The following is a 115343-nucleotide window of genomic DNA, read 5'->3' on the forward strand; positions in this document are numbered from 1 at the left end:
GCAGAAAAGCGTGGCTCGCGGAGCGAGTCGAGGACTTTGCGAGAGCCGTCGGTGCGGAATACGCGAAGGTGCGCGCCCGCCCCCTTTCAATCCCTCCCAGTCCGGCGCCGCAACTCGCCCGGCTGAAAACCCCGCAGGAAATGCGCGCTGTTGTAGAGGGCGCGATCAACGACGCCCTCCCCTGACTGACCAGCGACTACAGCAGCACAGCCCCCCGCGGCTCAGCGCACATTGCAGCCCGACATCATCCGACCTGCTGCGCCGCAGCCTCATCGAAGCGCCGCTCGCCATCGCCGATAGGTCCGAGCCCTTTTGTTTGCGGCAGAAACACCGACGACACGGCTCCCGTTGACGTGTTCAACAAGCCACCCGGCGTCGGGCGTTATCGCCCGACGGCTTCGTTTGACGCGCCGCCTCGGTGCGGGTACAATTCGCGCCGCGGGGTGGAGCAGTCTGGCAGCTCGTCGGGCTCATAACCCGAAGGTCGTAGGTTCAAATCCTACCCCCGCAACCAATATCGAGCCCGCTCAGCGAAAACAAGCGGGCTTTTTCTTTTAGAGCAGCCGCGTGACGCCTCGCTGAACTGGCCTATCAAGGCCTATCCGCCGCTCGCTGCAAATCTCCGCACCAACGCGGAAGCACTGTGAACACTAAGCCCCAGCGCTTGGCCGCCGGGGCTTTCTCTTTCCGCAGACGGAAAGAAACCGCAGAGCGAGTCTGCGGAAATTCATTGCCGTGCACCGCAGCCTCAATCTTGTCTGCGTGCTGCGCCATAGCCATCCGTCGTGCAAATTGGATAGCCCCCCCGTTTTTCCTCTGATTTCCGATTCAAAGGCGGGTATGGAGAATCGGCATTGGCCGGCCTCAGCCCTCGTCGTGGCTAGTCGTAACGCGCTCAGGGGCGGCAACAATGCCGATGGTTGGCCGTCGGCGGACATGCTAGGATTTCCTTCAAACAACTCCGGAGAATGCTATGCCGTTCATCTGCGAAAACGTTGAATGTCGTGCCGTGCTGGCTCGCGGGCAGGTCAGATCCAGTTACGAAGACGACGGGTGGTGCTTCTACTGCCCAGACTGCAAAGTCAGAAACGAGTTGAAAGATATCAGTGCACCTGGTAGTCCTGTCGAATTGGCTCAGCCAGAAAAATCCGTCCTTCCTCACAAAGTAATAGCGACTGCTCGACCATTGGATGATGGTAGATACGCAGCGCAATTGCGCGTTCAGAGGGCACTCGGTGTGAGAGGAACGTACGCGGTCGAAGAGCACTGGGAGCAACTCGGTGTATTCCTCGACGCTCAAGAGGCCATTGCGCATGCGAAGTCTTTCGCAACAGATCTGCTGGAGCGAAAGGCCTGATCGCGAGTGACACGCCGGATTGCGCCATCCCCATCACGGCACGGATTTTTACGGAAGGACCAAAACCGTAGATCCGTGCGACAACTTTGTGCTGCACGGCATGCATGCCGTGCCGAAAGCGAATCCGCTTTCGGCACGCTCGATTGGCGGCAGAGACGGTCCTGCCGAGAGGACAAGCGCGGGTTAGCATGACTGCCGGAGTCGCACGGTGTGGACGGCGCCACACCTGGCGATTTCCCGCACGGAAGCCAGCAATGGAGACCGATAGCACACCGTACGCAGGACTCGATGTGCACGAGGTCACGGTCACCTATGCGCTTGGCGAGGACGAACTGCCTGGCAAGATCGTGACGACAAAGGCGGATATTGATCGCCTGCGCAAGCGTCTCCAATCGAAAGCGATCACGTGCTTTCTCGAGCGTGGCGCTAACGATCGGCCAAACGCTCGATCACTTCTCTATGCTCCTCAATGACTTGCCGCAGGATGTCGCGCGCCTCCTGCTTCCCTTCCGGGGTGGCCAAGTCAACTTTCTTCCGCGGCGCAATCCTGACACGCGGCTTCAGGAATATTCCATACACCTTTCGTGGCGCGGTCATATTTGGCCTCCGACTGCATTGCCAGGGGTTGGGATGGCTGGATTCGTCAACCGACTTCGCACATCAGGGCTTCGGATCTTTGCGGTGCAGGACGATATGCCCTCCGTGCATCGTGCGCCTCCAGGCTTCGTCGGCATGCCGCTGGGCCGATTTCAAGGTGTGCGCTGCCCGTTGGCTGGATTTGGGCACCGGGGTGAACGCGGAAGTCAGGCCGGAAAATGCACGGCGGACAGTCTTGGTGACCATGATTCGCTCCGCGTTGATATCGGAACGCTCAGTCTAGCCTTCCTTTCACGGGTTGCGATACTGTACGTTTACCCAGCCACGGTGGTGCCGCCCGCGCGATGCGGAATGCATAAGAGCCGCGCGACTAGTCAAGTTTCATGATCCCCATTTGCATTGCAGTGCTGGCGCACATTACAACCAACCGATCATGCGATACGCCTTCAGTCATACGATGGTTTAGAACCTCGTCGAATGTACCGGCACACTCCGAAACCGCGTTCATCGCGTCACCTTCTGTCCGGTTATATGCGCCGGCGATGAGCCACTGAGCACGGCATTTTGCAGCGTCTATTGTTGCCTGGGCGGACGCATCGGGACCCGCCGCCCGGCATTCAGGAACAGGTATAGGCTGGAATGCTTGCGACAACGTGGGGATAAGGAAGGCGGCGGCAGCAATGTATCGACGGCACATAGCAGCTCCTTTCGAGAGGATCTTCTTATCGCCATTACTCGGTGGCCCGCGTAGCCACGAATTCAGTCCGCGAGCGGCGCAGAGCCGTTAGTTCCGGGCGAAGAGTCAGTCGACAATCTAGCACCTCCGTTGCATAACGTCAGTGACCTGGCGTACTCACTGATTGCCTTTTCTGCTTCTTCTCCCGCTCATCCACCCCATCTGACACCGCCCGGCTTGCTAACACAAATTTCCCCCACCAACTACCCCCCAATATCGACAGGAAGTGGCTCGGCTGCAGGCAGGTGTATTCTGCCGCAGCATGCATAAGGTCCATGTCTAAAGCAGATTACAAATGAGGCATTGCTCGCTGAGTGCACAAGGTCCGCGAAAGGGCGGCGGATGAGATGAAGCGATCGGCAGATGAAAGTCGCCGGCCTTGGCCACAGTCGCGTGTAGAAACTGATAGCCCATTCGGGAGCTCGCCCGCACGGCCAGTCGCGCCTTCAATTCTGGTTTCCATAGCAAAACGAAAAGAACACTAAGCGCGGACTCGCGGCGGCATCCGACCGCGAAGGTTTGTGCAATTGAACCGAATCGACAGATAGCGGCAGCACACGATGCACCGCCTGCTATCCGCACTTTCGCTACAACGGGGGGCTAATGGATCAATTGCCAAACGTTATGCCGACCAGAGCCACCTGGTCGCTTGCGCCAACCCACGGCGCGAAGCCGCATCAATCGGCTTTTCAAAGCATCTGCGCGCGAACGGCCCCTCCCTGAGCGCCCCCGCAGGTTCGCAACCCTTGTGACGCCCTGCGACGAACGCCGTGAGCCAGCTTGCGAGACGCATCGGCTATCGCGTGAATTAGCTCTAGAAAGAAGGAGCCCCCAATGTATCGGCATGCCGCAAATCATCCTCCAAGCCTTGATGAGCCGCTAGTCGGCGATGAGGTATTCGCGTCGATCTTGACTATAAGCGCCGCCAGCAAGTGGGCACTGCCGACACGCGCTCCCTCGATTTAGCCAGCCCCAGCCGCTCACGGTCTACTTGTCTGTACGCCCTTTGGGAGAATTAAATTGTCCTCATCTGCCGTAGACGCTCTACTCACCCGTGAGATGCGTGACGATCTCGCCGAACTTGCGAATGGTATCGCGCCTCTTCAGCAATGGATCGAGCAAAAGAAATACAACCCCGAGAAGGATCCGACGTTCAGTGGCAAAGCGATGCCATGGCGGGCACCCGGCGCCAGCCTGACGCCGGCCAGGACCGGTCTGATCGACTTCTTCGAAGGATTGCTGCGTGAAACGTCGGATGACGTGCAGAGCAAGAACACGTGGGAGAAGATCGCTGCCGATCCCCTAGCTCGTTTTCCCATCGATGATGTCCATACCTGGCGTGCCGAGCGAGGCCTCGATGAATCCGCCAGTTTCGGAATCGTCAAATCACAAAACGTGCTGCTGGATATTCAAAATCGTCAGATCGCACGCCTCACTTTCTACCAGGAGACGCTGCCAGACCTTGCGTATTGCCTGTCGCTTTCCAGACCCGACACCCCCGCAGCGTGGGTCACGTTCGCGCAGCAATTGTTCACCGACCAGGTGAGCGCGTGGCCAGGCACGGCTTACTCCGCCAGCGTATTCCTGAACCAGTTTGCAGCCGATCTGCTGTACGCGATGCTCGGCATGCGCAACTTCTCCGCAGTTCCGGAGCATCCTGAATACGCCACCGCCTTGTTGACCGAGCTGGGTCAGCCGCGTCGACGCGGCAACAAAAACACGCCTGCTCAAGCGGCGGAGGCAGTCAGGCGCTTCCTCGCACAGATTGACAGAGACATGCACACGGGAGATGCACAATGAGCACCGCTGACGTTGACTTTATCGTAGTGGGCACCGGCGGCGGCGGCGGCACGTTGAGCTGGATGCTGGCCAGGGCGGGCTACAAGGTGGTGGTGCTGGAGCAAGGCGCCGATTGGTCGCTGCCCAAGGAGGAGTCCGGCAATGACTTCGACCTGGCCATGCAGGACGAATATCGCTTCCAGCAGCAAAAACCGGACGGCAAACGGCAGCCGCGTGGCGACTACAACACCTTTCGTCCGGTCGATGGCATGCAAGCGAAGCCGATGAGTTCCAACATGATCGGCGGCTGGACCGGCACGACCTTGGGCGGCGGCTCCAATCTGTGGGGCGGATGGGCGGTACGCGCATTGCCGGTCGATTTCCGCTTGCGTGACCACTACAGCAAAACCGGCCAGCTCAAGCAGTTCGAGGCATGGGGATATTCAGTTGCCGACTGGCCGGTGTCGTACAACGAGATGGAGCCGTTCTTCAATGTCACCGAAGCGATGCTCGCGGTAAACGGCGATCGAGGCCTGATGAACGAGGCGTTGACCGGCAGCGCCTGGTACAAGTCGCTCAGCCAGACGAATCCGGAACTCGAGTCGTACGGCCACTGGACTTCCGCATTTCCCTATCCATCGCCTCCCTATCCGCAAAAGCCGGTCGGACAATTCTTCAGCGAAGGCGCAAAGGCGAACGGCATGCATCCGCTTCCCATTCCTACCGCGCTGGTCAATCCGGCGCTGAATGGTTATCGGACCCGCGAAGAGCTGGCCAAAGCGCTCGAAACGATGAACGGCAGACATGGCACGTTCTGGGCACAACCTGCGGAGAAGCTTTGGTCCGACCGTATCCGCGACGCATGCAACATGTGCGGCTTCTGCGAGGACTTCATCTGCTGGGGCAGTAATGCTCCCAAGAGCGGCGTGTTCTCCACCACGCTGGTGGAAATGCGCGACCTCCCCGAGCATGCGGACATACGGACCAATGCCAAGGTCTATGAGGTGCTCTACGATTCGCGGCTGCGGCGCGCCAGCGGCGTGCGCTACCTGGACATCTCCGATCCCGACAACCCGAAGAAGGTCGAAGTCCGCTCGAAATACGTGGTCTTGTCATGCGGCGCGGTGCAGTCCGCGCGATTGTTGCTGATGTCGGGGCCGCCGGAAGGCCTGGGGAACCGTTTCGGCAACGTCGGCCGCAACGTCATGTTCCATTTGTTCAATCTGAGCGCCAGCGTGACCTTGCCGGAGCAGTATCAGGGCCTGCTGCATCCGGAACTCGGCAACATCGGCTCCACGACCTGCTACGACGACTACTTCATTCCCGGGGACAAGTCCGGGCAGTGGTGGAAGATGGGCATTCTAACGGCCGCGGAGAAAAAAAATCCGCTGCACGGCGCTGTGAATACCCTCAATAGCGGGGCGATCGGGATGGATATGCTCCGGCAGATGGACGCCTATACACGGCAACTGGATTTGCGCACCACCGGCGACGATCATCCGATGCCGAATAACCGGGTCACGCTGGATCCTGAATACGTCGACGAATACGGCTTTCCAGTGGCGCGAATCACGCGCAGCTTTGGCGAACATGAGCAACTGATCTTCCGCCTGATGCAAAGCCGCTTCCAGAAGATCTTTGAACACTACAAGAAGATCGGCATTCAGGTGACCAACTCCGATCCGCAGTTGCTTACGCTGTTTGGCGACCACCAGTTGGGAACATGTCGCATGGGCGACGATCCCCGCACCTCTGTGCTGGATCGCAATTGCCGCATGCATGAGGTGCCAAACGTATTCGTGGTCGATACCAGTTGCTTTCCAAGCGCACTTGGGGTCAATCCGATGGCAACCGCCATGGCCAACGCGCTGCGGGTCGGAACCTGGATGATCGAGTCGCTTAAAAAAGGCAGCGAGCTCAATTAGGCGGCCCGGCAAGCTCAATAGCCATACGTGCCCCCGGGGCGATCGATCGTCGGCCCCGGTCACCATTTCGCCTCTCCATTTCAGGGACCACAGCATGAACCGTATGACTGCGCAGATTTGGCAAAACTGGGCCGGCAATGTGACCGGTACGCCGGCGGCGATTTCTACTCCCCGTACCCAAGATGACATCAAGGAAATCATCCAGCAGGCGCGTCGGGAGAACAAGAAGGTGCGTGTGGCCGGGAGCGGCCACAGCTGGGGCCCGCTGGTTCCGACCGACGGCTATCTGATTCGCCTGCAGCATTTTGCCGATGTTTCCATCAATGCCGGGAAGACGATAGTGACGCTCGGGCCTGCTGTCACAGTCGATCAACTGGCGCAATTCTTCCTCGACCATGACGTTTGCGTGCCATCTAGCGTCGGCATCGGTCTTGGCGAAGCCACGATGGGCGGGGTTTTTTCGACCGGATGTCATGGCTCCGGAATCGAAATGCCTTCGGTATCCGACTGGATCGTCGGCGTCGAGCTCATCGACGCGAACGGCGAGGTCAGGACCTATTCACAGGACAAGGACGGCGTGCGCGTCATGAACATGCTGAGGCTTTCGCTAGGCATGTGCGGCGTGATCACCGCATTTCAGATCCGCGTTCAACCCATGTTCAACGTGCACGTAGTCGAGTCCAAGGAATCCGTGGCATCGACTCTGGCGGGATTGAAAGAGCTGGTGATGGGCAACGCGTACGCCGAGGTCTCCTGGATGCCGTTCAACGATCAGATCTGGGTGCAAAAGGCCAATGTGACCGATCTGCCGATCACGCGCGACGGCTTCACACCGCCGGCCAATCCGTTTCGCGACAAGCTTTATGCAGCCGGAAGCGCGCTGGCCCTGGATGCGCTGGAAACCACGCCCGAGATGACGCCTGACATTCTGAGGACCAGTTTCCAGATGCTCGATCCCGGAAACTACGTTTCCAAAATCACCCACTATCTGCACTGCGCGGACTACGGGTTCCTGCTCGACCGCTATCGTCTGCTGGACATCGAGGTCGTTTTTGAAATCGACAAGTCGTTCGACACGGTGCGCCGCGCATTTGCCATCGCAGCGGAAAAAGTCGAGGAATGGCAGAAGAATGGCAAGTACCCATTGAACTCGACGCTCGGCTTCCGCTTCATCAAGAACAGCGACGCGACGCTTTCGTCATGCAGGGGAAATACGTATACCTGTATGGCTGAAATCTTCAGCTATCACAAGACCGACGAGTGGGCGATCTTCGCGGGAGAGCTGGTGCACGCCTGGATGAAGGAGTTGCCGCGCGCGCGCCTCCATTGGGCCAAAGCGTTTCAGTACGTTCCTGACAATGTGGCCGCCATTCGTGAGGCGTTCGGTTCTCAGTTGACCGAATTTCTCGAAATCAGGAGGGAAGTCGGGGTCGATCCTGATAACCTGTTTGTTAACGATGTACTCGCTGAGTTGTTTGGTTTGGCAGGTCGAGCGGATGGCGGTCGCTGATTTACCGCCTGAGGTCGATGATTTTTGGTGAATTGGCCTTAACTTGTTTTCGCGGCGGGCCGCGGGCGTTGCCCCTGTGCGGGGCGGCACCTACTTTTCTTTGCAGCCGCAAAGAAAAGTAGGCAAAAGAAAGCGGCTCACACCGCTAGTGTGACGCGGTCCCCCACTGCCCTGTCAATCGAAGTGGCTCCGGGGCATCCGTCATCTCGCACATTCCGCCTCAGTGACAAGGGGCTCATGCTTCCCGCCACGCGCTACGCGCGGGCGGAAGGGTATGCATGGAAAACCGGGCGGGCTGCGTGGCGAATGCGCGAAGTTCTGCCGGGCAAATTGGCGAATGTGCAAGAATGGTTGCGAGCAAATATGCTGGAGTCCTACTGATACGCGAGAGTGCTTCCATTTGAACACGTGGAATTCTGCGAATACGTGTATATCCCAATGGTTTTTGTTATGCCCCACGGCGCGCGCAGCGCCGCCGGATGGATGAGCCCTTAGTCACTCCGGGTGACGTCGCGTGGTGACAGACGCCCCGGAGCCGCTCCGATATACAGGGCAGTGGTGAACTGCGTCACACTGGCGGTTTGGGCGGCTTTCTTTTGCCTACTTTTCTTTGCCGCGGCAAAGAAAAGTAGGTGCCGCCCCGCACAGGGGCAACGCCTGCGGCCCGCCGCGAATACAAGTTAAGGCCAACTCGAACCCGGCTTCCGGCAATGCGAATTTTGCCACTAGACTGACAACCCTCCAGACACCTCAATAGCAGTGCCATTCACAAAACTAGCGTCATCCGACGCAAGAAACGCATAGACATTCGCAATTTCGCCAGGCGCTCCAAGCCGCCGCTGCCAGCAGGCACTGCGAAACCCTTCAAGCACTTTGTCGGGCATGGTGCTGAGAATATCGGTCGCGATAAATCCCGGACACACCGCATTGACCCGAATGCCCTTGGGCCCAAGCTCCCTGGCCCACGTCTTCGTGAATCCAATCACGCCAAACTTGCTAGCCGCATAATTCGTCTGTCCGAAGTTCCCATAAATGCCCACGACACTCGACGCATTGAGCACCACGCCACGCTGCTGCCCGATCATCGTATCGACAACGGCCTGCGTGCAATTAAAAACGCCCTTCAGATTGACATCGATAACCTTATCGAACTGCTCTTCGCTCATGCTCTGCAGCCGCGCATCCTGCGTAATACCCGCGTTGTTCACGAGAATATCGATTCGGCCGAACTGGCGCTTCAAGTCCGCAACCACTGCATCGATACCAGCGCGATCAGTCACGTCGACCGCACGTGCAACAGCCGAATACCCACTCGCGCTCAGGCTGAGCGCCTCCCGCTCCACACCTTCCGCAAAACGATCACACAGCACGACAATCGCGCCTTCGCTCGCGAATTTCCTTGCCGTCGCCAGCCCAATGCCCGCAGCGGCGCCGGTAATAATCGCAACCTTGTCTTTCAGTTTCATTGCTTTCGGTCTCAAGAAAAAATGGCACCGCACAGTCGTGGCGATCCGGCAATCTGCTCGACCGATCCCCGCAATCCGCCCAGGCGCGCGGCGCCCCGCTTCAGTTACGCCGAAACGGCGTCCGAAGCGTCCAACTTCTGCATCCCGCTGATTACATCGACGTGATCCTTCGGCACGAGTCCGGAGTGCACCGTCGTCCAGCAGCCAGGACAGAAATGCTCGCGGAACACGACCTCCGTATCAACGTAATACGAAGGATCGACGCGGACGTTCGAGCTGCCGGACACCGGATCGGAGTCCCGGCACGCCAGCGACAGCCGTTTGTCGTGATCGCTCAGTTGATGGCCACAGTGCCTGCAAACGACCACCGCTCCACCCGCCACCGCCGCGAGCCCGAGGTTGTCGTCGATTGCGCGCGCCTTCTCCGGATCGAACTTGCCAGTCAGTTGCTTCGGGGCCGGCGCAGCATATTTCTGGCGCTCCCCGAGGACCGCCGCGCGTCGGTGTTCGGTTCGGCCAATGTCAACCTCGCCCGCGGCGTCGACGATCACGCCATAGACAAGCTCGGCCGCGCCCTGGCTCACCTTCCCGTTGCGCAGATCGGCCGCGACCGCGCGCGCATCGCGGCGCACCGGATCGCCGTAGCCGCCACCGCCCTGACAATGCAGATAGAGCACGTCGCCCTGCTTGAGCTCGCCCGCCGTCATGCACTGAGCCGTGGTCAGTTCGCCGCCGAGCGAGAACAGATCGGTCGGCACATTGCCCTGAGAGAACATCGAGTCGAGCGGCACGTCGCGCACCACCACGTTGTGCCCCGTGTTACCCGGATGACCGCCCGCGAGCCCCTGGTTCTGCGCGGTTGCCATCCCCGAGCTCGAAAGCACCATCGCCATCGGCAGCGACGAGCCGTACGGCGTGATCGCAACCGATGCGCTGAGCCCGCCGCGATGCCGCCCCGGCCCGCCGGAATCCGGTTCCTCGCGGCGCCAGAGCACAACCAGCGGATACAGCAGTTCGGTCATCTCGACGTCCGGCAGCTTGCCCATCGGAATGCAGAAGAGACCGCCTGTATCGATGCCGTCCGCAGCCGGACGCGCACCGTAGCCGCCCGCCATCGACTCCATCACGACGTCGACGAACGGCGCGTGATGCTTGCCGCGCTGATCGACGCCGGCAAGCACGGCGGTATTCCAGGTGCCGCAGCAAGTCGCCTGGACGTTCGCCTTCATGTCGACGGTGCAGTCGAGCATCTGCGAGAGACATTGCGCGGCCAGGTTGCCGATCGCCCATGCGGTCGCGATCGGCGCCTTGTTGATCGCCGAAGGGAACGTCGCGTTGTTCAACGTGCCCTCGGGCGTGACGATGTCGAAGCAGCGCATCAGGCCGCCGGCCGCCCACGGGATATTGCCGGCGAGCGTCGGCAGCAGCGCGAGCATCACGCCACCGCGCGAACCCGCATACGTGCAGTTGATGACGCCGGCCTGCGGTGCCGTGCCCGTGAAGTCGAACGTCAGATGATCGTCGCGCTTCGTCATCGAGAGCATCAGCTTGTGCGGACGGCGGTCGCCCGCCTCGGCCTGATCCATGTAGCTCGATGCCTGCCACGTGCCGTCGGGCGCATCGCGCAGCTTGTCGCGCAGGCGCCGCTCCGCGTCGTTCATCATGCGCTTCATCACCGCCTTGACCGTATCGGGGCCGTACTGCTCGATCAGCGCGAGAATGCGCTTGCGGCCAACGAGATTCGCACCGATCTTCGCGCGCAGATCGAGGCCGATCAGTTGCGGCACGCGCGAGCGGCGCACCCACATGTCGGCCACGTCGCGCTGCAGCTCGAAATTGCGCACGATCTTGATCGGCGGCGTCGGCAGCGATTCGGAAAAGACGTCTGGAGCTACGATCGGCATCGAGCCCGGGGCCACGCCGCCGAGATCCGGCTCATGGCAAATCGCGCTGGTCCAGCCGAACAGCTTGCCGTCGTGGAAGATCGGCGAGAACACGAGCACATCGCTCTGGTGCAAGCCGCCGCCAATCCACGGGTCGTTGCACAGGAACATGTCGCCGTCCTGGATGCCCGGATTGTCCGCGCGGTTCTGCAGCGTCCAGTAGATCGCCAGATCGATCGCGCCGGCGAGCATCGTGTTGTAGAGGCCGATCTGCACTTCCTGGCCGGCCTCGTCGTTGATCGTGAAGTCGTAGTCGTTCGCTTCGGACACGACCGGACTGCCCGACATGCGTTTGAGCGTCTCGCCCATCTCGTCGGTGATCGACCAGAGGCGGTGACGAATCACCTCGTAGGTCAGCGGATGCAGCGCGTCGACGACCTCGTCCGAAACCGTGTGTGCCTTGAGCGATGGCGGCAGCGAGCGCAGCAGCACCTCGGGCGCAACCGGCCGGCTAACAAAAATTTCCGAACCCGGAATGGTGGATTGCATGACGTGTCTCCTTTTCGCGGGTCAGGCCGCGTTCATCTTGATCGACAGATTGCCCAGGTGGTCGATGACGCCGCGCATCCCGTTCGGGACCACGACCGTCGTCGTCGGCACCTGGATCACGGCCGGGCCTTCCACTACGTGGCCGGCGCGCAGGCGCGTGTAGTCGTAGGCGGGGGTATCGACATAGCCGTCGTGCGCATCGAGACAGATCGGACGGCGTTCGATCAGCGCATGCTCGACCGGCGTGCCGTTCGCGGCTTCGATTTCCGGCAGCTCGGGCGAGATCGGCAGCACGCCTTCGCCGCGAACGCGGTAGGTCAGCGCCTGGATGCCTGCGTCACGGAAGCCCGAGCCCGCACCAAACAGCTGGGCATAGAGCTGCTCGAACTTGTCGACCGCGCCCTGCAACGACTCGACCGTGACCGGGCCAGCAGCGAGCGGCGTCGCGACCTCCCCCATCTGCATCCCGTAGCGCATGTCGATTTCCCGATAAAGCTGCGTTTCGACGAACTTGATGCCCTGGCGCGCGAGCACGGTGCTGACTTCTTCCTCGAGGCGTGCGAAGTTTTCGGCGACGCGCACCGGATCGAGCGGCGCGACACCCGGGTCCGACAGCTCGCGAATCACGTTGACCTTCGACGCCGCGAGACCGAATGCCGAGAACGCGGAGGCCACCGGCCCGAGCGGCACCAGCACTTCGCTCGCGCCCACGGCGAACGTATAGGCCGCACAGTGTGCGGGGCCTGCGCCACCGAACGCGTACACGACGAAGTCGCGCGGATCGTGTCCGGCTTCCACTGCGATCTTGCGCAGCAGGTCGCCCGTCTGCGCGTTCTGCACCGCGTAGATCGCCGCGGCGGCTTCTTCTACGCTCAAGCCGAGCGGCTCCGCGATCCGGCGCCGGATCGCGTCGCGCGCGAGCTCCATCGAGAGCGGGCGCTTGCCGCCGAGCAGGCCGCGCGAAGGCAGGATGCCGAGCACGAGATTCGCGTCCGTGATGGTCGGCTCCATGCCGCCGGCGCCATAACATGCGGGCCCCGGCGCGGCCTGGGCGCTCAATGGGCCGACCCGCAGGTTGCCGCCCGCGTCGATCCACGCGATCGCCCCGCCGCCCGAGCCAATCGCCTCGACGCGCAGCGTGGGCACATTGACGGGCGACTGATTGATGATCGTCTGCGCCGCACGCACCGGCTCGCCATCGACGATGAGACCCGCCAGGAACGTCGTGCCGCCAACGTCCGTTGCCATCACGTTGCGATGGCCGAGCTGACCTGCCAGTTGCATCGCGCCGACGACACCGCCCGTGAGGACCGAGCCAACCGTCGTGATCGCCGTGGCCGGGGCTTCGGCCGCCGTGATCGCACCGCCCGAGCTTTGCATCACGAGCAGCGGGCCGACGAGCCCTTCTTCGCGCAACCCCGATTCGAGAGTCTTCAGATAGTCGCGCAGGCCGGGGCCGATCTGCGTGCTCATGATCGTCGTGGCGTGACGCGCATATTCACGGATGCGCGGGCTCACGTCGGACGACAGTGCGACATAGATCTCTGGTGCCTCTTCCTTGATGATCTCGCGCACGCGCTGCTCGTGCGCCGGATTGCGGAACGACCAGAGCAGCGACACGGCGATCGCGTTCACGCCTTGCGCAACACAGTCGCGCACCCCATCGCGCACTTCGGCTTCGTTCAGTTCGACGAGCACCGTGCCGTCGCGGTCCATGCGTTGCGTGACCTCCTTGATCAGGCGCTTCGCAACGAGCGGCGCCGGCTTCGCATGGCCCAGCACATTCTGCAATTCCATCGACGAGCGGCCGAGATATCGGCCTTCGACATTCATGATCGCAATGGAATCTCCGTGCCCACGCGTGGTAATGAACCCAACAGGCGGCACCTTGCCCATCACGAGCGCGTTCAGCGACGAAGTCGTGCCGTGCGCGATGTGGTCCGTGCGTTGCAGGAACTGCGCACGCGACATCTGGAACTGCTCGGCAAGCAGGCCGAGGACATTGAACACGCCAGCCGAATAGTCGGGCGGCGTGGAAGGCGTTTTCGCCGACACGATGTTGCCCAGATCGTCAACCGCCACGCCGTCCGTGAAGGTTCCGCCTACATCCACTCCCACTACGAATCCCATTTCCTGTCTCCTTCAAATGTTGCGTCGTTATTGGCTATTCCACCTGGATAACCACGAATCAGCACACGTCGAACAGCGCCGCGGCACCCATTCCGCCGCCGACACACATCGCGACCACGACATGCTTCACGCCGCGCCGGCGTCCTTCAAGCAGTGCATGTCCGGCGAGACGCGATCCGGTCATGCCGTACGGATGGCCGATCGAAATCGCGCCACCGTTGACGTTGTAGCGGTCTGGATCGATACCGAGCTTGTCGCGGCAATAGAGCACCTGGCACGCGAACGCCTCGTTCAGTTCCCAGAGCCCGATGTCATCGACGCTCAGCCCATGCTGCTTGAGCAATTTCGGAATTGCGTAGACCGGTCCGATGCCCATTTCCTCGGGCGCCACGCCCGCCACCGCCATCCCGCGATAAACGCCCAGCGGCGCAAGTCCTGCACGCTCAGCCGAGCGCGCTTCCATGAGCACGCATGCGCTCGCGCCATCGGAGAGCTGGCTCGCGTTGCCGGCGGTGACGGTGCCCTCCGCGAGTACGGCACGTAGTGTCGAAAGGCTTTCCAGCGTCGTCTCCGGGCGGTTGCCTTCGTCACGCGACAGCGTCACCTCCCGCTCCTCGCTGGCGCCGGTCAGCTTGTCCGTCAGCAGGGTCGTGACCGTGACCGGCACGATCTCCGCGTCGAACAGGCCATCGCGCTGCGCGCGCGCTGTCCGCTGCTGCGACGCCAGGGCGTAGGCGTCCTGCTGCTCGCGCGTCACGCCGTACTTCTTCGAAACGAACTCGGCCGTCTCGAGCATCGGCATATAGGCGTGCGGTGCGAAGCGCAGGACCTGCACATCCTTTTCCGCATAGACCCAGTCGTAGTAGCGCGTCTGCACCGCCGAGATGTTTTCCTGCCCCCCGGCCACGACGACGTCCATCCCGTCGACGACCACCTGCTTGGCTGCCGTCGCAATCGCCATGAGGCCGGACGCGCATTGGCGATCGATAGATTGCGCCGCGACCGTGTGCGGCAGACCGGATGCGAAAACGGCGTTGCGCGCGATGTTGGAGCCCGCCGTGCCCGCCGCTAGCACGGTCCCGACGATGACGTCATCGACCCGGTCAGGCTCAATGCCGGAGCGCGTCACGGCATGCCGAATCGCGTGTCCCATCAGGCCCGGCGATTTCGTGTGATTGAAAGCGCCGCGATAGGCCTTGCCGATCGGGGTTCTGGCCGTCGATACAATGACTGCCTCTCTCATTTCTCGACCTCTTTATGATCAGGATTGCTATTCATCTGAACGTCATCCGCTCTTCAGATCGCGCTCGACCGCCTACCGATACGTGCCGCCAAGCAGCGCGCCGGCGTTCGGTACGATCGGCTCCAGACCGAGATGATCGAGCATGCGTCGCGTAGTGCAGACGCCCGTGGACGTCACCGGAATCCCCAGTCGATTCTCGACGATCTGGATGGACGGCAAGGACTGCATCTGGACGCAAGCCGACAGGACGACGACGTCGGCATTCGCCGTGTTCAGTTTTTTCACGTCTTCGACCAGCCGGGCCGGATCGCGCTGACCGACTTCGAGGTTGTCCGGAATTTCAAAGGCGATTGAGTCGATCACCTCGATGCCTTCGTTTTCGATGTATTCCACGACGAGATCGCAAAGCGAACGCATATACGGGGCGAGCAGCGACACCTTTTTCGCGCCCATGATCTTCAACCCTTCCACCAGTGCGCCGGCGGACGTCATGACCGGCGCGCTGCAATGATTCTCGCGGGCAACGGCGGTCAGGTCGCGCTCGACATCGCGGTGATAGCCTTTGCCCATCGCCATGATCGCAACGAGGCAGGCAGTGCTCATGACATCGACGCGCGCATCCGCCAGTTCGGCCGCGCATCGCAATCCTTCCCGGTTCATCGCCTCGAGTTCCGCGCGCGTCACCTTGTGCATGCGCATCCGGCTGCTATGAAACGTGAAGCGTTCAGGGCGAATGCTTTCCCGGGCGCGCAGCATCGCGGGAATTTCGGTCTCCATCGTCGTGTTCGAGCTTGGGACGATCTGGCCGATTCTGTAGGTCTTTGCAGTCATGCTGCTTCCTTGGCAAGCCGATAAGGTTGGAGCGCTTCGCACAGCGCGGCCGGAATGCTGGTGCTCTCCCGCACGTCGCCGCGAATGGCGATCGGCGTGAATTGCCCTTCGAACGCAAGCCGGCCGTCCAGCAGGCACGCACGCGCAATCAGGTCGAACGTATGCGTACGAATCTCGCCCACTTCGATGCGGATATCGACAACGTCCTCGGGGTATAGCGAAGCGTGGAACGTCAGCCTCATGTGCTTGCACGGCAGCCCGACTCCGCTCTCGCGCCCGGCCTGGCCGTTGGTCCCATAGCCGATCCGCCGCATGAAGTGCATGACGGCCCCGAGCAGGTAGTCGGTGTAACGGCCGGCAAACACGACACCGGCCGGATCGCAATCCGCCCAGCGTGCGGTGCGTCGCACCGTGAACGGCAGGTCGGACACGACGATCTCCGAGCTTTCGTTCATAGCGCCCCCACGTTGCCGGCCAACTGCTGCACCAATTCTGGAAACTCGCTGCGCAGGCGCGCATCGTCGATACGGCCCGTGCGCGTCATGAACTGATAGACGAATTCTTCAGGCGTAGAGTTGTCCATCCACTGCGCGATGTCCTCGTACCACATGTACGATTTTTCAGAGGCGTCGATCAATTTGTTCTTCTGCGGCTTGTGGTCTTCCTCGAATGCCGCGAGGCCCGCCGCTGCATCGCCGTCGCACGCCAGCAGCGCACGGGCGAGCGCAATCGCATCGGCCATCGCGATCCGGGTTCCCGAGCCAATCGAGAAATGCGCGCTGGCCAGCGCATCGCCAATCAGCACATGGCGGCCGGACGTCCAGCGCGCATTGCGAATGACCGGAAACTGCCGCCAGTTCGACTTGTTCGAGATGAGCGGCAGGCCGCCCAGCTCGGGCTCGAAGATCTGCTCGAATAGCTGCTGACGGTCGTCATCGGTCATCGAGCCCAGATCGAGCCGTTCCCACGTTGCGTCGTCGCATTCCGCGACGAACGTGCTCATCTCGTCGCTGTATGCGTAGTAGTGCGCCACGAAATGGCCGCCGTTGAATTTCCTGAAGACGAGCGCCGGCGCGTCGAAGACCCGCTTCGTGCCGTACCAGGCAAAGTGATTGCTCAGCGACCGGTGCGTCGTGCCGAAGGCGTCCGGATACTGGCGGCGCACCACGGAATTGATGCCGTCGGCGCCGACCACGACGTCGGCATCGTCGAGACCGAACGTAGCGAGATCCAGCGTCGTGTCGATGCGGCGGCCGAAATGAATCCGCACGCCCACCGCTTCCGCTTCGCCCTGCAGGACCTTCAGCAATGCGAGACGCGGAATCGCGCCGCCCTTCACGTTCAGCTTCACCTCGATGGGCTTTTCCCGCTGGACGATGATCTGGCGGTCGTTATAGTGCATCGCGTCGCAAAGCGCGTTATACGAATGCTCATCCGCATCGCGCAGTTGCAGCATGCCGGTATCGGCCAGCACGACACCGAATCCGAACGTCGCATCGGCCGGGTTCTGCTCGATCACGTCAACCTGCCAGTCAGGCTGCCTGCGCTTGAGCAGGAGCCCGAGATACAGCCCGGACGGTCCACCGCCCACGATTGCGACCTTCATTGCTGCCCCCGAGGCGTGATTTCCAGCGTGTAGCGATCGAATGTCCTGACGTTGCCATCGAATCCGCCGGTGAGCGACGCGTTCCAGAGTGCTGGCACGAAGCCGAGCGCCTTACGCTCGAAGACGATGGCTTCCGGCGAGCAGATCTTCCAGTACCCGTTGGTCGGGCCATCGACGTGGTAGCGCGGATTGCCCTTACCCGACGCGACGAGCGGTTCGAATTCGGGCACATCGAGCACGTACAGCACGGCTTCTGAGCCGTCGTTTTCGCCAATCGATGCCCCGATGCCGTTGGCTTTGCCGCGCCACACCTGGTCGATCGACTTGAACTCGGTCGTACCCGCGAGCATGGCGTCTTCGGCCTTCATGGCGGCGTCGAGGGTTCGCGTCGCGTCATCCGCGTCGAGGAGATTCATCGGACGTTGCTGAAGCGTGATCTCGAGGTAGTAACCGTTAGGATCACTGAAATAGATCGACTCGATCAGTTCGTGACGGATTTGATAGATCAGCGCAATGCCCTGGGCCTCGAGCCGGTCGCGCCATTCAATGAGTTCGTCATAGGTGTCGACGGCCCACGCAGTATGCGTCGCTTCGAAGCGATAGTCGGCAACGGGGCGCGTGTAATCGGGCTGCTCCGTGTCGATGTAGTAAAAGAATGCGATGGTGCTGCCCTTGCCGCTTTCGAAGAAGAAGTGCAGGAAGTCGGGATGGTTCGACGGCCCCCAGCCTCGCGCCGAAATCGCATGGACGAGCGGCAGGCCGAGCTTGTCGCGATAGAACTCGACGGTTTCCCGCAGTTTCCAGGTGGGTCGGGCCGTATGGTGCACGCCCTTCAGAACCGGTTGAGTCGATGTCACAGTGTTCTCCAGTATTGGATCAATCGGGTTCACGATGCGCTTTGAGCGCCGAGGACGTGCTGCGCAACCATGTCACGCAGCGACTGTCTGCTGAGCTTTCCCGATGCGGTCAACGGGAACGTGTCGACCACCTCGATGCGCTCGGGCCACTTGAATTTCGCGAGACCGTAGTCCTTCAGGTACGTGCCCAGCTCGGCGAGGGACGGCTCGGCGTGCCCTTCGCGCAGGATCAGCACGGCGCACAGACGTTCATCGAACACCGGATCGGGATACGGCACGGCGACCACCTGCGCGACCGATGGATGTCCGGCGACCGCCATTTCGACCTCTTCGCAGTTGATCTTTTCGCCGCCGCGGCTGACGAGGTCCTTGAAGCGGCCGCGGAAGACGAAATAGCGCTTGCCATCGATCAGGCGCTCCTCCATCAGATCGCCCGACCGGTAATAGCCGTCGCTCGTGAAGGTTTCCTTGTTGCGGTCCTCGGCGCGGAAATAGCCGTGGATCGTGTACGGCCCCTTGAACGCCGGTTCGCCGATTTCGCCGAACTTGACCGGCTGTTCCGTGCCTGGGCCGAGGAGTCGGATGCTGTCCCACGGACTCACTGGCCGGCCGTTGGTCGTATCGAGCGCTTCCTGGGGATCGTCCGGATGCGTGAACATGATCACGCCCTCCGTGATGCCGAAGATGTGGTAAGCCGGCACGCCCACCAATGCGCGCAGCTTCGGCGCACTGTTCGCCGCGATGACGCCTCGCGCCTTCGAAAAGTCGAGACGCCCCGACTGGATCGCCGTCTCGATACGCGCGATGATCGGACCGCCGAGCATCAGCCACGTCGGGCGCGTCGTCTCGATCAGCGAAATTAGCGTCTCGGGCGCAAGATCCGGCGCCACCGTGACCGTTCCGCCCGTCATCAGGAACGGGCCGAAGCAACAGCCCATGTTCAGGTTGTGCACCATCGGCTGTGGCATGAACAAGACATCACTGGGTCGATAATCGAGCCATTGCGCACAAGCTCGCATGTTGTATAGATACTCGTTGTTGAATCGCGGGATGATCTTGGGCACGCCCGTCGTGCCGCCGGAGAGCTGGAACACGGCCACCTGGAACGGATCCAGCGTGAGCTCCGCCAGCCGGGCCGCAGCCGCTTCCTCGCTGATCGATTCGATCATCTGGTCGAGATGAAGCACGCCATCACGCGGCTCGCCGCGCGCCTGCAAGATCAGCTTCAGGCTCGGCGCGCGCTGCTGCATCTCGCGCGCGAACGCAATGTCATCGAACTTCGGATCGTCGCCCTGAACGAAGTGAAGCTTCGCGTCGGCCAGATTCGCCAGGTAGCCGATCTCGTGCTCGCGGTGCGCGGCCAGCGTGCAGATCGGAATCAACCCGGCCTTCACGCAGGCGAGAAACATGATGACGAGCTGGGCACTGTTGCCCAGTTGAAACACGACCCGGTCGAGCGGCTCGAGCCCTTGCGCCAGCAGTGCGGCGCCGAGCCGTGTCGATTTCGAATCGAGTTCGGCATAGGTCATGCGCAGCCCCGGACCGAGCAACGCGACATTCTCGGGATAGAGCGCGGCCATCTTGCGAAAGCCATCCGCCAGCGTTTCGAATCCGAGCGCACCCTCGGCGACGTAGCGGTCCAGATCCGCCTGCGCCGGATAAACGACACCCGCAATCGGATCGAGCACGTGTGCCGGACGAGCGGCCGATTTCGACGCAGCAACCGCCTTGTCGAACGATGCGAGCGCGTCGGCGCCGCCCTTACCCTGAAGATTCCCTACCGAGTTCATCCTTACCGTCTCCAATGTATTCTTTGATGACTTAGCGAAATATTGCGTGCAGCCAGGACCGCAGATGCTGACCCGCGAGCACTTGACCGGGCACATCGCCATCGTCGACCGGCAATCCGTGATGGTTGCCCCGAACGCGATGGCGCTCCTTGTCGGCCGTTGCGAACGACGCGAACATGGCGTCGACGTCGCCGGGGAACACGCAGTTGTCGCCCGTGTATTCGATCAGCAGCGTCGGTTGCACGATCGACTTCGCGCACTTGTCCAGCGACGCGTTCGACGACAGTCCGGACCAGGTCGAAAGCCACGACTCCGGCGTCACGATCCGGCCGAAGCCGACGCTGCCGAGGTTCGAAACCGACGGGTCCGCGCCCCACAGCGAGCCGACGAGACGATCGGACGGGTCGAGCGAGGTGTCCCAGCAGCGCAGATCGGCATCGGTGCGCCATACCGTCAAGATTGCACCGTGACTCGCGAATTGCTTGTCGGTGCGCGTAGGCGCCTCCTTCAGCCGGGCGCGCGCCGACTGCCTTCGATCGATCAATTCGCGTGCACGCTGGTCGAGTCGCGCGACGCGCTCGCGTTGCGCGAGCCGGTAGCGCTCGATGAACGCAGGCGCGTAGCTCGACGATTCTGGCGGCCGACGAAAGCCGTTCGCAGCACTAAATGGATCGAGTTCGACATCGCACGAGAGCGGGTCCTGCTCGTCGGTCACGGATGGATCCAGCGCATTCATCAGCAGCACGCCTTGCCCTGGATGCGGAGAGACAAACGCGATGCCGTCCGCCGTCGGCATGATCGCGGTGTCGAGCCCGGTGGGACGCCCGCCCGGCGTGCGGCGAATGCGCTGGTCCGCAGGCAGCAGCGACTGCTGGTTGTAGAACGCAAACAACCCTGCCCCGCCCGAGTTCCCGAGCAGCACGATCGTCTCGAACCCGAGCTCGCGAAGCTGCCGCATGCCGGCCGCCACATCGTGAAGCGCTATCTCGTGTTCGAGCCGCAGATCGCTGCCGATCGAGCGCGGCGCCTGAACCCAGCACGCCCACCCCGCATCCAGCACTTCGGGCACCAGGTAGTGCGTCATCACGAATTCGCGCGGATGCATGACAAAGACGACTTTGCGCACGGGCGCCCTGGCAAAGAGCACCCCAAGCGTCGCCTGACCATCCTGCGTGGTCAAAGGGAACGGCGTCGTCGTATAAGGCGCCTGCATGCGGGCGGGCGTCCACGACGCGCCCCGCAACCCGGCCGTTACCGCGACTTTTCCGTTCGATCCCTGTTGTTTCATGGCGGCTCCGTGCTCCTGTAACGTTGTCGGCCAACTCACCACAATTTGATACAGTCTCAATTATCGAGAAGTTGAGACCGTCTCAAATTTCCATGACGGAAGAATAGTGCTAGAGTTGAGACCATGTCAAATTAAAACGCGCGGCATCAGCGCTATCGTTTACCCTGCTCCATGAAGCCAGTCAAAATCGCACCGGAAGAAACGACCACGCCAACACCCCGTCGCGCCGGCAGGCGGCCGAAGAGCGATGCCCCAGGCGCCGACCTGTCGCGCGACGCCGTCATCCGCCGTGCGATCGAGCTCGCGCAAAAGGAGTCGATCTCCGAAGTGTCCATGGTCCGCGTCGCCCGGGAAATGGGTGTGGCGCCAGGGCTGGTTCACTACTACGTCGGCAGCAAGGACGACCTGCTTAGTGCGGTTCTGAACGCCGCGTTCAAGGAGCGCGTGAACGCACTGCCGCCCGTGACCGGCGACTGGCGTGTCGACCTGGAAGGCGTTTGCCGCTCGGTACTGAAAACACTCGCGCGCTGGCCTGGCGTCGCAAACTATATCGCGACGCAAAACCGGTTCCGGCTGTTCCAGCGTGTCCAGCCGGGAGAGACCGACTACGGGCTCGCCTACTTCGACCATCTGGGCCGGATTCTCGAGCACGCCGGCTTTAACCCCGCGCAAGCGGCACTCGCGTACGACCTGACCATGATGTTCGTGACGAGCATCAGTGTCGAAATTGCGAACCGGCAGGCGCCCGGCGAGCACAAGGACTTCATCGTCGGCTACGTGTCCCAGTTCGATCGCGAGGACATACCCGGTGCCACGTTCCTGGCGGAGCCGTTCACGAAGATCGACAGCGAAAAGCGACTCGACGCCGGCCTGAAGCTGATGCTGGACGGCTTCGAGACGTGGCTGGCGAACCCTCCGGCCGACACGCCCGCCCGCCGCAAAACGCGTCGCTCATGACAAACTAGAACTTGTGCGTATAGCCGATCGAGTAGCCCTGGTAGCTGGCGTGAATGTTCACGCCGGTACTCGGTCCCGTTCCGATGATCGTCGTCGGAATGTCGTACTCGAAGGCCGCGGTCACGAGATTGTTTTTGTCGATGGCATAGGTTGCGCCGACCGTTATCGCGCGGGAACTGATGCCCGGGCCATACATGTTCGCCAGGGTGTGGTTGGAATCGACGTTGTTATTGGCAAAGCTGTAGCCGGCGCGCACGGTCCACTTCGGGTTGATATCGTATGAGACGCCGACACGACCGACGTTCTGGTTGCGATAGCCCCATGTACTGGCCGTGTTGTAGCCCGCGGCACTGGCCCATTCGATACGGAGGTAGTCGAGCGCCACCGTCAAGCCCGGCAGCGGACGAATGGCAACGCCCGCGCCGTACCGGGACGGGCTGTCGATATGGCCATCGCTCGGCGCAAGCACGTCGTCCTTGTAGCCCGAGAGCGATGAGAACCACGTCTTGCTGAACCAGGAGGCCCCGAGCGACACCATCGGAATCGGCGTCCAGAGTACGCCCATCCCGGCGCCGATCCCCACGGCGTCCGAGTTGCCGTGACTGGGCACGGGCTCCAGCGCGCCATCCGCTCCGGGGGCGAGCACCCCATTCAGGCGCAATTGCTCGACGCCAATCACCAGCGATGCACCGATGGACAGGTTGGGCAGCGGTTTATAGGTGACCGTCGGATTCGTATTGACGACGATGAGGCTGGCTTTGGCGTCGCCGGCACCGGGCACCGGCAGCACGGGGCGCCCGTAATTCGATGCCGCTCCCGCACCGGTCATCGCCACGCCGAAGGTCCACTGCGGCGCGATCTGATAGTTGATGCCGAATCCCGGCGAAACAACGATCTTGCGGGAAAACAGATGGTTGTCCGGCGAGCCGAAGGTGGCATTGGACGAAACCGGCAAGGCGATGCCATAGAGATCGACTCGCGAACCCAATTCCGCCAACCCGGCCGGATTGTCCACAGCCGAGGCCACATCCTGCGGAAAAGCAATCGCCGCGCCGCCCATACCCGACGAATAGGCGCCATTTCCGGTGAAATACGCGCCGTCTGTTGCGAACGCATTCGACGCCCCCGCTGCCAACGCAGCGGCAGATAGCGCCAGACGCATCTTTCGTTGTGCACGACTGCTCATCCTGATCTCCATGACCTGACCCGTTTCGATTTCGTTTCGACTTGATTGCGAGGCGCTGCTGAATCGGCGAGACATGTTTGTTCCGCCAATTGATATGGACTCCGAATTGAATAAGGCAGCGATATGAAGAATCCCGCTCCCCTCCATTCCAGATTGCCTCCCAAAAAATTTGATTGACTCTCAAATTTGATGGCAGTGTAGCTTAATTGAGAGGGCTGTCAATTGTCGCGATGATCCGCATATACCCTGGGAGTCGCGGGAGCGTGACGACAGCCGGATGCCCGGCGCGCTTCCCTTAGACGACTCGCCACGCTAACCGTCTGCGCCTTCCCGCACGCCTATGAGCAGCGCTGCACAGCGCACCGTCCCGGAACCCGATTGAGCTTGCGCTCGACGGGGAAGCCCTTGTAGTATTTCGGCGCCTTTTCATCGAGCACCTTCAGGCAGTTTCGCTGATGAAATCCCCCGCGCGACAGCGGCCTTTTTTTATCAGTAGAATGCTCCCATCGAAGAGGTCCGTTTTGTTCCGAAACCGGCCATCGGGCCCACCAGGCTAGCGAGCCTCGTCAGACCGTGATGCCATTGGCATACGCGCTGACCAGATTTCAAACCTTCGCGTGAGTACTTACCTGGCCGCAATACCGTGTATTCCAAAACGCAAATCGATCCGGTTGTGAGCTTTCGCAACTCGCAGGGCGAGCAGGTGCGGGGCACCATCATCAATCTCCAGCGCAAGTCGCTGGTGATGGAGGTCTATAACCCGTATTCGATTGTCCAGGTCAGCGAGGTGCTGAACGACCTGTCGGTCAAAATGGGCGTGGAGCACGCCTATTCCGGCAAGGCCGTCGTCATCAGCATGGTCAATACCGGCCTGACCGCCATTGTCTCGGTCACGCTGATCGACGAGTGGCGCGAACTGAGCGGCGACGCGCTGGAAGCGCGTACGGTGGGCGAAGAGGCCCGCCGGTTCGCGCAGGACTGGACCGAGCGTTTCCAGATCCGCCGCGACTACCAGATCGCGGTCAACCAGCTCCGGGCGTTTCTGACCGACATGTCGCGCTGGGTCGAGCAGGCGGATCTCGCCGACACCCTGCCCAAGGATGGCAAAAGCCTGCGCGAGGACTTCTTCCTCGAGCTGGCATCGCCGCTGATGGAAAGGACCAAGGTCTACTTCGACGAATTCGAAGGCGAAGCGCGCCTCGTCGACGAAGAACTGGCGCCCGCGCACCGTGCCTTCGCCCAGGCCGCGCTGCATCCGCTGCTGCTGCGCTCGCCCTTCGTGTTCCGCACCTTCACGAAGCCGCTGGGCTACGCCGGCGACTACCAGATGGTCAACCAGATGCTCGACGATCCCCGCCAGGGCCCGAGCACGTATTTCCAGATCGTCAACGCGGCTTTCCTGCAGACGGCCGTGGCGCGCGCGCACCGCAACCGCATCGATCTGCTGGTGGACTACCTCACGCGCCTCGCCAATGAAGCGCGCGCCGCGCAGCGGCCGTTCCGGGTCCTGAACGTGGGCTGCGGCCCCGCTCAGGAGATCCAGCGCTTCATGCATGAATACGACGAGCCGCAGTGGCTGTCGTTCGAGCTGCTCGACTTCAGCCAGGAGACGCTGGACTGGACGCGCGAGCGCCTCGGGTCGATCGCACAGGAAACGGCCAAGCGCATGACCATCAGCTACACGCACGATTCGGTGCACCACCTGCTCAAGCGCCGGCTGGATCCGGACGCACCGGGTGTGCGCGAGTTCGACGCGGTCTATTGCGCCGGCCTGTTCGACTATCTGTCCGACAAGGTCTGTGCCCGGCTGAACCAGCATTTCGCCAGCCGCACCCGGCGTGGCGGCCGCCTGCTGGTCACCAATGTCCACGCCGACAACCCGGAGCGCTTCAGCATGGAGCACGTGCTGGAGTGGTACCTGATCTATCGCAATGAAGCGCAGATGGCCGAAATCATGCCGGAGAACTGCGGCGAGCCGCGCCTGTACACGGACGTGACCGGCGTGAACGTGTTTGCCGAGGTGGTGATCGGCCCGCAACAAGTAGCCTGAGATGACGACATCCCTCGTTGGGCTGCAAACGAACTATCGTGAAGAGCTGCGCGACTACCGGTTGCTGTGCAGCAAGGCTGGCGGCCTGACCGTGATCGTGCTGGTGCTGATGGGCATGGCGATGGACTATGTCGTGTATCCGGCTGAGCAGAAGTACTTTGCCATCATTCGGGGGCTGACCAGCGCGGCCATCGGCCTGGCATTGCTCTCGCTTTACACGGAAATCGGCAAGCGCCACGTTCAGGTCATCACCTTCTTCTGGCTGCTGCTGCCGCAGGCCATGATCTCGTGGATGATCTATGCCACCCAGGCGGAAGAGTCGCTGTTCTATGCCGGGCTGATGCTGACGATCTTTGCGGTGGGGATCCTGTTCCCCTCCGGCTACCTGCAGACGCTGACCTTCGGCCTGGCCACGGTCTCGCTCTACTACATCGCCTGCGCGGCCCATCCGGGCGGCATCCAGAACCCCAGCAAGTTTCAGTTCCAGCTCATCCTGATCTTCTTCTGCGCGCTGGCCAGCTCCATTTACACCTACTTCAACGAGAAGGGCCGTTTCCAGCTGTTCCGGCTCAAGGATGAAGTGGCGCACAAAAACGACCAACTCGCCCGCACCAATGAAAACCTGGCGCAAATCAAGGGCCAGCTGCTGCAGCAGGAGAAGATGGCGGCCATCGGTACGTTGTCCGCGGGGCTGCTCCACGAGGTCAACAACCCGGTGAACTTCTGCCTGATGGCGATCGAGATCGCCATGGAGGAACCGCAGACCAAGGACAGCCCGACCCTGCAGGAGTGCCTCACGGATGCCAAGCAGGGCATGCAGCGGATCCAGCACATCGTCTCGGATCTGAAGACCTTTGCCTACCGCAAGCCCGATGCCGTGGTGGACGACGTGCCGTTCCTGTTCGAGAAGGCGCTCGACTCGTCGATCCGGCTGAGCGCACATGAACTGCGCGGTGTGAGCGTCACGCGCGATCTGGCCGGCGACACCCTGGTGCTGGGCGACGAAGCCGCCATCATCGGCGTGCTCATCAACCTGTTCTCGAATGCCGCACTGGCCATGCAGAAGGCGGCCACCGCGTCGCCGCAGATCCATGTCACGGCGCAATGGCACGATGGCCGGCTGCATGTGAACGTACGCGACAACGGCCCGGGGATCGCCGAGGAGAATCTCGCGCGGGTGTTCGAACCCTTCTTCACCACCCGCGAAGTCGGCCAGGGCCTCGGCCTTGGCCTGTCCATCAGCTATGCGGTGGTGGAGCGGCACGGCGGCACCCTGTTTGCCGAAAGCCAGTTGGGCGAGTGGACCGCGTTCAACTTCGACCTGCCGCGCGCCGAGTGATATTGAAATGAGCGAGACCCAGCAAGCGCGGCGCACCGTCGTCTATGTCGACGACGAGGAATTGGCCCGCAAGTACTTTGCGCGCTCGGCCGGCAGCGACTATGAGGTGCTGCTCGCCTGCGACGCGGACGAGGCCCTGTCGATCCTGCGCAGCGAAGGGGCACGGGTGACGATCCTCGTGACCGACTTCCGCATGCCGGGCCGCCACGGCGGCGAGCTGCTGCGGCAGGTGGCGCAGGAGTATCCGCATATCGTGCGGATCCTGGTGACCGCCTACGCGGACAAGGACGCGCTGCGCGATGCGGTCAATTCCGGCGACGCGTTCCGCATCCTGGAGAAGCCGCTCAGCGTCGGCACGGTCCGCGCGGTGCTGGCATCGGCGACAACGGCGTCGATACCGCGCGAGAAGTGATGCTGCGCCTGCAGGCTGCCCCAATGACCACGAACGCCGCCGTTAGCGGCGTCGGCATGAATTCTGCAATCGCGTCATGCAGTCCCTGGACGGAAGGATCAGGACCGCATCCGCGCCCCGCGCCGGCACGACCGTGACGCTGGAATTCCAAAATTTGAAGCATCGAATGCACAGGAGTTACCAATGAGCAATACGGTTGCCAATCAGACACCGCCCCCGGCGATTCTGTTCGTCGATGACGAAGCCACCGCGGTCAAATACTTCGAGCGTGCCATCGGCGCGATCGCACCGGTGGTGACGGGCGCCTCCGTGGAGGACGGCAAGGCATTGCTGGATGCCCACGCCGGCAGCCTGGCCGTGCTGGTGTCCGACCAGCGCATGCCGGGCGACTACGGCAACGAACTGCTGCGCTATGCGCGCGAGCGCTATCCCCACATCGTGCGGATCCTGACGACGGCCTATTCGGAGCTGGACCAGACCGTCGAGGCCGTCAATCAAGGCCAGATCCATCGCTACATCAAGAAGCCGTGGGACATCACTGCGCTGCGCATGGAGATGAAGCAGGCGCTCGAGCTGTCGGGACTGCGCAAGGAACGCGACCAGCTCCTGCGCGAAAAGCTGGGCGTGCTGCAGACACAGACCGTGGCCACCCGCATCGGCATGGTGCATACGCTGTGCGCGAGCCTGATCGGCCCGGGCCGCTTCCAGCCGGTGGAAACCTACCTGGCCGGCACCGAACTGGCCGGCACCCGCAATGTGGAGCCGGACTGGCAGCGGATGGACTACGCCGACCTGGTTCGCGCCGAGAGCGAGTGCAGCGGCAGCTTCGGCCACGCGGTCGGCACGCGCCTCGCGGACCTGCGCGCGCAGCATGCGGGGCGCAGCGCTGCCGATGCGGTGCAGATCTTCACGGATGTCCTCGGCGGCACGGTGCGCGGCGGGGGCGACGCGCTGATCTGGACTTCGCCGACACTGCTGAGCGAGTTCCTCACCCGGCCGGTGGGTCAGGCCGTCTCGGCGGAGCACGCTGCCTGGCTGGCCTGCCTGCTGTGGCTCGAGGAAGCCGGCGGCGCGCTGCAGTTCGCGCGTGAAGGCGACACCATCGTCTGCCGCGCCGGCACGCGCGCTGCCAGTTTTGCGGCCGACCGTCTGGCCGTCTGGATCGAGCGGTTCTCGGAGCCGGCGTTCGGCCAGGCGAAGTAAGCGATGCGCTGTCGCGCCAATCGCCTCCGCTAGCGGATCATTGGCGCGCGAGCCCCTTGCCGGCCATGCTGTCGCTCACATTGGCGGGCCATTGCGCGCGGATTTTCGTCAGGACCAGCTCCGGTAGCGGGATGTAGTCGAGCGCATTGACCGTTTCCCCATCGTGATCGAACGCCCAGTTGAAGAACTGCATCGCGGCTTCTTCACGGCCGGCCTTGTCCGGCGCCTGGTGAAGCAACACGTAGGTGGCCCCCATCACCGGCCACGCATCCTTGCCGGGCTGATTGGTCAGCAACTGGTCGAGCGAGCCGGACCAGTCGGCGCTGGCCGCCGCTGCCTTGAAAGTGGCCACGCCGGGCTGCACGACGTCGCCGGCGGCGTTGATCATGGCCGTATAGGTCAGGTGATTCTGTTTCGTGAAGTCCCATGCGACATAGCCGATGGCGCCAGGCAGATACCCGACGTAGGTGGCCACGCCCTCGTTGCCATTGCCGCCAATGCCGAGCGGCCAGTGCACGCTGGTCCCCTCCCCAACCTTGCGCTTCCATTCCGGGCTGACTTGCGCGAGATAGTGCGTCCAGATGAGCGTCGTGCCCGAACCGTCCTGGCGACGCACGACGGCGATCGGCGTGTTGGGCATCTTGAGCTTCGGGTTGAGTCGCGCGATCGCGGGGTCGTCCCAGTAGATGATCTTGCCGAGGAAGATTTGCGCGAGCACTTGCCCGTTCAGCACGAGCTGACCCGCCTTGATGCCGGGCAGGTCCACGACCGGCACGACGCCACCGATCACCGTAGGGAATTGCCGCAAGCCGTTTTTGGCCAGTTGATCGTCGCTGAGCGGCGCGTCCGATCCGGCAAAGTCGACCTTGCGGGCGACGACCTCATTGAGTCCATCGGAGGAGCCCGTGCTGCGATAGATCACCTTGCTTCCGCCCGACCGTTGATAATCGGTTGCCCACTTGCTGTAGAGCGGCGCGGCGAACGTGCTGCCGGCCCCGGTAATGTCGCCGGGGTAAGCGGCGGCCGCAAATAGCGCGCAAATCAGACTTGCCAACAACGTGCACCCTGTTCTCATGACCGTCTCCGGTTGGATCACGTCGCGGGACTTGCCACGCGCAGCCGGCGCCGCGGCACGCCGGCTGTCACGACTGTATTCGCTGACCGAAAACCCATGAATAAGGCCGCCATCCTAAAAGCGCCTCGGGGAATGCCCTATTCGACAGGCGGGCGGCGCCTTATTGGCTCTCCATCCACTGGATGGCGAAGCGCATCAGCTCCTTGCCGCTGCGGATATTGAGCTTTTCCTTGATATTGGCCTGGTGCGCCTCGATGGTCTTCACGCTCCGGTTCAGCTTCTCTGCAATTTCGCGGGTGCTGAAGCCGAGTCCGATCAGGTGCAGGACCTCGAATTCCCGTTCCGAAAGGCCCGCGATTCGGCCCTCGGGCTTTTTACGGGGCACCGTCAGGAGCGCACGCGCCAGCTTCTCGTGCATGGTGGCGCTCAGGTAGATATTGCCCGCCAGAATTTCCCGGATCGCGCTCAATACGTGCTCGGTGGCCTCGAGTTTCATCAGATAGCCGTTTGCCCCGGAGCGCAGCGCGCGTTCGGCAAACAGGCTTTCGTCGTGCATGCTCAGGACGAGGATCGCCAAATCCGGGTAGCGGTGACGCAGGGTCCTGACCAGCTCGAGGCCGGAGTCCGATTGCAGGCTGATGTCCACGATGGCCATGTCGGGATGGCGCTCCATCGCCACCAGGGCTTCTTCGGCGCTACCGGCTGCACCGCAAACGTGCAGATCTTCCTGCAGATTCAGCAAGAGCGTCATCCCCTCGCGGATGATGGGGTGGTCATCCACGATCAGGATTTGCGTCGCACGGCCTGAGCTATTGGACTTCCCGTGCATGGCCGGGGCCCTCCGGTAGCGGATAGCTGATGGCGACCGTGGTGCCGCCCAGATCGTTGCGCGTCACGCTGCAGGAGCCGCCAAGCAGACTCGCGCGGTGACGCAGGTTGTGCAGCCCCAGCCCCGAGGCACGCTCCATTTCCTCCTGGCCGATCCCTACCCCGTCGTCGCTGATCGACAGCGTCAGCACGCCGCCCGCTCGCGCCAGGTCGATCCAGATCCTGTGGCCCTGGCAATATTTCAGCGCGTTGCTGACCGCTTCCTGGGCCGCGCGGTAGAGGTTAATCTGCATCAGCGAGTCCAGTGCGTCCACGTCGGGCGCGATCCTCAGCATGCAATCCACGCCATTGAGCGTGCGCGCCGTTTCCGCCAGCCCATTCAACGCGGCGGCAAGACCGCCGTACTCCATCGCGACCGGATCCAGGCCGTGGGCAATCCTGCGGGTCATCGAGGACGCCTGCTTCACCAACCGAACGACGGTCGCGGCGTCTTCGGCGGCTGGGTGACCTTGCGTCTGCAGTTTCTGGTTCAAGGCGGAGCAGTACAGCCCCAGGCTGGTCAGGTGTTGCCCGAGTCCGTCATGCAGTTCGCGGCCGATGAGCCTCTGGTGCTGATCGCCGATCTGGACCAGTTCGCCTTCCAGCAGACGGCGCCGCGCCATTTCCTCCTTGAGCTCGTTATTGGCCGTCTCCAGATCGGTGGTGCGCGCCTGAACGCGCTGTTCCAGTTCGATGTGGGCCGCCTGCAAAAGACGATAGGCGCGCCGCTCCTGCGCGCGCGCCGCCACCAGCAGCAGTCCGGTTACCGAGACGACGTTCGCGAAGGTGCACCACCTCACGAGGCTATCCACTGGAGACTCGGCAGCGAAGGGGCCGGTGCCATGGGTCGTCCCCCAGATGGCCAGTACCGAAACCACCAGGGTTCCGATGCTGGTGCCCAGATGACCGAAGCGCAGAGCCGCCCAGATGATGAACGGGAAAATCGCGAGCGCGGCGGGATAGTAGCCGTGCCCGGCAAGTTGTGTCGCGCCGAAAATAAGGTAGCCGACCCAGACGGTCGCGATGGTCAGTCCACAGGCTTCCACGATCTGCGCCGCGGAGCGCACGGGATTCGAATACGAGAGCAGGCTCAAGAGCGGCGGCGCCACGACCAGCACACCCATCATGTCGCCGAGCCACCACTTCAGAAACGCCGCGACGTACTCCGCGCCCGCCACCAGGCCGCCGCCCAGCAGCGCGGTCGTGCCAACCACTGCACTGATCGCCGTGCTCAGCACCGCAGCGATGCCGATAAACGCCAGCACGTCACCGATGCGCTCGAGGGCGATCTGGAATCGGGTCGCGTGCTCCAGCACGATTGCTGCGGTCAAGGGGGCAACCATGGAGCCCGTGCCAATCACCGCGGCCACGGGTACGGGCACGCCCCCCGACACGTTGGCGAGGAACGAGCCAATGGCAATACCCGGAGCCACTGCGGGACCCAGCGTGAGCACCGCGACAAGCGCGATGCCGCTGGAAGGCCACACCAGAGAGATTGCGCCGCCCACTACCGCATAGGCGAGACCGAGCCGTGCTCCCGCGAAATAGGCCAACGCGACCATCCCGATGGACAGGACAAGGCTGAACCTGGAATGAATTCGAACGGTAGCCATGGCTCGCTTCTTCCTGAAGCCGGAGTATGGATGCGCGACCGCATGCTTTCTGAGTGTGCTGATAGCTTCCGCGTTAATCAAACGCTACACAGCGTTTCGAGCGCCTTGCCAATAAACGCCCCATCCTGCGGGCTATTTCTTCGACGATTGATTTGCTACCCGACGGCGAACGCGGTGCTATAGTTGGTCACTCTTCCAGCGCCACTGAGACACCCCATGTCCTGCGAAGCCTGCGAAAGAATGCAACTGGGCGACACGGCCCAACCCCACGGCGGGCTGCGGATGACTGGCCACCCGCATCGGCTGCGCCCACTCGGCCGCCGCCCCGTGCTCCTGCAACGTTACTGCTGCAGGCTATGCAACACGAACTGGCTACTCGAACTCGATCCGCTGCAGCCGGAGTACGCGGATTGGGTTTGTCTGTATCAGGCCTCGAGCATTCTCGATCCCGTCTCGGCAGCGCATCAGGGCACCCGTGCGTCGTCGATACTCCCTGGTGCACGGACTGACGCCGCACGCGGCGCGACGTCCGAGCAACTGCGTCACAGCCTGACCTGAGCCGGCGCCGCCTTGATCGACTGACGAAGTACGTGGCAGGACTGCCTGCGCGTAGACGTGCATCCGCGAGGGCGTCGTATCTATTTTCGCGCGCGATGGCACGTAGCGTTTGTGAAAGCGATCAGCGCGCTGGCACCCGGCATGCCACATCGGGTGCGAAGTCCTTCGCGAGACGAAATCTCGGCGCGCGGGCCGCGCCGGAAGTTTTGCTCTGATGCCGGCGAACCGGGCTACTTCCTGCGCCGCTGACTCATGAGCTTCACGATATCCGTCGTGGGCCGGCTGGTCAGGAGGTCAGGGATATCGTCCAGGTGGACCCAGCGACAGCGGGCTATTTCGTTGCTCGGCCGAGCTTTTGCGCGATTCGGAATTTCGCAGGTGAACACGTGATGGTGCTTCTGCTTGCCACGGAAGTCGAAGAGGTGCTTGGCGGCCTTCCCGGATAATTGTGTTTCTTCTTTCAGTTCCCGAAGCGCGGCGTCCGCGCGATGTTCCCCACGCTTGAGAATCCCACCTGGCAAAGCCCACTTCGATTGACTGCGTGCGACCAGAAGGATTCTCTTGCCCCTGCGGCAGATCACGGTGGCGCGTTTCTTCAAACCGAACTCCCACTTTTGCCCCGGACATCTTCGAGGCGCGCTCGATGCGCCAGCTTATCAGGCGGTGCTGGACCTGGGTCAGTATCCTAATACAGAACCGCAGAAACCGCGATATGGTAATGCGAGGGCGGTATTCTCGCGACACCATAAGGGATTTCATCAAGACGTCACAATGACGGTATTCGAAATTGGCTATGGTAAGGTCTGGGCGAAATCTATTTTCGTCCGACTCGAGGCTGCTATGAATATGGATGGTGACTGGCCTTTGCCACAGCCAAACACGCTCTTCAAAGTCAACCGGCGGCCGGCTGAATCGTCGCTTTCCAAAACGAGCTCGATCGCCAGCACCTTCTCGTCCCTGGCGAAGCCGGTGGTGGCCGAAGCCGTGCAAAGGGCGAGAGGTCTCTCCACACAGAGCGATGTCGAGGGATTTCATCAGCTTCGCGTCGCTTTCCGAAAGCTTCGCGCGTTGTACTGGGCGTACTCCCCCTACCTCGGCGAGGAAGCGACCGCGCAAGCCACCGAAGAATTCAAGCGTCTTGCGGCAGTGGCAGGCGGAACGCGCGACTGGGACATCGCAGGCGATCTCCTGAGAGCCGCCCAGGCGGCCGGCGCATCGATCGAACTGCTCGTAGCCGCGGCGTGCGAGAAGCGCGCCCAGGCGGTGCTGCATAGCCAGTCGATGATCAAAGGCGACGATGTCGAGGCATTCCTGAACGATGCCCTGCTTCAGGCCCAAACCACACTGCAGTCGCGTTGCGACGACCTGCCCATTCGGGCGTTCGCCGAAAAGCGCATCCGTCTGGCGCAGCGCGCACTTCAAAAGCGAAGCAGACGCGCCGCGCTTAGCGAGACGACCCAGGAGGAAGACCTCCACGACGTGCGAAAAGCGGGCAAAAAGCTGCGATACCTGCTCGAGTTTTTTCAACCCGTCATCAAAAGCGGGCACGAGCGCACGATCGAGGAGTTGACGTCCGTGCAGAACAAGTTGGGACAGTTCAACGACATCGCCGCAAGCGCAACGCTGATTCGCAGCGCGTCGTTCAACGAGGTTCCGCCCGAGGTCGTGCAGGAATCGCTGCAATGGCTGGAAGAACAGAAGTGCCGGCGAATGCGCGCGGCATCACGGCGGGTCCGGGCGATCTCTGGCGTGGCCGAGGCACCGGACGTGAACCGGATGTGAGCCGATAATCAATATCGGGCGATTCGTGCTGGCATGTGCCTTGCGATTGTCTATCTTGCAATGAGTCGGCCCGCCGTCATGGCGTGCCCACCCGACCCATGACAGGAGGCATCCTTGAGTCCGACCGCTTCGCCAACGTCCGGCTGCCAGCGCGCGCTCGACACCGAACCCCAATCGATCGACGCGCCGTTGTCACAGGTCGCTGCGTTCCTGGTCCTGGTCGTCAAGGACGACGACGCGTCGATCGGCACTGCCCGCTCCGCGCTGGCCAGCACCGACGACCTCATCAAGGACGTCCGGATCCGTGCCAACGGCACCGCCTTCACCTGCAATGTCGGCATCGGGCATCGCGCCTGGCAGCCACTGACCGGAAAACCCGCGCCGCGCGAGCTTGCACCGTTTCAAGAAGTGCGAGGCGCCGCGCATGTCGCGGTGGCCACAGCGGGCGACCTGCTGTACCACATTCGCGCCGCCTCGACTGACTTGATCGTCGAGTTCGAGAAGATTCTGCTGGAGGCCTTCGGCAACGCCGTCACGGTCGTCGACGATGTGGCCGGATTTCGCTACTTCGGCGGGCGCGACCTGCTCGAGTTCGTCGATGGCACCGCGAATCCCGACGGCCTCGACCTGCCCAACGCAACGATCGTCGGCGACGAGGACCCCGACTACGCCGGCGGCAGCTACGTCGTGGTCCAGGAATACCTGCTCGATCTCGCGGCCTGGCGTGCGCAGAGCGTGGAGACCCAGGAGGCGATCATTGGCCGGACCAAGTTCGACAACGTCGAGTTGCCGGACGCTACGCAGGGGCAGAAGTCACACAAGACACTCTGCACGATCGAGGACGCCGAAGGCGAGCACGACATCCTGCGCGACAACATGCCATTCGCCGTTCCCGGGCGCGGCGAGTATGGCACCTACTTCATCGGCTACTCACGCCGCCTCTGGGTGATCCAGAAGATGCTGGAGCGGATGTTCATTGGCGACCCGCCGCCATTGCACGACCGGATACTGGACTTTTCGAGAGCGCTGACCGGCGTCACGTTCTTCGCGCCTGCACGCAAGTTCCTCAGCAACCTTGCCGATTGACGGACGGCGTTCTCGCTTTGCCGCTCCGAGGCTACTGGCATGCGGCAATCTCATCGCGCGTGATTTCCTGCTGCTCCATGAGCCGCGCGATGATACGGTCCGCAAAGTCGCGACAGCCGCGCACGATCTCCATGGTCTCTCCATAGAGACGCTCCAGCACAGTGCGTGCTTCAGCGAGCGTATCCTTTAAGTTGCATTTAACGATACGCGCCTATATTGCAATCGCTGTCATCTGGAGCCTGGCGCCGCGCAAGCGCTGCTTATCGGTGGCTTACGCACGAGGGCTCCGAGGTCGGAGCCGTGCAGTGAAACAGGGCGAGCGTGGCGGCGCTCCCGGAGGGCGAAATGAAACGCACGTCAATGTCGCAATCGGGCCTCACGGAACCGGCAGATCGCGATCGGCCACCCGCGCAAGACGCGCGTGCCAGGTCACGCCGGCTCCCATGGGTGCTCATTCTTGCGCTTCCCGTACTGATCATCGCGCTGGTAATCGGACTCGAGATTTTCGGTCTGATCGTGCGTCTGTCCGGCGGCTGACGCCTCTTTGCCGCTCGCGCCGATCACGGCGAATGCTCCCCCCTTTGCGACGCCAGATCTGGACGGACGGTCGCCGCCGCCCGCTTACAATGCAGTTTTTGCACGACTGCGCAATGGCGCCTGTACTTTATGTCACATAGTGACCTGTTTCCGGTTCAGCCCCCTAAAACATGGAGCGGCCTATGCCAGCGAAACCTCGCAAGGTAGCGCAGACAGTGACGCGTGCCGACCTCGAGGAACTCTCGGAATTCCGCTATAGGCTGCGCCGGTTTCTGCGTATTTCGGAGGAGATCGCGCGCGCAGAGGGCGTGACGCCCCTGCAGTACATGCTGATGCTGCACACCCGCGCGTTTGCTGACCGTGACTGGGCAACCGTGGGCGAGATCGCCGAGCGCCTGCAGGCTTCGTCGCATGGAACCGTCGCACTGATCACGCGCTGCGAGGCGGCCGGCCTCGTTGAACGGATACAGAGCATCGACGACAAGCGGCAGGTTCAGGTCCATTTGACGCCCGAGGGAGAGCGCTGCCTGATGAGGCTCGCCGCCGCACACAAGTCGGAAGTCCAGTCCTTCGGCTGGGCCTTCAGGGAGGACAGCGCGTAGCGCGAATGCACTTGGGCGCCATCGCATGCCAGGATCGGCAAATTTAAGTTTCACTTAAGTAAACCGGCATAAATTCCCACAAATGTCATGTCGTGACCATTTATTGCAACACGCTTTCAGCCTGCGATGGGAGCGCATGACATCGTTGTATCCTCAGCTTGCCGGACTGAAAACGTCCGGTTGCCACCGGCCGCACCGGCGGCAACTTCCCTGACCCAGCCTGAGCGCTGGGTTTTTTTTCGGTTGACCCGCATGCATGCCGTTTCAACGAAGTCGACTCCCTGCTCTTGCCTCTGCATGCCCGGGTCTCGTCTTGTGCCGGCTCCGGATCGCGCTCAATATGAAGGCACGTGCGCGGCGCAATGCTTGACCTTTCCGTGATCCGGCATGGACTGCGGGAAACGACTGCGCCTCGCGCACCACGAGAATCGACAGAGAGGGGACACAGATCGTGCGCATTTTCCGGCTAATAGACAGACGAGCGTTGCAGCGCGCCAACCGCTTATGGCTCCACTACGGTGTGTTCTGGCTGGGTGCGATCGCAGTCGGTCTCGTCGCCGTGCTGTACGCGAAGCTGATCGATTTCGGCTACGGGCTGTTCCTGCATTACGCGGCTGAGCGGTTCTGGCTGCCGCTTCTCGTTGCGCCCGCCACAGGCGCGGTGACGGTCTGGCTCACGCGGCGCTTTTTCGATGGCGCGGAAGGCAGCGGGATCCCGCAGGTCATCGCCATGCTCCACGGGCCCAATGAACTCGGGCCGCGGCTGCTCACGCTGCGCATTCTCGTCGGGAAGATTTTCATTTCGTTTCTGGCCATTCTCGGCGGCTTCACGATAGGCCGCGAGGGACCGACGATCCACGTCGGCGCGGCCCTCATGTTCAGCCTGAGACGCTTCTACCCGCGGCGTTTCCTCACGATCCGGCCCGGCGTGCTGGAGCGCAGACTTGCGCTCGCGGGCGCAGCCGCAGGCTTGTCCGCGGCATTCAATGCGCCGCTTGCGGGCGTGGTGTTCGCCATCGAAGAACTCATGCGCAGCTTCGAGCAGCGTACGAGCGGCGTCCTGATCACGGCCATCATCTTCGCCGGTGTCGTCTCGCTGGGTCTTCAGGGTAACTATGTTTATTTCGGCACGATCGATATCGGTTCCGGGCTACCCAGGTGGCTCGGCCTGGCCGTCGTGCTGATCGGCGTCATCGCCGGCGTGCTGGGCGGCGCCTTCTGCTGGCTGCTGCTCAATACCCGGCGCTGGATGCCCAAGCCGTTGCTCGACTTGCGCGCGCAGCGGCCGGTCCTGTTCGGCGCGCTCTGCGGACTGATCATCGCGGTCGTCGGCGTGCTCGCGCACGGCCACACCTTCGGCAGCGGATATGCCGAGGCGCGCGGCATGCTCGAAGGCACATCACATGTCAGCGCGGCATATCCAGTCTTCAAGCTCGTCTCGATGGTGGGATCGTACCTGCCGGGGGCACCGGGCGGCCTCTTTGCTCCATCGCTGGCAATCGGTGCGGGCATCGGCAATACCCTGCACATGGTGTTCCCGGATATGCAGCTGCCGATGCTGATCGCGCTCGGCATGGTCGGCTATCTCGCCGCGGTCACGCAGAGCCCGATTACCGCGTTCGTGATCGTCATCGAGATGATCAACGGGCATGCGCTCGTCATCTCGCTGATGGCTACCGCGCTCATCGCGAGCCGCGTCTCGCGTATTTTTGCACCCCCGCTGTATGAGGCGCTATCGGAGCGCTATCTGCGCGAACCGTAAGCGGACACGCAACGGCAAACCAGTACGGAAATCGACGGGGTTGAAATGAAGATTGCGGACGGACTCGAACGCCACCTGCTCGGCATGGCACGCGTGTTGTGCCTGCTTGCCCTTGTGGCCGCCATGATGGCGATGAGCGCACTCATGTTCGCGCTCGCAGCACCCGGAAAAGCGGTCGCGGTCACGGATCCGCCCGTGGCCGCGGCCGACGTACTCGAAGCCATCCCGGGTTCGGAAACGGCAAACGACGCCCTCGCAAATAGCAACGCCGGCGACAGCACCGCGGAATTGAACATCCAGGCCGCACAAGGCCTTGTGATCCCCGCCCCCCTGCGTCAGGTCCTGATCGGAGATAACGCGAGTCAGGCGCTGCTCGATGCGTGGCTGGGCAGCGTGCCGCGCTCCGACCGGCAGTCATTCGTGAATGAGCTTTCCGGGGTCGTGACGCGTGCCGGCCAGCATGCAGCGGCATGGGAATGGGACGATCGCGAACGGTATATCGCGGCGGCGATGAATCAATACGCCCGGATCAAGATAGAACGGATCGGCTCTGCCGAAAGCGCCATCGAAGCGGTGGACAACCGGATCGGGCAATTCAGGACGTCCCTCGGGACACTGCTCGCCGTGGCGGGATTCCTCACCCTGCTGCTGGTCCTGATCTCGATCGAACGCAATACGCGCCATCTGCGCCTTGAACGGAAAGGGTGATGCGAGTATTGCGCGCTCGATAGTTTCGAAATCCGGCAATAAGGATCGCGAACAAATCAGGCGTTCATTGCCGGGATACGCGACAGGACTTGCACCACGTGGCTGCCGTTCGGCACCGCCACGCTCCCGTCCGTCTCGACGGTGCGTGGAGGAGCGGTCTTCAGCACGACCATGAGCGTCACAAGCAGTACAGCGGCAATCATTAGCAGAATGGTTATCGTGATCCGCTTCATCGTTCCATCCCTTTCGCATCGAAGTCGTCAATAACGGGCCTCGCCGATTCGAGATGGTATCAAGTGCGAGTCGGGACGATGGTCAACTATGGTCAAATATGCGGAATGGGCGCAGCAGGCCGCGCAAGGCGTCACGGCGAACCCGCGATGCCCGCGCGAATCGAGGCCTCGCCTCGAGAACGAAATGCCGAAGCCGCCCGCCAACCACGGCGGCCCTGGCATTCGCACAGCCTTCGGTCACCGCCTACTGCGCGGCCGTCAGCTTCAAGTTCGGGCGCAACTCGTGCGTGACCGATTCACGTTGCCCCTTGCGCTGATCCGATACCTGCTCGATGCCCGCTTTCAAGACCTCTTCGCAGAACGCAATGCGCATGCGGTAATACTCAGCCTGCAATTGCGCGTCCAGGACCCTCTGCTCGGCCTGAAACAGCGCCATGCGCAATTCGCCTAGCCCGCGTTCGGCCTGCTTTTCCGGCGTCGGGGCGTTATGAGCAATCAAGTTTGAAAGCCAGCGCAACATGGATAGGCCCTCCAGTCTTCGATTCGACGATCGCGCACGTCTGGGCGCTGAACAGCCCAAACTGTCGCTGGAAAAAGGCTATCAGAGTCGAACGAAAACCATACGTGCACTAACGAACGTGTTGTATAAAAGACGCATATTTCCTGCCAACGATGCGCCTGGAGCGGCTGTCAAAATTAGGGCCGTCATCGAGCCGGTCCATCGCGCTGCCGGCCATGTAATCTTTACCGTGCCTGCATAATGCAAAGCCCGATTGCCTGAGCGCAGCGCCACTTGACAGGTCGCCCGCAGCAAGCAGCGGCGGACGGCGTCACCACCGGTAACCAATACCGGCCAGGATAACGTCGGTGTCGCGGTTATAGTTCGTCACGACACGATTCCATTCGAGCCGCGCATCCCAGTTCTGGCTGAAGCGGTACGAGCCGGCGATGGTAACGAGCCCCGAGAATTTGCCGGCGCCCGGCCCCGGCGAGGCGCTGTCCTCGTTCTCGTTGATCGCGTAGTACGCGCCGGCGCCCACGCCAAGCGTCACGGAGTCGTTGAGGAACGCGCGCGTGAGCCAAAGCTGGCTGGTAATGCCGTCACGGCGCGCGACCTTGCTGCTGCCTTCGTGCATATAGCCGACCGTCCAGTCGAGATACTTCGCGAGGCCGCGGCGGTATTCGATCGCCCCGCCGAATGCACCCGGCGAGCTGGTGGAGTTGACGATGGTCTTGCCGAGGTACAGGGCCACTTCGTTATTGGTCGTCTTCTTCGCCGAGCCCGCCGCCCAGTCGCGCGGCCCCGGCGTATCGGGCGCGTCGAGCTGATAACCCACGCCGAGCATCACGCCGGTGGAATCCGGGCCGCGCTGCACGTGTACGCGGTTCAACTGCAACTGCGTGACCCACCGGTTGGCGGCATACCAGGACGCGCGCACGCTGTACACGACACCCCAGCCATGCACGTCGGAGTAGCTGCCGCCCTGGTCCGCGGTGGTCGTATCGAAGTAGCGATACGGCCCAATCCCGGCCTGCAGGACGAACTGCGGACTGCCCACGGGCACGCGCGCCCAGAGCTGGACGAGCTGGCCATCGCGGTGATGATCCGGAATGTGCCCTTCGTTGAGCCAGGTGAAGCTCGCCGCGAAGTACTTGCCGAGCCCTTCCTGATAGTTGAAGGCCCACGTATAGGTGTTGACGTCGCTCGCACGCGAGCCGCCGCCAAACAGCGAGAATTCCTGCGCGTGCGCCTGCGTTGGCATGGCGAGCCAGACGAGCGTGGCCGCAACGGCCGCGACGGGCCACGCTGCGATCCCCTCCCGCCGTGTACGCGAATGGCGCTGCGCTCGCGGCGAGTTGTCATCGATCGATTCGAAGGGGTTCTTCGACATAGGCTCCAGCAACTCCTTCCGGTGAATAGGCGGCCCCGCGGGCACGCGTACGCAACAAGCGCGCAGCCTAGCACGGCAGGTCAATCGGGGGTCGCTGCGTGCCCAACGATCACGCGTGACGCCGTATCACCTCCCTCAGCCGCTCGCAGCTTCGAACGAGGTTTCTCTCCGGCGAAGTCGCGATGCCCAGCAGCAGCCCCGAACGCGCGGATGCCGGCGACATATACCAGGGCGACAACGGCGCCGGGCCCAATCCGAACGCCAGCGCCTCCCTGAAGATCGAGACGTCGGGCGCGCCGTCGGGCAGCCGCACGAGCACGGCCAGACCGGCGCTCTTCGTCTCGAAGTCGAGTGCGCCCAGGCATTCGAGCAAGGCGTCGCGCTGCGCGGAATAAAGACGCTTCAAGCGCCGCAGATGGCGCAGATAGTGGCCCTCGCGCATGAACTGCGCCGTCGCGAGCTGCACGGACGGCCACGGCGCCGGCGCAAGGCACGCCGCGACTTCCGCGAACCGCGACGCCAGCGTGGCGGGCGCGACGACGAACCCCAGCCGCAGTGCCGGGCTGATCGTCTTGCTGAACGAGCCGATATGAATGACGCGCTGGCCGCGGTCGAGCGATCCGAGCGCGGGCGCGGCACGCGCGCTCAGTTGTAGCTCGCTTAGATAGTCATCCTCAATGATCCAGGCGCCACGCTGCGCAGCCCAGTCGAGCAGCTGCAAGCGTCTTGCCAGCGAGAGCGTGGGGCCGAGCGGCGCCTGCTGGCCGGGCGTGACGACGGCCAGCGCCGCGTCCGGCGCATGCCGCAGGCCGTAATCGACGTCGATGCCGTCCGCGTCCACGGGAACCGGCGCAAGCTCGAGCCTTGCGAGTTCGAGGCCATGGCGGGTGAACGGAAAGCCCGGGTCTTCGAACCAGGCCTTGTGTCCATCGAGGCCCAGCACGCGCAGCGCGAGTCCGAGGCCGCCGCTGAACCCGCTCGTGACGATGATCTGCGCGGGCGAGCAGGTCATGCCGCGCGCAATGGCCAGATACGCAGCGATTTCGCGCCGCAATTCCGGCTCGCCACGGGGATCGGGATAGCCAACCGAGGCGCTCGACTCCGCGCGCAGCGCGAACGAGCGCACCTTGGTGAAGAGCCTCGCGGGCAGCGTTTCCTGGGCGGGCACGCCCATCTGGAAGATAGCCGGGCCGGCGGTGAGCTCCCGGTACATCTCCATGAACGAGCCCGGATCGCGGCTCTCCTCCGCTTCGGGCCGCGCGCGAGGCCGGTCCGCCACACGCGTTCCGGCGGCCCGGGAAGCGACGATCAACTGCGCGTCGGAGAGGCGGTCGTAGGCGAGGCGCACCGTGCCGCGCGCGACGCCCAGTTGCGCGGCAAGGTCGAGCCACGAAGGCAGACGGGCGCCGGGCGCAAGCACGCCGCCCTCGATGGCGGCACTGATTGCCGAGCGGATCTGCTCGGCGAGAGGCGTCTTCGCGGAGCGGTCGAGTTCGATTTTCAGCGGCTGGGACATCCGCTCATGGTACATAAAGAATGTTCATTTCTGGTGCTTTCTTGTGGCCCAGCGTGCGGCCACAATAACCCCGGTCGCAAGGAGAAACCCTGTCATGAACATTCGAACCGCCCTCGGCACCGCCTGCGCAGCGTTTGCGCTCACCGTCGCCATGCCGGCCATCGCGCATGCCGATGGAGCAACCGTCACGCCCAACTTCACGCATGCCATCCCCAACATCCCCGGCAAGTCGTTGACGGCCGTGGTGGTCGACTACGCGCCCGGCGGCGCGTCGCCCGCGCACGAGCATGCGAAATCCGCGTTCATCTACGCTTATGTCGTTTCGGGCGCCATCGAATCGCAAGTGAACGACGGGCCAAAGCGCGTCTATCACGCCGGCGAAAGCTTCTTCGAAGAGCCCGGCGCCATTCATCGCGTGAGCCGAAACGCAAGCAAGACCCAGCCGGCGAAGCTACTCGCGGTATTCGTCGTCGATACCGACGACAAGACGCTGACCACGCCGGTCAAGTAAGCCATTCAAGTCAAACAGGAGAGAACCCATGAGCCAACGTCTCGATTACAACCAGATCGCGCCCGCTGGCGTCAAAGCCCTCGGCGGTGTCTACGGCTATGTCATGCAAAGCGGGCTTGCGCCAGTGCTCGTCGATCTGGTCTACTTGCGCGTCTCGCAGATCAACAACTGCGCCTATTGCCTCGACATGCACACACGCGACCTGCTGAAAAAAGGCGTGAAAGTGGAAAAGCTGGCGCTGGTCCAGGCATGGCGTGAAGCCGGCAATCTGTTCGATCCGCGCGAGCGTGCCGCGCTTGCGTGGGCCGAATCGGTCACGCTCGTTGCGCAGACCGGTGTGCCTGACGCGGCGTATGAGGAAGCGCGCGCGGTATTCGACGAGCGTGAACTCGTCGATCTCACCATCGCCATCGGCTTGATGAACACGTATAACCGCATGGCAATCAGCTTCCGCAATACGCCTCAGGCGGCGCTGGAGCAGTAAGCGCGCGGCGCGGTTTGCACATCTGCAGCGTCAGTCAGCTTCGGCGCAATATAAACCGTATATACTGTTTATATTGTTTCCAGTTGGAGAAGCCCACATGACCGCAGCAAACGTACGCAAACCTACCAAGAAGGCCTTTCATTTCCCGAAGTCGCCGGACGCGGCGCCGGAGCAAGCGCAAGAGCACGAGCAGCAGCCGCAGCAGGAGCCGGTGCAGGCCGAAGCGGCAACGCCCGCCGTCAGTGCCGAAACCGATAAAGCTCCGCGCGCAAAGGCCGGTGCCAAGTCCAGCACGAAGCCCAGCAGCAAGACCCAGGCAAAGGCCAAGGCCGGGAAAAAGGCGACCACCAAGGCCACGACCAAGGCCAGCACGAAGGCCGCCGCCAAGCCTGGTGCCAAGACCCGCGCCAAGGCCGCAGAACCCGCAACCGAGGTAGCGGAAGCCGCGGCACCGAAAGCCGCAGGAAAGGAAAAGACCAAGCGCGCCAAGAAAGACAAGGTCGTGCGTGACAGCTTCACCATGCCGAAGGCGGACTACGAGCGGATCTCGGTCCTCAAGCGCAAGTGCCTCGAAGCGGGCGTCGCGGTCAAGAAGAGCGAACTGCTGCGCGCGGGCCTGCAATTGCTCGAGGCGGCTTCGGCCAAGCGTCTCGCAGCCGCCATTGCCGCGCTCGAAGCGGTCAAGACGGGGCGTCCGTCGAAGAGCGAATAAGCAGCGGGTCGCTTGCGCTCATCACGCAAGCACCCAGCCGGCGGCATCGATCTCGACGGTGACCCCGTCGAGCGCCGCGCCCGCACACGGGCCTTCGATGCAATGGCCGTCCTCGAAGCGAAACAGCGCGCTGTGGTGCGCGCACATCAACACCTGTGAGCGGTAGCAGGAGATCAACCCGGGCTCGAAGTCGAGCGGCACGGAAAAATGCGGACAGCGGTTGGCGTAGGCCCACACGCGTTCGCCGCGCCGCACGACGATGACGGGCTTGCCCGCAGGTCCTTCGTCGACAACGCGTGCGCCGCCGTCCGGCACTTCGCTCACGCGACACAAGCGGTGGCCTGAGTGTTGATCGAGGCGCGACGCATCCATCGCTCAGATCCTCCGCTCGGGATTGCCGAGGCTCCAGTCCCATGGACGGACTTCGACACGCTCGAACAGTCCCGCCTGCATATACGGATCGTGCGTCATGAACGACATCACGTCGTCGATGCCTTCGGCTTCGATCACGAGCAGCGTGCCGTTCATCGCATCGCATTGCGGCGCGAGCGTCGATCCACCGAGGCGGACGAACACGCCGTGCTGCGCGGCGTTGCGCAGCCAGTTCCGATGCACGGGACGCATGCGCTCGCGTTCCGTGCGCATGCCGGGTTTGTCGGTGGCGAAGATCGCGAAATAGCGCGCCATGGTGAGTCTCCGAATCTTTTCTTCATGAACGGGCGGCGCCGGTCAGGCCGGCGCCACGCCCTGCCACGCCCGCTGCAGCAACGCGCGAATGGCCTCGCGCTCGATCGGGCGCGGATTGGCGTACGGGTTCTTGCACGCGAGATCGGCGGCCTCGTCGAGCCCCTGCTCCGGCATGCCGATTTCGGCGAGCGCCACCGGAATGCCGAGTGACTGGTTCAACGCGAACAGCAACGCACCGGCTTCGGACGCGTCCTTGCCGCCTAGCGCGCGCGCCACGCGCGCGAGTGCCTCGGGCGCCGCCGTGTGGTTGTAGTGCGCCGTGTGCGGAAGCATGGCCGCGTGGGTCTGCGCGTGCGGCAGGTTGAACGTGCCGCCGAGCGTGTGACACAGCTTGTGATGCAGCGCCATGCCGACCGCGCCCAGACACGTCCCTGCGAGCCACGCGCCATACAGCGCGCGGCCGCGCATCGCCGCGTCGTCGGGCGCGCGCACGATGGCCGGCAGCGCCTCGCCTAGCGCGCGGATCGACTCCTCGGCCATCAGGCTGATGACCGGATTCGCGTCTTCGGCGTAGAGCGCTTCCACCGCATGCGCCATGGCGTTGACGCCCGATGCCGCCGAGATCGCTACCGGCAGCGAGAGCGTGAGCGCCGGGTCGTAGATCACCGTGCGCGGCAGCACGCGCATGTCGCGCCCCGTGCGCTTCAAACGTCCTTCGGTGAGCCCGTAGATCGGCGTCATCTCAGAGCCCGCATAGGTCGTGGGCACGGCCACGATGGGCAGCGTCGACTCGAGCGCGATGGCCTTGCCGAGCCCGATCGTCGAGCCGCCGCCCACGGCCACGCAGCAGTCCGCGTCGAGCGCCGCCGCCGCGTCGCGTGCGGCGCGCGCCACTTCCACGGGCACGTGCATCACGGCCTGCGCGTGCACGCCCGCCGCGCGCTCGCCGAGCACCTGCGCGACCTGTTCGGCCAGCGCGCGCTGCTCGGGCGTCGAGAGGATCAGTGCGCGCCGCGCCCCGAGCCGCTCGACTTCCGCGGGCAGTGTGGCGAGCGCACCCGACGCGAACACCACGCGAGAAGGGGTTCCCTGATAGACGAACGGTTTCATGCCGGCCTCAGCGCTTGAAGTGCGGCGGCACGTTGCCGTCCACGTTGACCCAGACCGAGCGCGCTTCGGTGTAATCGTGCATCGCCTCGAAGCCCATCTCACGGCCATAGCCCGACTGCCCCACGCCACCGAACGGGCTGCCCGGGTTCACGCGCTTGTAGCAGTTGATCCAGCACATACCGGCGTGGATCTGCCCGGCCATCCGGTGCGCGCGCGAGAGGTCGCGCGTCCACAACCCGCTGCCGAGGCCATAGGCCGTGCCGTTGGCGATGGCGAGCGCCTCTTTGTCGTTGCGGAAGCGCATCACCGTCACGAACGGGCCGAACACTTCCTCCTGTGCGACACGGTCGTTGGGCGTCGCCGCTTCAACGATCGTGGGACGCACGTAATAACCGTTCGCGAGCGCGGCGTCCTGCGGAGCGCTGCCGCCCGTCAACACGCGGCCGCCCTCGCCGCGCGCCACGTCGACGAAGGCCAGCACGCGCTCCTGGTGCTGCTTCGACGTGAGCGGCCCCATCTCGGTGTCGGGATCGAGCGGATTACCCACGCGAATCGAAGACGCAAGCGAGACGAAGCGCTCGAGGAACGCATCGGCGATGCGCTCGTGCAGGATCAGGCGCGAGCCCGCAATGCACGCCTGCCCCTGGTTGTGGAAGATCGCCCAGGCCGCGCCGTTGATGGCCGCGTCGAGATCGGCATCTTCGAACACGATGTTCGCGCCCTTGCCGCCCAGCTCGAGCTGCACGCGCTTGAGATTGCCCTGCGAAGCCTCGACGATGCGCCGCCCCGTTGCCGTCGAGCCGGTGAACGCAATCTTGCCCACGCCCGGGTGCTCTGCGAGCCGCTGCCCCGCGGTGTGCCCATAGCCCGTCACGATGTTGACGACACCTTCAGGAAAGCCCACTTCGGCCATCAATTCGACGATGCGCAGCGTGGAAAGCGGCGTGATCTCGGAAGGCTTGAGCACGACCGTGTTGCCAGCGGCGAGCGCCGGGCCCATCTTCCAGCTCGTGAACATGAGCGGAAAATTCCACGGCACGATCTGCCCGACCACGCCGATGGGCGCGCGCTGCACGTAGTTCAGAAAGCCGGTCTCGACGGGAATCACCGAGCCCTGCAGCTTGTCGGCCATGCCGCCGAAGTAGCGGAAGCATCCTGCCGTGCGCGGCACGTCGAGGGCGCGCGAATCGCGGATCGGATGGCCCGTGTCGAGCGATTCGAGCTGCGCGAGTTCTTCCGCATTCGCCTCGATGGCGTCGGCCAGACGCAGCAGCAAGCGGCCGCGCTCGGCGGCGGGCATGGCCGCCCACTTCGGAAAGGCACGGGTGGCGGCGTCCACGGCGCGGTCGACATCGGCGGCCGTGGCGGCGGCGATCTTCGTGATCAGCGAGCCGTCGTGCGGATTGAGCACGTCGATCGTGCCGCCTTCTACGGCATCAGTGAAACGGCCGTCGATGAAGAGTTGGGTTTGCATGAGCAGTCCTTAATGAATGCGGATGAGCTTCGTCGTGATGCGGGCGCTCAAAATTCGACCGGATAGGGCTTGAGCTCGCCGCTCTCGTAGCGCTTGGGCAGATTCGGCGTGGCGTTCTCCCACACCAGCAGCATCGAGCGCTTGGTCGAATAGCCTTGATGGCGGATGTCGGCCGGCATCGCGCAGATGTCGCCCGCTCGCATCGTGATGCGGGCACGCGGCGCGCCGGTGTTCTTGTCGCCGATGTCCCAGACGATTTCGTCGGAGAGCTGCAGGAACCATTCGACGCGGTCGTTGCCGTGAAACACCGGCAAGATGAATTCCTCGGTGGTCGGGCAGAACAGGCTCTGGCCGCAGACCGAAGTCACGGACGGATTCCACGTGACGTCCGAGCGCGACAGATACTTGAAGAGATTGAAGGCGTGCAGCTCGCCCTCGAAGCCGGGTTCGCAGTGGACTTCGGGCTCGTCCTGCTCTACGTCCATGAACGCACGGTTCACGGGCAAGTCGTTGCGCAGCGGCGAGTCGCCTTCGAGGCCCGGCATGCGGCGCGTGGCAATGCGCGTGCGCTCGATCGCGGCGCCGTTCTCGCCATGCTTGCGGCCGTAGGCGCTGCCCGTCTCGGCGGGCGCCGCGAACGGGTCGAAGCCTTCGTTGGTCCAGTCATGCAGGATGGCCTTGAAGGTCGCCATGATCGTGGGCGTTTCGAAGGTCTCCATGTAGTCCACGCCGGCTTCCTTCATGATGCCGTTGAACGATCCCGCGTACATGTCGACCTTGCCGTAGTGATTGCGCGTGCCGAACACGTGGTCGAAGTTGACCCAGCCGTAGAAGAAACCCCACGCGACGTCGCGCATCATGGCGCGCAGGAAAGCGTCGGCGGGAATCGCGTGGGTGCGCGACTGGCCTTTCGCGGGCCAGTTGATCTTGACGAAGTACTCGTCGCGCAGGAATTCGAACGAGCCCAGCGTGAAGCGGCGATAGCCGGTCACCGCATCGGGTTCGCTGGCCTTGACGGCGTCGGCGGCAAAGCCGGTCGTGGGGAGGTTGTCTTCGAGGGATGCCATGATGTCTTGTCTCCAGATCTCTTCGGTTGATCGTTGCCGCGCTGGGTCAGTGCAGGCAGATATCGGCCCACTTCTGCACGGAGAGCTCGCCGATCATCGTCTGCACGAGCGCCACGCCGGCCTTCGGCGCGCTGAAGCGATAGGCGCAGCCCGCGGGCAGCAGCGCCTGATGGCCCTGGCGCAGCACGACATGGCCCATCGGACGGCCATGCGGTTGCTCGCCGGCCAGCACGCTGCCCTTGCTGTCTTTCGGGGGATTGTCGAGCTTGATGAAGTCGATGCGGACTTCGCCGTCCATCAGGATGACGAACTCGTCGTGGGCGCAGGCGAACCATGCCGATTGCCCTTCAGTACGCAGCACCTCGATCACGTATTCGAGGTTCTTGCCGGCCACGACCTTTTCATACGGCGCCGACTTCGAAGCGACTTCGAAGACGTTGGAAAAGACGTAGTGGCTGGCGCTGCCGCTGGTGATTTCGATCTCGCCCTTGCGGTAGCCGTCGAGCGAGCCAAAGACTGTTTGGAATGACGTCTCGGTCATTGCTGTCTCCTTGAGTGGAATCCGTTCGTTGGAACATCTTGTCGTTGGATTCAACTTTAGGAGCGTACTGGGGCGGCAACAACCGGCGCCGTGGCGATTACGGCATTCGCGCTTCGCGAACAATCGGAGCAAAAGCGCGAATTGAAAGCGCGGGCCGCAAGCGCGGCCTGAAAGAGCGGGCGCGAACGCCCGGAGCCAAGGCCTGGCTTCAGCTCACCCAGCCGCGTTCGATCAGCGGCAAGTCCCATGCGGGCTCGGGGCCCAGCCAGTCGGCGAGGAATTCGACGAGCGCTTTCACCTTCAGCGCCTGTCGCTGCGTTGCGGGATAAACGGCCGCGAAGCTGAGCGGCGAAAGAACATAGTTGGTCAGGATCGGCACGAGCGAGCCGTCGAGCAGCGCGGCGCTCGCGACGAGCGTCGGCAGACACACGACGCCGCCGCCCGTGAGCGCATAGTCGCGCAGCAAATGGACCGAATTGGAGCGGATCATGCCGGGCAGCTCCATCTCCACGACCTCCTCGCTGCACGTCATGGTCCAGCGATTGCGTGAGGGATAACCCGAATAGAGCGCCGTGGTGTGCTGCAGCAAATCACGCGGATGCTGCGGTGTGCCATGCTCGCGCAAATAGGCCGGCGACGCGCAAAACAGGCGCCGCACGGTGAACAGGCGCCGCTCGATCAGCGAATCGGAGATGGGGGGGAAAATCTGGAAGGCGACGTCGAAGCCCTCTTCGATCGGATCGACCACGCGGTCGTTGACGATCACATCGAGCTGGATGCCAGGGTAGCGCTTGTTGAATTCGGCCAGCGGCGTCGCAAAGTGGCTCAGCGCGTAGCCGGGCAGGATCTGGATGCGCAGGCGGCCCGTGGGCGTCGCGCGCAGCTCGCGCATCTGGTCGGTCAGCTCGTTCACGCGCCCCACGACTTCGGCGCACTCGCGATAAAAGGTCTCGCCGACTTCGGAGAGCCGCACATGCCGGGTGCTGCGGTGAAAGAGCGGCGCGTTGACGAACTTCTCGAGCTGCTGGATACGGTTCGTGATGACCGAGCTCGTGACGCCCAATTGCCGCGCGGCCTCGGCGAAGCTGCTCGTTTCGGCCACGCGTACAAAGGCCTCGATACTCAAAAAACGGTCCATGCTGCTCCCTGTTCCACCGGTGTCGCCCGTCAGTTTATACGCTGACGGGCGTGCACGGTGGCGCGCGGGACGCGCTCTGGCGGCTTACTCCGGCTGCTCGGCCGAGGCAAAACCGGCCGCCTCGCCGGCCCGGCGGCGCAGCTTCGCGGGCGCGGTCTCCGTGAGCAGCAGGCTCACGCCGATGCCGAGCACGACCGCGCAGATCGGCAGCCAAAGGATGTTCTGAATGCCGAAGCGCGTGGCGACGAAACCGGCGAGCGCGGGCGCCACGCCGCCGCCGAAGATCTCGCCCGCGCCCACCACGATGCCGATCGCCGTGGACACCATGCCCAGCGGTGCGGCTTCGGTCGCCACCGGTCCCGAAAGCAGGGAAACGAGGCCTAGCGTGAAGAACGAGGCAACGAACAGCACTACGAACAATTCGAGCGGCTGCGCGCCGATCCCGCGGAAGAGGTACAGCATCACCGCGGTGCCCGCGAAGCCGACGACGCTCGCCACGCGCCGGCCCACCAGATCGGAGAGGCCCGGCAGCCCGAACTGCCCGACGAAGCCGCCGAAGCCGATGGCGGAGACCACCACGCCCATATGCTGCGTATCGAGCGAGAGGTAGTTGGTGAGATACAGCGGCAGCATGGCGCCGAGCACGAACACGCCGGTCATGGCGCAGAAGAGCGCCACCATGGCAACGGGAATGTTGCGGCTCTTGAACACGGCGCGCCAGTTGCCGCGCTCGCCCGGCGCGTGGGCGCCGGCGTGGGCCGTCACGGCTTCGGCTTGCGGCGCTTGCTGCGGGCTCGGCTCGCGAATCACGCGGAACATCAGGAGGCCCAGGATCAGGCCCGGAATCGACACGAGCGCGAAGACCCAGCGCCACGACACGAAGCTGAGCAACTGCGTGGCGATGATTGGCGCAAGCGCGAGACCGAAGAGCGCAAAGCCGCTTTGCTGAAGCCCGAGATTGAAGCCGCGGCGCTTGGGATGCGAGGCGTCGGCGGTGGCGGCGAAGCTCGTCGGGCAGAACGAGCCTTCGGCCACGCCCATCAGCGCGCGCACGGCCAGCAGGCTCATGAAGCCGCCCGCGAGCCCGGAAAAGCCGGACAGCAGCGAAAACACGATGATGGCCGGAATCAGCACCTTGCGGCGTCCCACTTTATCGGAAATGCCACCCATGAGTGCCGCGAAGATCCCCCACGAAAGACCGAGGATGCCGATGCAGTTGCCCACGTCCTGGGCGCTCAGATTCAGGTCTTTCATGATGGACGGAAACAGCGGCGCAATCAGCCACCGGTCGAGTCCGACCAGCCCGAAACCCAGGGCCAGTAGCACAACGGCCTTCCATTCGTAGGCCACATCCCAATCCTGCGTTTTCATCTTTGTCTCCTCCAGACGGCTCCATCGGCCACCGGTGGGGGAAAGATAGAGGCAAGCGCAGCGCGACGGGTATGGGTTAGGGGCCGAATGCGCCATTCGCGAAATGCGAACAATCGCCTGGAGCCGCGCCTGGTGGGCAGTACGGGCTGGCGTACAGCATGAGAAACGCCAAAGCGCATGCCGTGCGGCAGACGTATCGCGCCGCACGGCAAACAGCACTTCAGCAGGCGCCACATACGCGTGGCGCGCCGTGTGTGCCAGTTGCTTTACTCCACCAGCTTCGGCGCGGCGGGGAAATCGACCGGCACGCGGGTCACGCCATGGAGATAGTTGGTCACGACTTTGTCGCCGATCGCGACGATCACGTCCACAAGGTTTTCATTCGTCCACCCCGCTGCCAGGAACGCGTCGACGCGCGCCTGATCGGCGTGACCCCGGCGCACGGCGATGTCCTTCACGAGGCTCGCGAGCGCGTCCAGCTTCGGGTCGAAGCGCGCGCGGCCGCTGCGGATTTCAAGGATTTGCTCGTCGGAGAAGCCGGTCTTCTTGCCGATCATCGTATGCGCGGCGAGGCAATACTCGCAATCGTTCACCTCGCTCACCACCAGATTGACGACCTCGCGCGCCTTGCCCGTGATGCTGCTCTTCGCGTTCTGGAAGGCCAGATAGTTGCCGAGCGCATGCTCGGAATACGCCAACGTGGCATACAGGTTCGGCACGACGCCCAGGCCGGCCTTGAGCTTGTCGAAGATGGCCTGGTTGGCGGGCGAGACGGCTTCACGGGTGGGGACGTTGAACGTGCTCATGCTGTTTCTCCGGGTGATGGGGGTGTCTGGTCGACGTTACGACGATGCGACGATGCGAGGTTGACCGCTGCGGCATCGCCTTGCATTCGATCAGCGACGCTGCGGTGTGGACGAAATTTCGCGCAAGCGCCGCCGCTGCGGTAGGCCGGCGCTACGCATATCACCGATTCCTCGCGGGCATGGCTGCGCGGCCAGCCGCGCCATGCCGCGCAGGAATGACTGCTATCGCCGCCACCTGTCTTCTTGCGCCACGCGTTTGCCGCGAACATGGCCTCACCGCAAACCCCGCAGCAAGGAGCACCCAATGAAGCTGTTCAGCCAAACGCAAGTCGGATCGCTTGCCCTCAAGCACCGCGTCGTACTCGCCCCGCTCACGCGCATGAGAACCGAGCCCGGCAATGTGCCCGGCGACCTGATGGTCGAGTACTACGCCCAGCGGGCGTCCGAAGGCGGTCTGCTGATTACGGACGCCACGGCCGTGACGCCGCTCGGCATCGCCTATGTGGATGCGCCGGGCATGTGGACGCACGAGCAGGTTGCCGGCTGGAAGCGCGTGGTGGACGCCGTTCACGCAAAAGGCAGCTCGATCTTCGTCCAGCTCTGGCACGCAGGCCGGCAGGCGCACTCGGCCAACACGGGCGGCCTCACGCCGGTCGCCCCCTCCGCGCTGCGCTCGCTCGAGCACGCCGCGATTCGCGACGCGCAAGGCCAGATCGCCGAAGCCGAACTGCCCGTGCCGCGCGAGCTGGCAACGGATGAAATCCCGGCCATCGTCGAGCAGTTCCGCCACAGCGCGATGCTCGCGAAGGAAGCCGGCTTCGACGGCATCGAGCTGCATGCCGCCAACGGCTATCTGTTCGAGCAATTCCTGCTCGATGGCACGAACCATCGCACGGATGCCTATGGCGGCTCGCTCGAAAACCGCGCGCGGTTCCTGTTCGACACGCTCGACGCGGTCGTCGGCGTCTGGGGGCCGGGCCATGTCGCCGTGCGCCTTTCGCCGAGCGGCACCTACGGCACCATGTCGGACAGCGATCCGCACGCGACCTTCGGCTACGTCGCCACGCGCCTGAACCGTTACGCGCTGGCCTATGTGCACGTGATCGAGCCGCGCATCCGCGGGATCGAAGAGCGCGAGGCCGCCGAGTCGGACGTCTCGTCGAAAGACATCCGCCGCTTCTTCAAGGGCACGCTCGTCGCGGCCGGCGGCTTCACGCGCGAGAGCGCCGAGCAGATCGTGGTCGACGGCCACGCCGACCTCGTCGCGTTCGGCCGGATGTTCATCGCCAATCCCGACCTGCCAGAGCGCCTGCGCACGGGCAAGCCGCTCAATCGTTACGACCGGACGACGTTTTATGGCGGCGACGCGCGCGGGTATATCGACTATCCGTTCGCTTCGAGCACGGCTTCGCCCTCGGCCGCAGCGCGCCGGGCCGCCGAGCGTGCATCGGGAGCGCTGGCATGAACACGCGAACCTTTCTCGTGACGGGCGCGACCAAGGGCATCGGGCTTGCGCTTTCGCATCGGCTAACGAAGGCGGGACATCGCGTCGTGGGCCTCGCCCGCCATCGCGAGGACTTTCCCGGCGACCTCGTGAGTGTCGATCTGGCCGACCGCGCGGCCACGGAGCAGGCGCTCCATGATCTGTCCAGCCGCTACGCTTTCGACGGCGTCGTCAACAACGTTGGCCTCGTGCGTCCGCAGGCGATCGGCGAAGTGCAACTCGACGATCTCGACAGCGTACTTGCCGTCAATCTCCATCCCGCGCTTCAGGCCATGCAGGCCATCCTGCCGGGCATGCGCTCGCGCGGCTGGGGGCGGGTCGTGAACATTTCGAGCCTCACCGTGCTCGGCGCGATCGAACGCACCGCCTACGCCGCCGCAAAGGCCGCGCTCGTGAGTTTTGCGCGCTCTTGGGCGCTCGAGCTCGCGCCAACCGGGATCACGGTGAATGCCGTCGCGCCGGGGCCAACGGAGACCGAGCTCTTTCGCGCCAACAACCCGCCGGGCAGCGCAGGCGAAAAGCGTTATCTCTCGGGCGTGCCGATGCAACGCTTCGGCACGCCGGACGAGATCGCCGCCGCCATCGCTTTCCTGCTTTCCGAAGACGCCGGATTCATCACCGGGCAAACGCTCTTTGTCGACGGCGGCGCGTCCATTGGCAAGGCGTCGATTTGATCCGCTGACGCCTTCAAAACCGGCCCCGCGCGCAGGGTAGCGCGCGGGGCCGGTTCGTTCACGAAGTCATCCTCACTAATTGTGTATGCCCGGCCGCGCTTCATCGCGGCCGGGCATACACGTCTCCAATATTGCTCAAACCTGCGCCAGACCGCCATCGACGAAAAGATCGACGCCGGCCACATAGCTGCTCTCGTCGCTCGCGAGAAAGAGCACGGCGGAGGCCACTTCCTCGGGCCGGCCGATGCGCCCGAGCGGCGTGGCTTCGGCGAACTTCGCGCGCAGCGCATCGGCTTGCGCGGGCGTCGAGACCTGGCTCTCGATGATGGGCGTGTCGATCGCGCCCGGGCTCACGACGTTCACGCGAATCCCGCGCCCCTTGAGCTCCGTCGTCCATGTGCGCGCGAGCGAGCGCACGCCCGCCTTCGCCGCGCTATAGGCGCCATGCGCGTGCAGCCCCTTCACACCGGCAACCGAGCTGGTGAGGACGATGCTCGCGCCCTCGCGCATCAACGGCAGCGCCTTTTGCACGGTGAAAATCAGCCCGCGCATGTTCACATTGAACGTCGCGTCGTAGTGCTCCGGCGACATCTCGTCGATCGTGCGATGCTCGATGAAGCCGGCGTTGGCGAACAGCACGTCGAGTTGCGTGCACTCGGCGCGCACGCGCGCAAACAGACGATCGAGGTCTTCGAGATTCGTCACGTCGCCGCGAACCGGGACCACGTCGTGGCCGATTTCCGCTGCGGCGCGCTCGAGCTCGGCCTCGCGCCGGCCGACGATGTACACCTGCGCGCCTTCCTCAGCAAAGCGCTTTGCCGTTGCAAGGCCGATGCCGCTCGCGCCGCCCGTGACGACCGCCGTTTTTCGATCCAGCTTGCCCATGAGTCTCTCCTCAACGGTTGATGGGTGCGCTGAGGATCGCAGGCGACGCCCGCGCGCAGAAGCCGCCGCGAGGCAATATCTGCTATGCCGGGCGGGAATCCGCGCGAGGCATGCCGCGCTGGAATGGCACTTATGCATGCGGGCCGTCTACTGGCGGTTGTGCCGGGCGCCGATCATGAAGCCATGACGAATCGCACCGATCGTCACACCTTCACTTTTATCGGAGGCCATCATGTCGCTTCAGGACAAGCTCGACGCATTCAAGGCGGACTTCAAGGCCGGCAAGGGGCCCTGGTTCGCATCGCCGGAAATTCATCCGATCATGGAGCGCGCAACGGCCGAGCTGATCGCGAGCGGTCAGGCGGGCCGCGCTGTGAAGGCGGGCGAGCGTGCCCCAACTTTCCGATTGAAAGACCAGCATGGCAATGAAGTCTCCTCGTCGGAACTGCTCGAGAAGGGTCCGCTTGTCGTGACGTTCTATCGGGGTGTCTGGTGTCCCTATTGCAATCTGGAATTGCAGGCGCTCAACGAAGCGCTGCCCGATCTTCAGCGGTATGGCGCCCGCCTGGTGGCGATTTCGCCGCAGTCGGCCGTCAATAGCCGCAAGTCGGAACGCGTGAATGGGTTGAATTTCCCGGTGCTCCACGACCCGCACAATGACACCGCCGCCGCGTTCGGGCTGCGGTTCGTGTTGCCGGACTATCTGATCGATGTGTATAAGGCGCGCAAGAACGATCTGCCTGCGTTCAACGGCGACCCGAGCTGGACGCTGCCGATGCCGGCGCGATATGTCATCGGCAGGGATGGCATCGTTGTGTACTCCGAAGTTAATCCGGACTACACACAACGTCCCGATCCTTCGGAAATGATTCCGGTATTGCAGAGGCTCACACTGCCGGCCTGAAACGCTCGCCCCGGGGCGATTGCGGCAAGGCGTCACGGGCGTCAAGCGGTCACTATTGATTCATATCAACATTTGACATTATGAAGGTTCGGGGCGCGTGCCCCACCTTGTTTCACGTCAAATGTATTGCAAGGAATCCAATATGACTTACGTTCAATCAACGCTCACCCCGGGTGAGCGGATCGTCTTCGAGGCGTTTCCGAGCCTCATCGCAATGGCCCCGCGCCTCGTGATCGGCGCCGTATTGATGCTGCTCGGCGTCGTGCTCTCTTTCGGCGAGTCGCCCGGCGCCGGTGTGGCCACGTTCGTGGTCGGGGCGATAACGTTCGGAATGGTCGCGATCGCGTACCGGACCACGGAGCTGACTATCACGAACAAGCGCGTCGTCGCCAAGTTCGGTGTGATCCGCCGCAGCACTGTCGAGCTCCAGCTCTCCCGCGTGGAAAGCGTCCAGGTCGAGCAAGGCATTCTCGGGCGCATGCTGCACTATGGCTCGCTCGTCGTTGCGGGTGCCGGCCTGCCCTCGGCGCCCATCCCGGCGATCTCCGAACCGATGGCATTTCGCGCCGCGTTGTTCCGGGCGATCGAGCAGCCTGCCTCGCCTGAACTGAAGCTCGCGGCATAAGCGCCATTCGCACTCATTTCAAGCATTCCTTAGTAGCTGTTTTCGGCCAGCACGCTTTCGACAAAAGCCGCAAACGCCCGTGCCCTCGAAGTCACGAGCCGGCCCGCCGGGAACACGGCCCACAGGTCCACCGGCGGCAATTGCCAGTCGGTGAGCACGGCGCGCACGCTGCCATCGGCGAGTTCGGGCGCGAACATCCATTGCGACGCGACGGCGATTCCCATATGGCCAAGCACGGCCGTGCGAATGCCCTCGGCGGCGCTCACCCGCACGCGTCCCGACACCACCACGGCCGTTTCCTTGCCGTTGCGGCTGAACGACCAGGACTCGCCCCCGCCGCGCTGCGAATACACGATGGCCTGATGGCGGCTCAGGTCGGCTGGCGTGGCGGGCACGCCGGCCTCCTCGAAATACGCGGGCGTCCCCACGACGAGCCGCGGACTGCGGCTGATGCGCCGCGCGGTCATGGCGGAGTCGTCGAGGCTGCCCATGCGCAGCGAGACGTCCATGCCTTCTTCCAGCAAATCGATGTTGCGATCGTCCAGCACGATGTCGATCTCGAGCTGCGGATGCTGGTCGAGAAAGCGCTTGAGCACCGGCATGACGTGCAGGCGCGCGAACGTCGGGGCCGCCGAAACGCGCAGGCGCCCGGACACGCTCTCCGAAGACTGCCTGGCGGCGTGCTCGGCCTCGTCCGCCTCCTCGATGGCGACTTTCGCGTGCTCGTAGAAGCGCTGGCCGGCATCGGTCGTATTGAGGCCGCGCGTCGAGCGCAGCAGCAAGCGCGTGCCGAGCCGCTCCTCCAGTTGCGCGACCGACTTGGAAACAGCGGGCTGCCCCACGTTCAGGCGCCGCGCGGCGGCGGAAAACGACCCGGCCTCCACGACGGCAACGAAGGTTTCCATGGCGGTCATGCGGTCCATTGCGAGTCCTCTCTTCAATCGAACCAAGAGGGTACGCCAAAGCGGCAAGACGGTGTGGGGCAACGTCATGCGCCATGAACCGCAATGCCTCTGCTCAGAAACCTTCGAGCACCAGCTTGCCGCGTGCCCGGTTCGTTTCCAGCCACTCGTGAGCGCGGCGCAGATTGGCTGCATTGATGGTGCCAAAGCTCTCATTGAGCGTCGTGCGCAGCACGCCCTGATCGATCAGCCCGGCCACGCGATCGAGCAACTCGTGCTGGCGAATCTGGTCCTTCGTCGAGAACATCGAACGCGTAAACATGAACTCCCAGTGCAGCGCGATGCTCTTCATCTTGAGCTTGCGGAAATCGAAGATCTCCGGGTCGTCGATCAGCGCCAGGTGCCCCTGCGGATTGAACGACGCGACAATCTCGTCGAAGTGGCGATGCGTCTGGTTCAGGCTCGCAATGTAGTCCACGCCTTCGAAGCCAATACGCTTCAATTCCTGCGAAAGCGGCTTCGAATGGTCGATCACGTGATGTGCGCCCAGGTCCGTCACCCACTGCGCGGTTTCGGGCCGCGACGCCGTGCCGATCACGGTCAGGCCGGTCAGCTTGCGCGCGAGTTGCACGAGGATCGAACCCACGCCGCCGGCCGCGCCGATCACGAGCAGCGTCTCGTCCGAGCGTGCCGTGCTCTGCGGCACCGCGAGGCGATCGAACAGCAGCTCCCAAGCGGTAATGGTCGTGAGCGGCAACGCGGCCGCTTCGGCAAAGCTCAGCGTCTTCGGCATGTGCCCCACGATGCGCTCGTCCACGGCGTGCAGTTCGCTATTCGTGCCGGGCCGCACCAGCGATCCCGCGTACCAGACGCGCTCGCCCGGCCTGAACAGCGTCACGTCCTTGCCCACCGCGCGCACGACGCCGCTCGCGTCCCAGCCGATCACCTTCGGCTGCCCGGCTTCAGGCGCCTTGGCCGCGCGCACCTTCACGTCGACGGGGTTGACCGACACCGCATGCACTTCGACGAGCAGGTCGTGGGGGCCGGGCTGCGGCTCAGGCAGTTCGAGATCGATCAGCGATTCCGGATCGTCGATGGGGAGATTGCGGTAATAACCAATGGCTTTCATCCTTGATACCTCCAGATTCCGTTTTGAGCGTGCAAGGCCCGCACCCGCTTTATGCCGGCGAACGCCGAGCCAATCGGCGCGCCATCGGTGCGAAGCGGCACAGGCCTGATGTGTTTGTCACGGGTGCATGATCGGCGAACGCGCACCTGCCAAAAAGCGGCAAACGGAGAAGTCAGCTTCAAAAATTTATTGAAGGCGGGCCCCGCGACCCGCGCGGGATCAGGCCAGCCAGGCGGAGAAACGCTCGCGCAGCAGGTCGCGCAACGCGTTGACGGTCGGCGACAGCATGGTGCGGTGGGCGCAAACGAGATGTAGCGGCGCGCTCTCGCCCTCGAAGTCGGTCAGCGCCGCCTCCAGCCTGCCCGTCTTGAGGTCGGCCAATACGTCGACACGCGATTTGTACGCGATGCCGTGGCCGCCCAGGGCCCAGCGCCGGACCAGCTCGCCGTCGTCGCTGCTGCGGTCGCCGCGCACGTTCACGACCATCGCATCGCCGTCCTTGTAGAAAGTCCAGCGGTCGTGAAGCGCATCGCTCAACGCGAAACGCAGGCAGTTATGCTGCGAGAGCTCGGATGGCGACCCGGGCCGCCCATGACGTGCGAAATATTCGGGCGACGCGCAAAGGACGCGCCGGTTTTCCGGCGCCAGCGGCAGCGCCACGAGTGAAGAATCTTCGGGCACGCCGTAGCGGATCGCCACCGCGATGGGCGCCCGAAACATATCGGTCACATGATCGCCTATGTGCACCTGCAACGAAACCGCCGGGTACTGCTCCTGAAACGCATCGAGCCAGCCCACCAGCACACTCCTGCCGAGGTCCGAGGGCATCGAGAGCGACACGGTTCCGCCGATCATCTTGCGCCCATGCGCGAGCGCATTTCCGCCGGCCTCGACCTGCTCGATCACGCTGCGCGCGTACGGAAGATAGCGCTCGCCGTCCGGCGTCAGCCGCAGGCTGCGTGTCGATCGCGCGAGCAGCCGCGTCCCGAGTTCCTCTTCGAGCCGCTTGAGGCCGACGCTGGCCACTGCGGGCGTCAGATCCAGCTGCCGGGCGGCAGCTGAAAGGCTCCCGCTGTCCGCGGCGCGAAGGAAAATGACCAGGTCTTCCAGTTTGATCATGGGCCGTCGCGTTTTGTTGAGGCGAAGCTCACTGCACGCTCTCTGCCTCACGCGGTGACGGCAGCGCATACTCGGCCGCCTGCCATGCAAACAAGCCGGGCACGTAGAACAGCAGGTCGCGCACGCGCCGCGCGCCGGCGAGCGCGAGACAGGTCGGCGCGTCGAAGCCGAGCAGCCCGCCGATCAGCACGAAGCCGCCCTCCTGCACGCCAAGGCCGCCCGGAATCAGAAAGGCCGCACTGCTGACGAGCTGTATGAGCGCTTCGATCACGAAGGCCTGCGCGAAGGTCGCCTGCACGCCGAGCACGTGCAGCGCGCACCAGATCTCCAGCGCGTAGCCCAGGCATTGCAGTGTCTGCCAGATCAGCAGATAGCGCACGACCACGCCGGTCTGCCGCCAGATCAGCTTGACCGATTGATCGACGCGCGCGGACTTGCCCACCAGATCGACCACCTTGCCGCTCGTGATCCGGTTGATGACGTGCGCCGCGCGCTCGAACGGCCGTGCATGCTGAACCAGCGCGAACAGCACCAGCACCGGCGCGATCCCCGCAATGCCCCAGGCGAGCCGGCCGGCGAGGCGCGCGGCATCGGAGCTCGAATGCTCGAGCACATAGCCCGCCGCAATGAGCCCGAAGATGAGCTGGCTGATCAGCGTGAGCTGCATGTCGGCGACGAGGCTCGCCGCCGCCGTCGCCGGACGCACGCCGGCACGCCCGAGCAGCCGGAACGAGACGATTTCCCCGCCGATGCGCGCGACCGGCAACAGGCCGTTGATGGACTCGCGTATCCACACGAGCTTGAGCATGGCCGGGAACGAGGGACGCTGTGCCGGGCGGATCAAGGTGCGCCAGTCCCAGGCGTTCGCGCACATCGGCAGGATATGCAGCAAGGCAGCCAGCACGAGGCCCATGCCCGCGGCTTGCAGGAGTTGCAGCACGGCTGCGGGATGATCGCGCCATACGAGCCACACAGCGACCGCCAGGCCGCACAACGCAGCGATACGTCCCAGGTGTTTCATCTGCGTGTGCTCTTCTTCCAATGCGCCTGCGTCTTGATGTTTCTATTCATCTACTACGAAGCTCGATGCTTTTTCATTTTTCGTGAACGGGCGACAGCATCCCGTTTGCGTCGACGCGAAAACGCGTCCCGCGCCATACCACGCCCGACGAGCAGAAACTCGCGAGATAGATCGCGAACTGAACCGCATCCCAGATCGGCAGGCACAGCAGCCCGCTGCCCTTTTGCCCGGTTGCGCGGTCGGTCCTCCAGACCAGCAGCGCGCGGGCGAACAGCGCGACGCCGGCCAGCGCCCACGCGGCCGGCGCGCCGCCCGAGAAGGCCACCGCGAGCAAGGCGAGCGCCAGCGGATGCATGAACACCGCGCCGAGATGCCCGGAGCGGTCCGCCGCGCGAATGGTGCGGCTCCAGCGCAACTCGTGCGCGAAGAGCTTGGAGAACGTATTCTCCACGCAAGCGTGCTGCACCACAATGGGCGGAATGGCGACGGTGGCGCCCGCGCGCCGCACGGCTTCGCCTACCGCGTGGTCTTCGGCCAGGTGGTGAGCGAACTGGGCGAGACCGCCGATGCGCGCGAGCATATCCCGCGTCATCGCGATGGACTGGCCGAAACACGGCCGCGCGCGCCCGAGCGCGAGCCCCGTGACCACGCCCGGCAGGAAATGGTAGTTGGTCAGCGCCGCAGCCAGGCGGGGCCAGAACCCGGGCGCGCAGAGGCCGCGGTAGACCGTCGTCACGAGGCCCACGCCCGGTTGCTGCAGGGTCCCGACGATCTGGCGAAGATAGTTGCGCTCGACATAAACGTCGCTGTCGGCGAAGCAGAGCACCTCATGCTCGGCCTTCTCCAGCATGTTCACGAGATTCGCGATCTTGCGGTTGGGCCCGTACAGGCGCGCGTCGGCCACCACGGTGACATGCGCGTCGGGATAGCGCTCGCGCAGCCTTTCGACGGCGGCGAGCGCGGGGTCGCACGAATCATGCACGCCGAACAGATACTGCACTGGCCCCGGATAATCCTGGTCGAAGAAACTGGCGAGATGGGCTTCGAGCCGCCATTCGTCGCCGTGCAGCGGCTTGACGATCGTGACGGCGGGAAAGCGCGCCGGCACCGCCACGCCGCGCGCGAAGAAGCGGCCGATCAGCCGGCAGGCCGTCACCGTATAGACAATGCCGAAGATAGCGCCCAGGCCGCAGAGGCCCGCAATGAATTGGGCGAATAGATGTGCAACCGTCACTAGCGTCAAATGGCCTGGCACGAGTGCAACCGACGCGATATCGATCGTAGCCGTGGGCGCTACCATGCGGCCGCCCGCTCGCACCGGCGTTCGGGGGTCGGAAAGACGGCTCGTCGCAAATCGATCGTTGCTGAAATCATTGCCAGGCACACTCCGGTGCGTTTTGCGGGGACGCGGGGCTGCCAAAACACGATGCCTCCCCTACGAATGCCAATTTGCCGGTCCTGTGCGCCACCGGCCAGAAGGCCCGGGTGCCGCACAGGACCGCGCTTGACGAGAGTACCAGCGTTTTCTGACGAAAAGATTAATTGGCCCTCGGGACTTATACCGAAGCGCCCCCAATTTGTACATGGCTCCGCGGCGCGAGCGCGAGCGCTTCACACGCCGGCCTGCCCCCTTAATACTCCGTTAACCGTTGCCTCCCTACAATCCGGCCTCGAATCAGCTCCCCTGAATCGAGGTCACCATGCAAACCCCGTTACGATACGATGCAGTCGCCCGTCTTCTTCACTGGCTCGTCGTGGCCCTCGTCGGCGCGCAGTTCGTGCTCGGCTGGACCATGCCCGACGTCCACCGCGATACGCAGCCCGTCGGCCTGATTGCCGCCCACCTGATTGTCGGCACCGCGCTGCTTGCCGCCATGGCGCTACGGATTCTTTGGCGCGCCACGCATCGCCCGCCCGCCGGCGAGCTCTCGGGGCCATTGCGCGCCCTCTCCTCGCTCACCCATGGCGCGCTTTACGTGCTGCTCGTCACGGTTCCGGTGCTCGGCTGGATCAACGCTTCGTCGCGGGCCTGGCCGCTCACGCTGCTCGGTGTCGTGCCGCTCCCCGCGCTCTCGCCCGCCGGCTCGCCTTTCGGGCATGCCATGGGCGACATCCACGGCATCCTCGCGTGGGCATTGTTCGCGCTGATCTGCCTGCATGTCGCCGCGGCCCTGCTGCATCGCTTCGTCTTCCGCGATCGCACCCTGCAACGCATGGCGCTGTGGTGAGCGGCAGGCCCGCCAGGTTTGAATGAGGCTTACGCGGCTGCCGCCAACTGCCCGGTCAGTTGCCCGGCCGCGGCCGCGATTTCCCCGCGCAACCATCGGTGCGCGCCCGACGTATGCCGGCGCGCGTGCCAGACCGCCGATACCGTGAACGGCGCCATTTGCACGGGCGGCTCGAGCACCTGAATCGGCAGATTGCCGACGATGCGCCGCGCGGTCAGCTCGCCGATCATGCCGATCATGTCCGATTGCGACACCAGCAAATGCGCGAGCATGAAATGCGGGACCGTCACGGCCGTGCTCACGCGAATGCCGAGATGCTCGTAGAACGCGTCCACGGCCTCCTTCACGGCGCCGTAATGGCCGCTCACGCGGATGTGCCGGCCGGCACGGAACTGCTCGACGGACAGGCTCCCTTGAATCTGCGGATGCCCGGCGCGCACGATCGACTTGAGCCGGTCGGTGAAGAGCTTGCGCACGTAGTAGTTCGACGGCGCGGCGTCCTCGTTCCAGAGCACGAGGTCGAGCGTGCCCTCGCGCAGCGCGGCCAGATCGTTCTCGGGTTCGAGCGGCTTGACGTTGAGCGCGATGCCGGGCGCGGCCACGCTCAAGCGGTCCATGAGCACGGGCAGCAGCAGCAAGCCGATGTAGTCGGTGGTGGCGACCTCGAACGTGCCTTCGAACGCGGCGGGATCGAAGGCGTCGTCCGACTCGATCAGCGCGCCCATGGCGGCCAGCGCGCGCTGCAGCGGCTCGGCCAGTTCCAGGGCGCGCGGCGTGGGCGCGATGCTGCGCCCGGCCGTGACGAAAAGCGGATCGTGAAACAGGTCGCGCAAGCGGTTGAGCGTGTGGCTCACGGCCGATTGCGTCATGTTCAACTGCCGCGCCGTGCGCGTGACGTTGCACTCCCTGAGCAGCGTTGCGAATAGCTGCAGCGATTTCAGGTCGACGTTGTGCAATCCTCCTCCTTCTGGGTCCTGTTCACGCGAGCGTGCGGCTCGCGCGGGGAGGATGGCACGCCGGCGCGGCTTTGCCAATTCGGCACAACCCGCTCAGGGATGGGTCTACGCGGTTTCGATCGGCGCGAACGCGGCTTTCTCGGCTTTCGAGCCTTTCAGTAAATTGAAGAACAGGTTCAGCACGACCGCCGTCACGGCCGCGAGCAGGATGCTGCTGTGAAGCAAGGGCGCGAGCTGTTGCGGAAACCGGTTGAAGAACTCGGGGTTGACGACCGGCAGCAGACCCACGCTCACGCTGATCGCCACGATATAGGCGTTGAAGCGGTTATGCGTAAAGTCGACCTGGGCGAGAATGCGCACGCCGCATGCCGCGATCATGCCGAACATGATGAGGCCTCCGCCGCCGAGCACGCAGGCGGGCACCGAGGCCACGAGCGCCGACATCTTCGGCACGAGCCCCATGACCATGAGCAGCACGGCGCCAACCGCGCAGACCCAGCGGCTGCGCACGCCGGTGATGCTCACGAGCCCGATGTTCTCCGCATACGAGGTATAGGGAAAGATGTTGAACAGCGCGCCGAGCAGCGTGCCGGCGGCGTCCGCCCGAAAGCCGTTGGCCATCTCCCTGGCGCCCACCGGCTTGCCGGTCATCTCGCCCACGGCGACGAACATGCCGGTCGCCTCGATGAACGTCACGAGCATCACGATCGACATCGCCACGCTGGACCACAGATCGAACTTCGGCGCGCCGAAATGAAACGGCATCACCATGCCGAACCACGCCGCCCGATGCACGGCGGAGAAGTCGATCGTGCCGGTGAGCGCCGTGAGTCCCACGCCGAAGACGATGCCGAGCAGGACCGCGATATTGCGCACGAAGCCGTTGAAGTACTTCGTGACCACGAGAATGAACGCGAGCACGAGGAACGACATGCCGATCAGATGCGGGCTGCCGTAGTCGGGGTTGCCGATGCCGCCGGCGACCCAGCTCGCGCTCACGCCCATCAGGCACAGGCCCACCACGAGGATCTCGGTGCCGATCACCACGGGCGGGAAAAAGCGCAGGAGTCTCGCCATCAGCGGCGCGGCCAGCAAACCGAAGATGCCCGAGCAGATCATCGAGCCGAAGATGCCCGGCAGGCCGAGCGCGGGATTCGAGGCAATCGCGATCATCGGCCCGACGCTCGTGAACGTCACGCCCATCATGATCGGCAGGCGGATGCCGAAATTCTTGAAACCCACCGACTGAATGAGCGTCACGAGCCCGGAGACGAACAGGTCGACGCTGATGAGATAGGTCACCTGATCTTTGGGGAGCTTGAGCGCCATGCCGATAATGAGCGGCACGGCGATCGCGCCCGTGTACATCACCATCACGTGCTGCATGCCGAGCAGCGCGAGCCGCCCCGCGGGCAGCACTTCGTCGACGGGTTCCCGCGAGTCCGCGGGCAGATAGCGCTTCGATTGAGCCATGTAATCCTCCCCGCGGTATGCGGTATGTGCGTTGGAATGGAATGAACCCGGCCATCCGGGCGCCGGTTCATCAACTGCGATTGATCAGGATGGCTTATTAGATTGAATCGCGGCAGCGCCTGGAAAGATGCCGGCCATCACGACAAAGCCAGGCAGCGCCTTGACCCGGTCGGTCCAGCGGCGAATCGCCGGGTAGTCGATGAGCGAGATGCCGCCCTCCTCCGCGAGCATCGCGTAGGGAAAGCAGGCGATGTCGGCGATCGTCGGACGCGCGCCGGCGCAAAGCCAGCCGTCGTCTTCCCGCTCGGCAAACCAGAGCCGCTCGTCGAGCACGCGAAAGAGCGCGTGCGCGCCGCTGCGGGCCGCATCGGCATCGATGTCGTAGCCGAAGACCTCGGCCAGACGCGCGGCCGAGGCGGTGCCGGTCATGCCGTCGGCGAACGCCAGCCACATGTTGACCTCGGCGAGCCGGCGCGGGTCGTCGGTCGGATACCAGCAGCGGCTCGCGTCGTAGCGCGCGGCCAGATAGCCGAGGATGGCCTGGGCATCGCGCAGCACGAAGCCGTCGTCGTCGAGCACGGGCAACTGGCCCAGCGGATTGAGCGCGAGAAAGGCCTCCTGCTTGTGCGCCCTGGCCGGATGGAATTCGACCTCGACGCGTTCGTAGGGCAATGGCAGGAGGCTCATCATCAAGCGCAGCTTGTAGCAGTTGCCCGAGAGTTCGTAGTCGTAGAGCGTAATCACGGTCGCTTCCTTAAAGGTCGAGGATCAGCAGGTCGGAACGGCTACGCGAGACGCACGCGAGCAGGCAGTGGCCGCGCTCTTTTTCTTCGCTGGAGAGGTAGACGTCGCGGTGCTCGGGCTCGCCCTGCGCGATACCCACGCGGCACGTGCCGCACACGCCCTGCTCGCACGACGTGGGCACGGCCACGCCGCGCGCCTGGATGGCATCGGCGAGACTCACGCCGGCCGGCACGACGAACTCCTCGCCGCTGCGTTGCAGGCGCACGCGAAACGGCTGATCGCCGGCATGCGAGACCTCGTTGGCAAACAGTTCGAAGTGAACGTGCGAATCGGGAAATCCCATCGCGTGTGCGTTCTCGCGCGCCAGATCGATTAGCGGGCGCGGGCCGCATACGTAGACATGCGCGCCGGCCATGGCGTCGCGCAATGCGTGACGCGCGGCTTCGGCGGTTCGGGCGGTGTCCAGCCCCGTGTGCAATTGCACATGCGAGAGCCCGGCAAGGCGGCTCGCAAACGCCAGGTGCTCGCGGCTGCGGACGAAATTGTGCAGCCGGTACGGCACGCCGGCATGCTGCAATGCGCTGGCCATCGCGAGAATCGGCGTGATGCCGATGCCGCCGGCGATCAACACTGCGGGCGCGCCCTCCACGAGGCGGAAATGGGCTTTGGGCGGCGAGACGAGAATTGTTGCCCCCACCTCCAGCGCATCGTGCAGCGAGCGCGAGCCACCGCGCGAGGCGCTTTCGCGTTTCACGCCGATCACGAAGCGCTCGCGCTCGCCCGGCGCGTTGACGAGCGAGTACTGACGCACGCAGCCGGCCGGCGTCTGCACGTCGATGTGCGCACCGGGCTCCATCGGCAGCGACGCGATTTCAGGCGCGCTCAACTCGAACGCGACAATGTCCTGCGCGGTGACCTCGCGCCGCAGAACCGTCGCGCGCAGCCAGCGCTTTGCGTTATCCGCAGTGTTCGAGCGCACCGAAATCGGAATAATACGTTGCGAACGCAACGATGCAGGTGTTTGCGTGTTGCGCTCTACTGTGCGGCGCAACGCACTCAGCAAACGATTGTGGAAGCGCGGCAGATTGATATTCGCTGCACCATTCAAGGCGGCATTGCCGTGCACGACCGTTCGCACAGCAGTGGCCGGTTGCAGCCAGAACTGGACCGAATGCGCGCCATCGGCGCTTTGCCAGGCGATGTCGAAGCGATCGCCGCGCCGGAGCGCGCGAGCGCTCCCGGGCATCGCTTTGGCATCCGCAAGGGCATACGAGGCGAGCGCATCGGCCACGGCATCGAGTGGCGCGTCGAATGGCAGACTGCGCAGCGGCACGCCGGGCGCGGCGGGATCGTCGTGGGCATCGGCAAAGCCGTCGTTCGCTGTCGCGTCGAGATTGACCCACAGGCAAGCGTCTTGCTCCGCGATCGGGAACGTTCGCGCGCACAGGCTCGCCGGAGGCTGCCCCTGCAAGGACGCCGGAATACGCGTGCAGCGCCCGTCACCGGCGCGGTATTGCCAGCCGTGGTATTGGCAGCGCAAAGTCGCGCCCGTGTTCGTGCCCAGCGTGAAGCGCACGCTGCGATGGGGGCAGCGGTTTTCCCATGCGTTGACGGCGCCGTCGTCGGCGCGCCACAGCGCAAGCTCCACGCCGTGCAACTGGGTGTGAAAGACGTGCCGCAACGGCACGTCGGTGGCGCGGCCCACCATGTGCCAGCCGCTCGGGAGCGAGGTTGTCGTTTGATCCATGATCGAGACTCAATGCGCAGCGGATGAAGGGGTGCGGAACGTGCCGTAGGCCACGCTGCGCTCGCGCAGCCAGCGCCGGTAGGCCACCGACATGGCGTCGGCGCGCGTGGGCACTTCGAACGCCGGATCGAGCGGCAGCGTGCGCGGCACGTGATTGGACAAGATCATGAGGTCCTGTCCGAAGATGGTTTGCTGGAAAAGCCTCAGGCCGCTGTCCGAGGTGGTGTCGTCGAGATAGACCAGCACCGTATGCGCAATGCAACGGCTCTCGTCAACGGGCTGCACGAACAGGCAAATGACGTCGCGCCGCGCGCTCTGCTGCGGGCTGGTCTTGTAGAGCATGGCCGTGAACGGACGCGCGACGCGGTACACATAGTGCGCGTCGATGCCCGTCTGCGCGGAGGCCGCGCTCATCGGCTGATAAAAGCGGCAGTCGCGCGCGAAGAGCTCCCCGCCTTCGTTCTCGACGCGGTACGGCGCGACCTCGGTGTGCGGCTCTTCGCCGAGCAAGCCGGTGTGCACATAGGGGAAATGCGCCATGTCGAGAAAATTCTCGATCACGCGCAGCCCGGACGCGTGTACGGCAAACGAGCCCGCACCCAGAATGCGCCGGTCGGGCTCGTCGAATTCGGGCAGCGCGAACATGTCGGCGGGCGGATCGCCGAGCGAAATCCACACGGTGTGGAACCGCTGCTGCACGCGGCAGGGTTTCCCCGTATCCGTGCGCGTGGCCCGCACGGCGCCTGTGCCGTCGAGCAGGTACTCGAGCGGCGCGCCGAGCAGGCGCGTCGAATACGCCACGCCCGGCTTCACATCTTCTATCACCGCAACCGGATACCACTCGTCCAGAACGGCCGCTTCAATGCTCATCTGTCGCTCTCCCATGCCAGTCGCGCATTCGATGCGCGGTGGGAGAACGGTAGAGGCTTCAAAAAACCGCAGCCAACGCTATTCCTTCATGCGAGGTATGAACAATTTCGATGGGTCGTGGCGTCTATCCGCCAGGCTCAGTCGCCGGCGAATTTGCGCAACAGCCGGCAGAGTTCATTGAACTCGGCCTTGGAGAATTTGCGCAAGCGCGCGTTCAGCACTTTGGGTGCGATCTGCGGAATCTGCGCGGCGACGGCCACGCCCTCTTGCGTCAATGCGAGGTTCACGACGCGACGGTCCTCGACGCTGCGCGAGCGCTCGACCAGGCCCTTGGTTTCGAGCTTGTCGAGCAGGCGCGTCATCAGGCCCGTATCGATTCCGAGCAGCTTCGAAAGCTCGAAGGGCGTGCTGGCGGCGCCCACGCTGATCGACAGCAAGACCCCCATTTGCGGGCTCGTGATGCCCAGCTCTTCGAGCGCTGTGTCCATCTCGGAGGCGATCAGATTACGCGCCTTCGAAAGGGCGAAGCCCACGCTCTCCGTGAGCGTGAAGTTCTTTGACGTGTAGTGATCCATTGGGCAGCTCCGTTGCGCATTATTGATGGCAACAATAGCTGCAAGGTCAGATTGGGTCAAGGCGACCCGGCGCGGCGTTTGTGCTGCGCTACTGCACCAGCGTAACGGGCGTATGCATGAGGCGGCGCAACCGCGCGAGCACGCTCCATTTGCGCAAGAAGCCCAGGCCGCTTGCATCGAGCACCACGATGTCGGCACGGCCGCGCTCGACTGATGAAGCGATCACGCGTTCGGGTGGCCCGAACACGCGCGTCCAGGTGTAGGGCACGCCGGCATCATCGAGAATCGCGCGCGTTTGCAAAAGCGCGTCTTGCATCGCCTGCTTTTCGCGGCGCCGCAATGCGCCGATCGAGTGGAAGGCCACGCTGCGGTCGTAGGCGGGGTCGTCGAGCACTTCGACGATTTCTACTTCCGATACGCAGCGCTCCGCGAAAAGGAAAGCGCCGTGGCGCGCCGCTTCTCGTGCGCCGTGGCGGTCGATGATGGGAATGAGCAGTTTCAACACCTGGAGTCTCGTGGAGGTTTTTGGAGCGGTTGATGCCCGCTCTGGCATCGGGTGCGTGTCCTGTGCGTCTACATGTACGATACTGCTCTGCACCGCAAAGCATCGCAAAGATTGCACGCGATGGTGCATAAATTGTGTAAACATTTGGGGAATCGGGGTCACGATTCTCTTGTGTCGCTTTTTCTTCGTGAGCCGTTTGAAGGTGTGGTTCTTTGTGGTGTTGGCCTTAACTTGTTTTCGCGGCGGGCCGCAGGCGTTGCCCCTGTGCGGGGCGGCACCTACTTTTCTTTGCAGCCGCAAAGAAAAGTAGGCAAAAGAAAGCGGCTCAAACCGCCAGTGTGACGCTGTCCACCACTGCCCTGTCCTTCGGAGCGGCTCCGGGGCATCCGTCTCCTCGCACACTCCGCGTTAGTGACAAAGGGCTCATTCTTCCCGCCTCGCGCTACGCGCGGGCGGAACGGTATGCATGGAAAACCGAGCGGGCTGCGTGGCGAATGCGCGAAGTTCTTCCCGGCAAATTGGCGATTGCGCAGGAATGGTTCCGGGCGAATATGCTGGAGTCCTACTGATACGCGAGAGTGCTTCCGCATTAATACGTTGGAATTCCCCGAATACGCGTCTATCCCAATGGTTCTGAGTATGCCCCACGGCGCGCGCAGCGCCGCCGGACGGATGAGCCCTTAGTCACTCCGCTATACGCCCCATGATGGCAGACGCCCCGGAGCCGCTCCGATATACAGGGCAGTGGTCCACTGCGTCACACTGGCGGTTTGAGCGGCTTTCTTTTGCCTACTTTTCTTTGCCGCGGCAAAGAAAAGTAGGTGCCGCCCCGCACAGGGGCAACGCCTGCGGCCCGCCGCGAATACAAATTTTGTCCAAAAAACAGCCAAATTCCAGCCAACCGAGTTGGCACCCCCTACGCGATAGGTACTACGCCCCTGGACTCGTGCGCCTCGAGTCACCCCACATTCATCGGCAGAAGCACCATCTGCTTGCCCTGCAGATGCAACCGCGACTGTATTTCGACAGGCGTCTGATTATGCAGCCATGCGGTCAGGAAGCTCACGCGCCTGAAGATCAGCTTGCTCGCAAAGCAGACGCTATTCGGATACTCGTCCATCGTCTTCTCGGCGAGGTTCATGAACTCGAGCACCGGATGCGTCCCAAAGGCCACGCGGTAGTCGGCGGCAATGCCATGCCGCCGGCAGTGCGCCATGTAGTACTCGAGCGAGGAGATCATGGTGTGCTTGAGGCGCTCGAGATGCTCGGCGCCCTCGTAGCTTTGCGCATCCACTTCGCCCACTGCGAGAAAGATCACGTTCTTGAAGTGGCCGGGAAAAAGCCGGTTCACCCACAGCAGCGCATGCATGCTCGCACCGCGATGCTTGCCCACAAGCAGGATCGCCGTCGGCTGCGCCGGATCGAGCGCGAGCGCCGCTTGCTGAGCATCCACTTCAGGCGCCTGCCCGGCGAACAGCGCATCTTCGCGCGCCAGTTGTGCGCGCGTATCCGAGTAGTGGCGCTTGATGAAGAAGCACAGCGCCACGACGGCGCTCGTCACGAGTACGGTCAGCCAGCCGCCTTCGGTGAATTTTTCGACCAGCGTGATCACGAGCACCGTCGCGGTCACGGAAAGCCCCAGCGCCGATAGCAAGAAATGCTTGAGCCAGTGCTGCCCGTCGCGCCGATGCTGCCACCAGTACGTGCACATGCCGAGCAGCGAGAGGCTGAAGGTCAGGAACACGTTGATGCTATAGAGCACCACCAGCACGGAAACATCGCCGTGCGTCCACAGCAGGATCACGAGACTCGCCACGCCCATCACGATGATGCCGTTCTGCCTCACGAGGCGCGTGGAGAGATCGCGGAAGTGGCGCGGCACCCAGGAGTCGACGGCCATGTTAGAGAGCACGGCGGGACCGTCGAGAAAGCCCGTTTGCGCGCCCACGAGCAAGAGCCCCGCTTCGAACGCGAGCACGGCCGCCAGCAGCGCATGACGCGCGAACGACGAGCCAAGCCCCAGATGGTCGATCACGCTGCCGAACACCACCGCGTTGAGCGTCTCGCCCTCGACGGGCTTCGCGTGCCACAGCATATAGAGCAGGATGATGCCGCCCGCCGTAAACGCCAGCGAAGATGCCATGTAGGTCATCGTAAGCTTGCCGTTGGGCACGCGCGGCTCGGCGAGCATGTTCACGTTGTTCGAGACGGCTTCGAGACCGGTATAGGTCCCGCCGCCGAGCGAGAACGCGCGCATGAGGAGCGCAACCACCACGAGCGGCCCGAGCGCGTGCGCCATGCCATGCGCCTCGCCTACGGCGTCCGGCACGATGCTCGCGAGATGGCTGCCATGCACCACCACGCCATAGACGATCAGCCCCGCATGCAGCACGACGAAGCCGATGAAGATCGGCAGCAGCACCAGGATCGACTCGCGCATGCCGCGGAAATTGAGTCCCGTCATGAGCACGATGAGGATCAGCTCGGTCACGAGCTTGATCGACTGCGCGCCAACCGGCAACAAGCTGAAGAATGCATCGACGCCGCTCGCAAGCGAGGTCGCCACCGTCAGCACGTAATCCACGAGCAGCGCGGCGCCCGAGACAAGGCCCGGACGCGGCCCGAGCAGCGCGGTCGCGACGCGGTAGCCTCCTCCGCCCGTGGGGAACAGTTCGATGACCTGGTTGTAGCCGAGCGCGATGATGAAGACCGTCAACGCGGTGGCGAGCGCGAGAAAGAGCGCGAGCGCGTGGTGCTGGCCGAGCGCGAGGAACGCTTCCTCCGGGCCGTAGCACGATGACGAGAGACCGTCCGCGCCGAGCCCCACCCATGCGAGCAGGGGCGTCACGGCAATGGCGTGGCGCGTTCGGGGGTCGAGCGGGTCGAGCGGCGCACCGACAAGCAGGCGCCAAACCTTGTTGTGCGCAGCCATGGCTCCTCCACTCCGGCGGGACAGGCGCGAATCATTCTGCCATAGCGGCTATGCAAGGTTGCCAGGGATAAACGAGGGTCTGGCGCTACACGCATATTTCAATTCGCTTGCAGAATACTTGCCGACTGCCCTTCACGCATGGATTCCCGATCGATCCGCAAATGGCCACTGGCGATCGTCGATCGAGACTGGCAGCGCGCCGGTATCGGGTCGGCACTAATTACATCGTCATCCTTATTATCGATCACGGAGTTTCCCGGTCCCCTCCCGTCCAGTTTCAAGACACGAGCACGCGTTACGCATTGCGTGCGACAGGCGATCTCGGACCAGCACGGGCTGATCGTCGCGGCGAGAACACTTGCGCGCCACCCGTGCGACGGCCATACGCTGGCCGAACAAGTTGAACACACTTCCCCGCTCTGACAGACGCACCGACATTCGGCGACCTTATATCAAAAAAACAGCCTTCACATCTCATTTTTCTAGGTTACACAGCCAGTGATTCCAGGAAAAGTCCTATCCATTTTGAGAACACCGACGCCTATTCTCATCAATTCCACCACCAAAATAGGAATAGTCAATGACGCTTAACAAAAAGATCGCCGCGATCGCATGGGTTGCGGCTGCCATCGCTCCGGCCATGGCGTTCGCAGGCAGCGCGAACACCATCAACTTCCAGGGCGAAGTGACGACCCAGACCTGCGCGGTCACGGTCAACGGCAACGCGGCGAATCCGACGGTGCTCCTGCCCACCGTCTCGACCGCGGATCTCGCGACGGCGGGCAGCAACGCCGGCATGACCAACTTCACGGTCGGCGTGACCGGCTGTACGTCGGTGTCGAGCGCGACGCCGATCAAAACGGTGTTCGTCGGCAACCAGGTCGACAGCAACGGCAACCTCGGCAACACGGGTACCGCGGGCGGCGTGGCGCTGCAACTGCTGGATCCCACCGCGCCGTCCACGCCGTTCAGCCTGCTCGGTGCCACGGGCTATGCCGCTACCGGTCTGAACCTCGCTGCTGGCTCAACCTCGGCGACGTACAACTACGCTGTTCGCTACTACAGCGCAGTGGGTACTGCGACCGCCGGTTCGGTGCTTGGCAGCGTGCAGTACGCAGTCAGCTACCAGTAAGACTGAACGCCTGTCCCTCCGGTCCCGGCGTCCAGCGTCGGGACCGGAGACTTCCGGGCCCAGTGTCTCAATCGTTGCGCAAAGAAGGTAATACGGCATGACATGGTTCAACGCGAAACTATTCAAGGTGATGGCGCCGCTGGCACTGGCGGCGCAACTCGGCAGCGCGTCGGCCAGCGTCGTCATGCCCGCGACCCGGGTGATCTACCCCGCCGACGCGCGCGAGCAGACCGTGCAGTTCACGAGCCAGAATGACTCGCCCAGCGTCATGCAGATCTGGGTCGACTCCGGCGATCCCGAGTCCACGCCGCAGACCGCCGACGCTCCCTTCATCGTCACGCCGCCGGTTTTCAGGATCAATCCGAAAGCCGGGCAAACCGTTCGCCTCGTATTTACCGGCAAGGCACTGCCCCAGGATCGCGAATCGGTGTTCTACCTGAACACCCTCGAGATCCCGTCCATCAACCGTGCTTACGCCGACCAGAACCAGATGCTGGTGATGCTGCGCAACCGGCTCAAGGTTTTCTATCGCCCGGCAGGCATCGTGGGCAGCGCGCAGAAAGCGCATGAGCAGTTGAGCTTCCAGCTCGAGCGCGAAGCCGGCACATGGCGTGTGAGCGCGAACAACGGTTCGGGCTACTACATATCGCTCACCGATGGCAGAATCGTGAGCGGCTCGCAGGCCGCGAGCTTCACTCCGTCCATGGTCGCGCCGCATGCCGCGCAAAGCTGGAAGGTCGAATCCGCGCGCATCAATGAGAGCGCCCCGCTACGCGTGAAAGTGAAATACGTCGACGACTACGGTGCAATCCGTGACGCCGAGTATCCGCTCACCGTCACGGCGGGCAAGAACTGAGATGGAGCGTTCGCTACACGTCGCGGCGCGCCCTGCACGCCGCGCAGCAAGACACGTCCCGACAAAAGACCGGCATCCGGCCACGAGGCTGTCGCTGAGCGTGGTCGCGCTCGGTTTCGCAGTGCCGGCGCTGCCGGTGTTCGCCGCGCCTGTCGATATCGACGCCAGTGACTCCGGCATGGCCGCGGCGTCCACGCCCGAATACAACTTCGACAACCGGCTTCTGCTCGGCTCGGCGCTGGGTGTGGCCGACATCGAGCGCTACAACAAGGCGAGCGTCGTCGACCCAGGCCGCTATCAGGTGGATCTCTACCTGAACAGCAATTTCATCTCGCGCAAGGCCGTCGAGTTTCGCGCGGTCCAGGACGGCGAGGTCTACCCGTGCCTCAGCGATGCTTTCCTGCGTGACAGCGGCGTGCTCGTCTCCGGCATCAAGTCCGGCGACGCCCCGGTCAATGCCGCGCCCGCCGAGGCGCCGCTGCCCGACAGCCACAGCGGCATGACCGCCGGCGCGGATCAGGCCGGCGGCACGGACACGCCCGGGGAATGCCTGCCGCTCGCGAGGCGCATCGATGGCGCGTCCACGGCATTCGACCTGTCGCGGTTGCGCCTCGATATCAGCGTCCCCCAGGCGTTGATGAAAAGCACGCCGCGCGGATCGATCGACGTCAAGAGCCTCGACGCTGGCCAGACCATGGCCTACGTCAATTACGACACCAACTACTACACGTCTTCGTCACTTGGCTACCACGCGAACTCGTTCTACGCGGGCCTGAACGCGGGCGTGAACATCGGCCTCTGGCGCCTGCATCAGCAGTCCGCCTTCAGCTATTCGGACGCCGGCAATTTCCACTACTCGCGCTGGAACAACATCCGCGCCTATGCCGAGCGGCCCCTGCCGCAAATCGGCAGCGATCTCGTCGTCGGACAGAACTTCACCGGCGGCAGCCTGCTGAGTTCGGTCGCCTATACCGGCTTTCATCTCGAAACCGACGAGCGTTCCCTGCCCGATTCGATGCAGGGGTATGCGCCCGTCGTGACCGGCATCGCGAATACCAATGCGCGCGTGGTCGTCAGTCAGAACGGCAATACGATCTATCAGACCACGGTCGCGCCCGGACCATTCAGGATTACTGACCTCAACCCGACCAGCTTCCAGGGCGACCTGACCGTTCAGGTGTTCGAAGCGAACGGGCAAGTGTCCTCGTTCGTCGTGCCGTTCTCGGCCGTGCCGAGCTCGCGGCGCGCGGGCTCGTCCCACTACAGCGTGACGGTCGGCAAGGTGCGCCAGATCGAGGGCGTGAATGCCGCGTTCGCCGACCTCGCCTACGAGCGCGGCCTGACCAACAACGTCACGCTCAACAGCGCCACGCGCCTCGCCAGCGACTACCAGGCGCTGCTCGCGGGCGCGGTGTTCGCCACCCCTGTCGGCGCATTCGGCTTGAACGCGTCGTGGTCGAACGCGCTCGACGTGACCGGTCATTACACCAACGGCTGGCTCGGCTCCGTCACCTACAGCCATACGATCGCGGCCACCCAGACGACCTTCGCGCTCGCCGGCTACCGCTATTCGACGAGCGGCTACCGCGATTTCGTCGACGCGCTCGGCGCGCGAGCCGCCTGGGAGAGCGGCCGGAACTGGTCGTCGAGCACGTACCAGCAACGCAACCAGTTCACGGTCAACGTGAACCAGAACTTCAACAGCTACGGCTCGCTGTCGTTCTCGCTCGGCGTGAGCAACTACTACGGAGCCAAGGCGCGCGATACGCAGTTCCAGATCAGCTACAACAACCATTTCAAGTCGTTGAGCTACAACCTCACGTTCGTGCGCCAGCACACGGGGCCGCTCTATTCGACGAACGGGCCGGACTTCTACACGGGCGGCGGGCAGACGAACGTCCAGACGGGCATGCAGTATCCAACCTCGAACACGCTCATGGCTACCGTGACGATTCCGTTCGGCTCCGGGCCGCGCGCCGCGTCGGTGTCCGGCGGCGTCACGCTCGCCTCGAATTCGAGCAGCACGTACCAGACCTCGGTCTCGGGCATCGCCGACGAGGCGCAGACCGTCAGCTACGGTCTCACGGGCACGGCGCAGGCCGGTGACGGCCAGCGCAGCATCAGCGGCAACATCCAGAAGAACCTCTCGATGATCACGATGGGCGCGAGCTACTCGCAGGGCAACGGCTTCTGGCAAGGCGGCGCCACGGCGCGCGGCTCGGCGGTCGCGCACAGCGGCGGCGTCACGCTCGGCCCGTATCTCGCCGACACGTTCGGCGTGGTCGAGGCCAAGGGCGCCGAAGGCGCGACAGTGCGCAACGGCCAGGGCGCGCAGGTGGACCGCTGGGGCTATGCGATCGTGCCATCGCTCACGCCCTATCGCTACAACGACGTCGCGCTCGACAGCAAGGGCATCGGCACCGGTGCGGAGCTCACGGGCAACCAGCTGCGCGTCGCGCCCTACCCGGGCTCGGCCGTGCTGCTGCGCTTCTCGACGCTGACCGGTCATGCCGTGCTGATCCGCTCCACGCTGCCGGACGGCAAACCCCTGCCGCTGGGCGCGGACGTCCTCAACAGCGACGGCGCCGCCATCGGCATGGTCGGCCAGGGCGGCCAGGTCTATGCGCGCGTGCCTTCGGAGCGTGGCGTCGTCACCGTGAAGTGGGGCGGGCAGCACGAAGACCAGTGCACGATTCCTTATGACGTCAGCGGGCAGGACCCCAAGGCCGCCCTCGTGAACCTGACGGCCGGCTGCGCGCCCGTCGAAGCGTCGGCCAGGCAATGAACGACGCGCTGTTTGACGGGCCGGGACCGGGACCGGGACCGGTGTCGAAGCCGGGCGCGCAGGCGGGCGCTCACCACCACCGGTCGATCATCGACAGACAAGATCCGCAATCGAAGGCACCCACCATGTCCTGCAGATTCATGAATTTCCTTGCACACGCGCTCAGGGCGCATCGAACCGCCTGGCTGACGCTGCTCGCCTGCGCCCTCGGCCTCGGCCTGCCCGCGTCGTCGTGGGCGGTGTCCACGTCAACGGGATGCTACAAGATCACAGGGCTCACCACCGACCCGAACAGCGCGTACTACACCGATCCCGGCACGATCACGACGAACTGGGTAGGCTCGACCGATACGGCGGGACAAGGCGCCTACCCGATGACCGTCACGATCAATACCCCGCCCTTCGTGCCCGACGGCACGCTGCTGGGCAGCGCCATTTCGCCCGTCTACAACATGGGATCGAACGGCGTGGGCACCTACAGCCCCGAGCAGGTCCTGTGGCGCTGCTCGCCCGAGCCTGCCACGGCCAATGGCCTGTTCGAGTTCTACTCGACCAACGGCGACAACGACTATGCCGGCAAGTGGGACGCGAGCGGGGACTCCGGCATTCCCGGCACCTACTACACCTATTACAAGGGCCTCATATCGCGCATCACCAACCTCACGACGGGACAGTACGCCTCGCGCTATTGGGCTGCGCGGCAAATGACGGGCCTCGACAAGGACAGCCAGGGCTGGCTGCTCGTGAAGGCCAAGAACTTCAGCCAGTACAAGCTCGAATTCTTCCAGTGCAGTGTGTGCACCGCCTACTATTCGAACACCTCAACCAACGCGGGCTACTGGAAGTACAACCAGCCGGTGGGTTACGTGGTGTTCGTCGCGCCCAACTTCGGCGGCAACGTTGTGATCGGCGCCGACCACAACGTTGCCTACGACGGGTTTTACAGCCGCTGGCCGGGGGCGATCAACCCCTATAACACCGTCTACATCCGGCGCACGGCAACCTGCGCCGTGACCAATGCCACGCCTGTCGTCAACTTTCCGCTGATTACCGTGAACGATCTGAATCAGGGCCTCACCCGCCAGTTGCCGGTGACGATCCAGATGCAGTGCCAGTCCACGACCCCATCGGGCATGCGCGCCTTCGCGAGCGGCACCGCCGCCAACCAGACCGCGCTAGGCATCCTCGCGCAACCGGCCAACGCACAGGCTGCGGTCACGGCGGGACTCACGACCAGCGGCAGCGGCGTGACCTACCTGCTTTCCGACGGCTACGGCACGGATCCGTCGGTGGCGACTGGCGTCGGCGTCGCGCTAACGAGACCGGGCGGCGGCGCGCTGAACTTCCTCACGAACCAGTACGTCACGCTGGGCGGCACGCAAGACGGCTGGGATGCCGTCCTGAACGACGCGACCTCGACCGGGTCGCCGGGCACGGGATTGACTGCGTACACGCGCCAGATCAACGCGACCTTCAAGGCCATCGCGCCGGGAAAGGTAGCGATCACGCCCGGCCGCTACAACGCCACTGCCCAGGTGATTGTCCGTGTCCAGTAAAGCCAACCGCGACTTGGGTGCTGCTCCGCCTTGCCGTGTTCGCGCACGCGCATCAGGGCCGCGCGGACTTCATGCGAGAGTGGATAGCGAGTGGCCTCTTCGCTTCGCCCGGCTCGGTCGATTCGCCCGCCTCGGCCGCCTCGCGCTCGCCCTGGCGACACTGCTAGCCGCCGCGTGGAGCCTGCCCGCGCATGCGGGCGTGACGCCCGAAGCATCGCGCGTGATTTTCCCCGCCGGCACGACCGAGCAGTCGCTGCAGGTCTTCAACGCCAACACGTATCCCGTGCTGGTGCAGGCCTGGATCGACGACGGCCGCATCGACGCCGTGCCCCAGCAATCGAGCGCCCCGTTCGTGGTCCTGCCGCCGATCTTCCGCATGGCCGCGGGCGACCAGACCAGCCTGCGGATCATCCACTCCGGCGCGAAGCTGCCGTCCGATCGCGAATCGCTGTTCTGGCTCAACCTGTACGAGATCCCAGGCTTGCCCAAGCAGCAACAGCCCAGCAACGCGCAGACCGTCACGGTCACGATGCGCACGCAGTTCAAGGTCTTCGTGCGCCCGGCCGGATTGCCCTACGGGCCGCGCGAACTGCCGAAACGGCTCACCTTCTCGCTTGCGCGGGCCGCGGGCAAACTCACCCTCAAGATCGGGAATCCGACGCCCTACTACGCGAGCTTCAGCGCGGTCCTCGTGAAGGCCGGCGGCCACTCGCAGCAGATCACGCCGGACATGGTCGCGCCGCTCTCCACTGCCACGCTCGCACTCGACTCGCTCGATGCCCAGGCGGGCGAAAGCGCCGAGGTGCTGTTCTCGCTGATCGACGATGACGGCATCCCCGTGGTCGACAGCGTCAAGGCCGAAATCGCGCCTTGACGCAAGCGACAGCACGGTTAGCCGATATCTTCAGGAATCCTGCCGAAAAATGCCCCCTGTTAGCGCTAAACAAGGGCCTGACACCGCAAAAACATTTCAATTTGCTTGCATCGCTTTCGCCGAACAAGACCGACAAACCGATCGTGTTCGGCGCATCGCATCGACACGGACGGCTGTAACGTGCAGGGTTGAAGCGCCCCTCGATCCGGCCATGCTGACCGGCATCGGTGGACGGCGCGACCAAAGGACATCTGTTGGACCGTACCCAATTCGATTGCACGCGATGCGGCAAGTGCTGCCATGATCTACGCCTGCCCGTGAGCATCGCCGAAGCCCGAAAGTGGCTGGAACGCGGCGGCGATGTGGACATTCTGTGCGAGGCCATCCCGTGGCCCGTGGAGCCCGATGCATCGAATGCCTTCGCCGCATACAAGCGCAAACGGACCTTTCCCGCGACGAGCGGCACCCTGCCGATCCGGGTCGCGGTAACGCTGGCGGCATCGTTCACGGGTGCCTGCCCGAATTTGGGCGACGCCATGCGTTGCGGCATTTATGAAGAGCGGCCCCTTGTCTGCCGTGTTTATCCGGCGGAGGTCAATCCGTTTATTCCATTGAAGCCGGAGCACAAGCTTTGCCCGTCCGAAGCATGGCAGGGTGTCACGCCTTTTGCGATCGATGGGATACCGGTCGATCCCGCCACGCGCGCGGCGATTGAACAGCGCAGGCGCGCTGATGAGGACGAGTTGGAGGAGAAGCGCGCGCTGTGCGAGCGATTGGGCATCGATAAGGCCGCCGTTTCTAATGAAGGATTTTTGATCGTATCGGTGGGGCGGGAGCGGTTACTTGGAGCCTTGTCCGAGCTGCTGTCGGACGGTCAGCCTGGCGTGGATTGGCGCTCGTGGACGCTCGTTTCCAATCGGCGCGTGACGGTGGACACGCTTGTCAGCGTCGATGCAGTCAGCGAGTTCGATAATGGGCCGCAGCGTGATGGCGTCCAGTATGTTGGCGCATGACTGCAATACTTTGCGGGTGATTCGCGGGTGATTCGCGGGGGCCTCGCGGGGGCCTCGCGTTTCCTTGTTTTGCATTCGGCATGCAGGCGTTGCCCCTGTGCGGGGCGGCACCTACTTTTCTTTGCAGCCGCAAAGAAAAGTAGGCAAAAGAAAGCGGCTTAAACCGCCAGTGTGACGCCGTCCCCCACTGCCCTGTATATCGGAGCGGTTCCGGGGCATCCGTCTCCTCGCACACTCCGCGTCAGTGACAAAGGGCTCATTCTTCCCGCCACGCGCTACGCGCGGGCGGAAGGGTATGCTTGGAAAACCGGGCGGGCTGCGTGGCGAATGCGCGAAGTTCTTCCCGGCAAATTGGCGATTGCGCAGGAATGGTTCCGAGAGAATATGCTGGAGTCCTACTGATACACGATAGCTCTTCCATTTGAATACGTGGAGTTCCACGAATACGCGTATATCCCAATGGTTTTGGTTATACCCCACGGCGCGCGCAGCGCCGCCGGATGGATGAGCCCTTAGTCACTCCGGCGTGTATCAAGTGGTGACAGACGCCCCGGAGCCGCTCCGATATACAGCGCAGTGGGGGACGGCGTCACACTAGCGGTTTGAGCGGCTTTCTTTTGCCTACTTTTCTTTGCCGCGGCAAAGAAAAGTAGGTGCCGCCCCGCACAGGGGCAACGCCTGCGGCCCGCCGCGAATACAAGTTAAGGCCAACGCGCGCAGCGCCCAGCACCCAGCTATCAACCACACTCCGATCGAACGCGATCCAGCATGGCACTCTCCACCATGACATGCAGCAGCACGTTAGCACCGGCCTCGGCCCATTCAGGCGTAATCGCCTCGGCCTCATTGTGGCTGAGCCCACCCACACACGGCACAAAAATCATACCGGTAGGCGCCACACGCGCGAGATAGCACGCATCATGCCCCGCACCCGAAACAATATCCTCGTGAGGCAAATCTAGCCTCTCCGCAGCCCGCCGCACGGCGTCAATACACGCCTCCGCAAACGGCACCGGCGCATAATCGAAGATCTGCCTGATCGTATGACCAAGCTGTGCCTCTCCCGCCACGCGCCCCAACTCAGCGCGCAACAGCGCATCCATCTCAGCCAACACACCCGAATCCGGATGCCGAAACTCCACCGTAAAAAAGCAGCGCCCCGGCACGGTATTCCGCGAGTTCGGCTTCACCTCGACCATCCCAACCGTAGCCCGCCCATGCGGCGCATATCTACGCCCCAACGCCTCGACAAACATGATCATGCGCGCCGCGCCGGCCAGCGCATCGCGCCGCAGATCCATCGGCGTAGTCCCCGCATGCGCATCCACGCCTTCGAGCTCGATCTCATACCAGCGCTGCCCCTGACCCGCCGTCACAACACCAATGGTCTTCCCACTGCGCTCGAGAATCGCACCCTGCTCGATATGCAACTCGTACGCGGCGTGCACGGGCGTGCCGCCCACCGGCTCCTCGCCCGCATAGCCGATCTGCGCAAGCGCCTCGCCGATCGTCGTGCCCGACGCATCGCTACGCGAAAGCCCATATTCGAGCGAATACACGCCCGCATAAACACCCGACGCGATCATCGCGGGCGCAAAACGCGAGCCTTCCTCGTTGGTCCAGATCACCACCTCGAACGGGTGCTCGGTCTGCACGCCCGCGTCGTTGAGCGTGCGGATCACTTCAAGCCCGCCCAGCACGCCATAAATGCCGTCGTAGCGCCCGCCAGTCGGCTGCGTGTCGGCGTGCGAGCCGGTCAGCACCGGGGCGGCTTCCGGGTTGCGTCCCGCGCGGCGCGCGAAGATATTGCCCATCTGGTCGACACGAATCGCGCAGCCCGCCTCGCGCGCCCATTGCACGAACAGGTCGCGCCCTTCACGGTCGAGCTCGGTGAGTGCGAGTCGGCAGACGCCGCCTTTGGCAGTCCTGCCGATCTGCGCCATGCGCTCGAGCGAGTCCCACAGCCGCGCGCCGTTCACGCGCAACGCGGAGTAGCCCGCATCCGCGGCTTCATCGGTTGCGCGAGGCGCAGCCTGTTGCAAGCGCTCAGTCATCGGCACGCTCCTCGCCCAGGTCGGCCGGCTTCGCATCGCGCATGCGGTAGCGGAAATCACAACGCTTGCCGCCTTGCATGATGGTGCTCGTGCGCGTGAGTTCGACGCGCGGGTCGTAGCCCGCGATGAACTCGCTGTCGCGCGCGCAACTCAGCAAATGGCCGATCTCGCCAAGGCCCATCGCGTGGTACATCTCGGCGTAGGCGCAGCGCTTCACGTTGTAATCGTAGGCTTCGTCGTCGGCACGCAGCGTCTCGACTTCGAGCGCATCGTCCTTTTCCCAGAGCACCTGCAGCGCGACGAACGACGCGACGCTCGTGCCGTTCGGCTCGCGCGCCGCGAACTGGCGACCCGCATCGACGGCCGCGCCGCGCACGGCCTCGGCGATCACGGCCTGGGCGCGCTCGGTGCCGAAGTCGCGTTTGAGAATCTCGTAGATCGGCTTGATGATTTCCGCTTCGATGCGCCGGCGCGCGAGAATGCCGAGCGTCTCGCCGTTCACGCCGGTCTGGTCTGCGACGCTGTCGCCCTCTAAGCCATGTTGCTGTGTCATCTTCGTCTCCTCAATGCATTTAGCGGCCAGCGGTCTTGGTCAGCGTCTTCGCAGGCGCGCCGCCGCCGAGCACGTCCACCACGGCCCACTTGCCGTCCTTCACCTGATAGATCGTGTAAGCGGGATCCACGAGATTGCCTTGCGCATCGAAGGCGATCGCGCCGGTCACGCCGTCGCGATGCATCGCGTGCAGCGTCGCGACGATCTTTTTCGGTGCAACCGAATTGGCCTGCTGCGTGGCGGCGATCAGCGTCGCGGCCGCGTCGTAGGCGAACGGCGCGTGCAATTCGATCGGCGCGTGCCAGCGCGCGCGGTATTGCGCATCGAAGGCCGTGCCGCCCAGCATGCGCTCGAGCGGACGGCCCGGCTCCAGTGCCGTGACGCCGTCACCGGCGGGACCGGAGAGCTTGAGGAAGGTCTGGCTCACGAAACCGCCCGCGCCAAGCAGCGGCGCCTGAATATGCAGCTGACGCATGCGGCGCACGAGCGGCGCGGCCTCCACGTCGAGGCCACCGAAGAAGATCAGGTCGGGACGCTTCGCCTTGATGGCCGTGAGCACGCCGCTGAAATCGAGTGTCTTGTCGGTCACGTACTGGTGATCGATCACATTGCCGCCACTGGCCTGCACGCCCTTGATGAACTGGTTCGCGAGCCCCGCGCCGAATGCAGTCTGATCGTCGATCACGGCAATGCGCTGCGCCTTCAGCGTTTTCACGGCGTAAGCGCCCGTGTAGGCGCCGCCATCGTCGTCGTGGCCCATGATGCGAAACGCCGTGTCGAAGCCCTGCAGCGTGTACTGATGCCCCGTCGAGGCCGGCGCGATCTGCGCAATGCCCGCGTCGTGGTAGACGCGCGCGGCCGGCACGCTGCAGCCGGTGTTCCAGTGTCCGACCACGCCAATCACATGGCGATCGACGAGTTGCTGCGCGACCGTGACGGCCGTGCGCGGATCGGACTGGTCGTCGACGCTCACGAGCTTGTAGACGACGGGCTTGCCTGCGATGCCCGGATGCTTCGCATTGGCGTCGTCGATGGCGAGTTGCGCGCCGTTTTCCAGATCCTTGCCGATGCGCGCGGATGCACCAGTCAGCGGCGCGGCGAGCCCGATCAGAACCACCTGTTCGTCCTGAGCGTGCGCGACGCCCACGAAAAGCGACGCGGCAAGCGTGGCGGCCGGCAACAGCAGAGTTTTCTTTTTCATGTCGATCGATCCCGATGAGCCTGTGGGGCGGGCGCGGCTCGCCGTCCATCTGGAAGACATGCGGCACGCGGCCTCGAATACTGAAAAAGATTAATCTTTTGTGTGTAACGGCCTAAATTACGTTTGGTTCGATCGATATGCCGGCACGCCATCATGGCGCTTAATCCGCTGTTTTATATGGACAATTCCTCCGACCCGAACATCACGCACGCTTCGATATAATTCGACACATGAATAAAATTCAGCATATCGTCGATGACCCGCCGCTGCGGGCGGTCCGCGCGTTCGAGGCGTTCGCGCGTCACGGCTCGGTTGCGGCGGCTGCGCGCGAGCTCGAGATCACGGCCTCGGCCGTGAGCCATCAGTTGCAATTGCTCGAAACCTTCGTGCAGACGCCGTTGACGGTGCGCAGCGGCCGCTCGCTCGTGCTCACCGACGAAGGCCGCGACTACTACCGGTCGATCAGCGCGGCGTTCTCGGTGCTGCGCAGCGCCACGGGATTCGTGCGCGAGCGCTCGGCGCGGCGCCAGATCACGATCAGTCTGATTCCGCTCTTTGGCATGGGCTGGTTCATTCCGCGGCTGCACGACTTCCTGGCGGCCAACGAAGACGTGGACGTGACGGTGCTCTACGCGAATCACCGCAATTACCGCAGCGATGCCGCGGATTTATCGATCCGCTTCGGCACCGGCGACTGGGTCGGCTATACGAGCACGCCGCTCATGTCGGGCGCGGTCGTGCCGGTGTGCACGCCGCGCTTTTTGCAGCGCTACGGGCCGCTGCGCAAGCCAGCGGACCTCGCGGGCGTGCCGCTCGTTCACGACGAGGATCGCAGCACGTGGGCGAACTGGCTGCAGGGCGCGGGCGTGCGCCACCTCCCGCGCACCGAAGGCCCGCTGTTCGAAGACGGCCAGCTCACCCTGAGCGCCGCGCTCGCCGATCTCGGCGCGGCGCTGATGCGCGCGCCGCTCGTCTCGCGCGAGCTCGCATCGGGCGCGTTGCGCAAGCTCTTCGATCATGAGCTCGACGACGGGCGCCACTACTACCTGTGCTGGCGCGCCGATGCCGAAATGCCGGACGGCGCGCAGCGGCTCGCGCAGTGGTTGCTGGAACAGATGAAGGGGCGTTGACGACTGTGGGGGCGTTGACGACTTTGGGGGCGCTGCGCATCGTGGGTGCCGGTGCTCTGGACCCTATGGCAGGTGCCGACATTCACGGGTGAACCGCCAGGCTCACCTGGTTGAGAATCACCCCCCAAGGCCCGACGGTTTCCGTCACGTGCAGCATGCCAGTGTCCGGCTGCCTCGGCAGGTGCCAGCGCGGGCCGCACACCGTGATCCGGCCTCGCAGTGCCTCGTCGTCGAAGGCGATACCGTATCCACAGTTTTTCCAGCCGCTAGTCACCGCGTACGGGACCTGCACGGTGCGGACCTGCGTGGCGGTTTCGCGCGCCAGCAAGTCGAGCGCGAGGCAAGCAATGATAAAGCCCCAGACCGCCCCAATCGCAACGCTCCCCAGCAGGCGAGTCAGAGGGCCGTCCGCGCGGTGCCATGGCACACTGCGCAGCAGCGGAACGCCCGCGATTGCCCCTGCCAGGCCGCCAGTGATCTGCACGACGCGCATGAACCGGCCCGGTGCGGCGTAAACATTCCGCGTGAGCAGTTCCAGGACCAGCAGAATGAATAGTGGACCCAAGCCAACCGCCAACGCTCGTAGCACGGGCCCCCACTTGCGACGCGGTGCGGACAATACAACGGGACGGCGCAGCCACGGCATCGGCGTTAACTCCGCGCCATCGTACGCACCCTGCTGAGCAGGCGATCCGTGAAGGGCAACTGCACCCGGCACAGGCCAGCGGAACAAGATGAAGATGGCGCCACGGATTCAATCTCTTTTTCTATGTACGAATCTACGGAGAGTTGACTGACAAACTCGATGAAGGGCTTTTCGTCATATTTGTGATTTTTTTCGCTCACGCAGGCTACCGGAGTTCTTAATCACGCTCGATAAGACAAGTCCGATTTACCCAAATCTGTTGTTTCCGCCACCTTGTCGCATCGCTGGAAGCGTGACGCAACGCTAGTTTACAGGCCTTCAAAAATAAGCATAACGAAGGCCGTGAATGAACAAGAATCGCCACCGCCTCGTGTTCAGCAAAACTCGGGGAATGCTCATTGCCGTCGAGGAAACCGCTGCGGCTACGGGGAAAACAGCAGGACAAACACGCGCTGACACACGCCCCGCTACGCCGCGCCGCGCGCTGTTCACACTGAGGCAAATCGCCTTTGCCGCACTCGCACTGCTCGGCGCCCTGCCTGCGCAGTCCGGTGCACAGATCGCCGGCGGCGGCGCGCACGCGCCCAATGTGATCCAGACCCAGAACGGTCTGGATCAGGTGAACATCAACCGCCCCTCCGGCGCGGGCGTTTCGGTCAACACCTACAACCGCTTCGACGTTCAATCGCGCGGCGCGATCCTGAACAACTCGCCGACCATCGTGCAGACGCAGCAGGCCGGCATGATCAACGGCAACCCGAACTTTGGGCCGGGTCAATCGGCCAGAATCATCGTCAATCAGGTCAACAGTCTGACCGCATCGCAACTGAACGGCCATCTCGAAGTCGCGGGAAGCCGGGCCGAAGTGGTTATCGCCAATCCGTCCGGCATTGCCGTGAACGGCGGCGGATTCATCAATACGAGTCGCGCGATTCTCACGACCGGCACGCCGAACTATGCGCCGGACGGCTCACTCTCGGGCTTCAATGTCACGGGCGGCAACATCACCGTCAACGGCGCGGGCCTGAACGCATCGAATGTGGACCAAGTGGACTTGCTGGCCCGTGCCGTGCAGGCCAACGCCGCGATCTATGCGAACAACCTGAACGTCATCACGGGCGCAAACAGCATCCAACACGATACGCTCGCGGCCACGCCGATTGCGGGCGACGGCCCCGCGCCGGGCGTCTCCATCGACGTGAGCAATCTCGGTGGCATGTACGCGAACCGCGTGTTCCTTGTGGGCACGGAAGCCGGCGTCGGGGTTTCCCTCAAGGGCGTCGTGGCGGCGAATGCCGGCGACCTCGTGCTGACCACGCAGGGCAAGCTCGTGCTCGCAAGCCAGGCGAGTGCAAGCGGCAACCTCAGCGCAACGGCTCGTGACAGCATCGACAACAGCGGAATGACCTACGCGCAGCAGAACGTCAGCCTTGGCACGGGCGGCGCGCTGACGAACAGCGGCCTGGTTGGCGCGCAACAGAACACGACGATCAGCGCCGGTTCGGTGAGCTCGACCGGCACGCTCGCAGCGGGCGTGAACGGCGACGGCGCACTGGTGCAGCCCGGAGACCTGAGCGTAAGCGCGGCCGGCGCCCTCACGGCGACCGGCCGCAATGCGGCAGGCGGCAATGCGGTCATCGGCGGCGCGGCCGTGAATCTCGCGGGCAGCGGCACGTCGGCGAACGGCGCACTCGTGCTCGCGGCGAACGGCGGCGACCTGAACCTGTCGGGCGCCACCACGACCGCGGGCAGCACACTCGACGCGCGCGCGAGCGGCGCGCTCACGAACGACTACGGCGCGATGTCATCGGGCGGCGCGCAGCACATCACGGCGGGCGCGCTCTCGAACCGGGGCGGCCAGATGATTTCAGGGAGCACGCTGACCGGAAACATCTCGGGCGCGACGAGCAACCAGGGCGGCACCCTGCAGGCGAATGCTGGATTCTCGATGGCATCCGGTTCGCTCGACAACACGGCCGGTCATATCGCCTCGCTAAACGCGGACGGTGTCGACATAACGATTGGCGGCCAGCTCAACAATGGCGCAGGCGGCAGCATCGGCGGCAATGGCAACGTTGTAGTGCAGGCGGGCCAGATCACCAATGCAGGGTCCATCACCGCGGTTCAGAGTCTGATCGCGCAGGCCCTGCAAACCCTGTTCAACGGCGGCACGTTCGCGGCGAATGCGAACATGACTCTCGCGGCCGGGTCAACACTCACGAACACCAGCCAGCTCACGGCCAATGGCGGGCTTGCCCTTTCGGCGGCGACCTTCGACAACAGCCAGGGCCTGACCAGTGCGAACCAGCTCGCACTGCACGCCGTGAATCTCGTCAATCGCGGCGGCACGATCGCGCAAAGCGGCAACGGCGCGACGACGCTCGATGTGAGCGGCACCCTCGACAATACGTATGGCTCGATCCAGACCAACGCCGACAATTTCGCGCTCGACCCGTCCGCACTCCTGAACGATCACGGCGTCATCACGAATGCGGGCATGGGCACGCTCGCGATCAATACGGGCACGCTGTCGAACACCGGCGGCACGATTGTGACCAACGGCGCACTGAGTGTGAACGTCTCGGGTGCGCTGTCGAACGTTGGCGGAACCGTGCAGTCGGCGAAGCAGCTATCGGCCAGCAGCGGCAGCCTCGACAACACGGGCGGTCATATCGCATCGCTCGGCACGGATGGCGTCAACATGACGACGGCCGGCCTGCTCAACAACGGCGTGGGCGGCAGCATCGGCGGCAATGGCAGCGTCGCCTTGCAAGCCGGGCAGATCGCCAATGCCGGTTCCGTCACTGCGGTTCAGAGCCTGATCGCGCAGTCCGTGCAGACCCTCTTCAACAGCGGCACGTTCGCGGCCAACGTGGACATGACCCTCACGGCCGGCACGACGCTCACGAACGCAAGCCAGTTCGCGGCGGGCCGTGCGCTTACGCTCTCGGCAGCGACGTTCGACAACAGCGGCGCAACGACCCGCGCCGGCCAGTTCACGCTGCACGCTACAAACTTCCTCAATCGGGGCGGCAGCGTCACGCAGACCGGAACTGGCGCGACGACACTCGAAGTTAGTGACACGCTCGACAACACAGACGGTGCGATCCAGTCCAACGCCGACGGTCTCGCGCTTGACGCTGGCGCACTGCTGAACGACCGGGGCACGGTCGCGAATTCAGGCACCGGCGGACTTTCGGTCAACACGGGCACGCTGTCGAACGGCGCCGGCAGACGGTCACGAACAACGGCAGCGTCGTCGGCTCGCTCGACGGCAACCTCGCCATCACGACGGGCAACGCCCTGAACGTGACGGGCAGCACGCTGCACGCGGGCAACGACGTGAACATGGCGGGCAAGTCCTTCACGATCAGTTCTGCGTACGACACGGCAAGCCAGTCCGAGCAACAGCAGTATCGCTCCGCCGGCGTCACAGTCGGCCTCACGAATCCGGTAGTCGCTGCCGTGCAGACCGGCAAGCAGATGGCGAGCGCCGCACAGCATGTCGGCGGCGACGCGCGCCTGACGGCACTCGCGGCAGTCACCACGGGCCTTGCCGCGAAGAACCTCTATGACGCGGTCGGAACCGACCCTGTGAAGGCTGCTTCGACTGTCGGCATCAACGTTTCAGTGGGTGCGAGCAAGAGCGACAGCCAGCATCAGATGCAGTCGAGTACTGCGGTCGGCAGCACCGTTGAAGCAGGCCGCAACGTCACGATTGCGGCAGCCGGCGCGGGCACGAACAGTCATATCGATGTCACTGGCAGCACGATTTCAGCGGGTGGCAATGCGCTGCTCGCGGCCGAAGGTGACGTGAACCTGCGTGCTGCGCAGAGCACCAGCAGCCAGCACGGGACCAGCAGCGGCGCGAGCGCCGGTGTCGGCGTGACATTCAGTATGGGCTCGCAGAGCGGCCTGTCGTTCACGGCGAGCGCATCGGGCAGCCGCGGCCACGAGGACGGCGATTCATCGACGTGGACGAACACCCATGTCACGGCCGGCGACAAGCTCGCGATCAGCTCGGGTGGCGACACGAACATCGCGGGCGCAGTGGCCCCGGGCAAACAGGTTATCGCGGACGTGGGCGGCAATCTGAACATCGAGAGCCTGCAGGACGTCACGCACTACGACTCGAAGAGCCAGAGCGCGGGTGTGGGCGTGAGCGTATGCGTGCCTCCGCTGTGCGCGGGCAGTTCGAGCGTGTCGGGCAGCATCGGCCAGACGAAGATGAATTCCGACTATGCGTCCGTAGCGGAACAGTCCGGCATCAAGGCGGGCGATGTCGGCTTCGATGTCCGCGTGAAGGGCAACACGGACCTCAAGGGTGGCGTGATTGCGAGCACGGCGGACGCGGCGAACAACGCATTGACGACCGGCACGCTCACGTACAGCTATATCGAGAACCACGCGAATTACGACGCATCGCAGGTCGCGTTGAGTGGCGGGTACAGCTTTGGCGGTGGGTCGGCGAACGGCGACAAGAGCAGCATCGGCAAGGACCAGAAAGGCCGCGCCGACAACGTGAACCCGGTGCCCGGCACGACGCTGCCAGAGTCCGGCGGGCTCTCCATCGCCCCGCCGGTCGCGATTGCTGCATCGGGCGATGCAGCATCGACCACGCGTAGCGGTATCAGTACGGGAACCGTCACGGTCACGGACGATGCAAAGCAGCAGGCGCTGACGGGCCAGAGCGCCGCGGATATCGTCGCGAACCTGAACCGCGACACGTCGGACACGGGCGGCGCCCTCTCCCCTATCTTCGACAAGGAGAAGATTGAAGCGGGCTTTGAGATCACGAGCCAGCTGGTCAATCAGGTGGGGACGTTTGTTGCCAACCGGGCCGCAGAAGCGGATGCGGCGAAGGAAGCCGCGAACGACCCGAACCTGAGCGCGGAACAGCGCGCCGCGGCGCAGCAGGAGGCCGATGAATTGACCGCAGAATGGGGTCCGGGCGGTACGTACCGGCAGGTTGCTACTGCACTGACCGTTGCGGCCGGCGGGAATGTGACTGGTGGAGCGGGACAGTTCGCGCAGGCCGGACTGATCAACTATGTTCAGCAACAAGGCGCGGAGTATCTCGGCAAGCTTGTGGCAGATGGAACGCTCACCGAAGGTAGTCCAACTCACGCAGCGCTGCACGGGATCGTGGCGTGTGCTGGTGCGGCGGCATCGAGCCAGAGTTGCGGGGCTGGTGCGATGGGTGCGGCCACGTCGAGTTTGCTCACGAATCTGTTCACGGACAATCCGAACGAGAGCGCGCAAGAGCGCAATTTGGTGCGTACTGGTCGCGTACGCCGCCTGCTGGTCCTGTCCAATCAATAATCGACAGTGCGTTGAATCCACAATGGGGTAATACGGCTATTAATGTGGTCTCGATCGAAATTCCCACTGGAACAAAATTCTATGAAGATGCTGCCGCCGCGTAAGGCGGACTCGTTGGAGGCGGTAGTCAAGTGTTGTTTCCAAAAAATATCAAGATTGATCCATCGTGAATAAAGAAGCCATGAACGCATGTAATTGGGAAGCAATAGACGCCTTCTCCTCACTTGTCGAGTATCGCCGTTTCTGCGCGTGGATTGGTGAGCAGGTTGCGAATGGGTTGGTCGAGGAAGTAGCAGTCCAAGACTCATATGCGGGAGAATTGTTTGAGGAACGATGGTTCCACTGTAAGCAATCCGGCGATGTCTGGAGGCTTGTAGGACCGGATCGTCCATTTCATGGATATTGGGGAGCAGTTCGATAGATTCCATTCGATTGCCCGCCTATGCCTGTGTGCTTCAACTGCGATAAAACGACGGCGCGACGCCAAAAGCGTCGCGCCGCCCATTCATCATGTCCCGCGAGCACGGCCAGCCATCCCCGCGTCATCCCTTCACACACACCACCTGACGCAGCGTGTGCACCACCTCAACAAGACTGCTCTGTGCCGCCATCACCGCATCGATATCCTTATAGGCCATCGGGATTTCGTCGACCACGCCCGCATCCTTGCGGCACTCCACGCCTTCGGTCGCCCTCACCTGATCCGCGACCGTGAAGCGGCGCTTCGCCTCCGTCCGGCTCATCGTCCGCCCCGCACCGTGGCTGCACGAGCAGAAGCTCTCCGGATTGCCGAGCCCACGCACGATGAAGCTCTTCGCGCCCATCGAACCCGGAATGATGCCGAGTTGCCCCTTCTGCGCGGAGACGGCACCCTTGCGCGTCACGAGCACGTCTTCGCCGTAGTGGCGCTCCCGCTGCACGTAGTTGTGGTGGCAATTCACCGCGTGTTCATCCACGCCGAACGGCTTGCCGATCACATTGCGCGCCGCGCCGATCACCGCGTCCATCATCACCTGCCGGTTGCGCCGCGCGAAATCCTGCGCCCAGCCAACGGCTTCGACGTAGTCGTCGAAGTGCCGGCTGCCCTCGGTGAAGTACGCGAGATTGCGATCCGGCAGGTTCGCGATATGCTGACGCATGTCGTGCTGCGCGAGTTCGATAAACAGGCTGCCAATCGCATTGCCAACACCGCGCGAGCCGCTGTGCAGCATGAACCACACGCTGTCGCTTTCGTCGAGACACACTTCGATGAAGTGATTACCGGTGCCGAGCGTGCCGAGATGCGCATAGTGGTTCGTCTTCTCGAGCTTCGGATACTTGTCGACGATGCGCCGGAATCCCGGTTGCAGCGCTTTCCACAGCTCGTCGACGGCAGCCGGCGCACGCTTGCCCCAAGCCCCCGGATCGCGCCGTCCCGGCGAGCGGCCATGCGGCACTGCGCGTTCGATGGCGCTGCGCAGCCCCACGAGTGAGTCCGGCAGGTCCGAAGCCACCAGCGTTGTACGCACCGCCATCATTCCGCACCCGATATCGACGCCCACAGCAGCCGGGATGATCGCGCCCTTCGTAGGAATCACGCTGCCAATCGTCGAGCCCTTGCCGATGTGCACGTCCGGCATCACCGCGAGGTGCCGGAAAATGAATGGCAGCTGCGCGGTGTTGCGCAACTGCGTGCGCGCGTCGTCCTCGACGGCAACGCCGTTCGTCCACATCTTCACCGGCTTGCCATGCGCCAGTTCCATCACCTGATAGTCCAGTTCGGTCATTTCACTATCCAATCCGTTCATACCTGGCGGCGCGCCGCCTATTTCATTGTGCACCCTTGATGCTAACTGCGTGGGGACGCCACTTAGACGGCGTATGACGAGTCTGCGTAGCTAATTCCCCACGCCTCCACGCAAGCCTTTGACACTTGTCGTGCATCCCTTCCTTGCCGCTTGACGAGATACCGGTTGCGCTCGACCCTCCCGAAGCCAGCTTTTTTAGCTCGCTCAGGCTTCGTTCCAGACCAACGAACACGGCAACGTCCTGCGTCGAATCGACCGTAAAAGTCAACTACGCAGGCTGTAGTCCAAATACGAAAAACCGATTCAAACCACACAATGAAAACCCTCAAGAGGCTCGCGGCTTTGCCGCTCACAGCCCTGGTCACGCTCGCATCGAACGCGCAGCACGCGCCCGTCCCGCCCAACGAAGCGTTGGGCGGCGCAAACACCGAGCAGAACCAGCAGCAACGGCGCGACGCGCAGCAGCGCGAGGCCGCAGTCTCAGCACCCGCCGTGCGCTCCGATCTTCCGAAGATCGAAGCCTACCCCGGCCTTCCCCACGAATCGCCGTGCTTTCGCATCGAGCATTTCGCGCTGAACGTTCCCGAAACCCTGCCCGCCACCACGCAAACCCGTGGCGCGTCCGCCCTGCCGCAAGACCCGTTCGCCTTCGCGCGCGAATGGCTCGACCACTACACGGGCCAATGCGTCGGCAAGGAAGGCATCGACGTGCTCACGAAAGGATTGCAGCAGGCCATTCTCGCCCGCGGCTATGTCACGACGCGCGTGCTACTGCAGCCACAAGACCTGACGACCGGCACCTTCGCGTTCGCGCTCGTGCCCGGTATCGTGCGCAACATCGGCTTCGCCGACCCGTCGCTATGGGGAACATGGAAGACCGCCTTCCCAGCGCGCAGCGGCGATCTGCTGAACGTTCGCGACCTGGACCAGGGCCTCGAGCAGATGAAGCGCGTCCCGAATCAGGACGTGAAGATGGAGATCCGGCCGACCGAGGTGCCGGGAGAAAGCGACGTAGTGCTAACGGTCCAGCACACGAAGCCGTGGACCTTCGTCGCATCGGTCGATAACAGCGGCACGGATGCAACGGGCAAATGGCAAGGCAATATCAGCCTGGGGCTCAACAACCCGCTGGGGCTGAACGATATCCTCTCGCTTGGCGCGAATCAGGATTTGTCTTTCGGAAACAAGTCGCTTGGCACGCACGGCTTCAATGGCTCGTATTCTGTTCCTTTCGGGTACTGGACAGCCACGCTTTCAGGCAACACGAACACGTATTACCAGGACATCGCGGGCGTGAACCAGACGTTCGTTTCGAGCGGCAATTCGCAAACGGCCGCACTGCGGCTCGCGCGCGTGCTTTCGCGCAGCCAGAACGATGTGCTGGGTGGCTATGTGCAGCTATCGAAGCGTTTTGGTGACAGCTTCATCGACGACACGACCATTCCCACGCAGGCGCGCAACAACACGCTCCTCGAATTGGGCATGACGGACCGCCATTACTTCGGCGCGTCGCAATTCGACGGCACGCTAGCGTATCGCCAGGGCATCGGCGGCTTCGGTGCAACGGCGGACCCGTATCCCGATGGCCCTACGTACCGCTATCATATGGCCGTGCTCGACGCTAACCTCTCGGTGCCATTCGCCATCGCGACGCAAAACTTCCGCTACGTGGCAACCGTACACGGGCAATTCACGAACGACACGCTGTTCTATATCGACGACCTGACCATCGGCAGCCGCTACACCGTACGCGGGTTCGATGGCGAAACGATGCTGGCCGGCGAGAAAGGTTTCTACTGGCGCAACGAACTGCAATGGCCGGTATTTCAGACGGGCCAGATGCTCTATGCGGGGATCGATTACGGGCGCGTGTTCGGGCCGAACACGGCGTTGTTGGCGGGCACCCAGCTAGCGGGCGCGGTGATCGGCATTCGTGGCGGCATGCCGGCGAAATACGTCAGCATGTCTTACGACCTGTTCGCGGGCACGCCGATCTACAAACCCGAAGGATTCCCGACCGCACGATGGACGGTCGGTTTCCAGATGACGGCAGCGTTCTAGACGCTGCGTGTCGAGACTCGATACCGGGAGGCCGGTACGGTTCAGTCGTAGTGCTTGTTGTACTTCTTGTGCTTCTTCTTGTGCTTTCCGCCGTGGTAGTAATCGTCGGAGTGCGAATTGTTGCGCGAGACGTTGCCGCCCAGCGCGGCACCCGCGCCGCCGCCCACCGCGGCGCCCACGAGGCTGCCGGCCGTGCCGCCCATCGCATTGCCTGCGGCTGCACCGGCCCCGCCGCCCAGTGCGCCGCCAACCACGGCGCCGGTGCGCTCCTGCTTGCTCGACGTCACGGCGCCGCCCGCGCCGCCGCCCACTGCGCCGCCAATCACGGCCCCCGTGCTGCCGCCAATCGCGTTGCCGACCGCCGCACCCGCTACACCGCCCAGCGCGCCGCCCACAGCATTGTTCATATCGCCCGCTGCGGCGGGCAGAGACGCCACTGCCATCGCAGCGGCAACAGCTGTCGTTCCTGCAATCTTCTTCAGCATTGACTTGTCCTTTTTTAGATACGTGGACAAGTCTAACATTTAATCTGAAAGCATAATGTTAGAAAGTGTTAAGCGTCGCTATACAAGCGCCATCGTCTGTCAATTTTCAGGCTTCCCAGCGCTAATCGACACGCATGCGACACAAGATCATGCGACCTCCGCATCGTCATGAGCGGAATCCGGCTGACGAAAAAGCCCGTCATGCATCGGCCTCCCGCAAGCGTTGCCCCACCCTGGTCCCAACATGGCCCAACCGTGGCGCCAGCGCGGCGCCATGACGAAAGCGCATGCGCGCCATGAGAACTAATCGATTGTTTCCCGAGCGTTCCGGCCTCGACAATGGCTCGACGAATCGCGCCCTTGCGGCACGCGTGAGACCCACCACCGGAACCAAAGCGACAATCGATGAATTCCACAGCCCTTTCCCCCTGCTGCGAAGAAGCGCCTGTACGCCTGGCCCCGCGCCAATCCATACCGACCTGTGGCGAAGCGCTCGTCACCCTGCTCGAACGCTACGGCGTCGAGTTCGTGTTCGGCATTCCCGGCGTGCATACCGTCGAGCTCTATCGGGGCCTCGCTGCTTCGTCGATCCGCCACGTCACGCCGCGCCATGAACAGGGCGCGGGCTTCATGGCGGACGGCTACGCGCGCGTCACCGGCAAGCCCGGCGTCTGCTTCATCATCACCGGGCCCGGCATGACCAATATCGCCACCGCCATGGCGCAGGCGTATGCCGATTCGGTGCCGATGCTCGTGATCTCCAGCGTCAATGCGCGGCGCGAGCTCGGCAGCGGCGACGGCCGTCTGCACGAGCTCCCTTCGCAGCGCGAGGTGTTCGCGGGCCTCACCGCGTTCTCGCATACGCTGCTCGACGCGGCCGAGCTGCCCCAGGTGCTCGCGCGCGCGTTCGCCGTGTTCACGAGCCAGCGGCCGCGCCCGGTCCATATCGAGATCCCGCTCGACGTGATCGTCGCGCCGGCCCCGAGCCTTGCGGGCACACCGGTCGTATTCGCTACGCGGCCCGCGCCCGATGCGGCGGCGCTGAAGGCCGCGGCCAGGCGCCTCGCCACGGCGAAGCGTCCGCTGATTCTCGCGGGCGGCGGCGCGGCACACGCCGGCGAAGCGCTGTGCGCGCTCGCCGAGCGTCTGCAGGCGCCCGTCGCGCTCACCATCAACGCGAAGGGCCTGCTGCCGCCCGGCCATCCGCTGCTGCTCGGCTCGACGCAATCGCTGCCCGAGACGCGCGCGCTCGTGCGCGACGCCGACGTCGTGCTCGCCATCGGCACCGAGCTGGGCGAGACCGACTACGACACGCTCTTCAATGGCGGCTTCGCGATTGACGGGCAGCTGATTCGCATCGATATCGACGCCGCGCAGGTGATGCGCAATTTCCGGCCCGACGTGGCCATCGTCGGCGATGCGCGCGAGGCGCTCGCGGGCCTTGGCGCCGCGCTCGAGACCAGCGTGCTGAGCGCGCCGTCCCACACATGGGGCGCCGCGCGCGTCGCGGCCGTGCGCGACGCGATCGCGGCCAGCCACGACGCGCCGATGCGCGCCCAGGCCCTGCTCATCGAGACGATTGCCGACGCGCTGCCCGACGTGGTCGTGGTGGGCGATTCGACGAGCCCCGTCTACGTCGGCAATTTCACCTTCGATGCGCAGGCGCCGCGTACGTGGTTCAACTCGTCGACGGGCTACGGCACGCTCGGCTACGGCCTGCCCGCCGCGATTGGCGCGAAGCTCGCCGCACCGCAACGGCCGGTCGTTTGCCTGATCGGCGACGGCGGGCTGCAGTTCACGATGCCCGAGCTCGCAAGCGCCGTGGAGGCCGCCGTGCCGGTGGTCGTGATCGTCTGGAACAACCACGGCTATGGTGAGATCCGCAAATACATGAGCGCGCGCGATATCACGCCCGTAGGCGTCGATCCGTACACGCCGGACTTCATCACGCTCGCGCGCGGCTTCGGCTGCGCGGCGCGCACGGCCGCCGACCCCGCCGCGCTGCGCGAAGCGCTCGAAGATGCGCAAGCCTCTCGCGTACCGATGGTCATCGAGATCCGCGAGGCGGACTGGTTCGCCAGGGTAATCGATTAATCGCGGCGTGCCACCTGAACACTCGGTGCGAAATGGCGCACGCCCGCGCCAGCGCTGCCTCTCCGCTTGCGCCATGAGGGATTCTCATGGCGCCCATGAGGAGAATTCGATTGTTTGGGAAATTTGGCCTGCCTACATTGGCTTCACACCCCGCAGCACTAGCACAGCACTAAAGCCGCGTTAAAGCGGCAACAGGCTCAATCGAGGCCGCGTCGTTCAAGGAGACGATCATGCAAGACTTCAAACCCGGTAGAAGACAAGCGATGAAGGCCATTGGCGCGACGCTCGCCGCATCGGCCCTGCCCATGCCGTTCATTCAGACGGCCAGGGCGCAGACCTCCAGTTTCGCGGGCAAGACGCTGCGCCTGCTGACCTGGTCGGACGACACGGGCACGGCGGCGTTGCGCAACATCGCGCAGACCTTCAGCAAGGCCACCGGCGCGAAGGTCATTGCAGACCGCGCGGACGGCACCTCGGGCATGGTCGCCAAGGTCAAGGCCGCGGGCGATCGACCCACCTACGACGTGATCACGCTGGCAGGCGTGGGCGCCTCCGGCCTCGCCGATGCCGGCCTCCTGCTGCAGCCCGACACCAGCAAGCTGCCGAATCTCAAGGATGTTCCGGCGGCCTATCGCAGCGGCGCGAATGGCTTTGGCGTGGGCTATCTGCTCTGGTCGGACGGCCTCGTGTACAACACCTCGACCGTGAAGACGCCGCCGGCCAGCTACGAGGCGCTTTGGGATCCGAAGTATTCCGGCAAGATCTTCCTGCCGCCTCCGGAATGGGCGGAAGCCGTCGACCTCACTATCATCGCGGCCAAGCTCGCGGGCGGCTCGCAGCAGAATATCGAACCGGGCTTTCGCAAGCTCGCGGAGTTGAAGGACCGCGTGATGACGCTCGGCGAAAATCCGAATCAGGTGGCCGACCTGTTTCGCACGGGCTCGCTCGATATCGGCGGCATTTACTCCGCCGCCTTCTTCCCGGAGCAGATCCGCAAGCCCGAATACAACATGGGCATCACGTACGGGATGAAGGAAGGCTTCGCGACCCAGCTGATGTTCACCGTGATCCCGAAGGCGCATCCGGGCGATCTCGATCTGATCCACGCGTTCATCAATCATTCGCTCGACGCGGGCGTGCAGGGCCGCATGGCGGCCGACGTGCTCAACGGGCCTGTCAACGGCCGCGCCGTGATTCCGGCCGAAAGCCGCGCGTTCGTGCCCTCGCCGAAGCAGATCGCCGAAAAAGCCGTGCTGCACGACGACAAGGCGCTTGCCGCCGTGCAGGCCGCGTGGATCAAGCGCTACACCGGCCTGTTCGCCGCATAACGTCATGTCCGCCCTCACCTCCTCCGCCGCGCGGCCGGCGGCAGCCTCTGCGGCCCGCGGCGGCGACCAGCCGGCGCTGCCGGGCGTGCCGCCCTGGCTGCTGCTCGCGCCGATCCTCGTCTTTCTGGCGGTGCTGATCGCCGCCTCGCTGGCCGTGCTGCGCCTGAGCTTCGGTGTGCCAGGCAACGAGTGGCGTACCTTCACGCTGCAGAACTACGCCGATCTCGCCGATCCGTATTTCCTCAAGTCGCTCTGGCTCACGCTGCGCCTCGCGTTCCAGAGCATGGTCTGCGCGATGCTGCTCGCGATTCCGGTCGCGCTGGCGATGGCGCGCACCGAGTCCCGCTTCGCGCGCCGCCTGATGCTCGCCTGCGTGCTGCTGCCGCTGCTGGTGAACCTGCTGCTGCAGGGCTACGGCTGGCTCGTGATCCTCGGGCCAGCGGGCTTGCTCAACCATGTGCTGAAGGCACTCGGGCTCGCCCAGCATCCGGTGATCTGGCTCTATCGCGAGCAAGGCGTGCTGCTCGGCCTCATACAGACCGCGTTCCCGCTCGCCGTGCTGCCGATGTCGAGCGCATTGCGTGCGGTCTCGCGCACCTTCGACGAGGCCGCGGCCACGCTCGGCGCCTCGCGCTGGCAAACGCTCTGGCACGTGACGCTGCCGCTTGCGATGCCCGGCATCGTGTCCGGCGCGCTGCTCGTGTTCGCCTACAACGCGAGCGCGTTCGCGGTGCCGCTGCTGCTGGGCGGCCGCCGCGTGCCGATGCTCTCGGTGCTCGTGCACGACCAGGTCGCGCCGCTGCTGAACTGGCCGGCCGCTTCGGCCTCCGGTGTCGTGCTGATGGGCGCGACGCTCGCCGTGATGGCGTTCTCGCAGCGCCTCGCGCGCCGCCTCCACCGCTTCGAGGAGTCCCGCTGATGAACCGCATCCTGTTCGGCGCCGCCCTGCCGGGCCGGCTCGGCCGCTCGACCGGCCTCGCCGCGACGCTCGTGCTGTTTCTCGCCGCGCTGCCGATCCTCACGATGGTCGCCATGTCGTTCGGCACGACGGACACGCTCGAATTTCCGCCGCAGCATTTCGGGCTGCACTGGTATCGCGCCGCATGGCAGACCTTCGTCTCTCCGGACGCCACCGACACGCTTTCGATGGGCACCGCGCTCACGACGAGCCTGATCGTGGCGGTGGCGACGATGATCATCTCGACCGCCGTCGCCGTGCCCGCCGCCTACGCACTCTCGCGCTACCGCTTTCGCGGCCGCGTGCTGGTCGAGCAGCTCGTGGCGCTGCCCGTCGTCTATCCGCTCGTGATGCTCGGCCTCGCGCTGCTGCTCGTGTTCAACACGCTGCCGTTCGAGCTCGGCATGGTGCGGCTGATCGTGGCCCACGTGATCCTCACGCTGCCGTTCACGGTCAAGAACTGCGCGGCCTCGGTGGCATCGATCGGCCCCGAGTTCGAGGAAGCGGCCTGCCTGATGGGCGCGAGCCCGCGCCGCGCGCTCCTCGACGTCGTGTTGCCGCTCATGCGCGCCGGCATTCTCGCGGGCATGCTGTTCGCGTTCATCGTGTCGTTCAACGAATTCACGGTGACGTTCTTCCTCTACAGCATCGACACCATGACGCTGCCCGTCTGGCTCTATAGCCGGACCGTCTCGTCACTCGATCCCACCGTGTTCTGCTTCGCGGTGTTCACCGTCGCGATCGACTTCGCGCTGATCTGGATGCTCGAGAAGCTCGTTGGCGACAACGGCGTCGCACTCTGAGCGCATCCCACCGCACGCTACCCGCTCCAAGGAATCACGATGACCCAACTGATACTGCACGACGTGACGAAGCGCTTCAACGACGCCTATGCCGTCGATCACGTGAACCTCTCCGTGCCCGACGGCAAGCTCGTATGCTTCCTCGGCCCCTCGGGTTGCGGCAAGACCACGCTGATGCGCATCATCGCCGGGCTCGAGACGCCCAGCTCCGGCTCGCTGACCTTCGAGGGCGTCGACCTCACGCGCGTCCCCGCGAACCGGCGCGACTTCGGCATGGTGTTCCAGTCGCTCGCGCTCTTTCCGCACATGACGGTGGCGCAGAACATTGCGTATCCGCTGCGGCTGCGCAAGACGGACAGCGCGACGCAGGCACGCCGCGTGGCCGAGCTGCTCGAAATGATCCAGCTTCCGCACATGGCGGGCCGGCTCGTCACCCAGCTCTCCGGAGGCCAGCGCCAGCGCGTGGCGATTGCGCGCGCGATCGCGGCGTCGCCGCGCCTGCTGCTGCTCGACGAACCGCTTTCGGCGCTCGATGCGAAGCTGCGCGAAGCGATGCAGGTGGAGATCCGCCTGCTGCAACAGCGCCTCGGCATCACCACGATCATGGTCACGCACGACCAGCGCGAAGCGATGACGCTCGCCGACGAGATCGTCGTGATGGAGCAAGGCCGGATTCAGCAGATCGGCAAACCGCTCGACATCTATCGCGACCCCGTCAACGAGTTCGTGGCCGACTTCATCGGGCTCGGCAACATCCTGCCCGTCACGGCCGCGGGCGACCAGATCGTGCTGCCCGGCGGGCAACGCCTCGCGATGCCGGCGTCCCCCGCTGGCCGCGCGCCGGCCAGTGGCCAGGACGTGCGCCTCCTGATCCGCCCCGAGGATGTGTGCGTACGCACGGGCGAGCGCGGCGCCGCCACCAACACGCTGCGCGGCGTCGTGACCTTCGTGCGCGACGTGGGGGTCTCGATCGAGGCCACCATCGACTGCGAAGGCTTCACGCTGACCGCCGCCACCACGCCGCGCGAAACGCCGGGCCTGCACACGGGCATGCCCGTGTTCGCCGAACTGCCGGCGCACGCGTGCAAGCTCATCGCCGCCCGCGCGCCGCATTGATTTGCCCAACGCCCCGCTACACCCCACCCGACTCACGACACCCGATTCATCGCAGGAGCCCACAATGAACGCATCGACCCACGCCACCCTTCGCATCCGCCGCGCACGCAACCTCGTGGCCCGCGCCGCCGCCACGCTCGCGTGCCTCGGCGGCCTCGCCGCCGTCGCCCTGCCCGCCCACGCCGACGCGCTCGACACCATCGCGAAGTCGGGCGTCGTGCGCATCGGCGTGTTCGAGGACTATCCTCCGTTCGGCTCGATCGGCCCGGACATGAAACCGCAAGGCTATGACATCGACATGGCCGCGCTGATCGGCAAGGCGCTCAACGCCAAGGTCGAGCTCGTGCAGGTCACCGGCGACAACCGCATGGCCTACCTGGCCGACCACAAGACCGACATGCTGCTTTCCGTGGGCCAGACGCCGGAGCGCGCGAAGGTGATCGACTTCTCACAGGCCTATGCGCCGTACTACCTGGCCGTGTTCGGGCCGAAGAACCTGCCCGTGAAGAGCGCTGCCGATCTCGCCGGCAAGACCGTTGCGGTTGCGCGCGGCACGCTCGAGGACCTGAGCGTGAGCAAGGTGGCGCCGGCGAGCGCGACGATCAAGCGCTTCGACGACCCGAACGGCGCAATCGCGGCGTTCCTCTCGGGGCAGGCGCAACTGCTCGTGGTAGGCAACGACGTGGGCGCGACGATCATCGCGCGCCATCCGTCGATCGATCCCGAGCAGAAGTTCTCGTTGTTCAGCTCTCCCGATCATGTCGGCATGAACAAGAATGAGCCGCGTCTGATGGAAAAGGTGAACGAAGCCATTGCCGGCGCGAAGAAAAACGGCTCGCTCAACGGCATCTCGCAAAAGTGGCTGCGCGCTTCGCTGCCGGCCGATCTCTGATGCCCCGCGCTCGCCCGCCCCTTTCCGTTTCCGAGGCACCGCAATGAGCTATGTCTTCGATTTCAGCGACATCGGCACGTACGCCGGCATGCTGGTGCACGGCACCGGCGTCACGCTCGGCCTGACCGCCGTGTCCACGCTGCTCGGCGGCCTCGTCGGCACCGCGGGCGCGGCGATCGCCATGGCGGGCCCGCGCTGGGCCCGCGCGGTGGTCGCGACCTATGTCGAGCTGATCCGCAACACGCCCTTTCTCGTGCAGCTGTTCTTCGTGTTCTTCGGCTTGCCGAGCCTGGGCCTGCATATCGACGAGGTGCAGGCTGCCGTGCTCGCGATGACGGTGAACCTGGGCGCCTATGCCGTCGAGATCCTGCGCGCGGGCATCGACTCCGTGCCGCGCGGGCAGTTACAGGCCGCCATGGCGCTGGGGTTGCGTGGGCGGCAGGTATTCGGCCACGTGGTGCTGCCGCAGGCGCTCGCGAACGTGTTTCCGGCGCTCGTGGGCCAGGTGCTGATCGTGATGCTCGGCTCGGCCGTGGTCTCGCAGATCTCGGTGCAGGACCTCACCTATGCCGCGAACTACATCCAGTCGCGCAACTTCCGCGCCTTCGAGATCTATATCGTGGCGACGGCGATCTACCTGCTGCTTTCCATGGCGCTGCGCTGGCTGCTCAACCGCCTGGGCGCACGCCTCTTCGCGGGCCGGCTGCCGCACGGTGCCGCTGCCACCCGCGCGGGGCGCCGCAGGCGTGGCCTGTTCGCCTGGCGCGCCAGCGCGGCCATGAAGACAGCGATCAAGACGGAGGGCATGCAATGATCGAGTTCACCACCTGGGACATCGCGTATAACCTGCTGCTGGCTGCGCGCTGGACCGTCCTGCTTTCGCTGGCCGCTTTCGTGGGTGGCGGCCTCGCGGCGCTTGGGCTGCTCGCGATGCGGGTCTCGCAGCGGCCCGCGCTGCACCGGTTCGTCAACGGCTATGTCGAGGTCTTCCAGGGCACGCCGTTGCTGATGCAGTTGTTCCTCGGCTTCTTCGGGCTGCCGCTGCTCGGTATTGACGTCACGCCGTGGGCCGCTGCCATCGTCACGTTGACGCTCTATACGAGCGCGTATCTCGTCGATATCTGGCGCGGCTGCGTCGAAGCTATCCCGCGCGGACAGTGGGGCGCGGCCGCCAGCCTCGGTATGACGTGGACGCAACAGTTGCGGCATGTGATATGGCCGCAGGCCTGGAAGATCGCCGTGCCGCCCACGGTGGGCTTTCTCGTGCAGGTGGTGAAGAGCACCGCGCTCACTTCCATCATCGGGCTTACCGAGCTTACCAAGACCGGGAATATCATTACCAATGCTGTGTTTCGACCGTTTCCTATCTATGCGATGGTCGCGTTGATCTATTTTGCTATGTGCTTTCCGCTGACGTGGTATGCGCGTGTGCTTGAACGTCGCTATCGTGCCGCGAAAGTGCGTTGAGATTTCGGTTCTCTGATGCGTTTTAGGTTTGCTTATATTGGCCTTAACTTGTATTCGCGGCGGGCCGCAGGCGTTGCCCCTGTGCGGGGCGGCACCTACTTTTCTTTGCAGCCGCAAAGAAAAGTAGGCAAAAGAAAGCGGCTCACACCGCTAGTGTGACGCACTCCCCCACTGCCATTCCTATCGGAGCGGCTCCGGGGCATCCGTCGCCTCGCACACTCCGCGTTAGTGACAAAGGGCTCATTCTTCCCGCCACGCGCTACGCGCGGGCGGAAGGGTATGCAAGGGAAACCGGGCGGGCGGCGTGGCGAATGTGCGAAGTTCTGCCGGGCACATTAGCGATTGCGCACGAATGGTTCCAGGAGAATATGCTGGAGTCCTACTGATACGAAAGAGTGAATCCATATGAATACGTTGGAGTTCCACGAATACGCATATATCCCGATGGTTTTTGTTATGCCCCACGGCGCGCGCAGCGCCGCCGGATGAATGAGCCCTTAGTCACTCCGATAAACGACGAGTGGTGACAGACGCTCCGGAGCCGCTCCGATATACAGGGCAGTGGTGAACTGCGTCACACTGGCGGTGTGAGCGGCTTTCTTTTGCCTACTTTTCTTTGCCGCGGCAAAGAAAAGTAGGTGCCGCCCCGCACAGGGGCAACGCCCGCGGCCCGCCGCGAAAACAAGTTTCATATAGAGGATCCAACATGATCTCAATAGACAACGTTTCGAAGTGGTACGGCCCGTTCCAGGTACTCACCGGCTGCACGACTCAAGTGCAAAAAGGCGAAGTCGTAGTTGTCTGCGGGCCTTCGGGCTCGGGCAAGTCCACGCTCATCAAGACCGTCAACGGTCTGGAACCGTTCCAGCAAGGCGATATCCACGTAAACGGTCTAAGCGTCGGCGACAAAAAAACCAACCTTTCAAAGCTTCGCGCCAAGGTTGGCATGGTCTTCCAGCACTTCGAACTGTTCCCGCACCTATCGATTGCCGAAAACCTGTCTCTCGCGCAAATCAAGGTGCTAGGCCGCACAAAAGACGAGGCCGCCGACAAAGGCTTGAAGCTGCTCGACCGCGTGGGCCTGCGCACGCATGCAGACAAGTTCCCAGGCCAGCTCTCAGGCGGCCAGCAGCAACGCGTCGCGATCGCGCGCGCTCTCTCGATGGACCCCATCGCAATGCTATTCGACGAGCCCACTTCGGCGCTCGACCCCGAGATGATCAACGAGGTCCTCGACGTAATGGTCGAGCTCGCCCAGGACGGCATGACAATGATGTGCGTGACGCACGAAATGGGCTTCGCGAAGAAGGTGGCCCACCGCGTGATCTTCATGGACAAAGGCGTCATAGTCGAGGACGATTCGAAAGACGCCTTCTTCGCCACGCCGCGCTCCGAGCGTGCGCGCGATTTCCTCGCGAAAATCCTTCACTAAGCGCGTTGCCCGCCGCATCGCCTATCGTCCATCGCTCGCCATGAGACGCCTTCCCCCGCTCAACGCCCTGCAGATCTTCGAGACGGTCGCCCGCTACAGCAGCTTCACGCGCGCGGCCGACCATCTGTGCCTCACGCAGGGCGCGGTCAGCCGCCAGATCCTCGCACTGGAGGACTACTACCGCCTGCCCCTGTTCAAGCGCTCGCCCAAGGGGCTCGTGCTCACGGCCGAAGGCGAGCAGCTGCTGCCCGCCGTGCGCGAGGGCTTTGCCCGCATCGAGGAGGCGTCGGTGCGCCTCACGCGTCAGCGAACAGAACTCGCGCTGAAAGTGCCGACCTGCGTCATGCGCTGGATGCTCCCGCGCATCATGCGCTTTCAGACCGAGCATCCCGAACTGCAAGTGCAGATCACAACCACCTGGCATCACGAAGTCGATTTCCAGGCCGAACCCTTCGATGCGGCCATCATCTACGGCTCTTCCGCCGGCACCGACGTCCACGCGATAGCGCTCTTCGACGAGCACCTGACGCCCGTCTGCGCGCCCGCGCTGCTCGAACAGCGCCCGCGCGGCAAGCCCGAGGACCTCGAAGGCCAAACCTTGCTGCACCCGACGCCCGACCACGCCGACTGGCGGCTGTGGCTCAACCACGCCGGCGCGGCGCAGGTCGACGCGAACCTCGGGCCCACGTTCCAGTCGCTCGATCTCGCGACGAGCGCCGCGTTGCAGGGATACGGGATCGCCATAGGCGACCGGACGCTCGCGAGTGAAGATATTGCGGCGAAGCGGCTCGTGATGCCTTTCGATCTGGCCGTGGAAACGGGCTCGCGCTATTACTTCGTGTACCCCGAATGCGTGGCGCAGCAGCAGAAGGTCAAGCTGTTCAGCGACTGGATGGCCCGGCAGGCGCCGCGATGAGCGAGCATCGGTGCACTTCGCCGGCGTCCTCGGCTATTCACGATTCAGCGGCGCAACGCGGCATTCCGCAAGGATAACGCCCGCTGAAGTCACTGCTCGGCGGTCAATTCGCCATCCCAGGGGCATTCACCGATATCCAGATCAATCGCCTCTTCGGGATGCGCGTCGATTAAACCATCGCGCAGAGATTGGGCAAGCGCAATTCTCGCCAGGCCTTCGGCATCGACGTGGGCCGGCCAGTTGTCTCGTTCTCTCGGAACCATCAAACAAAATGGCTTCCTTTTCGATCCCGTTCGAATGAAGGTCACACTGATGTTGTGAATGACGATGACGCTGTACCGTATCTCCGCGCCTTGATTTCCCCGTGTGCGAAACTTGAATGCTGTTGTTTTCATTTTTTTGTTCCAGCCTGAACCCAAACACCCTGACCCGCATATGATTCCCCTGTGCGGGCCAGTCCTCTGCCTGAAGCCAAGGCACACTGTGATGCGAACGCCACCTGCTAACTCGGGAGAGTGAGGCAGCTATCGCGGACCGGCGAGGTCGAACGCAACAACAGCGGCTACCGCAAATCAGACCCAACCCAAAGGGGTGATTTGACAGCACGTCGTGCTTGTGTCCCGTCTGACGCCCTGGCTGGAAAGGGAATTCATGTAGTGCGTGGTGATGAAACGACCGAGTTTGACCCATGCCGGGCTAAATTTCCAGTAAACCCGTATTTCTTTTAACGAGACACCAGCCCGCAACTTTATAGACGCCATTAGCGTCCGCATAACGACATCAAATCCGAAAACGCATATTTCGACAAGCAAACGTTTTACGTTGCGTTTTCCTTCCATTTCCGTTGATTCAATCGAATCGATTCAAAGCCGATAACCTCGGGTGCTGAAATGCGCGCGAACGAACCACAACACTCACCGCCCGTCCCGCAGTCTGGGTTTCGGCCTCGACGCAACAGGTCGTCCCTCCATAATTTGCCTCCCTGCGCGAAAAAATATTGGCGGCTACCGCAAGATCGTGCCTCGCCATACGATTGCGCGAACCAACGAGTGACAAACGTTTGCGGATGGAATTTTAAATAGCCAATCGGACGAAAATGGCGTTCGGCTCACCTTTTAATTTTGACGCTGATGCAAAAAAATATGACGCTAGAGCGGTTTACCGAACGGAATTCGGTTGTTTTTTTTCAATCTTTCAATAGAATGGCGAGCCGCGAATCCGTCACGGGGGACGGCGCGCATCCCTTCATGGAGACCAACATGATCAAACTCATTAATAAGGTGTGGCGCGACGAGCGCGGCGTGAGCGCGCTCGAGTACGCGATTCTGGCTGGATGCGTCGTGACGGCCGTTGCCGCCGCTGGCGCCATCTTGTCGGGAACTGGCACCTACAGCCTGAAGACGATATTCACGAATATCATGCAGACGGTGGTGAACAACACGTAAATGCGCTGTGGCGGCGCACGAACGTACCGGCGTTCGGCGTCGCGCGAACTGGCCGCTCGCCAAAGGCGGCCAGTCCTTCTGGCTTCATCGCTTCGCTTACTCTCGTCCGTCGCAATGCAATTGCCAGCCTGCGTGCTCACCATTGCGCTGCTCGCGAGCCTCGCATGCTTCGACGTCGCGCAGCGGCGCTTGCCAGGCAGGCTCGTCGGCGCAGTCGCGCTCATGTATTTCATCGCGGCCGCGTTCGCGAAGGTCTCGCTGCTCTCGATCGCGACACATATCGGCGTGGCGCTGAGCGCATTTTTGATCGGCACCGCGCTCTTCGCAGCGGGCATGCTGGGTGGCGGCGACGTGAAATTCGCCGCCGCGGTGTTCCTGTGGGCCGGCGCGAAGTTCGCGATGGCCGCCTTCATCCTGATCTCGCTCGCCGGGCTCATGGTGGCGCTGGTGGCGCTCGGCGCGGGATGGCTCGTGCGCCGGGCGCCTGCTGGCGCGCTGTCGGGCATCGCGTCGCCGTGGGCCGCGTCACGCGGCGTGCCCTACGGCGTGGCCATTGCGATCGGTGCGTTGCCCATTGTCGTCGCGCGTACGCTGGCGGGCGGCATGACCCTGTAATTTGCTCGATGTTGCGACTAGCATGTCAAACACCATTAAAATAGGGCTGCTAATCATCATGGCGGCTATCGTCGCGATGATCGTGCGAGGATTCTTCATCGCTGCATCGAAGCCCGCTGGACCGAAAGAGCCGACCGTCGACCGCATTCGCGTCGCGGCCGCCGACTTGCCGCGCGGCCTGTTGCTGCGCGAGGACGACCTGGCGTGGAAGACCGTGCCGCATGCGAAGACGCCCGAAGGCGCGGTTGTCGACGGCGCGCCCCATCCGCTCGAGCTCAAGGGCGCAGTGCTGCGCCAGGCCGTCACGGCCGGCGCGCCGATCGTCGCCTCCGAAGTCATTCTCGCGAACGCACCCGGCTTTCTCTCGGCCACGCTGCGTCCCGACATGCGCGCGGTTTCTGTCGCGATCGACGACGTCTCAGGCAATGCTGGCTTGATCCAACCCGGCGATTACGTCGACCTCATTCTCACGCAGAGCATGCAGGGCAAGACCGACGCGCCCGACGAATCGGTGTCGAGCGAGACCGTCGTGCAGCACGCACGCGTGCTCGCGGTCGGCTCCGAACTGCAGCCCGCGAAAGACAGCACGGACGCCAACACGCGCGCGCGCACCGTCACGCTCGAGGTCTCGCCGCACACCGCGCAAGCGGTTGCCGTGGCCGCGCGTCTGGGCAGCCTCTCGCTCGCGCTGCGCAGCTTCGCCACGCTCGAGCGCACGGCCGACGCCGCGTCAGGCACGGACGCGACCTCGGACTCGCTGCCCGACACCAAGCCGGTATGGGCGGGCGACATCTCGCGCGCGTTGCGCGCGCTGCCGAACAACGCGCGCCGCGACAGCGCCGCAGCCGCGGCAATGGCCGCACCGGTGCGCGCCGCGGCGCCCGCAGCCGTGGTGATCTATCGCGGGTCGTCGACGTCGACGCAATCGGGCGACGACGGCGCAACGGTTGCTGGCGGCGCGATCGCATCGGCCAATCCGCCATCGCTGCCCCCGCTTCCGGCCGGCATTCCCGCACCGTCGATGAACCTGCATTGAGCGCGTGTGCGCGCCACGTTGCGCGGCACCTATTTGGAGTCCGGGGCATGCCCGGTAGATCGTTGCTTATGAAACCCATCCAGGCCCTCGGCCACCGCCTCTCGACGTTCGGGACGCTGGCATTCGTCGCCGCAGCCTTGCCGCTCGCGATGACCGCAACGGCCGCCACCGCCGGCGGCGCGCCCAGCGGCGTAGTCGTGCAAACGAGCGCGACGTCCGCGCCCGGGGCGGCGCTCGCCGTCGGCTCGGGCAAAGGCGTCCTGCTGCAACTCGGCGCGCCCGCAACCGCGGTCTTCGTGGCCGATCCCGATATCGCCGACGTCCATGTGCCGAATCCGCAAGCCGTATTCGTGCTCGGCAAAAAGGCGGGCACCACCACGCTCTACGCCCTCGGCGCGAACAACAAGACCCTGCTGCAACGCACCGTCGTCGTGAACACCGACGTCGCGTATCTGCACGACCTGCTCGCCACGCGCTTTCCCGCGTTGACGCTGCACGTCGAGGCCGCGCCCGGCTCGCTGCTCATCTCCGGCCAGGTGCCGAGCGCCGCCGATGCCGATGCCGTCGTCCAGACGCTCACGCCGTATCTGCACGACAAGGAGGCGCTGATCAACCGCCTCTCGGTCACGCAATCGCTGCAGGTGAACCTGCATGTGCGCATCGCCGAAGTCGATCGCAGCGTCACGCAGCAGTTCGGCGTGAACTGGTCGGCCGTGGGCGGCATGTGGGGCAACTTCATTGGCGGGATGCTCTCCGGCCGCGCGATCCAGGATTCCTCGGGCATCTATCAACTGCCGTCCAGCAACGCGTTTTCAACCCTGATCGGCTTCAAGGCCGGCAAGACGAACATCCAGGCGCTGATCGACGCGCTCGATCAGGAAGGCCTCGTCACGATGCTCGCCGAGCCGAATCTCACCTCGATGTCAGGTGAAACGGCGAGCTTTCTCGCGGGCGGCGAGTTCCCGATTCCGGTGCCGCAAAGCGGCAGCACAGGCGGCGCGATCGGCGTGCAGTTCAAGCAGTTCGGCGTATCGCTGAACTTCACGCCCACCGTCCTCGCCGACAATCGCATCAGCCTGAAGGTCAACCCCGAGGTCAGCCAGCTCGACAGCTCGGCGAGCGTCACCACCAATGGCGTGACGATTCCGGGCCTCTCGGTGCGCCGCCTTTCGACCACGGTCGAGCTCGGCAGCGGTCAGAGCTTCGCGATCGGCGGCCTGCTCACGAGCGATTCGAGCGACACCTTGTCTGCACTGCCTGGCATCGGCACGCTGCCCGTGCTCGGCAAGCTGTTTTCCTCGCGTTCGTTTCAGGACAAGAAGTCGGAGCTCGTCGTGATCGTCACGCCGTACCTCGTCAATCCAACGGCCGGCAACCGCCTGCGCACGCCGCTCGATACGCTGATCGCGCCGAGCGGCGACATCGAATACGGCTTCCAGCGCACGCTCGGGATCGACCCGCTGTCCGGCGATACCCCGCGCCTCGTCGGCGCGGCGGGCTTCGTCTACTGAAGGAGTTTGCATGTTCACACAGAGCCTGCGCATCACGCGCTTTTCGCTCGGGCTGCTGCTGAGCCTGACGCTCGGCGCTTGCATGTCGGAGCGTCCGCCGCCCGGTTTGCCCGACGCGCGCGTCGTCACGTTCGACGGCGTGCAGGCGCACGGCCCCGACTGCGCCTCGATCGCGCTCCCCTCGCATCTGGGCGACCCCGACCGGCTCGCGCATCCGGCCATTCCGTTTGGCTGCGCGAACTACACGAACCTGGCTGCGCAGCTCGCGCGCCCGGAGGACATCGCGCAGCCGACCCCGTACGCCGGTGCCGACGGCACCGCCGCCGCGCGTTCCGTGCAGCGCTACGACAATCCGCCGCCACCGCGCGCCCAGTCGCAGGACGGCTCGCCCGCGACGAGCAACATCGGCCAATAAGATGCGCCAAGGGAGCCTTTTCCATGGGTGTGACTGAAACACTGTCCCGCTTTCGCGGCGGCGCAGCAGCGGCGCAGGCGGCGGAGTTCGTCGCGTTCGTGAACGACGCGCAGACCGAGGACTCGGTGCGCCGCTTCGTGCACGAGCGCATGATCGCGCACGCATTCGTCGCGACGGGCACCGTCGACGACGCCATCGCGCAGCTGCAGGGCATGGACCGCTCGCCTTCGAAGCTGCTCGTCGACGTATCGGGTTCGGTCATGCCGCTTTCCGACCTCGAGCGGCTCGCGCAGGTTTGCGAGCCCTCGGTCCAGGTCGTGACGATCGGCGATCGCAACGACGTTGGCCTGTTTCGCAACCTGCTGAAGATCGGCGTGCAGGACTATCTCGTCAAGCCGCTCACGCCCGATCTGCTGCAGCGCACGTTCGACACCACCGCCAAGGCGGAACCGCTCCAGCACCGCCGCACGGGCAAGGTGCTCGCGCTCGCCGGCACGCGCGGCGGCGTGGGCACGACGACCGTGGGCGTGGCGCTCGCGCGCCATCTCGCCGACGTGACGATGCGGCGCGTCGCCTATGTCGACCTCAACCTCAACGGCGGCGCCGCGTGCACGCTGCTCGGCATCACCAGCAACAACGGCCTCACCGACGTGCTCGAAAACGTGCACCGGCTCGACGTGCAGTACATGGAACGGACCTTCGTCACGCAAGGGCCGCGTCTGTTCGTGCTGTCCTCCGAGCTCGACTACAGCAGCACGTTCGAGCTGAGCCGGGGCGCGCTCGGCGAGCTCGTGGCGATGCTCAAGCATCACTTCCACTACGTGCTGCTCGACGTGCCGGGCCCGGCGAGCAGCGTGGCCGAGCAAGCGTTCGAAGCCGCCCAGAACATCTATCTGGTCGCCGACCGGTCGGTCCATTCGGCGCGCGAAGCGACGCGCCTCATCCGTCACGCGCAGGCGTGCGGCAACGAGCCTGCACTATTCGTGCTACTGAACAATCCGGGCCAGCCTGTGACGGGCCGTGTCAGCTCGGGCGACTTCGCGCAGGCGATCGGCTTTCCGGTGACCCAGGAATTTCCGTTCGATGGCAAAGCGGTCGCGACGGCCGAAAATCTTGGCGAGCGCCTCAAGCCCGATAGCGAGTTCGGCGTGGCGATCAGCCTGCTCGCCGACAACTTGACGGGCACGCAGGCCGCCGTGGCCGCGCCGTGGTACGCGCCCTGGCTGCGGCGGAGCATGCGATGACTTTTGGCCTCAAGCGCTCGAGCGGCGCACTCGACGCGCAAGACCCGGGGCTCCCCGACGAAAGCGATGCCGGCACGGCGCAGGGAGCGGCGCGCGACGCCGCGGCGAAGCCACGTGAAGCCGCTGCCGCGCTGCCATCCACCGAGCACATGATCCGCTCCGAGGCGTTTCGTGTGATACGCGCGAGTGTCTTTTCGTCGATGAACGTCTCGGCCGCCGTGCTCAAGACGCGCGACGAAGTGCGCGACGGCGTCGCGCAGATCGTTGCCGACCTGGTCGAGCGCGAGCGCATGAACTTGACGCTCGCCGAGCAGGTGCTGATGGTCGACGAGTTGCTCAACGACATGTTCGGCGTCGGCCCGATCGAGCCGTTGCTCGCCGACGATACCGTGACCGACATTCTCGTGAACGGCCCCGATCACGTCTATGTCGAGCGGCATGGCCGGCTCGAGCTGACGCCCGTGAAGTTTCGCGACAACGCGCACGTCGTGAATATCGCGCAGCGCATCGCGTCGGCGATCGGCCGCCGCGTGGACGAAAGCAGCCCCATGGTCGACGCGCGTCTCGCCGACGGCAGCCGCGTCAACGTCGTCTTGCCGCCGCTCGCCGTGCATGGCGCCTGTATCGCCATCCGTAAATTTTCGAGGCGCAACATCACGCTCGCGCGCATGGCGCAGCAGGCCAACATGTCCAACGAGATGGCGCGCGTGCTGAAAATCGCGGCCACTTCGCGGCTGAACATCCTGATTTCCGGCGGCACGGGCTCGGGCAAGACAACGCTGCTCAACGCGATGTCGCACTTCATCGACGAGCGCGAACGGGTCATCACGATCGAAGACGCGGCCGAACTCCAGCTCCAGCAGCCGCATGTCGTGAGCCTCGAAACGCGGCCCGACAACTCGGAGGGCACGGGCGGGGTCACCCAACGCGAGCTCGTGCGCAACGCGCTGCGGATGCGCCCGGATCGCATCATCCTCGGCGAAACGCGGGGCGCCGA

The 115343-nt window shown here is 64.0% G+C and carries 100 protein-coding genes, 1 tRNA gene and 2 pseudogenes (1 of these 103 only partly in view); 53 read left to right on the plus strand and 50 right to left on the minus strand.

Features of this window, described 5'->3' with window-relative positions; all coding sequences use genetic code 11:
* The first annotated feature begins 437 nt into the window (after positions 1-437).
* The 3 genes from E1956_RS28505 to E1956_RS28515 all read left to right on the plus strand — a co-directional run bounded on the left by E1956_RS28505 (position 438) and on the right by E1956_RS28515 (position 1830).
* Positions 438-514 (plus strand) — tRNA-Met (locus E1956_RS28505).
* Between the two features lie 459 nt (positions 515-973).
* A complete protein-coding gene (locus tag E1956_RS47005) occupies positions 974-1357 on the plus strand; it encodes a hypothetical protein (protein ID WP_134755522.1) in 384 nt (127 codons plus the stop codon).
* A 254-nt stretch (positions 1358-1611) separates the two neighbouring features.
* Positions 1612-1830 (plus strand): hypothetical protein, encoded by a 219-nt coding sequence (locus E1956_RS28515; protein ID WP_232072055.1) that lies wholly within the window; start codon positions 1612-1614, stop codon positions 1828-1830.
* 187 nt (positions 1831-2017) lie between these two features.
* Here E1956_RS28515 and E1956_RS28520 read toward each other — a convergent pair whose 3' ends face one another.
* Positions 2018-2200: a hypothetical protein gene (locus tag E1956_RS28520; RefSeq protein ID WP_134755524.1), complete on the minus strand. Its 183-nt coding sequence runs from the start codon at positions 2198-2200 to the stop codon at positions 2018-2020.
* A gap of 1510 nt (positions 2201-3710) precedes the next feature.
* Between E1956_RS28520 and E1956_RS28530 the strand changes: the two genes are divergently transcribed.
* The 3 genes from E1956_RS28530 to E1956_RS28540 all read left to right on the plus strand — a co-directional run bounded on the left by E1956_RS28530 (position 3711) and on the right by E1956_RS28540 (position 7904).
* Positions 3711-4490 (plus strand): hypothetical protein, encoded by a 780-nt coding sequence (locus E1956_RS28530; protein WP_134755528.1) that lies wholly within the window; start codon positions 3711-3713, stop codon positions 4488-4490.
* Positions 4487-6394 (plus strand): GMC oxidoreductase, encoded by a 1908-nt coding sequence (locus tag E1956_RS28535; RefSeq protein ID WP_134755530.1) that lies wholly within the window; start codon positions 4487-4489, stop codon positions 6392-6394. Before E1956_RS28530 ends, E1956_RS28535 begins: the two co-directional genes overlap by 4 nt.
* 94 nt (positions 6395-6488) lie before the next feature.
* A complete protein-coding gene (locus tag E1956_RS28540; RefSeq protein WP_134755532.1) occupies positions 6489-7904 on the plus strand; it encodes an FAD-binding protein in 1416 nt (471 codons plus the stop codon).
* A gap of 725 nt (positions 7905-8629) precedes the next feature.
* Here the strand turns inward: E1956_RS28540 and fabG are convergent.
* From fabG to E1956_RS28590, 10 genes are all read right to left on the minus strand, one after another.
* The gene (gene fabG / locus E1956_RS28545) at positions 8630-9370 is read right to left on the minus strand and encodes a 3-oxoacyl-ACP reductase FabG (RefSeq protein WP_134755534.1); all 741 of its coding nucleotides are present in this window, start codon (positions 9368-9370) and stop codon (positions 8630-8632) included.
* Between the two features lie 104 nt (positions 9371-9474).
* Entirely contained in the window at positions 9475-11802 is a 2328-nt protein-coding gene (locus E1956_RS28550) for a hydantoinase B/oxoprolinase family protein (RefSeq protein ID WP_134755536.1), read from the minus strand.
* 21 nt (positions 11803-11823) lie between these two features.
* Positions 11824-13932, minus strand: a complete 2109-nt coding sequence (locus E1956_RS28555) for a hydantoinase/oxoprolinase family protein (RefSeq protein ID WP_134755538.1) — start codon at positions 13930-13932, stop codon at positions 11824-11826.
* 58 nt (positions 13933-13990) lie between these two features.
* The gene (locus E1956_RS28560) at positions 13991-15175 is read right to left on the minus strand and encodes an acetyl-CoA C-acyltransferase (protein WP_134755540.1); all 1185 of its coding nucleotides are present in this window, start codon (positions 15173-15175) and stop codon (positions 13991-13993) included.
* Between the two features lie 72 nt (positions 15176-15247).
* Positions 15248-16006 carry a maleate cis-trans isomerase family protein gene (locus E1956_RS28565; protein WP_134755542.1) on the minus strand — a complete coding sequence of 253 codons (759 nt, stop codon included), beginning with the start codon at positions 16004-16006 and terminating at the stop codon, positions 15248-15250.
* Entirely contained in the window at positions 16003-16461 is a 459-nt protein-coding gene (locus E1956_RS28570) for an acyl-CoA thioesterase (RefSeq protein WP_134755544.1), read from the minus strand. Before E1956_RS28570 ends, E1956_RS28565 begins: the two co-directional genes overlap by 4 nt.
* The gene (locus E1956_RS28575) at positions 16458-17612 is read right to left on the minus strand and encodes an FAD-dependent monooxygenase (protein ID WP_134755546.1); all 1155 of its coding nucleotides are present in this window, start codon (positions 17610-17612) and stop codon (positions 16458-16460) included. The genes E1956_RS28570 and E1956_RS28575 overlap by 4 nt, the downstream gene beginning before the upstream one ends.
* Positions 17609-18469, minus strand: coding sequence for a VOC family protein (locus E1956_RS28580; RefSeq protein ID WP_134755548.1), 861 nt, complete (start codon positions 18467-18469; stop codon positions 17609-17611). Before E1956_RS28580 ends, E1956_RS28575 begins: the two co-directional genes overlap by 4 nt.
* A gap of 29 nt (positions 18470-18498) precedes the next feature.
* A complete protein-coding gene (locus E1956_RS28585; protein ID WP_134755550.1) occupies positions 18499-20259 on the minus strand; it encodes an AMP-binding protein in 1761 nt (586 codons plus the stop codon).
* Positions 20260-20290: 31 nt separating this feature from the next.
* Positions 20291-21547 (minus strand): alpha/beta hydrolase, encoded by a 1257-nt coding sequence (locus E1956_RS28590; RefSeq protein WP_197732955.1) that lies wholly within the window; start codon positions 21545-21547, stop codon positions 20291-20293.
* A 171-nt stretch (positions 21548-21718) separates the two neighbouring features.
* Here E1956_RS28590 and E1956_RS28595 point away from each other — a divergent pair, with 171 nt between their 5' ends.
* Positions 21719-22504, plus strand: a complete 786-nt coding sequence (locus E1956_RS28595; RefSeq protein ID WP_134755552.1) for a TetR/AcrR family transcriptional regulator — start codon at positions 21719-21721, stop codon at positions 22502-22504.
* 4 nt (positions 22505-22508) lie between these two features.
* On the opposite strand, the gene E1956_RS28600 is transcribed toward E1956_RS28595, so the two are convergent.
* On the minus strand, positions 22509-23837 hold the full coding sequence (locus E1956_RS28600; RefSeq protein ID WP_232072058.1) for an OmpP1/FadL family transporter: 1329 nt from the start codon (positions 23835-23837) through the stop codon (positions 22509-22511).
* Between the two features lie 496 nt (positions 23838-24333).
* Between E1956_RS28600 and E1956_RS28605 the strand changes: the two genes are divergently transcribed.
* The 4 genes and pseudogenes from E1956_RS28605 to E1956_RS28625 all read left to right on the plus strand — a co-directional run bounded on the left by E1956_RS28605 (position 24334) and on the right by E1956_RS28625 (position 28694).
* Positions 24334-25740, plus strand: coding sequence for a class I SAM-dependent methyltransferase (locus tag E1956_RS28605; protein ID WP_134755554.1), 1407 nt, complete (start codon positions 24334-24336; stop codon positions 25738-25740).
* A 1-nt stretch (position 25741) separates the two neighbouring features.
* Complete coding sequence (locus E1956_RS28610; RefSeq protein WP_134755556.1) at positions 25742-27079, plus strand: sensor histidine kinase; 1338 nt, start codon at positions 25742-25744, stop codon at positions 27077-27079.
* A gap of 7 nt (positions 27080-27086) precedes the next feature.
* A pseudogene (locus tag E1956_RS28615) lies at positions 27087-27461 on the plus strand (response regulator); the annotation flags it as partial.
* Positions 27462-27674: 213 nt separating this feature from the next.
* Positions 27675-28694, plus strand: coding sequence for a response regulator (locus E1956_RS28625; protein ID WP_134755560.1), 1020 nt, complete (start codon positions 27675-27677; stop codon positions 28692-28694).
* A gap of 37 nt (positions 28695-28731) precedes the next feature.
* Here E1956_RS28625 and pstS read toward each other — a convergent pair whose 3' ends face one another.
* The 3 genes from pstS to E1956_RS28640 form a co-directional block, all read right to left on the minus strand.
* Positions 28732-29769, minus strand: a complete 1038-nt coding sequence (gene pstS / locus E1956_RS28630) for a phosphate ABC transporter substrate-binding protein PstS (RefSeq protein WP_134755562.1) — start codon at positions 29767-29769, stop codon at positions 28732-28734.
* A gap of 160 nt (positions 29770-29929) precedes the next feature.
* Positions 29930-30598 (minus strand): response regulator, encoded by a 669-nt coding sequence (locus E1956_RS28635; protein ID WP_134755564.1) that lies wholly within the window; start codon positions 30596-30598, stop codon positions 29930-29932.
* Entirely contained in the window at positions 30579-32249 is a 1671-nt protein-coding gene (locus tag E1956_RS28640) for an MASE1 domain-containing protein (RefSeq protein ID WP_134755566.1), read from the minus strand. Before E1956_RS28640 ends, E1956_RS28635 begins: the two co-directional genes overlap by 20 nt.
* 216 nt (positions 32250-32465) lie before the next feature.
* Between E1956_RS28640 and E1956_RS28645 the strand changes: the two genes are divergently transcribed.
* Entirely contained in the window at positions 32466-32807 is a 342-nt protein-coding gene (locus E1956_RS28645; protein ID WP_134755568.1) for a hypothetical protein, read from the plus strand.
* A gap of 230 nt (positions 32808-33037) precedes the next feature.
* Here the strand turns inward: E1956_RS28645 and E1956_RS28650 are convergent, their stop codons facing one another.
* Positions 33038-33406, minus strand: a complete 369-nt coding sequence (locus E1956_RS28650; RefSeq protein WP_134755570.1) for an NUDIX hydrolase — start codon at positions 33404-33406, stop codon at positions 33038-33040.
* A gap of 241 nt (positions 33407-33647) precedes the next feature.
* Between E1956_RS28650 and E1956_RS28655 the strand changes: the two genes are divergently transcribed.
* The 6 genes from E1956_RS28655 to E1956_RS28680 all read left to right on the plus strand — a co-directional run bounded on the left by E1956_RS28655 (position 33648) and on the right by E1956_RS28680 (position 39284).
* Positions 33648-34589: a CHAD domain-containing protein gene (locus E1956_RS28655; protein ID WP_134757871.1), complete on the plus strand. Its 942-nt coding sequence runs from the start codon at positions 33648-33650 to the stop codon at positions 34587-34589.
* A gap of 114 nt (positions 34590-34703) precedes the next feature.
* Positions 34704-35675, plus strand: coding sequence for a Dyp-type peroxidase (locus E1956_RS28660; RefSeq protein ID WP_134755572.1), 972 nt, complete (start codon positions 34704-34706; stop codon positions 35673-35675).
* Between the two features lie 345 nt (positions 35676-36020).
* Positions 36021-36212 carry a hypothetical protein gene (locus E1956_RS28665; protein ID WP_134755574.1) on the plus strand — a complete coding sequence of 64 codons (192 nt, stop codon included), beginning with the start codon at positions 36021-36023 and terminating at the stop codon, positions 36210-36212.
* A 182-nt stretch (positions 36213-36394) separates the two neighbouring features.
* Positions 36395-36814 (plus strand): MarR family transcriptional regulator, encoded by a 420-nt coding sequence (locus tag E1956_RS28670; RefSeq protein WP_134755576.1) that lies wholly within the window; start codon positions 36395-36397, stop codon positions 36812-36814.
* Between the two features lie 484 nt (positions 36815-37298).
* Positions 37299-38576, plus strand: coding sequence for a chloride channel protein (locus E1956_RS28675; RefSeq protein ID WP_418789319.1), 1278 nt, complete (start codon positions 37299-37301; stop codon positions 38574-38576).
* Positions 38577-38720: 144 nt separating this feature from the next.
* Positions 38721-39284 carry a hypothetical protein gene (locus E1956_RS28680; protein WP_167760147.1) on the plus strand — a complete coding sequence of 188 codons (564 nt, stop codon included), beginning with the start codon at positions 38721-38723 and terminating at the stop codon, positions 39282-39284.
* A 56-nt stretch (positions 39285-39340) separates the two neighbouring features.
* Here the strand turns inward: E1956_RS28680 and E1956_RS46340 are convergent, their stop codons facing one another.
* From E1956_RS46340 to pdxR, 4 genes are all read right to left on the minus strand, one after another.
* Positions 39341-39517: a hypothetical protein gene (locus tag E1956_RS46340; protein WP_167760148.1), complete on the minus strand. Its 177-nt coding sequence runs from the start codon at positions 39515-39517 to the stop codon at positions 39341-39343.
* Between the two features lie 244 nt (positions 39518-39761).
* Complete coding sequence (locus E1956_RS28685; protein WP_134755582.1) at positions 39762-40037, minus strand: hypothetical protein; 276 nt, start codon at positions 40035-40037, stop codon at positions 39762-39764.
* Between the two features lie 310 nt (positions 40038-40347).
* Positions 40348-41280 carry a porin family protein gene (locus E1956_RS28690; protein ID WP_167760210.1) on the minus strand — a complete coding sequence of 311 codons (933 nt, stop codon included), beginning with the start codon at positions 41278-41280 and terminating at the stop codon, positions 40348-40350.
* Positions 41281-41518: 238 nt separating this feature from the next.
* A complete protein-coding gene (gene pdxR, locus E1956_RS28695) occupies positions 41519-42925 on the minus strand; it encodes a MocR-like pyridoxine biosynthesis transcription factor PdxR (RefSeq protein ID WP_134755586.1) in 1407 nt (468 codons plus the stop codon).
* Positions 42926-43019: 94 nt separating this feature from the next.
* Here pdxR and E1956_RS28700 point away from each other — a divergent pair, with 94 nt between their 5' ends.
* The 3 genes from E1956_RS28700 to E1956_RS28710 all read left to right on the plus strand — a co-directional run bounded on the left by E1956_RS28700 (position 43020) and on the right by E1956_RS28710 (position 44632).
* On the plus strand, positions 43020-43436 hold the full coding sequence (locus tag E1956_RS28700) for a cupin domain-containing protein (protein ID WP_134755588.1): 417 nt from the start codon (positions 43020-43022) through the stop codon (positions 43434-43436).
* Positions 43437-43464: 28 nt separating this feature from the next.
* Positions 43465-43920: a carboxymuconolactone decarboxylase family protein gene (locus E1956_RS28705; RefSeq protein ID WP_134755590.1), complete on the plus strand. Its 456-nt coding sequence runs from the start codon at positions 43465-43467 to the stop codon at positions 43918-43920.
* 97 nt (positions 43921-44017) lie between these two features.
* Positions 44018-44632 carry a hypothetical protein gene (locus tag E1956_RS28710; RefSeq protein WP_134755592.1) on the plus strand — a complete coding sequence of 205 codons (615 nt, stop codon included), beginning with the start codon at positions 44018-44020 and terminating at the stop codon, positions 44630-44632.
* A gap of 21 nt (positions 44633-44653) precedes the next feature.
* Here E1956_RS28710 and E1956_RS28715 read toward each other — a convergent pair whose 3' ends face one another.
* The 9 genes from E1956_RS28715 to E1956_RS28755 all read right to left on the minus strand — a co-directional run bounded on the left by E1956_RS28715 (position 44654) and on the right by E1956_RS28755 (position 52826).
* Positions 44654-45004 carry a Rieske (2Fe-2S) protein gene (locus tag E1956_RS28715; protein WP_134755594.1) on the minus strand — a complete coding sequence of 117 codons (351 nt, stop codon included), beginning with the start codon at positions 45002-45004 and terminating at the stop codon, positions 44654-44656.
* Positions 45005-45007: 3 nt separating this feature from the next.
* Entirely contained in the window at positions 45008-45319 is a 312-nt protein-coding gene (locus tag E1956_RS28720; RefSeq protein ID WP_028221064.1) for a YciI family protein, read from the minus strand.
* A 42-nt stretch (positions 45320-45361) separates the two neighbouring features.
* Complete coding sequence (locus E1956_RS28725; RefSeq protein WP_134755596.1) at positions 45362-46429, minus strand: maleylacetate reductase; 1068 nt, start codon at positions 46427-46429, stop codon at positions 45362-45364.
* A gap of 7 nt (positions 46430-46436) precedes the next feature.
* Complete coding sequence (locus E1956_RS28730) at positions 46437-47903, minus strand: aldehyde dehydrogenase family protein (protein ID WP_134755598.1); 1467 nt, start codon at positions 47901-47903, stop codon at positions 46437-46439.
* A gap of 47 nt (positions 47904-47950) precedes the next feature.
* Entirely contained in the window at positions 47951-48970 is a 1020-nt protein-coding gene (locus tag E1956_RS28735; protein ID WP_134755600.1) for a hydroxyquinol 1,2-dioxygenase, read from the minus strand.
* 46 nt (positions 48971-49016) lie between these two features.
* Positions 49017-49511 (minus strand): cupin domain-containing protein, encoded by a 495-nt coding sequence (locus E1956_RS28740; RefSeq protein ID WP_134755602.1) that lies wholly within the window; start codon positions 49509-49511, stop codon positions 49017-49019.
* 208 nt (positions 49512-49719) lie between these two features.
* On the minus strand, positions 49720-50649 hold the full coding sequence (locus E1956_RS28745; protein ID WP_134755604.1) for a LysR family transcriptional regulator: 930 nt from the start codon (positions 50647-50649) through the stop codon (positions 49720-49722).
* Between the two features lie 84 nt (positions 50650-50733).
* Positions 50734-52020 carry an MFS transporter gene (locus E1956_RS28750; protein WP_134755606.1) on the minus strand — a complete coding sequence of 429 codons (1287 nt, stop codon included), beginning with the start codon at positions 52018-52020 and terminating at the stop codon, positions 50734-50736.
* Positions 52021-52286: 266 nt separating this feature from the next.
* Positions 52287-52826 carry a carboxymuconolactone decarboxylase family protein gene (locus E1956_RS28755; RefSeq protein ID WP_134755608.1) on the minus strand — a complete coding sequence of 180 codons (540 nt, stop codon included), beginning with the start codon at positions 52824-52826 and terminating at the stop codon, positions 52287-52289.
* Between the two features lie 304 nt (positions 52827-53130).
* On the opposite strand from E1956_RS28755, the gene E1956_RS28760 reads away from it, so the two are divergent.
* Positions 53131-54291, plus strand: a complete 1161-nt coding sequence (locus tag E1956_RS28760) for an alkene reductase (RefSeq protein ID WP_134755610.1) — start codon at positions 53131-53133, stop codon at positions 54289-54291.
* A complete protein-coding gene (locus E1956_RS28765) occupies positions 54288-55004 on the plus strand; it encodes an SDR family oxidoreductase (protein WP_134755612.1) in 717 nt (238 codons plus the stop codon). The genes E1956_RS28760 and E1956_RS28765 overlap by 4 nt, the downstream gene beginning before the upstream one ends.
* A 135-nt stretch (positions 55005-55139) precedes the next feature.
* Here the strand turns inward: E1956_RS28765 and E1956_RS28770 are convergent, their stop codons facing one another.
* Positions 55140-55889 (minus strand): SDR family NAD(P)-dependent oxidoreductase, encoded by a 750-nt coding sequence (locus tag E1956_RS28770; protein ID WP_134755614.1) that lies wholly within the window; start codon positions 55887-55889, stop codon positions 55140-55142.
* A gap of 232 nt (positions 55890-56121) precedes the next feature.
* Between E1956_RS28770 and E1956_RS28775 the strand changes: the two genes are divergently transcribed.
* Together E1956_RS28775 and E1956_RS28780 are read left to right on the plus strand one after the other, a co-directional pair.
* Complete coding sequence (locus E1956_RS28775) at positions 56122-56793, plus strand: peroxiredoxin-like family protein (protein WP_134755616.1); 672 nt, start codon at positions 56122-56124, stop codon at positions 56791-56793.
* Positions 56794-56935: 142 nt separating this feature from the next.
* Positions 56936-57418 carry a PH domain-containing protein gene (locus E1956_RS28780; protein WP_167760149.1) on the plus strand — a complete coding sequence of 161 codons (483 nt, stop codon included), beginning with the start codon at positions 56936-56938 and terminating at the stop codon, positions 57416-57418.
* A 29-nt stretch (positions 57419-57447) separates the two neighbouring features.
* Here the strand turns inward: E1956_RS28780 and E1956_RS28785 are convergent, their stop codons facing one another.
* From E1956_RS28785 to hpnI, 5 genes are all read right to left on the minus strand, one after another.
* Positions 57448-58341 (minus strand): LysR family transcriptional regulator, encoded by an 894-nt coding sequence (locus E1956_RS28785; RefSeq protein ID WP_134755620.1) that lies wholly within the window; start codon positions 58339-58341, stop codon positions 57448-57450.
* Between the two features lie 94 nt (positions 58342-58435).
* A complete protein-coding gene (locus tag E1956_RS28790) occupies positions 58436-59449 on the minus strand; it encodes a zinc-binding alcohol dehydrogenase family protein (protein ID WP_134755623.1) in 1014 nt (337 codons plus the stop codon).
* 219 nt (positions 59450-59668) lie between these two features.
* Positions 59669-60568 carry a LysR family transcriptional regulator gene (locus tag E1956_RS28795; protein ID WP_134755626.1) on the minus strand — a complete coding sequence of 300 codons (900 nt, stop codon included), beginning with the start codon at positions 60566-60568 and terminating at the stop codon, positions 59669-59671.
* Between the two features lie 28 nt (positions 60569-60596).
* Complete coding sequence (locus E1956_RS28800) at positions 60597-61589, minus strand: lysylphosphatidylglycerol synthase domain-containing protein (RefSeq protein WP_134755628.1); 993 nt, start codon at positions 61587-61589, stop codon at positions 60597-60599.
* Between the two features lie 73 nt (positions 61590-61662).
* Positions 61663-62907 (minus strand): bacteriohopanetetrol glucosamine biosynthesis glycosyltransferase HpnI, encoded by a 1245-nt coding sequence (hpnI, locus tag E1956_RS28805; RefSeq protein ID WP_418789321.1) that lies wholly within the window; start codon positions 62905-62907, stop codon positions 61663-61665.
* A gap of 382 nt (positions 62908-63289) precedes the next feature.
* On the opposite strand from hpnI, the gene E1956_RS28810 reads away from it, so the two are divergent.
* A complete protein-coding gene (locus E1956_RS28810; protein WP_134755633.1) occupies positions 63290-63817 on the plus strand; it encodes a cytochrome b in 528 nt (175 codons plus the stop codon).
* 29 nt (positions 63818-63846) lie between these two features.
* Here E1956_RS28810 and E1956_RS28815 read toward each other — a convergent pair whose 3' ends face one another.
* The 8 genes from E1956_RS28815 to E1956_RS28850 all read right to left on the minus strand — a co-directional run bounded on the left by E1956_RS28815 (position 63847) and on the right by E1956_RS28850 (position 73619).
* The gene (locus tag E1956_RS28815; protein WP_167760150.1) at positions 63847-64773 is read right to left on the minus strand and encodes a LysR family transcriptional regulator; all 927 of its coding nucleotides are present in this window, start codon (positions 64771-64773) and stop codon (positions 63847-63849) included.
* Positions 64774-64878: 105 nt separating this feature from the next.
* Positions 64879-66246 (minus strand): nucleobase:cation symporter-2 family protein, encoded by a 1368-nt coding sequence (locus tag E1956_RS28820; protein WP_232072061.1) that lies wholly within the window; start codon positions 66244-66246, stop codon positions 64879-64881.
* Positions 66247-66330: 84 nt separating this feature from the next.
* Entirely contained in the window at positions 66331-66990 is a 660-nt protein-coding gene (locus E1956_RS28825; RefSeq protein WP_134755637.1) for a glutathione S-transferase family protein, read from the minus strand.
* A 10-nt stretch (positions 66991-67000) separates the two neighbouring features.
* On the minus strand, positions 67001-68737 hold the full coding sequence (locus tag E1956_RS28830; RefSeq protein ID WP_134755640.1) for a Rieske 2Fe-2S domain-containing protein: 1737 nt from the start codon (positions 68735-68737) through the stop codon (positions 67001-67003).
* Between the two features lie 9 nt (positions 68738-68746).
* Positions 68747-69607 carry an aromatic ring-hydroxylating oxygenase subunit alpha gene (locus E1956_RS28835; RefSeq protein WP_134755642.1) on the minus strand — a complete coding sequence of 287 codons (861 nt, stop codon included), beginning with the start codon at positions 69605-69607 and terminating at the stop codon, positions 68747-68749.
* Between the two features lie 137 nt (positions 69608-69744).
* Positions 69745-70182 carry a MarR family winged helix-turn-helix transcriptional regulator gene (locus E1956_RS28840; protein ID WP_134755644.1) on the minus strand — a complete coding sequence of 146 codons (438 nt, stop codon included), beginning with the start codon at positions 70180-70182 and terminating at the stop codon, positions 69745-69747.
* Positions 70183-70270: 88 nt separating this feature from the next.
* The gene (locus E1956_RS28845; RefSeq protein ID WP_134755646.1) at positions 70271-70687 is read right to left on the minus strand and encodes a universal stress protein; all 417 of its coding nucleotides are present in this window, start codon (positions 70685-70687) and stop codon (positions 70271-70273) included.
* A gap of 958 nt (positions 70688-71645) precedes the next feature.
* Positions 71646-73619, minus strand: a complete 1974-nt coding sequence (locus E1956_RS28850; RefSeq protein ID WP_134755648.1) for an APC family permease — start codon at positions 73617-73619, stop codon at positions 71646-71648.
* Between the two features lie 580 nt (positions 73620-74199).
* Here E1956_RS28850 and E1956_RS28855 point away from each other — a divergent pair.
* From E1956_RS28855 to E1956_RS28880, 6 genes are all read left to right on the plus strand, one after another.
* Positions 74200-74751 (plus strand): fimbrial protein, encoded by a 552-nt coding sequence (locus tag E1956_RS28855; RefSeq protein WP_134755650.1) that lies wholly within the window; start codon positions 74200-74202, stop codon positions 74749-74751.
* Positions 74752-74848: 97 nt separating this feature from the next.
* Positions 74849-75607: a fimbrial biogenesis chaperone gene (locus E1956_RS28860; RefSeq protein ID WP_134755652.1), complete on the plus strand. Its 759-nt coding sequence runs from the start codon at positions 74849-74851 to the stop codon at positions 75605-75607.
* Between the two features lies 1 nt (position 75608).
* A complete protein-coding gene (locus E1956_RS28865; RefSeq protein WP_232072063.1) occupies positions 75609-78392 on the plus strand; it encodes a fimbria/pilus outer membrane usher protein in 2784 nt (927 codons plus the stop codon).
* Positions 78393-78532: 140 nt separating this feature from the next.
* A complete protein-coding gene (locus tag E1956_RS28870) occupies positions 78533-79948 on the plus strand; it encodes a fimbrial protein (protein WP_232072065.1) in 1416 nt (471 codons plus the stop codon).
* A gap of 79 nt (positions 79949-80027) precedes the next feature.
* Positions 80028-80822: a fimbrial biogenesis chaperone gene (locus E1956_RS28875; RefSeq protein WP_167760151.1), complete on the plus strand. Its 795-nt coding sequence runs from the start codon at positions 80028-80030 to the stop codon at positions 80820-80822.
* A gap of 254 nt (positions 80823-81076) precedes the next feature.
* Positions 81077-81835 carry a YkgJ family cysteine cluster protein gene (locus E1956_RS28880; protein WP_134755656.1) on the plus strand — a complete coding sequence of 253 codons (759 nt, stop codon included), beginning with the start codon at positions 81077-81079 and terminating at the stop codon, positions 81833-81835.
* Between the two features lie 737 nt (positions 81836-82572).
* Here the strand turns inward: E1956_RS28880 and E1956_RS28885 are convergent.
* Genes E1956_RS28885 through E1956_RS28895 form a run of 3 tightly spaced genes read right to left on the minus strand, consistent with a single transcriptional unit; the run spans position 82573 to position 85643 of the window.
* Positions 82573-83889: a Zn-dependent hydrolase gene (locus tag E1956_RS28885; RefSeq protein ID WP_134755658.1), complete on the minus strand. Its 1317-nt coding sequence runs from the start codon at positions 83887-83889 to the stop codon at positions 82573-82575.
* Positions 83882-84442: an L-2-amino-thiazoline-4-carboxylic acid hydrolase gene (locus E1956_RS28890; protein ID WP_134755660.1), complete on the minus strand. Its 561-nt coding sequence runs from the start codon at positions 84440-84442 to the stop codon at positions 83882-83884. Before E1956_RS28890 ends, E1956_RS28885 begins: the two co-directional genes overlap by 8 nt.
* Before the next feature lie 19 nt (positions 84443-84461).
* Positions 84462-85643, minus strand: coding sequence for a branched-chain amino acid ABC transporter substrate-binding protein (locus E1956_RS28895; protein ID WP_134755662.1), 1182 nt, complete (start codon positions 85641-85643; stop codon positions 84462-84464).
* 230 nt (positions 85644-85873) lie between these two features.
* Between E1956_RS28895 and E1956_RS28900 the strand changes: the two genes are divergently transcribed.
* A complete protein-coding gene (locus tag E1956_RS28900; RefSeq protein WP_134755664.1) occupies positions 85874-86773 on the plus strand; it encodes a LysR substrate-binding domain-containing protein in 900 nt (299 codons plus the stop codon).
* 82 nt (positions 86774-86855) lie between these two features.
* On the opposite strand, the gene E1956_RS28905 is transcribed toward E1956_RS28900, so the two are convergent.
* On the minus strand, positions 86856-87338 hold the full coding sequence (locus E1956_RS28905) for a hypothetical protein (protein ID WP_134755666.1): 483 nt from the start codon (positions 87336-87338) through the stop codon (positions 86856-86858).
* Positions 87339-87765: 427 nt separating this feature from the next.
* Between E1956_RS28905 and E1956_RS47010 the strand changes: the two are divergent.
* Positions 87766-90060, plus strand: a pseudogene (locus E1956_RS47010) (two-partner secretion domain-containing protein); the annotation flags it as partial.
* Positions 90061-90704: 644 nt separating this feature from the next.
* Positions 90705-92741 (plus strand): hemagglutinin repeat-containing protein, encoded by a 2037-nt coding sequence (locus E1956_RS47015; protein ID WP_232072130.1) that lies wholly within the window; start codon positions 90705-90707, stop codon positions 92739-92741.
* A gap of 542 nt (positions 92742-93283) precedes the next feature.
* On the opposite strand, the gene E1956_RS28915 is transcribed toward E1956_RS47015, so the two are convergent.
* A complete protein-coding gene (locus E1956_RS28915; protein WP_134755668.1) occupies positions 93284-94507 on the minus strand; it encodes an RtcB family protein in 1224 nt (407 codons plus the stop codon).
* A gap of 336 nt (positions 94508-94843) precedes the next feature.
* On the opposite strand from E1956_RS28915, the gene E1956_RS28920 reads away from it, so the two are divergent.
* Complete coding sequence (locus tag E1956_RS28920; protein ID WP_134755670.1) at positions 94844-96589, plus strand: ShlB/FhaC/HecB family hemolysin secretion/activation protein; 1746 nt, start codon at positions 94844-94846, stop codon at positions 96587-96589.
* A 41-nt stretch (positions 96590-96630) separates the two neighbouring features.
* Here the strand turns inward: E1956_RS28920 and E1956_RS28925 are convergent, their stop codons facing one another.
* Positions 96631-97074 carry a hypothetical protein gene (locus E1956_RS28925; RefSeq protein ID WP_134755672.1) on the minus strand — a complete coding sequence of 148 codons (444 nt, stop codon included), beginning with the start codon at positions 97072-97074 and terminating at the stop codon, positions 96631-96633.
* Positions 97075-97479: 405 nt separating this feature from the next.
* Between E1956_RS28925 and E1956_RS28930 the strand changes: the two genes are divergently transcribed.
* The 10 genes from E1956_RS28930 to E1956_RS28975 all read left to right on the plus strand — a co-directional run bounded on the left by E1956_RS28930 (position 97480) and on the right by E1956_RS28975 (position 108080).
* Positions 97480-99168 carry a 5-guanidino-2-oxopentanoate decarboxylase gene (locus tag E1956_RS28930; RefSeq protein ID WP_197732956.1) on the plus strand — a complete coding sequence of 563 codons (1689 nt, stop codon included), beginning with the start codon at positions 97480-97482 and terminating at the stop codon, positions 99166-99168.
* Positions 99169-99398: 230 nt separating this feature from the next.
* Positions 99399-100496, plus strand: coding sequence for an ABC transporter substrate-binding protein (locus tag E1956_RS28935; protein WP_134755674.1), 1098 nt, complete (start codon positions 99399-99401; stop codon positions 100494-100496).
* Between the two features lie 4 nt (positions 100497-100500).
* Positions 100501-101415 (plus strand): ABC transporter permease, encoded by a 915-nt coding sequence (locus tag E1956_RS28940; RefSeq protein ID WP_134755675.1) that lies wholly within the window; start codon positions 100501-100503, stop codon positions 101413-101415.
* Positions 101415-102257, plus strand: a complete 843-nt coding sequence (locus E1956_RS28945) for an ABC transporter permease (protein WP_134755678.1) — start codon at positions 101415-101417, stop codon at positions 102255-102257. Before E1956_RS28940 ends, E1956_RS28945 begins: the two co-directional genes overlap by 1 nt.
* A gap of 39 nt (positions 102258-102296) precedes the next feature.
* A complete protein-coding gene (locus tag E1956_RS28950; RefSeq protein ID WP_134755680.1) occupies positions 102297-103373 on the plus strand; it encodes an ABC transporter ATP-binding protein in 1077 nt (358 codons plus the stop codon).
* Between the two features lie 64 nt (positions 103374-103437).
* Entirely contained in the window at positions 103438-104265 is an 828-nt protein-coding gene (locus tag E1956_RS28955; protein WP_134755682.1) for a transporter substrate-binding domain-containing protein, read from the plus strand.
* A 43-nt stretch (positions 104266-104308) separates the two neighbouring features.
* Entirely contained in the window at positions 104309-105079 is a 771-nt protein-coding gene (locus E1956_RS28960; RefSeq protein WP_134755684.1) for an amino acid ABC transporter permease, read from the plus strand.
* Complete coding sequence (locus E1956_RS28965) at positions 105076-105732, plus strand: amino acid ABC transporter permease (RefSeq protein ID WP_134755686.1); 657 nt, start codon at positions 105076-105078, stop codon at positions 105730-105732. The genes E1956_RS28960 and E1956_RS28965 overlap by 4 nt, the downstream gene beginning before the upstream one ends.
* 706 nt (positions 105733-106438) lie before the next feature.
* Positions 106439-107164, plus strand: coding sequence for an amino acid ABC transporter ATP-binding protein (locus E1956_RS28970; RefSeq protein WP_134755688.1), 726 nt, complete (start codon positions 106439-106441; stop codon positions 107162-107164).
* Between the two features lie 40 nt (positions 107165-107204).
* Complete coding sequence (locus E1956_RS28975; protein ID WP_134755690.1) at positions 107205-108080, plus strand: LysR substrate-binding domain-containing protein; 876 nt, start codon at positions 107205-107207, stop codon at positions 108078-108080.
* A gap of 89 nt (positions 108081-108169) precedes the next feature.
* Here E1956_RS28975 and E1956_RS28980 read toward each other — a convergent pair whose 3' ends face one another.
* Positions 108170-108475, minus strand: a complete 306-nt coding sequence (locus tag E1956_RS28980; RefSeq protein ID WP_134755692.1) for a hypothetical protein — start codon at positions 108473-108475, stop codon at positions 108170-108172.
* Positions 108476-109339: 864 nt separating this feature from the next.
* On the opposite strand from E1956_RS28980, the gene E1956_RS28985 reads away from it, so the two are divergent.
* The 7 genes from E1956_RS28985 to E1956_RS29015 form a co-directional block, all read left to right on the plus strand.
* A complete protein-coding gene (locus E1956_RS28985; RefSeq protein WP_134755694.1) occupies positions 109340-109525 on the plus strand; it encodes a Flp family type IVb pilin in 186 nt (61 codons plus the stop codon).
* A gap of 114 nt (positions 109526-109639) precedes the next feature.
* A complete protein-coding gene (locus E1956_RS28990) occupies positions 109640-110140 on the plus strand; it encodes an A24 family peptidase (RefSeq protein ID WP_167760152.1) in 501 nt (166 codons plus the stop codon).
* A gap of 22 nt (positions 110141-110162) precedes the next feature.
* Entirely contained in the window at positions 110163-111176 is a 1014-nt protein-coding gene (cpaB, locus tag E1956_RS28995; RefSeq protein WP_134755698.1) for a Flp pilus assembly protein CpaB, read from the plus strand.
* Positions 111177-111325: 149 nt separating this feature from the next.
* Complete coding sequence (locus E1956_RS29000; RefSeq protein WP_134757876.1) at positions 111326-112687, plus strand: type II and III secretion system protein family protein; 1362 nt, start codon at positions 111326-111328, stop codon at positions 112685-112687.
* Positions 112688-112697: 10 nt separating this feature from the next.
* Positions 112698-113102 carry a CpaD family pilus assembly lipoprotein gene (locus tag E1956_RS29005; RefSeq protein WP_134755700.1) on the plus strand — a complete coding sequence of 135 codons (405 nt, stop codon included), beginning with the start codon at positions 112698-112700 and terminating at the stop codon, positions 113100-113102.
* A gap of 23 nt (positions 113103-113125) precedes the next feature.
* Positions 113126-114346: a CpaE/TadZ family protein gene (locus E1956_RS29010; RefSeq protein ID WP_134755702.1), complete on the plus strand. Its 1221-nt coding sequence runs from the start codon at positions 113126-113128 to the stop codon at positions 114344-114346.
* Positions 114343-115343, plus strand: the 5' portion of a protein-coding gene (locus E1956_RS29015) for a CpaF family protein (protein ID WP_134755704.1). Its footprint extends 412 nt past the window's final position; only the first 1001 of its 1413 coding nucleotides appear in the window; its start codon is at positions 114343-114345; the stop codon falls past the right edge of the window. The genes E1956_RS29010 and E1956_RS29015 overlap by 4 nt, the downstream gene beginning before the upstream one ends.

The sequence above is a fragment of the Paraburkholderia pallida genome, assembly GCF_004524855.1.
Lineage (GTDB): Bacteria > Pseudomonadota > Gammaproteobacteria > Burkholderiales > Burkholderiaceae > Paraburkholderia > Paraburkholderia oxyphila.

What these genes read in the sequence shown, in the direction of transcription:
- E1956_RS28565 (WP_134755542.1), bottom strand. Translation starts at nt 16,006, where the DNA reads ATGACTGCAAAGACCTACAGAATCGGCCAGATCGTCCCAAGCTCGAAC.
- E1956_RS28835 (WP_134755642.1), bottom strand. Translation starts at nt 69,607, where the DNA reads ATGAGCATTGAAGCGGCCGTTCTGGACGAGTGGTATCCGGTTGCGGTG.
- E1956_RS28710 (WP_134755592.1), top strand. Translation starts at nt 44,018, where the DNA reads ATGACCGCAGCAAACGTACGCAAACCTACCAAGAAGGCCTTTCATTTC.
- E1956_RS28915 (WP_134755668.1), bottom strand. Translation starts at nt 94,507, where the DNA reads ATGACCGAACTGGACTATCAGGTGATGGAACTGGCGCATGGCAAGCCG.
- E1956_RS47005 (WP_134755522.1), top strand. Translation starts at nt 974, where the DNA reads ATGCCGTTCATCTGCGAAAACGTTGAATGTCGTGCCGTGCTGGCTCGC.
- E1956_RS28730 (WP_134755598.1), bottom strand. Translation starts at nt 47,903, where the DNA reads ATGCAAACCCAACTCTTCATCGACGGCCGTTTCACTGATGCCGTAGAA.
- E1956_RS28715 (WP_134755594.1), bottom strand. Translation starts at nt 45,004, where the DNA reads ATGGATGCGTCGCGCCTCGATCAACACTCAGGCCACCGCTTGTGTCGC.
- E1956_RS28765 (WP_134755612.1), top strand. Translation starts at nt 54,288, where the DNA reads ATGAACACGCGAACCTTTCTCGTGACGGGCGCGACCAAGGGCATCGGG.
- E1956_RS28965 (WP_134755686.1), top strand. Translation starts at nt 105,076, where the DNA reads ATGATCGAGTTCACCACCTGGGACATCGCGTATAACCTGCTGCTGGCT.
- E1956_RS28745 (WP_134755604.1), bottom strand. Translation starts at nt 50,649, where the DNA reads ATGGACCGTTTTTTGAGTATCGAGGCCTTTGTACGCGTGGCCGAAACG.
- E1956_RS28980 (WP_134755692.1), bottom strand. Translation starts at nt 108,475, where the DNA reads ATGAAAACAACAGCATTCAAGTTTCGCACACGGGGAAATCAAGGCGCG.
- E1956_RS28600 (WP_232072058.1), bottom strand. Translation starts at nt 23,837, where the DNA reads ATGGAGGGGAGCGGGATTCTTCATATCGCTGCCTTATTCAATTCGGAG.
- E1956_RS28610 (WP_134755556.1), top strand. Translation starts at nt 25,742, where the DNA reads ATGACGACATCCCTCGTTGGGCTGCAAACGAACTATCGTGAAGAGCTG.
- pdxR (WP_134755586.1), bottom strand. Translation starts at nt 42,925, where the DNA reads ATGTCCCAGCCGCTGAAAATCGAACTCGACCGCTCCGCGAAGACGCCT.
- E1956_RS28540 (WP_134755532.1), top strand. Translation starts at nt 6,489, where the DNA reads ATGAACCGTATGACTGCGCAGATTTGGCAAAACTGGGCCGGCAATGTG.
- E1956_RS28885 (WP_134755658.1), bottom strand. Translation starts at nt 83,889, where the DNA reads ATGACTGAGCGCTTGCAACAGGCTGCGCCTCGCGCAACCGATGAAGCC.
- E1956_RS28665 (WP_134755574.1), top strand. Translation starts at nt 36,021, where the DNA reads ATGAAACGCACGTCAATGTCGCAATCGGGCCTCACGGAACCGGCAGAT.
- E1956_RS28920 (WP_134755670.1), top strand. Translation starts at nt 94,844, where the DNA reads ATGAAAACCCTCAAGAGGCTCGCGGCTTTGCCGCTCACAGCCCTGGTC.
- E1956_RS28930 (WP_197732956.1), top strand. Translation starts at nt 97,480, where the DNA reads ATGAATTCCACAGCCCTTTCCCCCTGCTGCGAAGAAGCGCCTGTACGC.
- E1956_RS28590 (WP_197732955.1), bottom strand. Translation starts at nt 21,547, where the DNA reads ATGAAACAACAGGGATCGAACGGAAAAGTCGCGGTAACGGCCGGGTTG.
- E1956_RS29010 (WP_134755702.1), top strand. Translation starts at nt 113,126, where the DNA reads ATGGGTGTGACTGAAACACTGTCCCGCTTTCGCGGCGGCGCAGCAGCG.
- E1956_RS28820 (WP_232072061.1), bottom strand. Translation starts at nt 66,246, where the DNA reads ATGGCTCAATCGAAGCGCTATCTGCCCGCGGACTCGCGGGAACCCGTC.
- E1956_RS28640 (WP_134755566.1), bottom strand. Translation starts at nt 32,249, where the DNA reads ATGGCTACCGTTCGAATTCATTCCAGGTTCAGCCTTGTCCTGTCCATC.
- E1956_RS28975 (WP_134755690.1), top strand. Translation starts at nt 107,205, where the DNA reads ATGAGACGCCTTCCCCCGCTCAACGCCCTGCAGATCTTCGAGACGGTC.
- E1956_RS28795 (WP_134755626.1), bottom strand. Translation starts at nt 60,568, where the DNA reads ATGATCAAACTGGAAGACCTGGTCATTTTCCTTCGCGCCGCGGACAGC.
- E1956_RS28850 (WP_134755648.1), bottom strand. Translation starts at nt 73,619, where the DNA reads ATGGCTGCGCACAACAAGGTTTGGCGCCTGCTTGTCGGTGCGCCGCTC.
- E1956_RS28855 (WP_134755650.1), top strand. Translation starts at nt 74,200, where the DNA reads ATGACGCTTAACAAAAAGATCGCCGCGATCGCATGGGTTGCGGCTGCC.
- E1956_RS28785 (WP_134755620.1), bottom strand. Translation starts at nt 58,341, where the DNA reads ATGGACCGCATGACCGCCATGGAAACCTTCGTTGCCGTCGTGGAGGCC.
- E1956_RS28775 (WP_134755616.1), top strand. Translation starts at nt 56,122, where the DNA reads ATGTCGCTTCAGGACAAGCTCGACGCATTCAAGGCGGACTTCAAGGCC.
- E1956_RS28515 (WP_232072055.1), top strand. Translation starts at nt 1,612, where the DNA reads ATGGAGACCGATAGCACACCGTACGCAGGACTCGATGTGCACGAGGTC.
- E1956_RS28595 (WP_134755552.1), top strand. Translation starts at nt 21,719, where the DNA reads ATGAAGCCAGTCAAAATCGCACCGGAAGAAACGACCACGCCAACACCC.
- E1956_RS29000 (WP_134757876.1), top strand. Translation starts at nt 111,326, where the DNA reads ATGACCGCAACGGCCGCCACCGCCGGCGGCGCGCCCAGCGGCGTAGTC.
- E1956_RS28705 (WP_134755590.1), top strand. Translation starts at nt 43,465, where the DNA reads ATGAGCCAACGTCTCGATTACAACCAGATCGCGCCCGCTGGCGTCAAA.
- E1956_RS46340 (WP_167760148.1), bottom strand. Translation starts at nt 39,517, where the DNA reads ATGAAGCGGATCACGATAACCATTCTGCTAATGATTGCCGCTGTACTG.
- pstS (WP_134755562.1), bottom strand. Translation starts at nt 29,769, where the DNA reads ATGAGAACAGGGTGCACGTTGTTGGCAAGTCTGATTTGCGCGCTATTT.
- E1956_RS28685 (WP_134755582.1), bottom strand. Translation starts at nt 40,037, where the DNA reads ATGTTGCGCTGGCTTTCAAACTTGATTGCTCATAACGCCCCGACGCCG.
- E1956_RS28625 (WP_134755560.1), top strand. Translation starts at nt 27,675, where the DNA reads ATGAGCAATACGGTTGCCAATCAGACACCGCCCCCGGCGATTCTGTTC.
- E1956_RS28560 (WP_134755540.1), bottom strand. Translation starts at nt 15,175, where the DNA reads ATGAGAGAGGCAGTCATTGTATCGACGGCCAGAACCCCGATCGGCAAG.
- E1956_RS28655 (WP_134757871.1), top strand. Translation starts at nt 33,648, where the DNA reads ATGAATATGGATGGTGACTGGCCTTTGCCACAGCCAAACACGCTCTTC.
- E1956_RS28960 (WP_134755684.1), top strand. Translation starts at nt 104,309, where the DNA reads ATGAGCTATGTCTTCGATTTCAGCGACATCGGCACGTACGCCGGCATG.
- E1956_RS28555 (WP_134755538.1), bottom strand. Translation starts at nt 13,932, where the DNA reads ATGGGATTCGTAGTGGGAGTGGATGTAGGCGGAACCTTCACGGACGGC.
- E1956_RS28690 (WP_167760210.1), bottom strand. Translation starts at nt 41,280, where the DNA reads ATGCCAACGCAGGCGCACGCGCAGGAATTCTCGCTGTTTGGCGGCGGC.
- E1956_RS28955 (WP_134755682.1), top strand. Translation starts at nt 103,438, where the DNA reads ATGAACGCATCGACCCACGCCACCCTTCGCATCCGCCGCGCACGCAAC.
- E1956_RS28635 (WP_134755564.1), bottom strand. Translation starts at nt 30,598, where the DNA reads ATGCACGGGAAGTCCAATAGCTCAGGCCGTGCGACGCAAATCCTGATC.
- E1956_RS28945 (WP_134755678.1), top strand. Translation starts at nt 101,415, where the DNA reads ATGAACCGCATCCTGTTCGGCGCCGCCCTGCCGGGCCGGCTCGGCCGC.
- E1956_RS28950 (WP_134755680.1), top strand. Translation starts at nt 102,297, where the DNA reads ATGACCCAACTGATACTGCACGACGTGACGAAGCGCTTCAACGACGCC.
- E1956_RS28645 (WP_134755568.1), top strand. Translation starts at nt 32,466, where the DNA reads ATGTCCTGCGAAGCCTGCGAAAGAATGCAACTGGGCGACACGGCCCAA.
- E1956_RS28760 (WP_134755610.1), top strand. Translation starts at nt 53,131, where the DNA reads ATGAAGCTGTTCAGCCAAACGCAAGTCGGATCGCTTGCCCTCAAGCAC.
- E1956_RS28830 (WP_134755640.1), bottom strand. Translation starts at nt 68,737, where the DNA reads ATGGATCAAACGACAACCTCGCTCCCGAGCGGCTGGCACATGGTGGGC.
- E1956_RS28755 (WP_134755608.1), bottom strand. Translation starts at nt 52,826, where the DNA reads ATGAGCACGTTCAACGTCCCCACCCGTGAAGCCGTCTCGCCCGCCAAC.
- E1956_RS28535 (WP_134755530.1), top strand. Translation starts at nt 4,487, where the DNA reads ATGAGCACCGCTGACGTTGACTTTATCGTAGTGGGCACCGGCGGCGGC.
- E1956_RS28985 (WP_134755694.1), top strand. Translation starts at nt 109,340, where the DNA reads ATGATCAAACTCATTAATAAGGTGTGGCGCGACGAGCGCGGCGTGAGC.
- E1956_RS28725 (WP_134755596.1), bottom strand. Translation starts at nt 46,429, where the DNA reads ATGAAACCGTTCGTCTATCAGGGAACCCCTTCTCGCGTGGTGTTCGCG.
- E1956_RS28890 (WP_134755660.1), bottom strand. Translation starts at nt 84,442, where the DNA reads ATGACACAGCAACATGGCTTAGAGGGCGACAGCGTCGCAGACCAGACC.
- cpaB (WP_134755698.1), top strand. Translation starts at nt 110,163, where the DNA reads ATGTCAAACACCATTAAAATAGGGCTGCTAATCATCATGGCGGCTATC.
- E1956_RS28860 (WP_134755652.1), top strand. Translation starts at nt 74,849, where the DNA reads ATGACATGGTTCAACGCGAAACTATTCAAGGTGATGGCGCCGCTGGCA.
- E1956_RS28800 (WP_134755628.1), bottom strand. Translation starts at nt 61,589, where the DNA reads ATGAAACACCTGGGACGTATCGCTGCGTTGTGCGGCCTGGCGGTCGCT.
- E1956_RS28810 (WP_134755633.1), top strand. Translation starts at nt 63,290, where the DNA reads ATGCAAACCCCGTTACGATACGATGCAGTCGCCCGTCTTCTTCACTGG.
- E1956_RS28870 (WP_232072065.1), top strand. Translation starts at nt 78,533, where the DNA reads ATGAATTTCCTTGCACACGCGCTCAGGGCGCATCGAACCGCCTGGCTG.
- fabG (WP_134755534.1), bottom strand. Translation starts at nt 9,370, where the DNA reads ATGAAACTGAAAGACAAGGTTGCGATTATTACCGGCGCCGCTGCGGGC.
- E1956_RS28735 (WP_134755600.1), bottom strand. Translation starts at nt 48,970, where the DNA reads ATGGCATCCCTCGAAGACAACCTCCCCACGACCGGCTTTGCCGCCGAC.
- E1956_RS28940 (WP_134755675.1), top strand. Translation starts at nt 100,501, where the DNA reads ATGTCCGCCCTCACCTCCTCCGCCGCGCGGCCGGCGGCAGCCTCTGCG.
- E1956_RS28670 (WP_134755576.1), top strand. Translation starts at nt 36,395, where the DNA reads ATGCCAGCGAAACCTCGCAAGGTAGCGCAGACAGTGACGCGTGCCGAC.
- E1956_RS28740 (WP_134755602.1), bottom strand. Translation starts at nt 49,511, where the DNA reads ATGACCGAGACGTCATTCCAAACAGTCTTTGGCTCGCTCGACGGCTAC.
- E1956_RS29005 (WP_134755700.1), top strand. Translation starts at nt 112,698, where the DNA reads ATGTTCACACAGAGCCTGCGCATCACGCGCTTTTCGCTCGGGCTGCTG.
- E1956_RS28700 (WP_134755588.1), top strand. Translation starts at nt 43,020, where the DNA reads ATGAACATTCGAACCGCCCTCGGCACCGCCTGCGCAGCGTTTGCGCTC.
- E1956_RS28935 (WP_134755674.1), top strand. Translation starts at nt 99,399, where the DNA reads ATGCAAGACTTCAAACCCGGTAGAAGACAAGCGATGAAGGCCATTGGC.
- E1956_RS28865 (WP_232072063.1), top strand. Translation starts at nt 75,609, where the DNA reads ATGGAGCGTTCGCTACACGTCGCGGCGCGCCCTGCACGCCGCGCAGCA.
- E1956_RS28750 (WP_134755606.1), bottom strand. Translation starts at nt 52,020, where the DNA reads ATGAAAACGCAGGATTGGGATGTGGCCTACGAATGGAAGGCCGTTGTG.
- E1956_RS28970 (WP_134755688.1), top strand. Translation starts at nt 106,439, where the DNA reads ATGATCTCAATAGACAACGTTTCGAAGTGGTACGGCCCGTTCCAGGTA.
- E1956_RS28925 (WP_134755672.1), bottom strand. Translation starts at nt 97,074, where the DNA reads ATGCTGAAGAAGATTGCAGGAACGACAGCTGTTGCCGCTGCGATGGCA.
- E1956_RS28575 (WP_134755546.1), bottom strand. Translation starts at nt 17,612, where the DNA reads ATGAAGGTCGCAATCGTGGGCGGTGGACCGTCCGGGCTGTATCTCGGG.
- E1956_RS28990 (WP_167760152.1), top strand. Translation starts at nt 109,640, where the DNA reads ATGCAATTGCCAGCCTGCGTGCTCACCATTGCGCTGCTCGCGAGCCTC.
- E1956_RS28790 (WP_134755623.1), bottom strand. Translation starts at nt 59,449, where the DNA reads ATGAAAGCCATTGGTTATTACCGCAATCTCCCCATCGACGATCCGGAA.
- E1956_RS28780 (WP_167760149.1), top strand. Translation starts at nt 56,936, where the DNA reads ATGACTTACGTTCAATCAACGCTCACCCCGGGTGAGCGGATCGTCTTC.
- E1956_RS28895 (WP_134755662.1), bottom strand. Translation starts at nt 85,643, where the DNA reads ATGAAAAAGAAAACTCTGCTGTTGCCGGCCGCCACGCTTGCCGCGTCG.
- E1956_RS28570 (WP_134755544.1), bottom strand. Translation starts at nt 16,461, where the DNA reads ATGAACGAAAGCTCGGAGATCGTCGTGTCCGACCTGCCGTTCACGGTG.
- E1956_RS28520 (WP_134755524.1), bottom strand. Translation starts at nt 2,200, where the DNA reads ATGGTCACCAAGACTGTCCGCCGTGCATTTTCCGGCCTGACTTCCGCG.
- E1956_RS28680 (WP_167760147.1), top strand. Translation starts at nt 38,721, where the DNA reads ATGTTCGCGCTCGCAGCACCCGGAAAAGCGGTCGCGGTCACGGATCCG.
- E1956_RS28550 (WP_134755536.1), bottom strand. Translation starts at nt 11,802, where the DNA reads ATGCAATCCACCATTCCGGGTTCGGAAATTTTTGTTAGCCGGCCGGTT.
- E1956_RS28720 (WP_028221064.1), bottom strand. Translation starts at nt 45,319, where the DNA reads ATGGCGCGCTATTTCGCGATCTTCGCCACCGACAAACCCGGCATGCGC.
- E1956_RS28900 (WP_134755664.1), top strand. Translation starts at nt 85,874, where the DNA reads ATGAATAAAATTCAGCATATCGTCGATGACCCGCCGCTGCGGGCGGTC.
- E1956_RS28585 (WP_134755550.1), bottom strand. Translation starts at nt 20,259, where the DNA reads ATGAACTCGGTAGGGAATCTTCAGGGTAAGGGCGGCGCCGACGCGCTC.
- E1956_RS28770 (WP_134755614.1), bottom strand. Translation starts at nt 55,889, where the DNA reads ATGGGCAAGCTGGATCGAAAAACGGCGGTCGTCACGGGCGGCGCGAGC.
- E1956_RS28840 (WP_134755644.1), bottom strand. Translation starts at nt 70,182, where the DNA reads ATGGATCACTACACGTCAAAGAACTTCACGCTCACGGAGAGCGTGGGC.